Source organism: Bradyrhizobium sp. MOS003 (assembly GCF_003020125.1).
GTDB lineage: Bacteria > Pseudomonadota > Alphaproteobacteria > Rhizobiales > Xanthobacteraceae > Bradyrhizobium.
In genome coordinates, this window is the sequence record NZ_PYFW01000002.1 from 769616 (window position 1) to 882756 (window position 113141).

At 62.7% G+C, this 113141-nt stretch carries 105 protein-coding genes and 1 pseudogene (1 of these 106 cut by a window edge); 48 read left to right on the plus strand and 58 right to left on the minus strand.

All coding sequences use genetic code 11. From position 1 onward, the window contains the following. The first annotated feature begins 123 nt into the window (after positions 1 to 123). The 3 genes from C7G42_RS36110 to C7G42_RS14140 all read left to right on the plus strand — a co-directional run bounded on the left by C7G42_RS36110 (position 124) and on the right by C7G42_RS14140 (position 2397). A complete protein-coding gene (locus C7G42_RS36110; protein WP_256471549.1) occupies positions 124 to 258 on the plus strand; it encodes a hypothetical protein in 135 nt (44 codons plus the stop codon). A 262-nt stretch (positions 259 to 520) separates the two neighbouring features. Further along, complete coding sequence (locus tag C7G42_RS14135) at positions 521 to 1870, plus strand: T6SS phospholipase effector Tle1-like catalytic domain-containing protein (protein ID WP_106949532.1); 1350 nt, start codon at positions 521 to 523, stop codon at positions 1868 to 1870. 281 nt (positions 1871 to 2151) lie between these two features. Then, a complete protein-coding gene (locus C7G42_RS14140; RefSeq protein WP_199580895.1) occupies positions 2152 to 2397 on the plus strand; it encodes a PilZ domain-containing protein in 246 nt (81 codons plus the stop codon). Between the two features lie 46 nt (positions 2398 to 2443). Here the strand turns inward: C7G42_RS14140 and C7G42_RS14145 are convergent, their stop codons facing one another. The 5 genes from C7G42_RS14145 to cobS all read right to left on the minus strand — a co-directional run bounded on the left by C7G42_RS14145 (position 2444) and on the right by cobS (position 8504). Next, a complete protein-coding gene (locus tag C7G42_RS14145) occupies positions 2444 to 2851 on the minus strand; it encodes a hypothetical protein (protein ID WP_106949534.1) in 408 nt (135 codons plus the stop codon). 129 nt (positions 2852 to 2980) lie between these two features. Continuing rightward, positions 2981 to 4093, minus strand: coding sequence for an NADH:flavin oxidoreductase/NADH oxidase (locus C7G42_RS14150; protein WP_106949535.1), 1113 nt, complete (start codon positions 4091 to 4093; stop codon positions 2981 to 2983). 289 nt (positions 4094 to 4382) lie between these two features. Continuing rightward, positions 4383 to 5465: an esterase-like activity of phytase family protein gene (locus tag C7G42_RS14155; protein WP_106949536.1), complete on the minus strand. Its 1083-nt coding sequence runs from the start codon at positions 5463 to 5465 to the stop codon at positions 4383 to 4385. Further along, a complete protein-coding gene (cobT, locus tag C7G42_RS14160) occupies positions 5462 to 7366 on the minus strand; it encodes a cobaltochelatase subunit CobT (RefSeq protein WP_106949740.1) in 1905 nt (634 codons plus the stop codon). Before cobT ends, C7G42_RS14155 begins: the two co-directional genes overlap by 4 nt. 139 nt (positions 7367 to 7505) lie before the next feature. After that, positions 7506 to 8504: a cobaltochelatase subunit CobS gene (gene cobS / locus C7G42_RS14165; RefSeq protein WP_106949537.1), complete on the minus strand. Its 999-nt coding sequence runs from the start codon at positions 8502 to 8504 to the stop codon at positions 7506 to 7508. Positions 8505 to 8801: 297 nt separating this feature from the next. Here cobS and C7G42_RS14170 point away from each other — a divergent pair, with 297 nt between their 5' ends. Continuing rightward, the gene (locus C7G42_RS14170) at positions 8802 to 9464 is read left to right on the plus strand and encodes a DedA family protein (RefSeq protein WP_106949538.1); all 663 of its coding nucleotides are present in this window, start codon (positions 8802 to 8804) and stop codon (positions 9462 to 9464) included. Between the two features lie 19 nt (positions 9465 to 9483). Here C7G42_RS14170 and C7G42_RS14175 read toward each other — a convergent pair whose 3' ends face one another. Both C7G42_RS14175 and C7G42_RS14180 read right to left on the minus strand, forming a co-directional pair. Then, entirely contained in the window at positions 9484 to 9855 is a 372-nt protein-coding gene (locus tag C7G42_RS14175; RefSeq protein ID WP_106949741.1) for a nuclear transport factor 2 family protein, read from the minus strand. A 49-nt stretch (positions 9856 to 9904) separates the two neighbouring features. Next, positions 9905 to 10507: an NADPH-dependent F420 reductase gene (locus tag C7G42_RS14180; protein WP_106949539.1), complete on the minus strand. Its 603-nt coding sequence runs from the start codon at positions 10505 to 10507 to the stop codon at positions 9905 to 9907. A gap of 125 nt (positions 10508 to 10632) precedes the next feature. Here C7G42_RS14180 and C7G42_RS14185 point away from each other — a divergent pair, with 125 nt between their 5' ends. Beyond that, a complete protein-coding gene (locus tag C7G42_RS14185; RefSeq protein WP_106949540.1) occupies positions 10633 to 11562 on the plus strand; it encodes a LysR family transcriptional regulator in 930 nt (309 codons plus the stop codon). Positions 11563 to 11580: 18 nt separating this feature from the next. Here C7G42_RS14185 and C7G42_RS14190 read toward each other — a convergent pair whose 3' ends face one another. Next, a complete protein-coding gene (locus C7G42_RS14190) occupies positions 11581 to 12810 on the minus strand; it encodes a citrate/2-methylcitrate synthase (protein ID WP_106949541.1) in 1230 nt (409 codons plus the stop codon). 80 nt (positions 12811 to 12890) lie between these two features. Here C7G42_RS14190 and C7G42_RS14195 point away from each other — a divergent pair, with 80 nt between their 5' ends. Then, the gene (locus tag C7G42_RS14195; RefSeq protein WP_106949542.1) at positions 12891 to 13985 is read left to right on the plus strand and encodes a citrate synthase/methylcitrate synthase; all 1095 of its coding nucleotides are present in this window, start codon (positions 12891 to 12893) and stop codon (positions 13983 to 13985) included. A gap of 501 nt (positions 13986 to 14486) precedes the next feature. On the opposite strand, the gene C7G42_RS14205 is transcribed toward C7G42_RS14195, so the two are convergent. Continuing rightward, a complete protein-coding gene (locus tag C7G42_RS14205) occupies positions 14487 to 15122 on the minus strand; it encodes a J domain-containing protein (RefSeq protein WP_106949543.1) in 636 nt (211 codons plus the stop codon). 158 nt (positions 15123 to 15280) lie between these two features. On the opposite strand from C7G42_RS14205, the gene C7G42_RS14210 reads away from it, so the two are divergent. After that, positions 15281 to 15550 carry a BolA family protein gene (locus tag C7G42_RS14210; RefSeq protein ID WP_106949544.1) on the plus strand — a complete coding sequence of 90 codons (270 nt, stop codon included), beginning with the start codon at positions 15281 to 15283 and terminating at the stop codon, positions 15548 to 15550. Between the two features lie 116 nt (positions 15551 to 15666). Here the strand turns inward: C7G42_RS14210 and C7G42_RS14215 are convergent, their stop codons facing one another. The 3 genes from C7G42_RS14215 to C7G42_RS14225 are packed head-to-tail and all read right to left on the minus strand — an operon-like array spanning position 15667 to position 18762. Continuing rightward, positions 15667 to 16971, minus strand: a complete 1305-nt coding sequence (locus C7G42_RS14215) for an HlyC/CorC family transporter (RefSeq protein ID WP_106949545.1) — start codon at positions 16969 to 16971, stop codon at positions 15667 to 15669. A gap of 22 nt (positions 16972 to 16993) precedes the next feature. Beyond that, a complete protein-coding gene (aroB, locus tag C7G42_RS14220) occupies positions 16994 to 18142 on the minus strand; it encodes a 3-dehydroquinate synthase (protein ID WP_106949546.1) in 1149 nt (382 codons plus the stop codon). Then, a complete protein-coding gene (locus C7G42_RS14225) occupies positions 18139 to 18762 on the minus strand; it encodes a shikimate kinase (protein ID WP_199580897.1) in 624 nt (207 codons plus the stop codon). Before C7G42_RS14225 ends, aroB begins: the two co-directional genes overlap by 4 nt. A 146-nt stretch (positions 18763 to 18908) precedes the next feature. On the opposite strand from C7G42_RS14225, the gene C7G42_RS14230 reads away from it, so the two are divergent. The 5 genes from C7G42_RS14230 (at position 18909) to C7G42_RS14250 (ending at position 24770) form a co-directional block, all read left to right on the plus strand. Next, complete coding sequence (locus C7G42_RS14230) at positions 18909 to 19055, plus strand: hypothetical protein (RefSeq protein ID WP_014439243.1); 147 nt, start codon at positions 18909 to 18911, stop codon at positions 19053 to 19055. A gap of 17 nt (positions 19056 to 19072) precedes the next feature. Then, positions 19073 to 20032 (plus strand): site-specific tyrosine recombinase XerD, encoded by a 960-nt coding sequence (gene xerD / locus C7G42_RS14235; RefSeq protein ID WP_106949548.1) that lies wholly within the window; start codon positions 19073 to 19075, stop codon positions 20030 to 20032. Positions 20033 to 20338: 306 nt separating this feature from the next. Continuing rightward, the gene (locus tag C7G42_RS14240; protein WP_106949549.1) at positions 20339 to 21301 is read left to right on the plus strand and encodes an acetyl-CoA carboxylase carboxyltransferase subunit alpha; all 963 of its coding nucleotides are present in this window, start codon (positions 20339 to 20341) and stop codon (positions 21299 to 21301) included. 505 nt (positions 21302 to 21806) lie between these two features. Further along, positions 21807 to 23333, plus strand: coding sequence for a L,D-transpeptidase family protein (locus tag C7G42_RS14245; RefSeq protein WP_199580898.1), 1527 nt, complete (start codon positions 21807 to 21809; stop codon positions 23331 to 23333). A 339-nt stretch (positions 23334 to 23672) separates the two neighbouring features. Continuing rightward, positions 23673 to 24770 carry a helix-turn-helix transcriptional regulator gene (locus C7G42_RS14250; RefSeq protein WP_147250246.1) on the plus strand — a complete coding sequence of 366 codons (1098 nt, stop codon included), beginning with the start codon at positions 23673 to 23675 and terminating at the stop codon, positions 24768 to 24770. 468 nt (positions 24771 to 25238) lie between these two features. On the opposite strand, the gene C7G42_RS14260 is transcribed toward C7G42_RS14250, so the two are convergent. From C7G42_RS14260 to C7G42_RS14290, 7 genes are all read right to left on the minus strand, one after another. Next, complete coding sequence (locus C7G42_RS14260) at positions 25239 to 25934, minus strand: branched-chain amino acid ABC transporter ATP-binding protein (RefSeq protein ID WP_106949553.1); 696 nt, start codon at positions 25932 to 25934, stop codon at positions 25239 to 25241. Further along, the gene (locus C7G42_RS14265) at positions 25927 to 26658 is read right to left on the minus strand and encodes an ABC transporter ATP-binding protein (protein ID WP_106949554.1); all 732 of its coding nucleotides are present in this window, start codon (positions 26656 to 26658) and stop codon (positions 25927 to 25929) included. Before C7G42_RS14265 ends, C7G42_RS14260 begins: the two co-directional genes overlap by 8 nt. Next, positions 26648 to 27760, minus strand: coding sequence for a branched-chain amino acid ABC transporter permease (locus C7G42_RS14270; RefSeq protein ID WP_106949555.1), 1113 nt, complete (start codon positions 27758 to 27760; stop codon positions 26648 to 26650). The genes C7G42_RS14265 and C7G42_RS14270 overlap by 11 nt, the downstream gene beginning before the upstream one ends. A 19-nt stretch (positions 27761 to 27779) precedes the next feature. Beyond that, on the minus strand, positions 27780 to 28997 hold the full coding sequence (locus C7G42_RS14275) for a substrate-binding protein (protein ID WP_106949556.1): 1218 nt from the start codon (positions 28995 to 28997) through the stop codon (positions 27780 to 27782). A 4-nt stretch (positions 28998 to 29001) separates the two neighbouring features. Next, on the minus strand, positions 29002 to 29859 hold the full coding sequence (locus C7G42_RS14280) for a branched-chain amino acid ABC transporter permease (protein WP_106949557.1): 858 nt from the start codon (positions 29857 to 29859) through the stop codon (positions 29002 to 29004). Between the two features lie 36 nt (positions 29860 to 29895). Further along, entirely contained in the window at positions 29896 to 31410 is a 1515-nt protein-coding gene (locus tag C7G42_RS14285) for an amidase (RefSeq protein WP_106949558.1), read from the minus strand. Between the two features lie 144 nt (positions 31411 to 31554). Then, positions 31555 to 32739 (minus strand): substrate-binding domain-containing protein, encoded by a 1185-nt coding sequence (locus tag C7G42_RS14290; RefSeq protein WP_245427702.1) that lies wholly within the window; start codon positions 32737 to 32739, stop codon positions 31555 to 31557. Between the two features lie 179 nt (positions 32740 to 32918). Between C7G42_RS14290 and C7G42_RS14295 the strand changes: the two genes are divergently transcribed. Continuing rightward, on the plus strand, positions 32919 to 33353 hold the full coding sequence (locus C7G42_RS14295) for a MarR family winged helix-turn-helix transcriptional regulator (RefSeq protein ID WP_007599198.1): 435 nt from the start codon (positions 32919 to 32921) through the stop codon (positions 33351 to 33353). Between the two features lie 177 nt (positions 33354 to 33530). Here the strand turns inward: C7G42_RS14295 and C7G42_RS36320 are convergent, their stop codons facing one another. Continuing rightward, a complete protein-coding gene (locus C7G42_RS36320; RefSeq protein WP_502694204.1) occupies positions 33531 to 33935 on the minus strand; it encodes a DUF6006 family protein in 405 nt (134 codons plus the stop codon). 328 nt (positions 33936 to 34263) lie between these two features. Between C7G42_RS36320 and C7G42_RS14300 the strand changes: the two genes are divergently transcribed. Then, positions 34264 to 34686: a response regulator gene (locus C7G42_RS14300; protein ID WP_106949743.1), complete on the plus strand. Its 423-nt coding sequence runs from the start codon at positions 34264 to 34266 to the stop codon at positions 34684 to 34686. Here the strand turns inward: C7G42_RS14300 and C7G42_RS14305 are convergent. Together C7G42_RS14305 and secA are read right to left on the minus strand one after the other, a co-directional pair. Next, the gene (locus tag C7G42_RS14305; RefSeq protein ID WP_106949560.1) at positions 34646 to 36163 is read right to left on the minus strand and encodes a sensor histidine kinase; all 1518 of its coding nucleotides are present in this window, start codon (positions 36161 to 36163) and stop codon (positions 34646 to 34648) included. The genes C7G42_RS14300 and C7G42_RS14305 overlap by 41 nt on opposite strands. A gap of 270 nt (positions 36164 to 36433) precedes the next feature. Continuing rightward, positions 36434 to 39274 (minus strand): preprotein translocase subunit SecA, encoded by a 2841-nt coding sequence (gene secA / locus C7G42_RS14310; protein WP_106949561.1) that lies wholly within the window; start codon positions 39272 to 39274, stop codon positions 36434 to 36436. Between the two features lie 352 nt (positions 39275 to 39626). On the opposite strand from secA, the gene C7G42_RS14315 reads away from it, so the two are divergent. Next, complete coding sequence (locus C7G42_RS14315; RefSeq protein ID WP_106949562.1) at positions 39627 to 40535, plus strand: peptidylprolyl isomerase; 909 nt, start codon at positions 39627 to 39629, stop codon at positions 40533 to 40535. Between the two features lie 123 nt (positions 40536 to 40658). Further along, entirely contained in the window at positions 40659 to 41900 is a 1242-nt protein-coding gene (gene argJ, locus C7G42_RS14320) for a bifunctional glutamate N-acetyltransferase/amino-acid acetyltransferase ArgJ (protein WP_106949563.1), read from the plus strand. Positions 41901 to 41929: 29 nt separating this feature from the next. Here argJ and C7G42_RS14325 read toward each other — a convergent pair whose 3' ends face one another. Continuing rightward, complete coding sequence (locus C7G42_RS14325; protein ID WP_106949564.1) at positions 41930 to 43261, minus strand: TadE/TadG family type IV pilus assembly protein; 1332 nt, start codon at positions 43259 to 43261, stop codon at positions 41930 to 41932. Positions 43262 to 43397: 136 nt separating this feature from the next. Here C7G42_RS14325 and C7G42_RS14330 point away from each other — a divergent pair, with 136 nt between their 5' ends. Further along, positions 43398 to 43808: a (deoxy)nucleoside triphosphate pyrophosphohydrolase gene (locus C7G42_RS14330; protein WP_106949565.1), complete on the plus strand. Its 411-nt coding sequence runs from the start codon at positions 43398 to 43400 to the stop codon at positions 43806 to 43808. Positions 43809 to 43923: 115 nt separating this feature from the next. On the opposite strand, the gene C7G42_RS14335 is transcribed toward C7G42_RS14330, so the two are convergent. Then, positions 43924 to 44772 carry a methyltransferase domain-containing protein gene (locus tag C7G42_RS14335; RefSeq protein ID WP_199580916.1) on the minus strand — a complete coding sequence of 283 codons (849 nt, stop codon included), beginning with the start codon at positions 44770 to 44772 and terminating at the stop codon, positions 43924 to 43926. 225 nt (positions 44773 to 44997) lie between these two features. Between C7G42_RS14335 and C7G42_RS14345 the strand changes: the two genes are divergently transcribed. From C7G42_RS14345 to C7G42_RS14360, 4 genes are read left to right on the plus strand one after another with little or no spacing between them, the layout of a single operon-like run. Further along, positions 44998 to 45807, plus strand: a complete 810-nt coding sequence (locus C7G42_RS14345; protein WP_106949567.1) for a ComF family protein — start codon at positions 44998 to 45000, stop codon at positions 45805 to 45807. Between the two features lie 35 nt (positions 45808 to 45842). Beyond that, positions 45843 to 46118 (plus strand): glutaredoxin 3, encoded by a 276-nt coding sequence (gene grxC / locus C7G42_RS14350; RefSeq protein WP_106949568.1) that lies wholly within the window; start codon positions 45843 to 45845, stop codon positions 46116 to 46118. Then, complete coding sequence (locus tag C7G42_RS14355) at positions 46115 to 46993, plus strand: carbon-nitrogen hydrolase family protein (RefSeq protein WP_106949569.1); 879 nt, start codon at positions 46115 to 46117, stop codon at positions 46991 to 46993. Before grxC ends, C7G42_RS14355 begins: the two co-directional genes overlap by 4 nt. Then, entirely contained in the window at positions 46990 to 47472 is a 483-nt protein-coding gene (locus C7G42_RS14360; protein ID WP_106949570.1) for a DUF1178 family protein, read from the plus strand. Before C7G42_RS14355 ends, C7G42_RS14360 begins: the two co-directional genes overlap by 4 nt. Here the strand turns inward: C7G42_RS14360 and C7G42_RS14365 are convergent. The 3 genes from C7G42_RS14365 to C7G42_RS14375 form a co-directional block, all read right to left on the minus strand. After that, positions 47469 to 48368, minus strand: a complete 900-nt coding sequence (locus C7G42_RS14365; protein WP_106949571.1) for an EamA family transporter — start codon at positions 48366 to 48368, stop codon at positions 47469 to 47471. The two genes, C7G42_RS14360 and C7G42_RS14365, sit on opposite strands and share 4 nt — an antisense overlap. 107 nt (positions 48369 to 48475) lie before the next feature. Then, positions 48476 to 49249, minus strand: coding sequence for a bifunctional 2-polyprenyl-6-hydroxyphenol methylase/3-demethylubiquinol 3-O-methyltransferase UbiG (ubiG, locus tag C7G42_RS14370; RefSeq protein ID WP_199580899.1), 774 nt, complete (start codon positions 49247 to 49249; stop codon positions 48476 to 48478). Positions 49250 to 49263: 14 nt separating this feature from the next. After that, positions 49264 to 49731, minus strand: a complete 468-nt coding sequence (locus C7G42_RS14375) for a PH domain-containing protein (RefSeq protein WP_106949572.1) — start codon at positions 49729 to 49731, stop codon at positions 49264 to 49266. A gap of 149 nt (positions 49732 to 49880) precedes the next feature. On the opposite strand from C7G42_RS14375, the gene C7G42_RS14380 reads away from it, so the two are divergent. The 3 genes from C7G42_RS14380 to prfA all read left to right on the plus strand — a co-directional run bounded on the left by C7G42_RS14380 (position 49881) and on the right by prfA (position 54923). Then, positions 49881 to 51137, plus strand: a complete 1257-nt coding sequence (locus C7G42_RS14380) for an aspartate kinase (protein ID WP_106949573.1) — start codon at positions 49881 to 49883, stop codon at positions 51135 to 51137. 374 nt (positions 51138 to 51511) lie between these two features. Then, the gene (gene ptsP, locus C7G42_RS14385) at positions 51512 to 53779 is read left to right on the plus strand and encodes a phosphoenolpyruvate--protein phosphotransferase (protein WP_106949574.1); all 2268 of its coding nucleotides are present in this window, start codon (positions 51512 to 51514) and stop codon (positions 53777 to 53779) included. Positions 53780 to 53837: 58 nt separating this feature from the next. Further along, positions 53838 to 54923: a peptide chain release factor 1 gene (prfA, locus tag C7G42_RS14390; protein WP_106949575.1), complete on the plus strand. Its 1086-nt coding sequence runs from the start codon at positions 53838 to 53840 to the stop codon at positions 54921 to 54923. Positions 54924 to 54932: 9 nt separating this feature from the next. Here prfA and C7G42_RS14395 read toward each other — a convergent pair whose 3' ends face one another. Next, the gene (locus C7G42_RS14395) at positions 54933 to 55403 is read right to left on the minus strand and encodes a MarR family winged helix-turn-helix transcriptional regulator (protein ID WP_106949576.1); all 471 of its coding nucleotides are present in this window, start codon (positions 55401 to 55403) and stop codon (positions 54933 to 54935) included. A gap of 115 nt (positions 55404 to 55518) precedes the next feature. After that, positions 55519 to 55917: a hypothetical protein gene (locus C7G42_RS35780; RefSeq protein ID WP_245427705.1), complete on the minus strand. Its 399-nt coding sequence runs from the start codon at positions 55915 to 55917 to the stop codon at positions 55519 to 55521. 464 nt (positions 55918 to 56381) lie between these two features. Here C7G42_RS35780 and C7G42_RS14405 point away from each other — a divergent pair, with 464 nt between their 5' ends. The 4 genes from C7G42_RS14405 (at position 56382) to C7G42_RS14420 (ending at position 61240) form a co-directional block, all read left to right on the plus strand. Beyond that, entirely contained in the window at positions 56382 to 57716 is a 1335-nt protein-coding gene (locus C7G42_RS14405; protein WP_106949578.1) for a substrate-binding protein, read from the plus strand. A 99-nt stretch (positions 57717 to 57815) separates the two neighbouring features. Next, the gene (locus C7G42_RS14410; protein ID WP_094973583.1) at positions 57816 to 58691 is read left to right on the plus strand and encodes a branched-chain amino acid ABC transporter permease; all 876 of its coding nucleotides are present in this window, start codon (positions 57816 to 57818) and stop codon (positions 58689 to 58691) included. A gap of 12 nt (positions 58692 to 58703) precedes the next feature. Then, positions 58704 to 60545 carry a branched-chain amino acid ABC transporter ATP-binding protein/permease gene (locus C7G42_RS14415; protein WP_106949579.1) on the plus strand — a complete coding sequence of 614 codons (1842 nt, stop codon included), beginning with the start codon at positions 58704 to 58706 and terminating at the stop codon, positions 60543 to 60545. Next, complete coding sequence (locus C7G42_RS14420; protein WP_106949580.1) at positions 60542 to 61240, plus strand: ABC transporter ATP-binding protein; 699 nt, start codon at positions 60542 to 60544, stop codon at positions 61238 to 61240. The genes C7G42_RS14415 and C7G42_RS14420 overlap by 4 nt, the downstream gene beginning before the upstream one ends. Here the strand turns inward: C7G42_RS14420 and C7G42_RS14425 are convergent, their stop codons facing one another. After that, positions 61241 to 61666: an HIT family protein gene (locus C7G42_RS14425; RefSeq protein ID WP_106949581.1), complete on the minus strand. Its 426-nt coding sequence runs from the start codon at positions 61664 to 61666 to the stop codon at positions 61241 to 61243. Between the two features lie 90 nt (positions 61667 to 61756). On the opposite strand from C7G42_RS14425, the gene prmC reads away from it, so the two are divergent. Beyond that, the gene (prmC, locus tag C7G42_RS14430; protein WP_106949582.1) at positions 61757 to 62653 is read left to right on the plus strand and encodes a peptide chain release factor N(5)-glutamine methyltransferase; all 897 of its coding nucleotides are present in this window, start codon (positions 61757 to 61759) and stop codon (positions 62651 to 62653) included. Positions 62654 to 63113: 460 nt separating this feature from the next. Then, positions 63114 to 63911 (plus strand): DUF4167 domain-containing protein, encoded by a 798-nt coding sequence (locus tag C7G42_RS14435; protein WP_106949583.1) that lies wholly within the window; start codon positions 63114 to 63116, stop codon positions 63909 to 63911. A 78-nt stretch (positions 63912 to 63989) separates the two neighbouring features. Here C7G42_RS14435 and C7G42_RS14440 read toward each other — a convergent pair whose 3' ends face one another. Continuing rightward, a complete protein-coding gene (locus C7G42_RS14440) occupies positions 63990 to 64736 on the minus strand; it encodes a methyltransferase domain-containing protein (RefSeq protein ID WP_106949584.1) in 747 nt (248 codons plus the stop codon). Positions 64737 to 64844: 108 nt separating this feature from the next. Here C7G42_RS14440 and gloB point away from each other — a divergent pair, with 108 nt between their 5' ends. Next, positions 64845 to 65612 (plus strand): hydroxyacylglutathione hydrolase, encoded by a 768-nt coding sequence (gene gloB, locus C7G42_RS14445; protein ID WP_106949585.1) that lies wholly within the window; start codon positions 64845 to 64847, stop codon positions 65610 to 65612. Between the two features lie 9 nt (positions 65613 to 65621). Continuing rightward, entirely contained in the window at positions 65622 to 66044 is a 423-nt protein-coding gene (locus C7G42_RS14450) for a cupin domain-containing protein (protein WP_106949586.1), read from the plus strand. A 24-nt stretch (positions 66045 to 66068) separates the two neighbouring features. Here C7G42_RS14450 and yddG read toward each other — a convergent pair whose 3' ends face one another. The 3 genes from yddG to C7G42_RS14465 form a co-directional block, all read right to left on the minus strand. Next, complete coding sequence (gene yddG, locus C7G42_RS14455) at positions 66069 to 66938, minus strand: aromatic amino acid exporter YddG (protein ID WP_094973591.1); 870 nt, start codon at positions 66936 to 66938, stop codon at positions 66069 to 66071. Between the two features lie 114 nt (positions 66939 to 67052). After that, positions 67053 to 67778 carry an acetoacetyl-CoA reductase gene (gene phbB / locus C7G42_RS14460; RefSeq protein ID WP_106949587.1) on the minus strand — a complete coding sequence of 242 codons (726 nt, stop codon included), beginning with the start codon at positions 67776 to 67778 and terminating at the stop codon, positions 67053 to 67055. Between the two features lie 252 nt (positions 67779 to 68030). Beyond that, positions 68031 to 69209, minus strand: a complete 1179-nt coding sequence (locus C7G42_RS14465; RefSeq protein WP_106949588.1) for an acetyl-CoA C-acetyltransferase — start codon at positions 69207 to 69209, stop codon at positions 68031 to 68033. A 304-nt stretch (positions 69210 to 69513) separates the two neighbouring features. On the opposite strand from C7G42_RS14465, the gene phaR reads away from it, so the two are divergent. Further along, positions 69514 to 70113 (plus strand): polyhydroxyalkanoate synthesis repressor PhaR, encoded by a 600-nt coding sequence (gene phaR, locus C7G42_RS14470; RefSeq protein ID WP_106949589.1) that lies wholly within the window; start codon positions 69514 to 69516, stop codon positions 70111 to 70113. Positions 70114 to 70219: 106 nt separating this feature from the next. Next, positions 70220 to 70837 carry a class I SAM-dependent methyltransferase gene (locus C7G42_RS14475; RefSeq protein WP_106949590.1) on the plus strand — a complete coding sequence of 206 codons (618 nt, stop codon included), beginning with the start codon at positions 70220 to 70222 and terminating at the stop codon, positions 70835 to 70837. Between the two features lie 6 nt (positions 70838 to 70843). On the opposite strand, the gene C7G42_RS14480 is transcribed toward C7G42_RS14475, so the two are convergent. Then, positions 70844 to 71731 (minus strand): branched-chain amino acid aminotransferase, encoded by an 888-nt coding sequence (locus tag C7G42_RS14480; RefSeq protein WP_199580901.1) that lies wholly within the window; start codon positions 71729 to 71731, stop codon positions 70844 to 70846. 118 nt (positions 71732 to 71849) lie between these two features. On the opposite strand from C7G42_RS14480, the gene C7G42_RS14485 reads away from it, so the two are divergent. After that, positions 71850 to 72785, plus strand: a complete 936-nt coding sequence (locus C7G42_RS14485) for an alpha/beta hydrolase (protein ID WP_106949592.1) — start codon at positions 71850 to 71852, stop codon at positions 72783 to 72785. A 6-nt stretch (positions 72786 to 72791) separates the two neighbouring features. On the opposite strand, the gene C7G42_RS14490 is transcribed toward C7G42_RS14485, so the two are convergent. Then, positions 72792 to 73040: a hypothetical protein gene (locus C7G42_RS14490; protein ID WP_106949593.1), complete on the minus strand. Its 249-nt coding sequence runs from the start codon at positions 73038 to 73040 to the stop codon at positions 72792 to 72794. 231 nt (positions 73041 to 73271) lie between these two features. On the opposite strand from C7G42_RS14490, the gene C7G42_RS14495 reads away from it, so the two are divergent. Next, the gene (locus C7G42_RS14495; RefSeq protein ID WP_106949594.1) at positions 73272 to 74129 is read left to right on the plus strand and encodes a hypothetical protein; all 858 of its coding nucleotides are present in this window, start codon (positions 73272 to 73274) and stop codon (positions 74127 to 74129) included. Here the strand turns inward: C7G42_RS14495 and C7G42_RS14500 are convergent. The 3 genes from C7G42_RS14500 to C7G42_RS14510 all read right to left on the minus strand — a co-directional run bounded on the left by C7G42_RS14500 (position 74126) and on the right by C7G42_RS14510 (position 76487). Beyond that, positions 74126 to 74686, minus strand: coding sequence for a carboxymuconolactone decarboxylase family protein (locus tag C7G42_RS14500; RefSeq protein WP_106949745.1), 561 nt, complete (start codon positions 74684 to 74686; stop codon positions 74126 to 74128). The two genes, C7G42_RS14495 and C7G42_RS14500, sit on opposite strands and share 4 nt — an antisense overlap. A 107-nt stretch (positions 74687 to 74793) precedes the next feature. Then, the gene (locus C7G42_RS14505; protein ID WP_199580917.1) at positions 74794 to 75957 is read right to left on the minus strand and encodes a PLP-dependent cysteine synthase family protein; all 1164 of its coding nucleotides are present in this window, start codon (positions 75955 to 75957) and stop codon (positions 74794 to 74796) included. 65 nt (positions 75958 to 76022) lie between these two features. Further along, entirely contained in the window at positions 76023 to 76487 is a 465-nt protein-coding gene (locus C7G42_RS14510) for an Lrp/AsnC family transcriptional regulator (RefSeq protein ID WP_106949596.1), read from the minus strand. Between the two features lie 158 nt (positions 76488 to 76645). Here C7G42_RS14510 and C7G42_RS14515 point away from each other — a divergent pair, with 158 nt between their 5' ends. Then, positions 76646 to 77662 carry a 1-aminocyclopropane-1-carboxylate deaminase gene (locus tag C7G42_RS14515; protein WP_106949597.1) on the plus strand — a complete coding sequence of 339 codons (1017 nt, stop codon included), beginning with the start codon at positions 76646 to 76648 and terminating at the stop codon, positions 77660 to 77662. A 126-nt stretch (positions 77663 to 77788) separates the two neighbouring features. Here the strand turns inward: C7G42_RS14515 and recQ are convergent, their stop codons facing one another. The 5 genes from recQ to C7G42_RS14540 form a co-directional block, all read right to left on the minus strand. Beyond that, complete coding sequence (gene recQ / locus C7G42_RS14520) at positions 77789 to 79654, minus strand: DNA helicase RecQ (RefSeq protein WP_106949598.1); 1866 nt, start codon at positions 79652 to 79654, stop codon at positions 77789 to 77791. 113 nt (positions 79655 to 79767) lie between these two features. After that, positions 79768 to 80511 (minus strand): polysaccharide deacetylase family protein, encoded by a 744-nt coding sequence (locus tag C7G42_RS14525; protein ID WP_106949599.1) that lies wholly within the window; start codon positions 80509 to 80511, stop codon positions 79768 to 79770. A gap of 81 nt (positions 80512 to 80592) precedes the next feature. Further along, positions 80593 to 81615, minus strand: a complete 1023-nt coding sequence (gene metA, locus C7G42_RS14530) for a homoserine O-succinyltransferase MetA (protein ID WP_106949600.1) — start codon at positions 81613 to 81615, stop codon at positions 80593 to 80595. Positions 81616 to 81627: 12 nt separating this feature from the next. Further along, entirely contained in the window at positions 81628 to 82929 is a 1302-nt protein-coding gene (locus C7G42_RS14535; RefSeq protein WP_106949601.1) for an O-acetylhomoserine aminocarboxypropyltransferase/cysteine synthase family protein, read from the minus strand. Positions 82930 to 83195: 266 nt separating this feature from the next. Then, positions 83196 to 84755, minus strand: coding sequence for an amidase family protein (locus C7G42_RS14540; RefSeq protein WP_106949602.1), 1560 nt, complete (start codon positions 84753 to 84755; stop codon positions 83196 to 83198). Positions 84756 to 84969: 214 nt separating this feature from the next. On the opposite strand from C7G42_RS14540, the gene C7G42_RS36115 reads away from it, so the two are divergent. Beyond that, a complete protein-coding gene (locus tag C7G42_RS36115; RefSeq protein ID WP_158537587.1) occupies positions 84970 to 85359 on the plus strand; it encodes an SMI1/KNR4 family protein in 390 nt (129 codons plus the stop codon). Between the two features lie 26 nt (positions 85360 to 85385). Then, complete coding sequence (locus C7G42_RS14550) at positions 85386 to 86024, plus strand: SMI1/KNR4 family protein (protein WP_199580920.1); 639 nt, start codon at positions 85386 to 85388, stop codon at positions 86022 to 86024. 542 nt (positions 86025 to 86566) lie between these two features. Here the strand turns inward: C7G42_RS14550 and C7G42_RS14555 are convergent. After that, on the minus strand, positions 86567 to 87631 hold the full coding sequence (locus C7G42_RS14555; protein WP_106949605.1) for a class I SAM-dependent methyltransferase: 1065 nt from the start codon (positions 87629 to 87631) through the stop codon (positions 86567 to 86569). A 181-nt stretch (positions 87632 to 87812) separates the two neighbouring features. Here C7G42_RS14555 and C7G42_RS14560 point away from each other — a divergent pair, with 181 nt between their 5' ends. From C7G42_RS14560 to C7G42_RS14575, 3 genes are all read left to right on the plus strand, one after another. Then, a complete protein-coding gene (locus C7G42_RS14560) occupies positions 87813 to 88421 on the plus strand; it encodes a TetR/AcrR family transcriptional regulator (protein ID WP_106949606.1) in 609 nt (202 codons plus the stop codon). 9 nt (positions 88422 to 88430) lie between these two features. Then, entirely contained in the window at positions 88431 to 90536 is a 2106-nt protein-coding gene (locus C7G42_RS14565) for an alpha/beta hydrolase (protein ID WP_106949607.1), read from the plus strand. A 732-nt stretch (positions 90537 to 91268) separates the two neighbouring features. Beyond that, positions 91269 to 92840, plus strand: coding sequence for a recombinase family protein (locus C7G42_RS14575; protein WP_106949609.1), 1572 nt, complete (start codon positions 91269 to 91271; stop codon positions 92838 to 92840). Positions 92841 to 93094: 254 nt separating this feature from the next. Here C7G42_RS14575 and C7G42_RS14580 read toward each other — a convergent pair whose 3' ends face one another. From C7G42_RS14580 to C7G42_RS34770, 9 genes are all read right to left on the minus strand, one after another. Beyond that, on the minus strand, positions 93095 to 93364 hold the full coding sequence (locus tag C7G42_RS14580) for a hypothetical protein (RefSeq protein ID WP_106949610.1): 270 nt from the start codon (positions 93362 to 93364) through the stop codon (positions 93095 to 93097). Between the two features lie 11 nt (positions 93365 to 93375). Continuing rightward, on the minus strand, positions 93376 to 93798 hold the full coding sequence (locus C7G42_RS14585) for a hypothetical protein (protein WP_106949611.1): 423 nt from the start codon (positions 93796 to 93798) through the stop codon (positions 93376 to 93378). Between the two features lie 646 nt (positions 93799 to 94444). Beyond that, a complete protein-coding gene (locus C7G42_RS14595; protein WP_106949612.1) occupies positions 94445 to 95167 on the minus strand; it encodes a hypothetical protein in 723 nt (240 codons plus the stop codon). A gap of 46 nt (positions 95168 to 95213) precedes the next feature. Continuing rightward, positions 95214 to 96314, minus strand: a complete 1101-nt coding sequence (locus tag C7G42_RS14600; protein ID WP_158537588.1) for a tetratricopeptide repeat protein — start codon at positions 96312 to 96314, stop codon at positions 95214 to 95216. 437 nt (positions 96315 to 96751) lie between these two features. Then, on the minus strand, positions 96752 to 97855 hold the full coding sequence (locus tag C7G42_RS14605) for a tetratricopeptide repeat protein (protein WP_158537589.1): 1104 nt from the start codon (positions 97853 to 97855) through the stop codon (positions 96752 to 96754). Between the two features lie 108 nt (positions 97856 to 97963). After that, positions 97964 to 98215 carry a hypothetical protein gene (locus C7G42_RS14610; protein ID WP_106949615.1) on the minus strand — a complete coding sequence of 84 codons (252 nt, stop codon included), beginning with the start codon at positions 98213 to 98215 and terminating at the stop codon, positions 97964 to 97966. A 293-nt stretch (positions 98216 to 98508) separates the two neighbouring features. Continuing rightward, complete coding sequence (locus tag C7G42_RS14615; protein WP_106949616.1) at positions 98509 to 99045, minus strand: hypothetical protein; 537 nt, start codon at positions 99043 to 99045, stop codon at positions 98509 to 98511. A 316-nt stretch (positions 99046 to 99361) separates the two neighbouring features. After that, positions 99362 to 99691 carry a DUF3126 family protein gene (locus tag C7G42_RS35785; RefSeq protein WP_245427708.1) on the minus strand — a complete coding sequence of 110 codons (330 nt, stop codon included), beginning with the start codon at positions 99689 to 99691 and terminating at the stop codon, positions 99362 to 99364. Between the two features lie 53 nt (positions 99692 to 99744). Continuing rightward, the gene (locus C7G42_RS34770; protein WP_147250248.1) at positions 99745 to 100143 is read right to left on the minus strand and encodes a hypothetical protein; all 399 of its coding nucleotides are present in this window, start codon (positions 100141 to 100143) and stop codon (positions 99745 to 99747) included. Positions 100144 to 100877: 734 nt separating this feature from the next. On the opposite strand from C7G42_RS34770, the pseudogene C7G42_RS35790 reads away from it, so the two are divergent. The 6 genes and pseudogenes from C7G42_RS35790 to C7G42_RS35020 all read left to right on the plus strand — a co-directional run. Beyond that, positions 100878 to 101417: pseudogene (locus tag C7G42_RS35790) on the plus strand (adenylate/guanylate cyclase domain-containing protein); the annotation flags it as partial. 1410 nt (positions 101418 to 102827) lie between these two features. Further along, positions 102828 to 103481, plus strand: coding sequence for a tetratricopeptide repeat protein (locus tag C7G42_RS36325; protein WP_502694209.1), 654 nt, complete (start codon positions 102828 to 102830; stop codon positions 103479 to 103481). Between the two features lie 102 nt (positions 103482 to 103583). Then, the gene (locus tag C7G42_RS34775; RefSeq protein WP_147250249.1) at positions 103584 to 104477 is read left to right on the plus strand and encodes a DUF1036 domain-containing protein; all 894 of its coding nucleotides are present in this window, start codon (positions 103584 to 103586) and stop codon (positions 104475 to 104477) included. After that, positions 104477 to 105004 carry a hypothetical protein gene (locus tag C7G42_RS34780; protein WP_147250250.1) on the plus strand — a complete coding sequence of 176 codons (528 nt, stop codon included), beginning with the start codon at positions 104477 to 104479 and terminating at the stop codon, positions 105002 to 105004. The genes C7G42_RS34775 and C7G42_RS34780 overlap by 1 nt, the downstream gene beginning before the upstream one ends. A 107-nt stretch (positions 105005 to 105111) precedes the next feature. Continuing rightward, positions 105112 to 105747 (plus strand): hypothetical protein, encoded by a 636-nt coding sequence (locus C7G42_RS34785; RefSeq protein ID WP_147250251.1) that lies wholly within the window; start codon positions 105112 to 105114, stop codon positions 105745 to 105747. Positions 105748 to 106461: 714 nt separating this feature from the next. Then, positions 106462 to 106635 (plus strand): hypothetical protein, encoded by a 174-nt coding sequence (locus C7G42_RS35020; protein WP_158537591.1) that lies wholly within the window; start codon positions 106462 to 106464, stop codon positions 106633 to 106635. 223 nt (positions 106636 to 106858) lie between these two features. Here C7G42_RS35020 and C7G42_RS14635 read toward each other — a convergent pair whose 3' ends face one another. The 4 genes from C7G42_RS14635 to hxsB all read right to left on the minus strand — a co-directional run. Beyond that, positions 106859 to 108184 carry an McrC family protein gene (locus tag C7G42_RS14635; protein ID WP_158537592.1) on the minus strand — a complete coding sequence of 442 codons (1326 nt, stop codon included), beginning with the start codon at positions 108182 to 108184 and terminating at the stop codon, positions 106859 to 106861. After that, positions 108177 to 110510, minus strand: coding sequence for a DUF8426 domain-containing protein (locus C7G42_RS14640; protein WP_106949619.1), 2334 nt, complete (start codon positions 110508 to 110510; stop codon positions 108177 to 108179). Before C7G42_RS14640 ends, C7G42_RS14635 begins: the two co-directional genes overlap by 8 nt. Positions 110511 to 110957: 447 nt before the next feature. Further along, entirely contained in the window at positions 110958 to 112028 is a 1071-nt protein-coding gene (hxsC, locus tag C7G42_RS14645; protein ID WP_199580902.1) for a His-Xaa-Ser system radical SAM maturase HxsC, read from the minus strand. Positions 112029 to 112132: 104 nt separating this feature from the next. Then, positions 112133 to 113141, minus strand: partial view of a His-Xaa-Ser system radical SAM maturase HxsB gene (hxsB, locus tag C7G42_RS14650; RefSeq protein WP_106949620.1) — the 3' portion only. 440 nt of this gene lie beyond the right edge of the window; only the last 1009 of its 1449 coding nucleotides appear in the window; its start codon lies beyond the right edge, outside the window; its stop codon occupies positions 112133 to 112135.

Sequence of the window (113141 nt, forward strand, 5' to 3'; positions counted from 1 at the left end):
CCTGCAAGGCCTGAGAGCGCGCCCTTCACGCGGGTGCTGCAATCGAACGAACTCGAACCCCCAAAGAGTCGAACCCAAGAGTCGAACTCGACCACTCGAACCCCCACAGAGGAGACTGACGTCATGGCCAAGGGACAGCAAAAGGGCAATCGCGAAACCAAGAAGCCGAAGAAGGAAAAAGCCAAGGTGATCGCCGCCGCGCCGAACCGCAAGGACGCCGCCTGGCAGCCGGATTTCGGGCCGGGGAAGAAGAAGTAGGGGCGGCGGCTGGCTCTGCCTTCCCTTCTCCCCTCGTGGGAGAAGGTGCCTTGCCGAAGGCAAGGCGGATGAGGGGTTGTCTCCGCGAACTCTGACGCGAGAGATTCAGGTGCGGAGAGAGACCCCTCACCCGTCTCAATCGCGCGGAGCGCGATTGATCCACACTCTCCCACAAGGGGAGAGGGAAAGACCATCCCCGTCTCCTCTCCGTCGCGCTTTCCCGCTATGCTCGCCCCGGTAGCATCACCCGGAGGCGCATCCCGTGGAGCAGGCCAACACCACCGCAACCAAGCCCGAGTCGAAAAATCTCGTCATCTGCTGTGACGGCACCGGCAACGAGATCTCGGAGAACATCTCCAACGTCCTCAAGCTGTACCGCTGCCTGCGCAAGACCGACCGGACACAGCCGCGGCAGATGGTGTTCTACGATCCCGGCGTCGGCACGGTGACGGAGCCGACGACGTGGCACCGCCTGAAGGCCAATATCAATCTGGTGCTGGGGCTCGCCACCGGCTACGGGCTCGATGACAACGTGCTCAGCGCCTATTGCTTCCTGGTCGAGCATTACGCGCCGGGCGACAGGATCTATCTGTTCGGCTTCTCGCGCGGCGCCTACACGGTGCGCGTGCTGGCGGGGCTGATCCACAAGGTCGGGCTGATCAGGCCGGAGCAGGCCAACCTCGCAGGCTCCGGCCTCATCGCTTACAAGCAATATTCCGGCACCGGGCGCGGCAACGACGTCGCGGACCTCAGGGACGTCGATTTCGACGAGCAGGGGCCGCTGCCGAAGGACCAGTTCGACCTCGCCGCGCAGTTCGCGCGCATCACCTCGACGCGCTGGCCGACCATCCATTTCATCGGCGTCTGGGACACGGTGGCGAGCGTGATCGTGCCGCGGCCCGACCGGCTGTATTGGCCGAGCCTGGAGGAGCTCGCCTTCACGCGGCGCAATCCGAGCGTCAGGACCTTCCGGCAGGCGATCGCGATCGACGAGCGGCGCCGCATGTTCCGCCTGAACAAATATGAGGAGCCGCAGGAGTTCTGGAGCAACCGCTATGTGCCGGACGAGAAGAAGGTGCCGCAGGACATTCTGCAGGTGTGGTTCGCCGGGGTGCACAGCGACGTCGGCGGCGGCTATCCGGAGGCTGGAAGCGGCGACTCCAAATATCCGCTGATCTGGATGATCGCGGAGGCGGAGAAGGCGGGGCTGCACTTCAACCCGGCGACCATCAAGCAGCTCGCCTGGGGAATCCAGCGCAAGAACTCGCCGTTCCAATATGTCGCGCCTGCCTACACCGGGAAGACCGGCGTGCTGCACGATTCCATGACGGCGGGCTGGCGGGTGCTGGAGTTCTTTCCGAAGAGCGCGAAGTTCAGGGAATGGCCGGAGCGGAAGGTGTTTCTCGGCCTGTACATCCCCGATTGCGAGCCGCGCCTGATCCCCGAAGGCGCCCATGTGCATGAGAGCGTGTTGAAGCGGATCGCGGCGGAGCCGGACTACCGGCCGGTGAATTTGCCGAAGGACTATTTGACGGTGCCGATGCCGGTGGAGTTTGCTCCGCCTCTCCCGCTTGCGGGAGAGGCCGACGCGCTCGCAGAGCGCGGCGGGTGAGGGCTCTCACCACTCGGGGGCACTCGGCAATTCTCGCAATCCCGATGCAGAGACGGCCCCCACCCCGGCCCTCCCCCGCAAGCGGGAGAGGGAGCCCACTGCCGATGCGGCCGCATGGTGCACGCCATAGGAGGGCCCCCACCCCGCTACCGTCGCTTTCCGCCTTCGCCGCAATTTTTCGTTAAAATTCTCCCGCCCGCTTTAGCCTGATAGCATCGACTCGTCCGCATCATCCTGCACAGGATCCGCCGCTATATCTGCGGAATTGGAGGAGAGTGCCAATGTATCCGCGTAAATTCGCCCGCGTGAAGCCTGCAGGGCTGGTATCGCGCCAGGCCAAGATCATCACCGACCCGCGCGCGCCCGTGATCACCTGCACGCTGATCGACTATTCGCCCGGCGGCGCCTGCGTCGATCTCGGCGGCCAGGTGAAGATCCCCGACAGATTCGAGCTGCTGCACGTCAACACCAGGAAGCGATGCCGCATCGCCTGGAAGCGCGGCACGCGGGTGGGCGTGGTATTCTGAGCGCCGAGCGCTACGCTTCCCTCTCCCCTGCGGGAGAAGGAAAAAGCTACTTCCGCATCCTCGCCTTCGCGCCGGCCACGATCTGCATGACGACGCCGACGATCCAGCCGATGAAGACGAGCCAGGTCCAGCCCATGTGCGGATCGATGCGGAGCACGATGACGAAGACGGAGACGAAGGCGGTCAGGGTTGCGAACAGCGTGCCGGCGGCGCTGAGGAATTCCGCGGCGTCGATGTGACTGTGCGCATCGTCGAACGGCATCTGCGGCGTGTCGATGCCGAGATAGAATCCGATACCGCCAAGCGCCATCATCAGCAGCAGAAAACCCTGCGTGGTGAGTTGCGGGATCGACGATCCGACATGGGCACCGACGAACAGGCCACATGCGGCGCCTGCCATCGCAAGGCCGACGCGCTCGAAGATATGAGCGGTTTTGCGGACAGGATAACGCATGACGAGCCTCCGCGGGGAGTTGGGTGGAGGCAAGGTTAGGCCAGTTTTGCGGGAGGTGGAAGCTGAGGGAATTTACGGAGGAGGGTGAGTCGGCACCCTCCCCCGTTCTTGCGGGGAGAGGTCAGGAAGCTACCGCGCCCCGAACGTGGTCTTGCCGAACAGCGCCTTCTGCGTCGAAGGCTGCGAGCGCCAATATTGTGGCGGGGCTTCGACCTCGCCGCCGACTTCGGCGGCGGCGTGCCAGCCCCAGCGCGGATCGTAGAGCATGCCGCGGGCGAGCGCGACCATGTCGGCCTTGCCGGATGCGACGATCTCTTCGGCCTGCTTGCCCTCGGTGATCAGGCCGACGGCGATGGTCGGCAATCCGGTCTCGCGCTTGATGGCCTCCGCAAACTGCACCTGATAGCCGGGGCCGAGCGGGATCTTCTGCAGCGGCGAGACGCCGCCGGAGGAGGCATCGATCCAGTCGACGCCGCGCGCCTTCAGCGCTTTTGAAAACGCGATGGTCTGCTCCAGGTCCCAGCCGCCCTCGACCCAGTCGGTCGACGACACCCGCATGCCCACCGGCTTGTCGTGCGGAAACACCGCGCGCACCGCGTCGTAGATTTCGAGCGGGAAGCGCATGCGGTTTTCGAGCGAGCCGCCATATTCGTCGGTGCGCTTGTTGGAGATCGGCGACAGGAACTGATGCAGGAGATAGCCGTGTGCACCGTGCAGCTCGATGGCGTCGATGCCGATGCGCGCGGCGCGCTTCGCGCTGTCGACGAAGGCCTCGCGGATGCGCTTGAGGCCGGCTGCATCCAGCGCCGTAGGGGCGGCCTCGCCCTCCTTGTGCGGCAGCGCCGACGGCGCCACCGTCTGCCAACCGCCCTGGGCCACCGGAATCAGCTGGCCGCCGTCCCAGGGCCGCGCGCTGGAGGCCTTGCGGCCGGCATGCGCGAGCTGCATCGCGATCGCGGTGGTGGAATGCTTGCGCACCGAAGTGAGGATCTGCTTCAGCGCGGCTTCGGCGGCGTCGCTGTAGAGCCCGAGGCAGCCCGGCGTGATGCGGCCGATCGCCTCGACATGGGTCGCCTCGATGCAGAACATCGCCGCGCCCGACAGGCTGAGATTGTTGATGTGGGTGAAGTGCCAGTCGGTGGCGACGCCGTCGTCCGCCGAATATTGGCACATCGGCGACACCACGACGCGGTTCTTCAACGTCAGGCCGCGCAGCTTGATCGGGGAAAACAGGACGCTCATGCGGGGAGGTTCCGGAGATGAGAGGGATGGAAGCAATTGCATGGAGTGTAATGGGCGGACGGCAGATTGCCAGCCCTCGCGGGCGGCATGGCAGCGGGAAGTGCCATGCATTGCCGCGCGACGGCGGTTTCGTGCCCCGGACGCTGCGCAGCTCGCAGCGATGCGCTGCAGAGCCGGGGCCTGCAACAGCGAAGGCGCGGCTCCCTGGGTCCCCGGCTCTGCGCAGCAACGCTCGCGCGTTGCTGCGCAGAGCCGGGACACGCGAGCACAATGGTGGCTACGACACGGCCTATTCCACCAGCGTGAACTGCAGCAGCAGGGTTCGCTGCAGCATCGAGAAATTGTCGTCGGAGATCAACGTCAGCACGGTCTCGCCCTCGCTCGTGACGTGGGCGTCGATGCCTTCCATGTTGTCGACCTCGTGGCCGAGATCGGCGGCGAACAGCGCGGGGCCGTCGACCAGCGCGCCTGATACGATCGACTTCAAGGGTATCGAGCGGATGCGGATGTTGACGCCGGTGAACCAGGAGAATTTGCGCTCGAGGATCAGAAGCTCGCCGGAAGGCAGCAGCACGGCATCGCTGATGTCGTATTTCTCGGTGCGCCGCACGCTGAACTGGCCGGGCGTGGGACCGCCGATCAGGAAGGCCGTGAGGTTGCCGTCGGCGTCCAGCCCGCGCTCGGAGAAGGCGATCAGCGTGCCCGCCAGCGGCGAGTTCTGGCCTTTGCCTTTGGGCACGACGACCAGCGCCTCCAGCCCCTTGTTGGAGGGCAGCTTGCGGATCCCCGGAGGCACCGGCACCATTTCGCCGCGCGCGCGCGTGCCGCCTTTGGAGAAATCATAGCGCAGGATCTGGTTGACGCGCTCGAGCCCGACATAGACGACGTCGCCGTCGCGCGCGATCGATTCCGAATCCCACCACAGCCGCTTTTCCGTGATCGGCCGCCCTTCGGCGCCGAGCAGCGGCGCGGCCTCGACGTCGTCGAGCCCGGCCATCTTGCCGCCGGAGTAGCGGATGCGACCGGTGAACCAGCCGCCCTGGTCGGAGACCGCGAGGAAGCCTTCGCCCTTGGCATCGAGCCGGATGCCGGACAAGCCGCCAAAGCCGCGATAGGGCGAAGTCAGCACCAGGCCGCTGCGATACTCCAGCGAGCCGAAGCGCGTGCGCGTGCGATCGCGCGGCTCGAAATTGGGAATGGCGCGCGCGTTGACCTCGACGCTGACAGGCTCGACGACGGCGTTCTCGACCTGCAGCGCGCGCGGCGCCGGCTCGGTCGCGCCTTGGGCCAGCGCGAGACGCGAGAGTGCGAGAGTGGAAAATCCCGCCGCTGTAAAGCCAATGAAGCTGCGGCGGGATCGATGCGTGCTCACGAATGCAATTTGCGCCGCGGGCGACCGGGTGCTTGCGTCGGCGCGGTGTTGGTCTCGCTGAACAATTCGGCGAGCTTCTCGGTGATGGCGCCGCCGAGCTCCTCGGCATCCACGATCGTCACCGCGCGGCGATAGTAGCGCGTCACGTCATGGCCGATGCCGATCGCGATCAGCTCGACCGGCGAGCGGGTCTCGATCTCCTCGATGATGTGGCGCAGATGCCGCTCGAGGTAATTGCCGGGATTGACCGACAGCGTGGAATCGTCGACCGGCGCACCGTCCGAGATCATCATCAGGATCTTGCGCTGTTCGGGCCGCCCCAGGAGGCGCTTGTGCGCCCAGTCCAGCGCCTCGCCGTCGATGTTCTCCTTGAGCAGCCCCTCGCGCATCATCAGGCCGAGGTTCTTGCGCGCACGGCGCCAGGGGGCGTCGGCGGATTTGTAGATGATGTGGCGGAGATCGTTGAGGCGGCCGGGATTGGCCGGCTTGCCGGCGGCAAGCCACGCCTCACGCGATTGCCCGCCCTTCCAGGCGCGCGTGGTGAATCCCAAGATCTCGACCTTGACGCCGCAACGCTCCAGCGTGCGGGCGAGAATGTCGGCACAGGTCGCAGCGACCGTGATCGGGCGCCCGCGCATCGAACCGGAATTGTCGAGCAGCAGCGTCACCACGGTGTCGCGGAACGTCGCCTCCTTCTCGTGCATGAAGGACAGCGGCTGGTAAGGATCGATCACCACGCGCGACAGCCGCGCGGGGTCGAGGATACCCTCTTCGAGGTCGAACTCCCAGGCGCGGTTCTGCTGCGCCATCAGGCGGCGCTGCAGCCGGTTGGCGAGCCGGGCGACGATGCCCTGCAGATGCGCGAGCTGCTTGTCGAGATAGGCGCGCAGCCGCTCCAGCTCGTCGTGGTCGCAGAGGTCTTCGGCGGCGATGACCTCGTCGAATTTCGGCGCGAAGGCATGGTATTCCGGCCCGCGCGGCTCGTTCTTGCCGCTCGAGTTCGGACGCGTCGCCTCGCCCGGCGTCTCGTCGTCGCCGAGCTCACCGTCGTCGAAGGTGTCGGAAGTCGAGGCCTGCGCGCTTTCCATCGCGCTCTCGCTCATCTCCTCGCTCGAGGCCTGCGCCTGGTCGGCGCTCATCTCCTGCGCGGCGTCGGAATCGGGCGAGCCTTCCGCGCCGGACTGATCGTTGTCGCCGTCCTGGTTCTCCTCGTTCTCGTCATCGTCTTCGCTGTCGGCGGAGCGCTCGTCGCCGATATCGAGCGCCGTCAGCAGATCGTGCACGGCGTCGCCGAACCGGGTCTGGTCCTCGACCAGGGTATCGAGCTGGTCGAGCCGCTTGCCGATCTTGTCTTCGAGAATGGGCCGCCAGAGATCGACCATCTTCTTCGCGGCGGTCGGCGGCGCCATGCCGGTCAGGCGCTCGCGCACCAGCATCGCCAGCGCGTCGGCCAGCGGCGCATCGGCACGGTCGGTGATCTCGTCGAACTTGCCGCGATGGAAATGGTCGTCGAGCATCGCGGTGAGGTTCTTGGCAACGCCCGCCATGCGGCGCGCGCCGATCGCCTCGACCCGAGCCTGCTCCACCGCCTCGAACACGCCGCGCGCCTGCGGATTGCCCGGCATCAGCTTGCGATGCAGCTTGGCGTCGTGACAGGCGATCTTCAGCGCAATCGAATCGGCGTGACCGCGCACGATCGCGGCATCGCGCTTGGTCATTTTTCGCGCGGGCTCCGGCAGCCGCGCCTTGCCCGGCGCAAGGCCCGGCCGCTCAGCGGCGAAGCTGACATCGAGCTCGGGCGACTTCGCGATCGCCTTCAAGCATGAGGCGACCGAGCGCTTGAACGGCTCAGTCGGGGCTTCCTTGGTGTTACGGAACTTGCTGTTGGAGGTGGTGCTCATCTCGATCTCACCGTCGTCCCGGCGAAAGCCGGGACCCATAACCACCGGCCGTTGTCGGCCAGGAAAACCATCGGCGTCGCATCATCGAGAGGCCTCGCGGCAATCGCCCCGACCTCGGCCGGGACGATACCGAGAGAGATCAGGACAGCGCCACATTCACCGAGGATTCCGGCAGCTCCGCGTTGAAGCAGCGCTGATAGAATTCGGCGACCAACGGACGCTCGAGCTCGTCGCACTTGTTGAGGAAGGTGACGCGGAAGGCGAAGCCGATATCGCCGAAGATCTCGGCGTTCTCCGCCCAGGTGATCACCGTGCGCGGGCTCATCACCGTCGACAGATCGCCATTGGCGAAGGCGTTGCGGGTGAGATCGGCGAGGCGCACCATCTTGTTGACGATGTCGCGGCCTTCCTGGGTGCGATAGTGCTTGGCCTTGGCCAGCACGATCTCCACCTCCTCGTCATGGCTGAGATAGTTCAGCGTGGTGACGATCGACCAGCGGTCCATCTGGCCCTGGTTGATCTGCTGGGTGCCGTGATAGAGGCCCGAGGTGTCGCCGAGGCCGACGGTGTTCGCGGTGGCGAACAGCCGGAACGACGGATGCGGCTTGATCACCTTGTTCTGGTCGAGCAGGGTCAGGCGTCCCGAGACTTCGAGTACGCGCTGGATCACGAACATCACGTCCGGGCGGCCGGCGTCGTATTCGTCGAACACCAGCGCGACGTTGTGCTGGAGTGCCCAAGGCAGAATGCCGTCGCGGAATTCGGTGACCTGCTTGCCGTCGCGGACCACGATGGAGTCCTTGCCGACGAGGTCGATACGGCTGATGTGGCTGTCGAGGTTGACGCGCACGCAGGGCCAGTTCAGGCGGGCAGCGACCTGCTCGATATGGGTGGACTTGCCGGTGCCGTGATAGCCGGTCACCATCACGCGACGGTTGCGGGCGAAGCCGGCGAGAATCGCGAGCGTGGTGGCGCGGTCGAAGCGGTAATCGGGGTCGACATCGGGCACATGAGGATCGACTTCGGAATAGGCGGGGACTTCGAGATCGCTGTCGATCCCGAACACCTGCCGCACCGACACCTTCATGTCGGGCAGACCGGAAACTTCCTCAACTTTGGACATGGCGGCGGTCGTCATCAATCCTCCGAGGTCCCGGGCGGTCCCGAAACCGGTTATTCGCACGTTGGCTGCGGCTGGGTGCTGAAAATCAACTTATCAGAGACAGTTGGCCGGCAGAAGCCCGCCCACCAATCAAAGTTCCATTGTCTTTTCATTTAGATAGGCAAGGAACGCAGTTTTTGGAGGGCTGCCTTGCGAATCACGCTCAGATTTCGGGCGGGAGAGCAGCCCTGCCCGCGCGGATGGCACTTCCGCTGGCTCTGCTTACTTATGTAGGGTCCAACCCCCGGTGCTCCAACCCTCCACAGAGACGACGTGACGTCCTTCCTCGATCCCCTCATCTCGTTCGTCTCGGCCCATCCGTGGCTGGCCTATCTGACCCTGTTCCTGGCGGCCCTGCTCGAAGCGGTCCCGGTGGTGGGATCGGTCATCCCCGGCTCGACCGTCATCCTGGCGCTGAGCGCCCTGGTTCCGGGCGGCGAGCTGACGCTGCAATGGGTGCTGCTCGCCGCCATCCTGGGCGCCGTGCTCGGCGACGGCTCGGCCTACTGGATCGGGCACCGGCAGCAGCGCGAGATCCTCAACACCTGGCCGCTGACCAACTATCCGCGCGTGATTTCTGAGAGCGAGAGCTTCTTCCACCGCTTCGGCACCTGGGCCGTGTTCTTCGCCCGCTTCGTCCCGCCGATCCGCGCCTTCGTGCCTGTGACGGCCGGCGCGCTGGCGATGCCGCCGGCGAAATTCTACGCGGTGAACATCCCGGCGATCCTGGTGTGGGCGCCCGCGCACGTGTTGCCGGGCGTGCTGGCGGTGTCAGCCCTGCACGAATATGCCGGGTTGCATCACCATGGCCATGTCGGCAAGCATATCTGGATGCTGACCGTGGTTGGCGTTGCGATCGCGGGGGGCCTCGGCGTCTGGTACTATCGCCGCCGCCAGAATGGTGCCGATGTCGAGGTGTCGAAGCCGCAGGCCTAGTGCGGCAGCACGATTTCTCTCACTGCGGATTGAGCAACACCCACAGCCGCGAGATTTTACCGCTTTCGACTTCGGCCACGTCCGCCCCAGTGACTGCGACGGGCCCCTGCTCGGGCCCAGCGTGCCAAGCCAGACGGGCCAAGCCGTGATGCCCGACCGCCACGCCCTCGGGTACGAACCTGAACGTTGGTCCGAACTGGTTCAGAAGCTCTCCGGCAACCCGAGATATTTCCGAGCGGCCCTGAACGATGCTGGTCGGTTCGTACATGACCGGCTCTTCGACGAACAATTCTGCAATAGCGGCCCGCCGCTTGTCCTCGTCCCGCTCGTTGAACACGCGTTCTAGATTCGCCCGTAGAAGGTGGTCGAAGTCGATATCTTGGGTGGTCATGTCGCAGCCTTTCATCATCTCATCTTGTTGGAGAACATGCTCGAAGCCATCAGCCGAACTTGACCAGGTTGAGCGCCGGGAGCGGACCACCTGGAAACTGGGTCAGCCTGGCTCCGACCGCAAGCGAGCCGAGATCGACGCCAAAGAACCCGAGCCGATCAATCAGCCCGCCGACAGCCGCCTTCGCATCAGTGTCGTCTCCCGAGTAGAACAGCACACGCTTGCCGCCGTCGCTTGCCGGGTCGGTTGCGAGGAGCTGCGCCAGGAGATGATTGAACGCCTTCACCACCCGCGCGCCGGAGACCAGATCGGCGAAAATCTCTGACGAGGCGCGGCCACCGAGTTCGGCGGGCTTGAACAGCGGCGCCTCGATCGGATTGTTGGCGTCAACAACGATGCGGCCGCCGAATGGCGGCAGGCCGGCAAGCGCATCGGGCAGCTTCGACCAGTTGACGGCGACGATGACGATATCCTTGCCGGCGGCCTCCTCGCGGGTGCCGGCGGTCACGAGCGGACCGATCTCGGCCACGGTCGTCGCCAGGCTCTCCGGGCCGCGGCTGTTGGACAGCGTCACAGCGATTCCGTTGCGCGCCAGCGTCTGGGCGATAGCGCGGCCGATATTGCCTGCGCCGATGATGCCGATGGTGGACATGGAAGTGCTCCGAGCTGTTTGAGATCAGGCGAGCTGATCGGTGGCCCAGAGATGACCCAAACATTGCACTTTGATTAGAGGGATATCGCTCGTAAGATTATCAATGATTACTTGAAAATGAGCCGATGGAAACGCTGGCCAATTTGGAATCATTTATTCGCAGCGCTGAATGCGGCAGCTTTTCAGAGGCTGGCCGACGCCTGTCGCTGACACCGGCGGCAGTCAGCCGCAACGTCGCCGTGCTGGAGCGCAATCTCGGTGTTCGATTATTTCATCGTTCGACGCGGCGGCTGACGCTCACCGAGGCGGGCGAGTCGTTCCGCATGGCGATCGCCGGCCACCTCGAGGGGCTCCAGGCAGCGATTGGGGGAGTATCGACCGGACGCGAGGAGCCGGCGGGCGTTCTCAGGATAAGCCTGCCGCCGACGTTCGGCACAGCCCATATTCTGCCGCTGCTTCCGGGCTTCCTGGCCCGCTATCCTCAGGTCCGCCCTGAGTGGCACTTCGAGAACCGCCAGGTCGATCTGGTCGGTGAGGGCTACGACGCCGCTATCGGAGGCGGATTTGAATTGTTGCCAGGTCTTGTCAGCCGAACGCTCGCGCCGGCACACATCATCGCCGTGGCGTCTCCAAGTTACATGTCGGGGCGGGCATCGCCGACCAAGCCGGACCAACTGGCCGCCCTGGACGGCATCGTCATGCGCTCGCTGCAGACGGGCCGCATTCGGCACTGGTCGATGCGCGACGTTTCGGGGCGAGAAATTCCGGCGCCGCTGTCGGAGTCGATCGTGGTCAACGACCCCGCGGCGATGCGCGAGGCGGCACTGTTGGGCCTCGGGGTTGCCATGCTCGCCACCGCCGACATTCTTCCGGCGCTCGAAGATGGCTCACTGCTGCGCCTGGTGCCACGGTACTACTGTGACGCCGGCGCGATCTCGATTTATCACGCATCGCGCAAGCTCGTGCCCGCGAAGACCAGAGTCTTCGTGGACTGGGTAGCCGAGGCATTCAGGAGGAACCGGCTCGCCGAACGCTTTGCTGGAAGCCTGAACTAGCCTGACCCAAAATGTGTTCTAGGCCCTGGATTCCGTAGGCCCTGCCCTCCGCCCCGGCGCCGGTCCCACATACCGCGCCCGCGGCCGTATCAACTTCCCGAACTGCAATTGCTCGCTGGCATGCGCGATCCAGCCGACGCTGCGGGCCATCGCGAACAGAGCGAGCTCGCTGCCCGCGGGCAGGCGCAGCGCGTGCACGAGCACGGCGAGCGCATAGTCGATGTTGACGAACTCGCCGGTCGCCTCCGCGATGCGCTCCGGCACTTCGCGCGTGAACTTTCGCGGGGCGCCGGCGCGCGAGAGCGCGTTCAGCAGCGACTGCGCGCGCGGATCGCCGCGCTTGTAGACGCCATGACCGAAGCCGGCAAAACGCTCGCCCAGCGCGACGCGCTCGCGCACCATTGGGGCGACGTCGCGGTCGACCAGCGTCTTGACCAGTTGCGAGGCCAGCACGCCGGCGCCGCCATGCTTGGGGCCTTTCAGCGCGGCAAGGCCGGCGATTACGGCATCGTAGAGGTTGAGGCCGGTCGAGGCAGCGCAGCGCGCGGTGAAGGTGGAGGCGTTCAGCTCGTGATCGGCCAGCAGCACCAGAGCGCGGCGGATCAGGTCGGGCGCGTGCTTGTTGTCGGCGGCCCAGGCCTTTGCGATCTGCTGATGCAGCGGCTCGGATGACGGCTCTGAATTGAGCATGGTGGCGACGAGAAGACGGACGATACGCCCGCCGACCATGGCGCGGCCATCTGGGGCACGCGTAAACGCGCGGGGATCGACGCTCGCGGCCAGCGCGAGCACGGCGATGGCACGGTCGATCGGCGCAGCCCGGCGCGCGGCTTGCCCGATCATGCGCATCTCCTCGGAGAGCGCAGGCTGATTGTCGGATGCGAACGGATCGACCTCGGAGACGTCCCAGAGCAGCGTCGCCGTGTGCTCCAGCGTGTCGTTCTCGGCGAGATCGACACAGTTCACGCCGCGATAGATCGCGCCCTCCTCGGTGATGGTCGAGATCTCGGTGTCCATGACCGGCAGGTCGGCATCGAAGCTGCGCAGGCCGCGCGGCTCCGGCGACGGCACGCGGCGCTCCTTCAGCGCGCGGACGTCCTCGGCGCGGTAGCGGTTCTTGCGCGAATCCGGCGTCGGCTCGGAGCGGATCAGGCCGCGGCTGACATAGGCGTAAAGCGTGGCCGGCGAGATCGCGAGCTCGGCCGCGGCCTCGCGCGCGGAGAGATAGAGCCCCTCGGAATTTTTCATATTGATTTATGTAATCAAGATTGATCAATCTGTCGAGAGGCCCGAATTTCCCTGGTGCAACGCAAAAGGAGATTTGGGCCATGAACATCCACCTCACCAAGAGCCAGATCGGACTGGACGGCGTTCCGGCGGCGGAGACCGTGCTGAGCCATGTCGACGGCGAGCGCGGCGAACTGATCATTGCCGGCGAGCATGTCGGCCGACTGGCTGCCCAGTCGAGCTTCGAGGGCGTCACCGCCCGGCTCTGGAACGGCGCCAGCAAGACCACCCTCACCGAAGCCAATGTGCGCTCACATCTGGGCGCGGCGCGCGAGCGCGCCTTCGCGCGGCTGCCGGACCTGCTGCCGGCGACGCGCGGGATGAGCGTCGTCGACGGGTTTCGCGCGGCGGTCGCAGGCCTGCGCGCGGAGAACGGGCTGGAGCACGAGGCGACGATCGTCGGCGCATTTCCGGTGATCGCGGGCGCGCTGGTTAGGCGCGCCAAGGGGCTCGAGCCGGTCGCGCCCGATCCGAATGCGAGCCATGCCGCCGACACCTTGCGGATGCTGCGCGGCGCCACGCCTGAAACGCGCGAGGTCGCCGCGCTCGATGCCTATCTCGTCACCGCCAGCGACCACGGCATGAACGCCTCGACCTTCACCGCGCGTGTGGTGGCCTCGACGCAAGCCGATCTGTTCGCCGCGGTGACGGCGGGCTATTGCGCGCTCACGGGGCCGCTGCATGGCGGCGCGCCGGAGCCGGTGCTGGAAATGCTCGACGCGATCGGCTCGCGCGAACGCATTCAGCCGTGGGTCGATGCGGCGCTGGCCCGAGGCGAACGGATGATGGGCTTCGGCCATCGCGTCTATCGCGTGCGCGATCCGCGCGCCGACGTGTTGAAGACCGCGGTCGAGGCGTTGGCCTCCAACGGCACCGATTTGCCGTTCGCCGGCGAGGTCGAGGCCTATATCCGCAGCGCGCTGCGCAAGAAGAATCCGGAGCGGCCGCTCGAGACCAACGTGGAGTTCTTCACCGCGATCCTGCTCGATGCGCTGGCGATCCCACGACAGGCGTTCACGCCGATCTTCGCAGTGGCGCGCGCCGCGGGCTGGACTGCGCATGCGCGCGAGCAGCAGCGCACCGGGCGGTTGATCAGGCCGAGTTCGTCCTACGTGGGCGCGATGCCGGAAGCGTAGGGAATGCGTAGGGTGGGCAAAGGCGCACTTGCGCCGTGCCCACCATCCCTCTCGATCGATGCATGGGCACGCTTGCGCTTTGCCCACCCTACAAAACTGTGTCGGCGCATGCGACGAAAGGACTTATCGGCGAACCGGAACATGGAGGCTCGCGGCGCATTCATGCTCGCCCCAATAAATCTCTTCAGGGGCGAACAAGAAAAGGAATGATAATGAAGAAGCTCACTTGCGCCCTCGCTGCGGGAACGCTGCTCGCTCTCTCGTCACTTGCAGCACCAGCCAATGCGCTGCCGGCTCACCCTATCCCCAGCGCATCGGTTTCCGGGGACGTCGTGAACGCACGCTATCATTACGCTCCGCGAAGAGTTTGCACCGTACGCACCGTCGTCACGCGCGGCCATCACGGACGCCGCATCGTCAAGCACGTTCGCGTTTGCCGGAGCAGGTGACATTGAAGGTGCCGTCCGCTCACCGGCGGGCGGCATCCCGCGCGGTGAGGCCTTACGCCTCCCGCACCACGGTCTTCAGATAATTATACGCCTTGATGATCTCGATCAGGCGATCCTCGGTCGAGCGGTCGCCGCCATTGGCGTCGGGGTGGTGCTGCTTCACCAGCGCCTTGTACTTGGTCTTGACGTCGGCAAGCGTGGAATCCGGGCCGAGGCCCATGACCTGGAGCGCCTTGCGCTCGGCGTTCATCACCTTGCGCGTCTCGGCCTTGGGCGGGGCGTCCGGACCCTTCCGCCAGCCGGTGCGGCCGTTGAGCTCCTGGAACATACTGAAGGGATCGAAGGCGCCATCGATCTCGGCTTCCGCGCCCTTCTTGACGCCGCCATTGGCGCCCATCTTCCAGGTCGGACGATGGCCGGTCAGCGCATCCTTCTGGTAGCGCGCGACGGCGTCGGCATTCATGCCGGAGAAGAAATTGTAGTTCTGGTTGTACTCGCGCACATGGTTCAGGCAGAAGTGCCAGTACTCGCGCTGGTTCTCGCGGCCCTTCGGCGCGCGATGCGCGCCCTTGTTCTGGCATCCGGCCCATTCGCAACCGACCGCGGTATCGCGCGGCTTCACTTCCGGCTGCTTGCCCCGCGGCTTGACGCGGATGGAGTCGAAGAACTTTGATGAATCGATCGGCATGGCTGACTTTGACTACGCAATGCAAAAACCTTCAAGTCTTGACATTGCAATTAGCTGACCACGGGTCGCCGAAGTTTCACTTCGGCGTCTTTGAAGTACGGCCCTAAAGGCGGCCTTACGCAATTGACGGGGCGCTTGCGCAGGATTTAATGGCACTCATGGTTATGAAAGACACTATCAGCAACAAGTTGCAGGAAGCTTTCACGCCAGAAAGCCTGCAAGTCGTCGACGAGTCACATTTGCATGAGGGCCATTCCGGCCATCGGCCGGGCGGCCAGACGCACTTCCGCGTTTATATTGTATCCGAAGCCTTCAAAGGGAAGAGCCGGATCGATCGCCATCGCATGATAAATTCGGCGCTGGCTGCGGAACTGGCCGGCAGCGTCCACGCGCTGGCGATTCAGGCCAAGGCGCCGGGGGAAGGTTGAGACTGTCATGCCCCGCGAAAGCGGGGCATCCAGTACTCCGAGACGCCGCGGCTGGAATCGAGCTGCCGCGGCGTATTGGATCGCCCGCCTTCGCGGGCGATGACACCGAGTGTGCGTCAAAACGACGTCCCGGCCCGTCTGGGCTTGGCCCCTTCCAGCTCCGCCTCGCGCGGCACCGGTGAAATACGGAGCGCGGTGATGCGGTTGCGCTCGCGGCGCAGGACGCGGAAGCGGAAGCCGTGGAAGGTGAAACTCTGGCCGCGATCGGGGATCGAGCGCGCCTCGTGAATGACGAGGCCGGCGACGGTGGTTGCCTCTTCATCGGGCAGATGCCAGTCCATGGCGCGGTTGAGGTCGCGGATCGGCACCGAGCCGTCGACCACGACCGAGCCGTCCGGCTGGGCCCGCACGCCGGCCACCACGACGTCGTGCTCGTCGGAGATGTCGCCGACGATCTCTTCCAGGATGTCTTCCAGCGTCACCAGGCCTTCGACTTCACCGTACTCGTCGACGACCAGCGCAAAATGGGTCTTGCGCCGGCGGAAGGCTTTCAGCTGCTCGGAGACGGGCCGCATCTCCGGCACGAACCAGGGCGGCAGCGCGATGGTGGAGACGTCGATGCGCGAGGTGTCGCCGTCGGAAGCACGGATCGCGCGCAGCAGGTCCTTGGCGTGGAGCACGCCGATGATGTTCTCGGGCTTCTCGCGCCACAGGGGAATGCGGGTATATTCGGTCGCCAGCACCTCGCGCACCAGTTCTTCCGGCGGCAGATCGGCGTTGATCATCATCATCTCGGTGCGATGGATCATGACGTCGGAGACCTGGAGCTCGCGCAGGTCCAAGAGGCCGCCGAGCATGTCGCGGTCCTGCTTCTCGACCTTGCCCTCGTGGTGCAACAGGTCGACCGCGCCGCGCAGGCGCTCGGTCGGCGACAGGATCGCCTGGTGCTCGCCGGCGAGGCCAAACAGGCGCAGCAGCAGGCGCACGATGACCTCGACGATCCTGAGCAGCGGCCCCAGCACGTACATGGTCAGCCGCATCGGGCGCGCGACCGCGAGCGCCATGCGGTCGGGCGCGTTGATCGCGATGGTCTTGGGCAATACCTCCGCGAAGATCACGACCAGCGCGGTCATCAACCCGGTCGCATAGAGCACGCCGACATCGCCGAACCAGGCCGTGAAGATGGAGGTCGCAAGCGCGGACGCGCTGATATTGGCGATGTTGTTGCCGAGCAGCAGCGCCCCGATCAGGCGCTCGCGCATGTCGAGCAGATCCGAGACGACGTCGGCGTCGCGATTACCCTGCTTGGACAGGCGGAGCATGCTGGCGCGCGAGGCGCCGGTCAGCGCGGTCTCGCTCGCGGCGAAGAAGCCGGAGACGAGCAGGCAGAGAATAACGATTGTGAATCCGAGCCAGTCCATGCACCACTCGACAGAGCCAGTATCACGCCTTGAGGGCGAGCTTGTCCTTCAGGAAGTCGCGCACCGGAGCCGGTTCGACGTCCTTCGCGATGACGGCGCGCCCGACGGCCTCCAGCAGAATGAAGGTGAGCTTGCCGCGCGTGACCTTCTTGTCCTGCGCCATCAGCGTCATCAACGCGTCGGCATCGGCAAGCCCCTCCTGCGCGAAGCCCGCGATATCCTGCAGGCGCGTCGGCAGGCCGGCCTCGATCAGATGCCGTTCGACGCGCGCGGCGTCCTGCTCGCCGATCATGCCGAGCCTGGCCGAGAATTGCGCGGCCAGCGTCATGCCGATGGCAACGCCCTCGCCGTGGAACAGGCGGTCGGAAAAGCCGGTCGCGGCTTCCAGCGCGTGACCGAAGGTGTGGCCGAGATTGAGCAGCGCACGCTCGCCGGTCTCGCGCTCGTCGCGCGAGACGACACCGGCCTTGGCGCGGCAGGAGGTCGCGATCGCATGCTCGCGCGCCGAACCGCCCTTGACGATGTCGGAATGGTTCGTCTCCAGCCAGGTGAAGAAGGCCTCGTCCCCGAGCACGCCGTACTTGGCGACTTCGGCATAGCCGGCGCGGAACTGGCGCGGCGACAGCGTGTCGAGTACGGCGGTATCGGCGATCACCAGCACCGGCTGGTGGAAGGCCCCTAACAGGTTCTTGCCCTGCGGCGAGTTGATGCCGGTCTTGCCGCCGACGGATGAATCGACCTGCGCCAGCAGCGAGGTCGGCACCTGCACGAAATCGACGCCGCGGCGGAGGATCGCGGCCGCAAAGCCGGCGAGATCGCCGACCACGCCGCCGCCGAGCGCAATGACGAGATCGTTGCGCTCGATCCTGGCTGATATCAGGGCCTCGCTGACCTTCTCCAGGCCGGCATAGGTCTTGGAGATCTCGCCTTCATCGACCACGATGCGCGAGGTCGGGATGCCGCTCGCGGCGAGCGAGGCCTCAGTCGGCTCGAGCCAGTGCTTCGCCACGGTGCGATCCGTTACGATCGCGGTGCGCACGCCGGGGCGCAAGGCCGCCACGCGTTCGCCGAGCGAGGCCAGCACGCCGCGGCCGATGACGATGTCATAGGCGCGATTGCCCAGCGCGACCTCGACATTGACGGGATCGGAATGTTTCAACGGCGCAGTCATCTTGACGCACTCACAACGTCGGCAGGTGGTGGGGCGGCTTGCTCACCGCAGAGATGCGCGCGCAGCGCCTCGATGGTCTCATCGACGATCCTGTCGTGCGGCACGTCGCGCGAGGCGATGGTGAGATCGGCATGGGCGTAGACCGGCTCGCGCTCGGTGAGGAGGCGCATCACGGTTCCTTCGGGGTCGGCGGTCTGGAGCAGCGGGCGGTCGGCACGGCGCCGCACGCGGCGCATGATGACGTCGTGGTCCGCCTTGAGCCAGACCGACACCGCCTTCGCGGCGATGCGCGCACGCGTCTCCTCGCGCATGAAGGCGCCGCCGCCTGTCGCGAGCACCAACGGCCCGCCGTCGAGCAGCCGCGCGATCACCCGCGCCTCGCCGTCACGGAAATACGCCTCGCCGTGGCGCTCGAAGATCTCCGGGATGGTCATCTGGGCCGAGGTCTCTATCTCGGTATCAGCATCGACGAAGGGCAGCCTGAGCCTGACAGCCAAACGGCGGCCGATGGTGGATTTGCCCACCCCCATCATACCGACGAGCACGATCGAGCGCGCCCCGAGCGCCGACAGGATGTCGGTCTCTAGCGAAGCTGGTATCGGCAACGCGGCGTCGGACATGAATCTCGCTCGATCTGCCGCCAAAGGCGGCACGCTTTGGCCACCTATACGACCCCAACGGAGCCCTCGCCAGAGGACTCTTGCCACGAAACGGCGAACATGTTGGATGATTTCATTGGTTAATTTGCCAGCCGGACCCCAGACCGATGCCCAGCCTGTTCCGCTTCCTGACGGTCGTCGCCGTGATCGCCGGCATCGTCTATGGCGTGGTCTTCGCACTGGCCAATTTCGTCAGCCCCAAGTCGCGGGAAATGACGGTGACGATTCCGCCGGACAAGTTTCTCAAGAAATAGGAGCTAGTCTCCAGGGCATGCGCAACCCGCCCTCAGATGCCAAGCTTACCGGCCTGTTCCTCGACATGCTCGCGGCGGAACAGGGCGCCGGGCCCAATACGCTCGACGCCTATCGCCGCGACCTCACCGATTTCTCGGAATTTCTGGCCCGCGTCGGGCACAGCTTTGTCGACGCCGAGACGCAGACGCTGCGCGACTACCTCGCCGATCTCGACAGCCGCGGTTTCAAATCCACCAGCGTCGCGCGCCGGCTGTCGGCGATGCGGCATCTCTACCGCTTCCTCCTCAACGAGCGCATCCGGGCCGAGGATCCCGCCGCGATCCTGTCCGGACCCAAGCGCGGCCGCGGCCTGCCGAAGGTGCTGTCGATCGCCGATGTCGATCGCATGCTGACACGCGCCAAGGAATTGAGCGAGGCGGAGGAGGCCTCGCCGTCGAAGCGGCTGCGGTCCTTAAGGCTCTATTGCCTGCTCGAGGTGCTCTACGCCACGGGTCTGCGCGTCTCCGAACTGGTGGCGCTGCCGCGCTCGGCGGCCAAGCGCGACGCGCGCATGATCGTGGTGCGCGGCAAGGGCAACAAGGAGCGGCTGGTCCCGCTCAACGAGGCCTCGCGCCAGGCCATGGCGGATTACCTCGCCGCGACGGAGGCCGCGAAGACGGAGAAGAAAAAGGACAGCCTCGCCGCTTCCAAGTGGCTATTCCCCTCGTTCGGCGAGAGCGGGCATCTGACGCGGCAGCATTTCGCCCGTGACCTCAAGGAGCTCGCGGTCGCCTCGGGCTTGCAGGCGCGGCTGGTCTCCCCGCACGTGCTGCGCCACGCCTTTGCCAGCCACCTCCTGCACAATGGTGCCGATTTGCGCATCGTGCAGACCCTGCTCGGCCACACCGATATTTCCACGACGCAGATCTACACCCATGTGGTGGAGGAGCGGCTGAAGAGCCTGGTGCGCGACCTGCACCCGTTGGCGGAGAAGTAGGTCCCTGGAGGTGCGCCCCCTCGCCCGCTTGCGGGAGAGGGTTGGGGAGAGGGTGTCTCGGCGACGGGACAGCCCCCCAAGAGGAAAAAGCCCTCACCCTCGCTTCGCGCGACCTCTCCCGCAAGCGGGAGAGGTAGACTAACCGCCTTGACTTCGGCCACATCTCCGCAGAAAGAGCCGGGGCCTTCGCATGATTTGATGGGCCCGCCCACGAGCACACAGGCCAACTCATTGAAGAAGCTACACTTCTCTCCGCCGGTCTAAATCCGCTTCGCCGCCTCGCCCCGTCCTCCCTATATTGAGTTGATGCAAGACCAGATGCGCAGCTATCTCGACTTCGAAAAGCCCGTCGCCGAGCTCGATTCCAAGCTCGATGAGCTCAGGGTCATGGCGGCCGCCGGCACAGATATCGCCGACGAGATCGGGCGGATCGAGGACAAGGCGGCGCAGGCGCTGGCCGACCTCTATGCGAACCTGACGCCGTGGCAGAAGACGCTGGTCGCGCGGCATCCGCAGCGGCCGCATTTCAACGATTTCATCAAGGGCCTGATCACCGAATTCACCCCGCTCGCAGGCGACCGCAAGTTCGGCGAGGACGAGGCGCTGGTCGCAGGCTTCGGCCGCTTCCGCGGCGAAGCGATCTGCGTGATGGGCCAGGAAAAAGGCGATTCCACCGAGAGCCGCATCAAGCACAATTTCGGCATGGCGAGGCCCGAAGGCTATCGCAAATGCGTGCGGCTGATGGAGATGGCCGAGCGGTTCGGCCTGCCCGTGCTGTCGCTGGCCGATTCCGCCGGCGCCTATCCCGGCATCGGCGCCGAGGAGCGGGGCCAGGCCGAAGCGATCGCGCGCTCGACCGACGCCTGCATGGCGCTGACCGTGCCGAACGTCGCCATCATCACCGGCGAGGGCATGTCGGGCGGCGCCATTGCCATCACCACCGCCAACAAGGTCTTGATGCTGGAGCACGCGATCTACAGCGTGATCTCGCCGGAAGCGGCGTCCTCGATCCTCTGGCGCGACGGCACCAAGGCGCAGGAAGCCGCCAATAACATGAAGATCACCGCCCAGGACATGCTGCGTTTCGGGGTGATCGACAGCATCCTCAAGGAGCCGGTCGGCGGCGCCCACCGCGACCCCGCTGCCATGATCGCCACCACGGGCGACGCCATCGCCAAGGCCTTCGACGAGCTCCGGGGGATGGACGGGACCGCCATCCGCCAGCAGCGGCGGCAGAAATTCCTCGATATCGGCCGCAAACTGGGCTGATTCGGGCTGGTTTAGCGCCACAACGGCGGTGCGCTCCCTCCCCCGCCTGCGGGGGAGGGTCGGGGAGAGGGTGTCTCCCCTCGCGATAATCCCAATGTGGCGCGAGCCCCCTCCCGGCCTCCCCCGCAAGCGGGGGAGGTGAAGTGCCACCCCGGTAACCCCGCGTTAACCCTTTTTTTGCCCAAATCAGCGATCTGAGTTCGGTACCGGCCGCAAGGCCCAAGTTCCGGCCTGATTTAAGTCTCTGTTGACCACACCCTTGGGCCAACGGCCTCGTGATCCCCGCTCGGGTTGCGACCAGATGACCCAAAGGCTAGAATTTTAATCAATGGCTTCAGGGCATAGCGCTGGAGCGTGAGCTGACAAAAGCCCGTCACGACGGGTCCGGTTCGCCGGTCGGATCATGCTTTATACGAATGGGGTTCGCGCTATCCGCCTAGCCGCTGTGGGGTCCGTCTTGATTTCTCGTCCGCTTGCTCGCGCGCTTTTGGCTTCGGTTGCGCTGATGACGGCCAGCGTGATGCTGGCCGGCTGCGACACCGACCAGGTTTCGCTCGCGACCAACGCCAAGGCCAACCAGCCGGTGCCGCCAAAGCTGCTCGCCGCCATGGTCGAGAAGGACATGGATCTGCAATCGCCGATCCTGGTGCGCCTGTTCAAGCAGGAGGCCGAGCTCGAGGTCTGGAAGCAGGCCCGCAACGGCCAGTTCGCGCTGCTGAAGACCTATCCGATCTGCCGCTGGTCGGGCGATCTCGGCCCCAAGGTGCGCGAAGGCGACCGCCAGGCGCCGGAAGGATTCTACTCGATCAATCCGAGCCAGATGAATCCGCAATCGGCCTATTATCTCTCGTTCAACACCGGCTATCCGAACGCATTCGACAAGGCGCTGGGCCGCACCGGATCGCAGCTGATGGTGCATGGCGACTGCTCCTCGCGCGGCTGCTACGCGATGACGGACGAGCAGATCGCCGAGATCTACTCGCTCGGTCGCGAGTCCTTCTTCGGCGGCCAGAAGGCGTTCCAGTTGCAGGCCTATCCGTTCAGGATGACGCCGGTGAACATGGCCAAGCACCGCAACAATCCGAACATGCCGTTCTGGAAGATGATCAAGGAAGGCTATGATCATTTCGAGGTGACGCGGCAGGAGCCGAAGGTCGATTTCTGCGAGAAGAAATACGTCTTCGACGCGACCCGACCGCCCGATGCGAAACGCGACCCGGTGTTCGACGCCTCGGCCAAGTGCCCGGCCTATGTGATCCCCGAGGACGTCGTCGCCGCCGTGCGCGGCAAGCAAGCCAGGGACGAGGCCGAATACGCCAAGTTGGTCGCCAAGGGCACGCCGGTGGCGCGTATGAACACCGGCATCGACGGCGGCATGAACAAGATCTTTGCCGCAAAGATTCCGGAAGGCTCGACCGGCCTGTCCGAAGGCGCCGAAGGCACCACGCTGCAGATGCTGGCGATGGCCAAGGCGCCGGGCACGATCCCCGGCCACGTCAATCCGCCGAAGCCGAATCTCGACGCGGTCGCGTCCGCGCCGGCGCCGCAGGAAGAGCCGGTCGTCGCCGTGCCCGCGGCCAGCCGCGTCGCCTCGGCTCAGCCTGCCGAGAAGCCCCAAGAGAAATCTCAAGCGAAGTCCGGCGGCTTCTTCTCCAATATCGGCCGCAAGATGGGCATGGGCTCGTCCGAGACGACCGCGGCAACGCCGCCGCCGCAAGCCACGGCATCCGTGGCCCCCGCCGCCGCACCCGTAACGCCGCCGACCGCCGCGTCGCGGCTCAAGGCCGCCGTGACCCGGTTCGTGCCGGGGCATGACAAGACCAAGGAAGCTGCGAAGGATGCGCCGAAGCCGGCTGCGACCGTCGCCGCCAAGCCCGCCGAACCGGCAAAGCCCGACACCCGCCTCGCCCAGACGCGGCCCACACTGAAGCCGTCGGTGTCGGATGGCGCAGGTGAAGCGACCCAGATCATGGGCGCCGCACCGGTGGTGTCGTCGAACTCGTTCGAGAGCAGGTTTGGCGCGGTGAAGTAGGCGGGGCACGCGATGCTGCCCCTTCCAGAGTGAGCCAAGCACAACGTGCTCATTTTCCTTCCCTGCGGATGGGTTCACCGCTGGAATAGCCGCATGCGATCCGCCAGCCTGTCGGGACGTTTGATCGCGCAAAGCGGAACGCAAGAAATCGCGACTTGAGAACGGCAGGAGAAAAGTTCGTTGTAGAGTACGAACGCATCCGCCTCCGACGACGCCGCCCTGGTGGGGATTGAGAAAACAATTAGTTCCCTACAAGGATCCGCAGCGCCTTTCGATGTGCCGGATTGCATCGCGCGGTCACCCAACTATAGTTACGCTGTTGGCTCTTTCGGGCTGCACATGAGTAGATTTGGGCATTTCGATCATCTGATTGACCGCATCTACGAGGCCGGGCTCATACCGTTATTGTGGCCCGATGTCCTCAACGAAATCGCTAACGCTATCGGCGGCAATGGCGGACTGCTTTTCGCGGTACGCGACGGCTATGTCAGCGGGATCAATTCCGTCAATCACGACCAGACCATGTCCCGTTTTCTGCAAGAGGGATGGAGTGAGCGCGATCCGCTGCTGCCGCGTGCCGCCGCTCTCAACTACGCCGGCTTCCTCAATGACGGAGACCTTGTATCGGAGGAAGAGATCGCGACCGATGACGTGTACCGCAATTTCTACCGCAGGCACGGAATCGGCTACAGGGCCGGGACCATCATTCCAATACCGAGCGGGGATTCGATTGCGATCGTCATGCCGCGACACCAGGACAACGGACCGGTGCCGCGCGACGTTGTCGCGTTCCTTGATGGCCTGAGGCCTCATCTGGCTCGAGCGTCCTTGACTGCAAACCGCCTTGGCTTCGAGCGTGCCCACGCGCAAGTCGATGCATTGCAGGCCATTGGGCTTCCTGGAGCGATATTGCGCGAACGAGGCAAGTTGCTCGCGGCGAACGGCCTGTTCGAAGCGCTGATGCCGTCGCTGTTCCAGGATCGCGCAGAGCGGTTGACCCTGGCCGATGGCACTGCAGACGGATTGTTCTTGGCGGCGCTGGGGACCTCGTTCGGTGGCAACAGCCCGGCCGTCAAGTCTCTCGCCATCGCAGCGGCGATGGATCGCGTTCCGATGGTCCTGCATCTCGTGCCGGTGCGCGGATCCGCACGCGATATCTTCACGCGAGCCACCTTCATGCTCATCGTAACGCCCGTCGATCGCGGCGCGGTACCGAGTGCGGAAGTCCTGCAAGGTCTGTTCGACCTGACGCCGGCAGAGGCCCAGGTTGCACGTGGCGTTGCACAGGCCGGATCGATCGATGCACTCGCAGCAAAAATCGGCGTGACGCGGGAGACGGTGCGCACGCAGCTCAAAGCCGTGCTTTCGAAGACCGGTCTTTCCCGTCAGCAGGAGCTCGTCAGCTTGCTCGCTGGCAAGGCATTGCGCGGCGGCTAGACTGTTCCGTCCGCAGACACGTCCCTCATTGCCGTTGCGCCCAGCGCCCCAATCGGGCTTTGCCTTGGTCTGTGTGAACCCTCTTTCACCCAAATGGGTGAAGACAGGGGTCAGACCTCCGGGTTCAAGTTTGTCGGGTTGGATGCAATGGCGAGAAGCGGCGACAATGGTCAGGCCGGAGTTTCCGACATTCGAAGTGAGTTTGGTGCCGCGCAGGCGAAAAAGATGGGCCTGGAGCATCAGCAACAGCCAAGGAGCGGTTGTGGCGCAGGGGCGAGAATCAAGTCGATCTGCAGCAAAGTACCAAGCCGAACGAGCGCTTTTCATGCTGCTTCTGACCGCGCCCTATCGGTCGCGACTTCCCGTATAGCAAGCAGGCTCCCGGCGCGGTGCAGCGCATCGCCCCACTCGCGCCTCAGGATGACGGAACACCCAGGAGCCCAACACAGATGGTGTCGGCAACACTTGCTACGGCGCCAGATACCGCACCAGCTCCGGATTGTCCCTCACCTCCGCCGCCTCACCCTGCAGCGCGACGCGGCCGCGGTCGAGCACATAGGCGTAATCGGCGACGCGGAGCGCGAGGTCGAGGTGCTGCTCGACGATGATGACGGCGATGCTCTTGGCGAGCTCGATCAGGCGCTCGGTGATCTCCTCGATGACTCCGATCCAGACGCCCTCGGTCGGCTCGTCCAGTAGCAACAATTTCGGATCGCCGAGCAGGGCGCGACCGATCGCGAGCATCTTGCGTTCGCCGCCGGAGAGCGTGCCGGCGGGCTGGTCGAGGCGCTGGCCGAGCTTGGGGAAGATCGTCAGCACGTGGTCGACGGCGTCGGCCTTGCTGCTCGCGAGCGAGCCGACCGCGAGATTGTCGCGCACCGACAGCCGCGCGAACACCGAATGCTCCTGGGGCACGTAGCCGATGCCGGCGCGGACGCGGTCCTGGGTGGCGCGGCGGCTGATGTCACGGCCGTCGAAGGCGACCTCGCCCTTCCATGCCGGCAACTCGCCGACGATTGTCTTCATCAGCGTGGTCTTGCCGGCGCCGTTGCGCCCGAGCACGGCGACACCGCCGCGCCAGGGGATGCCGAGGGTGACGTCGAACAGGACTTGGCTGCGGCCATAGCCGGCGTCGAGATGCTTGATGTCCAAAAATTCAGGCACGGCGCAGATAAATCTCCTGGACGGCCTTGTTGGCCTGGATCTCCGACACCGTGCCCGACGCCAGCACCTTGCCCTGGTCGAGCACGGTGAGGCGATCGCAGATGTCGCGGATGAAATCGAGGTCGTGCTCGACGATGACGAGCGAGCAATGATGCTTGATCGGCTGCAGCAATTCGCCGGTGACGCGGCGCTCCTCGAGGCTCATGCCGCCGGTCGGCTCGTCGAGCAGCAGCAGCTTCGGCTTGCCCGCGAGCGCCATCGCGATCTCCAGCCATTGCTGCTGGCCGTGCGACAGCGCCGCTGCGGCCTCGAAGGCGCGGTCGGCGAGGCGGAACTGCGTCAGCATGGTCATGACCTGCTCGTGCAGCGCATCCCGCGTGCGCGAGAACAGGAGGTCGATCAGCGAGGACTGCGCCTGCAATGCGAGCAGGATGTTGTCGTACAGCGTCAGCGACGGCAGCACCGATGTGATCTGGAATTTCAGGCTCATGCCCGCCCGCGCCCGCTCGGTCGGCGTGAACGCGGTGATGTCGGTGTTGACGAACGAGACCTTGCCCTGCGTCGGCACCTCGGCGCCGGCGATGCACTTCATCAGCGTGCTCTTGCCGGAGCCGTTCGGGCCGATCAGGCCGTGGAACTCGTTCTCGCCGACGCTGAGCGCAGCGCCGTCGAGCGCGGTGAGCTTGCCGAAGACTTTCCGTATGCCGGCGGCTTCAAGGAGCATTGCGCTTCTCCTTGCCGTTTGCCTTGACGTCTTCCCTGGGTTTCGCACCGAAGCTGCCGACGCGCTCGCGCTCGCCGAGCACGAAGCTGATCAGCCCGAGCGGCCGGAACAGGATGACGAACAGCAGCAGCACGCCGAGAATGATCGGCCAGATGTCACGGTAATTGTCGGAGAGCCAGAAGCTGACGCCCTCGACGATGACGGCCCCGATGACGGCACCGATCAGCGTGCCGGAGCCGCCGAACAGCACATAGAGCACGACTTGCGTGGAGACCACGACACCGACCATGTTGGGCCAGACGAAGCCTTCGTGGAAGGCGTAGAGGCTGCCCGCCATCCCCGCAACGGCGCCGCCGATCGCGAAGATGATCGCTTTCAGGTGCTGCGCCTTGTAGCCGAAGAAGGCGATGCGCTGTTCGTTCTCGCGGAGCCCTGCGAGCGCCAGCCCGAATTGCGAGCGTACCAGGAAGCGGCAGAGCAGATAGACCACGACGAGAATGCCGAGCACGAGATAGTAGAACGCAGGTCCTTCCGTGAACTCGTAGCCACCGACCGTCATCGGCGCGATCGAGGGGATGCCGTTCTGGCCGCCGAGATAATACCAGCCGCGCGCGAGGCGATCGGCGGCGTAGGAGCCGGTCAAGGTGCCCAGCGACACGAAGATCACGCTGGAGGGATGCCGTCCCAGCAGCAGGAAGCCGCCGAGCAGCAGCGCGAAGGTAAGGCCGATCAGCGTGCCCGCGGGCAGCACCAGGAAGATGTTGGTGATGTCGAGGTCGCGCGCGAGCAGCGCCACGCCGTAGCCGGCCGAGCCGAAGAACAGGGCCTGGCCGAAGCTCATGATGCCGGCGTAGCCCCAGACCAGATCGAACGACAGTGCGAACAGCGCCAAAATGATCACGCGGGTGGCGAACACCGTGAGATAGTCCTGCAGCAGCAACGGCGCGAGCAGCGCCGCGACCAGCACGACGCCCTCGACGATCGGCAGGATCTTCCGCGTCGACGCTTGCTTCGCCGTCCCGCTGCTATCCATGGCGACGTCCGCCTCCCCGCCGATTGCGGCGGGGATCGCCTGTTTCACTGCGCCCATCGACTTCGGCATTCCGCTTTAGCATTCCTTCTCAGCATTCCTTGGGATCGACCAGACCGTTGCTGCGCGCGACGATCTCGTAATTCCCGGCCTTGGCAACTGCGGTGTACATCTTCATCTTGCAGTGCCGTTTGCCGGGGACCATCTCGGCCGGCCCGCCCGGACCCTCCGCGATCTTGGCATGGTCGAGCGCGGCGGCCACCGAATCGCGATCGACCTTGCCGGCTTCCTTCACCGCGGCTTCCCACAGCTTGAGGCCGCGATAGGTGCCGGTCGCGGCACTGCCGGCAGCGAACAGGAAGTTGCCGGGGAAATCCTTCTCGTAGGCCGCCTGGATCTTGGCGTCGAACGGGTTCTCCTTGGTCAGCACCTTGAAATAGTCGAGGCAGCTGGCGAGCCCCTCGATCTCGGCGGCCTGATTGATGTTGAGGGTGTTCTCGTCATAATAGACGCAGGCGAGACGGCCGCCGTTCTTGAGGAAACCGGCTTCATAGAGCTGCTTGAAGAACGGGCCGACGCCCGGCGGAATGACTGTGTTGAAGACGACGTCGACCTTGTTGGAGATGATGCGGTTGACGGTCGAGGAGAAGTCGACCTGGTCGAGCGGGTAGTATTCCTCGAACACGACCTCGCCGCCGTTGGCCTCGATGACCTTGCGGGCATAGACGTTGAGCGTGTGCGGCCAGACGTAGTTGGCGCTCGGCAGCGCGAACTTCTTGCCGCCGTTCTTGATCAGCCAGGGAATGAACTCGTCGCACTGCTGCGCCGGCGTCGGCCCGGTGCAGAACAGATAGGGCGTGCACTCCTTGCCCTCATAGAGCTGCGGATAGATGTAGAGCGTCTTGCCGCGCGCAACGATCGGGTCCTTGATCGCGTTGCGCATCGAGGAGGTGATGCCGCCGAGCACCATGTCGACCTTGTCTCGCTGGATCAGTTTTCGCACGTTGCCGACGGCGACCGATTCGTTCGAGGCGGTGTCCTCGATGTAGAGCTCCAGCGGACGGCCGAGCAGGCCGCCAGCGGCGTTGATCTCCTTGATCACCATTTTCGCGACATTGGCGTCGGCGTTGCCGGCATAGGCGATCGGGCCGGTGAGGTCGGTGGCGATGCCGACCTTGATCGGGGCTTCGGCCGCATTGGCCCAGGGCGCCGGGATCACCCAGCTGCCGACCCCGGTCGCGACCGCGCCGGAGGCGAAAGCGAAATTGGACAGAAAGCGGCGGCGTGAAAGCTGAGTACGATCGAACATGTGGTTAAACCCCTTTTCCAGCGATGAGGCCCTGCGGGCGGAATTTGATGAAGGCAATGGCGAGAACGAAGACGAGAACGTCGGCGACGACGGGCGCCATGATCCACGGCAGCGCGGCACTGAGCGTGCCGATGACGCCGGCACCCGCGACCGGCCCGATGAAGGAACCGACGCCGCCGACCATCACCGCGACGAAACCCTGGATCAGGAAGCGCAGGCCGAGATCGGCATAGAGGCTGAACACCGGCACGATCAGCGCACCGGCAAGGCCGGCAAGCGCGGAGCCGAATGCGAAGGTGGCGCCGTACATCAGGGGCGTGGAGATGCCCGAGGCCCGCGCCAGCGATGGATTTTCGAGCGTGGCGCGCATGCGCAGGCCAAAGTTGGTGCGCGACAGCAGGAGGTAGCAACCGGCCATCACCAGCAGCGTGATGACGATGATGGTGAAGCGCCAGGCCGAGATGTGCATGGCGCCGATGTCGATCGAGCCGCCGATCGGCTCGGGCACGGTGAGATAGAAGCCGCCGATCAGGCCGCGCACGGATTCGCGAATGATCAGGCCGAGCGCATAGGTGCCGAGCATGGCGACGATCGGCGCGGCATAGAATCGCCGGATGATCAGCGCCTCCAGCACGAAGCCGAGTGCGCCGACCACGAAGGGCGCCGCGAGCATTCCGGCCCAGATCGGCAGGCCCTTGGCGTAGGCGAGATAGGTGATGTAGGCCCCGAGCAGGACGAACTCGCCCTGCGCGAAGTTGAAGATGCCCATCATGCTGGCAATGATCCCGAGCCCCAGCACGATCAGGACGATGATCGCGCCGAAGCTCAGGATCTCGAACGCCGCGACGAACGCGTTAGCCATACTTTGCTGCCCCGTCCGCCTGCATCAATGCCGCGCTCACATCTTCTTCCAGTCGCCGATCTGCTCGAACGCATGCGCGGCGCGATAGATGGTGGATTCCTCGAACATCCGGCCGACCAGCATCAAGCCAACCGGCAGGCCGTCGACCATGCCGCAAGGCAGCGACATCGCCGGATGATGGGTGATGTCGAACGGCGCGGTGTTGGAAATCATCTCGAGCGCGCGGGCGACGTAGTCCTCGCGACTGGCTGTCGGCTCCGGCAGCTTGGTCGCCTTCATCGGCGTCGTCGGCAGCAGCAGCAGGTCGTAGTCCTTGAAGGCCTTGTCGTAGGCAGCAGTCAGGCGTCGCGAGATGTTGAGCGCCTTGCCGTAATAGCGCGGACCAAAATTGTTGTTGATGTAGGTGCCGAGCAGCAGGAACAGCTTTGTCGTTTCCGACAGCGAATCCGCCTGGCGCCGCCAGCCGCGATGGAAATCCATCAGCGTGGTGGAATACAGGTCGGACCGGCTCAGGCCATAGCCGTCGCCATACATCATGGTTTGGGTCATGCCCTCGGTGCCGATCGGGGTCCAGATCGCGGGGCCGGCGAGGTGCATCGGGATCGAAACGGTCTCGACCGTCGCACCGAGATCCTTGAAGCGCTTGGCGGCCTCACGGACGCTTTCGTTGACGGCGGCCTCTGCCGTCGCCTGCTCGAAGCCTTCCTTGAGGATGCCGATCTTCATGCCCTTGACGCCCTGGCCGAGCGCCTTGGTGTATTCCTCGACCCTCGGCGCCTTGATGCGGGGATCGTAGCCGTCGTCGCCGGCGAGCACTTCGAGCAGCAGCGCGTTGTCGGCGACGGTCGCCGTCATCGGACCGGTGTGGTCGACGAAAACTTCGATCGGCATGATGCCGGTGTAGGGCACGAGGCCCCAGGTCGGCTTCATGCCGTAAGTTCCGCAGAACGAGGATGGCATGCGGATCGAGCCACCCTGGTCGCCGCCAATCGCCATGTCGACCTCGCCGAGCGCGACGACGACGCCGCTGCCCGAGGACGAGCCGCCGGCCGAATAGCCCATTTTGTGAGGATTATGGACGGCGCCGACCGCATTGGTGTGGCTGCCGCCCGACATGCAGAAGGATTCGCAATGGACCTTTCCAGCGATCTCGGCGCCGGCGTCGAGCATGCGCGTGACGATGGTGGCGTCGAAATCGGGCACATAGCCTTCGAGAGTCGCCGAGCCGTTCATCATGGGAACGCCGGCGAGCATGATGTTGTCCTTCAGCGCAACCGTCTTGCCCTTGAGCTTGCCCGAACTGGCGCCCTTCACCGTCGATTTGCGATACCAGGCGTTGCGCGGATTCTCCTCTGCCGACGGCCGATAACCCGGCGTGCGCGGGTATTTCACCTCCGGCACCTCGTCCGGCATCGCCCCCACGAGATTGTAGGCCTCGATCGAGCCCTGCATCAGGCCGCGGAACGAGGTGACGTCTTCGTCGGTCAGCGAAAGGCCGCACTGCTTGGCGACATCGAGAAGCTGGGCTGGCGTGGGAAGGACAACTGTCACGGCGCTCTCCTGAAGTTTCCTGAACGGCGCGCGACCACGAGCTGCGCGACATGCGCATCGGCCGGCCAAAACATTCAAAACGGAAATATTTTCCTTTTCAAGTATTATTTTGCGGGAGGGCGAGAGCGGATTGCCGCGCCGGCGTCAGACCGGCTTGATCAGCTTGAAGTCGAGGCCGTCGGCCTCAGCGAGATACATCTGCATCCGGGCGTGACCGTTACGCACCGTAACCGTGCCGCGCGCGCCGCCGTAATCAATGTTGCGGCCCGCGGCGAGCATCGGCGCCATCGACAGCGAACCGGCCTTGTTCGCGACGGCTTCGAGGAAGCGCAGGCCTTCATAGCTGGACTGGCCAAGCGAGCCGATCGGCGGCGCGCTCGCGCCGAACATCGCGCGATAGCGGCTTTGGAAGTCGTCATTGGCGCGCGAGCCGACGCCGGGGAAGTAGCCGGAGGCACAGAACATGTTCTCGCTGTTGTCGGCGCCGATACCGAGCAGCACGGTCTCGTCCATCGCACCGGCGAGCCGCAGCGTGGTTGCACCGAGGCCGCTCTCGCCAAAGGCGCGGTTGAAGGTGATGCTGTCGGTCCCGATCAGCGAGATCAGGACCACATCCGGTCTCGCGGCGCGGATACGCTCCAGATGAGCTTCGTGGTTATCCTCACCGAGAGGAACGAACTCCTCACCGACGACGCATCCGCCCGTTTCCTTGATGTAGCGCTTCACCGCGCGATGCGACTGCCAGGGCCAGACATAGTCGCTGCCGATCAGGTACCAGCGCTGCGCCTTTTTGACGTCGGCGAGCCAGTGGATCGACGGCCTGCTCTGCCAGCGCGGCGTCTCGCCGATCGCCATCACGCCGGGCGTACGCTCGCCGCCTTCATAGACGGGCGTGTAGATGTAGGGGATCCGGTTCGCGGTGGTGATCTTGCGCAGCGCGACGCGGACCGCGCTGGTGTGCATGCCGACGATGAGATCGATCTCATCGTCCGCGACCGCCTGCTCGGCGCGGTTCAGAACACCGTCGAGCGGGCCGCCGGCGTCGTAGATCGACAGCTCGATCTCACGTCCAAGGACGCCACTACGCTTGTTGATCTCGGCGACCGCGAGCTGGGCGGTGTTGGTTGCGCACGGCCCCCAGATGCCGGGCGGACCGCTGCAGCAGATGAAACAGCCGACGCGCAGCTTGTTGACGTCGCGCCGTCGAAGGAAAGCGTGATCGCTCGGCGACAACGCACCGTTGGCCGCCGATGACGACAGATTCCTGAGCAGCATGGACGGCGGCAACGCCGGACCGCCGTGAGCCGGGAAGTTTACCGTCGCGCGCACGCCAACTCCTGTCTGGCACCAGACCTGAAAGCACATTGTTCGGGCGGCCGCGGCCTCCGCCCTTTTGTTAGGCAAACATCCTATTTTGAAAATATTGAATATTCAACAATTGAAGTGCATATAGAAGCAGCATTGATTGCAAGACATTCACTCATTCGGGTCAAGACGAAGTCTTAGCCGTGGCAAAACCAAACACTCCAATCACCGAACACCTCGCTTATCTGCTCGCGCAAGCCAACCGGGAGATCAACCGGCAGCTGGAACTGCGGTTGAGCAAGGAAGGCGTTCCCGTCGAACAATGGCGCATCCTTAAGGTGCTGTCGGACGGCAATGGCCACTCGATGGGCGAGCTCGCGGATGCCGTGCTGCTCAACCATCCGACGCTGACCAAGATGATCGACCGCATGGTCTCCGACACGCTGGTCTATCGCGTGCAGGACCCGAACGACCGCCGCAAGGTGCTGATGTTCATCTCCGACCGCGGCAAGGTGTTGAGCAAGAAGCTCAACTCGCTCGCGGTCGATCAGGAAGAGCACATCCTGGAGAGCTATGGCGACAAGTCGACGAGCGAGCTCAAGCGGCTGCTGGAGAGCCTGATCGACAGCTCGAATTAGACCTCGTGATTGGAGCGTGCGGGCCTTGCGAAGCCGACACGCTCATCCGCCATCCAATGCAGGGAGAGAGGACCTCCATGAAAGCACGCCCGCTGGTCACGCTGGCATTGGTGGCGCTCACAGAGCGCCACCAGGTCTCATTCAGTTCTCGAGGCTCGCAGGCGCCGCATGATTGCATTATCGCCAGCACGAGAGGCGATAGCGTTGGCCGTTCCATGTCGTCCAGCCCGCGGCCTTGTTGCTGACCGGTTTGGCTAAATACCATTTATTGCCGTCGGCATGGTTGAAGTAGACGCCGCCCTGCGTTCCGCTGCGTGGATTTGTCAACTTCACCCATCGCGAGCCATTGTCCGAGAAGCTGCCTGCCCAGCGTGCTCCCGAGCTGGTGCTGCAAGTGTCGCCGTCGCAGCTTGTCTGACTGTCATCAACGGCGGCCCATTTCATTCGGGCCGGCCGGCCGTCTATGTTGCACGACCATGTTCCGCCCCACCATCCGCCCACCTGGCTCGCAGGGGCGGTATCGCAAGCGTAGAAACTCAGGGCAAGAACACAAAAGGTGGTTGGCAGCGCGCGTCTGGACATAGTCTGGCTCCCAATTTTCGGCCCCCCTGCAATTCAATCAAACACGGATTGAGTGCAGGTGAGGTGAACCAGCTCACAATGAGCAGTAGCAAAAGATTGAATGATCTACCCGCAGGCGTTCTCTGAGACACGATGCCGCGCTTTGACCATCCGAGCGAGCTCAAGCGACTGCTGAGTTTGAGCGACAGCTCGAATTGATGCCGTTTGCAGCGGCGATCGGTGATCCGGCCCAACAGCCATGGGAACAAAAAGCGGAACTGCAGGTTGATGGCTGCCCTGCTGTATACGAAAACGGCCGGCGGGGCCGCTTGGTCGCATGGGTCGCGAAATGACACCTTCAGTTTTGATCGTCGAAGACGAAATCTTTGTCGCCAGTGACATTGCTCGTATCCTGGAAGACGCGGGCTATCGCGTGGCCGCGATCGCTGCGGATCGCAAGGAAGCGCTGGAAGCGGGGCCCAAGGCGCAGATCGCGCTGGTCGACATCAATCTGCGCGACGGTTCGACCGGGCCGCAGATCGCGCTCGACCTGTCGCGCGAATACGGTACCAAGATCGTCTACGTCACCGCCAATCCCACGCAGATCGCCCCCCGCGCGGAGACGGCCATCGGCTTCATCCGCAAGCCTTTCAGCGACGATGCGATTCTGACGGCTGTCCATCACGCCGCCGGCGAGGCGGCTCAACCGCTTTCGCCGGACGTCACGTTCTTTACGGCGCCGGGCGGCTCATCGAGCTCTTTGGAATCATAGCCACGGCCCGGAGCCCTTCCGGCTTCCAGTCGTAGGAGATCTTGCCGCCGAGCTGACTGGACATGCTCAAGGCGATCAGCCTAGAGCCGAAGCCTTCCACCGTGGGCGCGGACTTGATCTGCGGACCTCCGCTTTCCGTCCACGCGACGACGACGTCATCGTCCGCCTGGCTGACGTCCACGGCAACTCGTCCGTCAAGGGTCGAGAGCGCGCCATACTTCGCGGCGTTGGTTGCCAGTTCATGGAACGATAGCGCCAGGGGCGTCGCAGAGCGGTCGTCGATACGGAAATCATCGCCCGTAATCAGGACGCGGCTGGCCTCCGACTGATATGCCGACAGAAGCTTCTCCAGAAGCCCCTTCAGCGTCGCCTGGACCGAGGTCGGCTGGGAGCGGGCGCTGTGCGGACGCACGAAATCATGCGCCTTGCCGAGCGACATGATGCGGGACCGCAGCTCGTCCGCGAGCCCCTTGAGCTGCGGATGCGTACGTGTCGACAGGCCGATGAGGCCGTTGATCACGGAGAAGATATTCTTGATGCGGTGGCTCAGCTCTTGGCTGATCATCTCGCGCTGCTCCATCAGCAGCTTCTGCTCGTGAATATCGGTGCACGTTCCGAACCAGCGTGTGATTCTGCCATTGGCATCACGAACCGGCAAAGCGCGCCCGAGTGTCCAGCGGTAATTGCCCGCGGCATTCCTCAAGCGATATTCGATCTCGTAGGGCTCGCCGGTCCGCAGGGAATGCCCCCAGCGCTCCCAGGCCTTTTCCTGATCGTCGGGGTGGAACATGCCGTTCCAGCCCTCGCCGTCGGTCGAGCCTTCCGGCACGCCCGTGAATTCGTACCATCTGGCATTGTAGTAATCATGGTGGCCGTCAGGCAGCGTCGACCACACCATCTGCGGCATGGTGTCGGCCAGAATGCGAAACTTCTGCTCGGTTTCCGAAAGCGCCTGCTTCGCAACCGCCTCGCTGGCCCGCTGCATCTTCGTGATCTTGCGGTGCCCCATCGCACCCACAACCTGGGCGGCCAGGACGCGCAGGCCCTGCTGCTGCAGCGGCGTCAGGCCAAGCCTGGGCACGCGATCGATGACGCAGAGCGAACCGAGCGGAAAGCCGTCCTCTGTCAGCAGAGGCGCACCGGCGTAGAACCGGATGAACGGATCTCCCGTGACCAGGGGATTTTGCGCGAACCTCGAATCCAGGGTCGCATCGGGTACGACCATCAGGTCCGAGCCCAGCATCGCGTGCGCACAAAAGGAGGATTCCCGCGGCGTCTCGGAGACGTCGAGGCCATGCTTGGCCACGAAGCGCTGCATCGTGTCGCCGACGACACTGACGAGACATATCGGTGTTTCGCACAGCGCCGCCGTGAACCGCGTCAGTTCGCCGAAGCCTGCATCATCGGAAAGGCCTTCGAGATCATGCGCCGCGAGAATTTCGGTTCTGGTCAGCGGGAGATTGTCTGCGGAACTCATGAAACGGCCTTAACCCCGGCGCCCACGCAACTATCTCCGAGCGATGCTGCCCGGCAGGATGGCGGCCTCCCCACGAGAACGAGCCGTTCCGAATCGCATTCCGATCGTCGTCGCGGGTCAGGCACGCGGACAGCATTGTCCCCTTGCAACGTGAGCGCACGCCCGCAAGGTCATGACAGATAACAACATTTGTTGAAGTGGGTTCCATCCGTGCCACGCACGGACGGAACATGATTGAACCGGGCCGGCAAGAGCCGACAGGTCGTTCGATCAGGCATACCGCCCGTGGCAATGCTTGTACTTCTTGCCTGAACCGCAGGGGCAATCCTCGTTGCGGCCGACCTTGCCCCAACTGGCGGGGTTGTTGGGATCGCGCAGCGCGGCGTCGGAGGTCTGGGCTCCAAGCGATACGTTGGCGATGGCCATTTCGTCCTCGCCGGTGTTGGGATCGAACTTGTGCGCCTCCATCGGCGGCAGCACGGGCGCTTCCTGCTCCGGCGGGACGATCTCGACCCGCATCAGCTGCGCCGTGACCGCCTCGCGCAGATGCGCACTCATCTCCTGGAAGAGATTGAAGGCTTCGGTCTTATACTCCTGCAAGGGATCGCGCTGGCCGTAACCGCGCAGGCCGATAACCTGGCGCAGATGGTCGAGCATGATCAGATGCTCGCGCCAGAGGTGGTCGAGCGTCTGCAGCAGGATGGTCTTCTCGACGTAACGCATCACGTCGGGGCCCCATTGCGCCACCTTGGCCGCCATATGCTCGTCGGCGCGGTTCTCGATGCGCGTGAGCAGCTCCTCGTCGGCGATGCCCTCTTCCTTGGCCCATTCGTCGACCGGCAGGTCGAGATCGAGCACGCGCTTCAGCTCTTCCTTCAGGCCGGCGACGTCCCACTGCTCGGCATAGGCATGCTCCGGCACGTGCTTGGCGACGAGATCGTCGATGAAGGCGTGGCGCATGTCGTTGACGGTCTCGGCGACGCTCTCGTCCTTCATCAGGTCGATACGCTGGTCGAAGATCACCTTGCGCTGGTCGTTCTGGACGTTGTCGAACTTGAGCAGATTCTTGCGGATGTCGAAGTTGCGCGCCTCGACCTTCTGCTGCGCCTTCTCCAGCGCCTTGTTGATCCAGGGATGGATGATGGCCTCGCCCTCTTGCAGGCCGAGACGCTGCAGCATGCTGTCGAGACGATCCGAACCGAAGATGCGCATCAGATCGTCTTCCAGCGACAGGAAGAATTTCGAACGGCCGGGATCGCCCTGACGGCCGGAACGGCCGCGCAGCTGGTTGTCGATACGGCGGGATTCGTGGCGCTCGGAACCCATGATGTAGAGGCCGCCGGGCTTGGTCACGGTCTTGGCGGGCTTGTTGCCCTTCGCCGGCTCGATCTCGACGATCTCTTCGGCCTTCAGCACGATCTCGCGGAAGCGCTCGACGTCGGCCTTGATCTGCTCGATCTTCCTGGCCTTCTCGGCCTCGTCCTCGATGCCCGCGGTCTCCTTCGGGATGCGCATCTCGAGCGAGCCGCCGAGCTTGATGTCGGTACCGCGTCCGGCCATGTTGGTGGCGATCGTGATCGCGCCGGGCACGCCGGCCTCCGCGACGATATAGGCTTCCTGCTCGTGGAAGCGCGCATTCAGCACCGCGAACAGTTTCGCCGGCTTGCCGGCACGGGCGGCAGCGTAGAGCTTGTCGAGCGCGTTATCCTTGCCGAAATCGATCTGCTTGTAGCCGTTCTGCTTCAGAAACTCGGCCAGCACTTCCGATTTCTCGATCGACGCCGTGCCGACCAGCACCGGCTGGAGCCGCGAATTGGCGCGCTCGATCTCGGCGAGGATGGCCGTGTATTTTTCCTTGTGAGTGCGATAAACCTCATCGTCCTCGTCGAGACGGCCGATCGGCACGTTGGTCGGGATCTCCACGACTTCGAGCTTGTAGATGTCGAACAGCTCGTCGGCTTCCGTCAGCGCCGTACCGGTCATGCCGGCGAGCTTCTCGTACATCCGGAAATAGTTCTGGAAGGTGATCGAGGCGAGCGTCTGGTTTTCCGGCTGGACCTGCACGTGTTCCTTGGCTTCGAGCGCCTGGTGCAGGCCTTCCGAATAGCGGCGGCCGGCCATCATGCGTCCGGTGAACTCGTCGATGATGACGACCTCGTCGTCGCGCACGATGTAGTCCTTGTCGCGCGTGAACAGCGTGTGCGCGCGCAGCGCCTGGTTGATGTGGTGCACAACGGAAACGTTCTCGACGTCGTAAAGCGATTCGCCCTTGAGCTGGCCGGCATCGCGCAGCAGGGTCTCGATCTTCTCCATGCCGGCTTCGGTCAGCGTCACCGTGCGCTGCTTCTCGTCGACGTCGTAGTCGGTCTTGTCGAGCTTGGGCAGGAAGCCGTCGATGGTGTTATAGAAATCGGAGCGGTCGTCGAGCGGGCCGGAGATGATCAGCGGCGTGCGCGCCTCGTCGATCAGGATGGAGTCGACCTCGTCGACGATGGCGTAGAAGTGCGGGCGCTGGACCATGTCCTCGAGCCGGTACTTCATGTTGTCGCGCAGATAGTCGAAGCCGTATTCGTTGTTGGTGCCGTAGGTGATGTCGCAGGCATAGGCGGCCTTGCGCTCGGCATCGTCGAGGCCGTGGACGATCACGCCTGTGGTCATGCCGAGGAAGCCGTAGATCTGGCCCATCCAGCCGGAGTCGCGGCGGGCGAGGTAGTCGTTGACGGTGACGACGTGGACGCCCTTGCCGGCGAGCGCGTTGAGGTAGACCGCAAGGGTCGCCACCAGCGTCTTGCCTTCGCCGGTCTTCATCTCGGCGATGTCGCCCTCGTGCAGCACCATGCCGCCGATCAGCTGGACGTCGAAATGGCGCTGGCCGAGTGTGCGCTTGGCGGCCTCGCGCACGGTGGCGAAGGCGGGGACCAGCAGGTCGTCCAGCGTCTTGCCCTCGCCGAGCTGTTTCTTGAAGTCGGCGGTGCGGGCCTTGAGCGCCTCGTCGGAGAGCTTCGAGACCTCGGCCTCCAGCGCGTTGATCGCGTTGACGCGGGACTGATATCCCTTCACCCGCCGGTCGTTGGCGGAACCGAAAAACTTGCGGGCGAGCGCGCCGATCATGACTAGTTCCTATGTTCGCGAATTAACCGCGTGGGCCCAAGAAGTTGTCACCCGCCCGCCTATCAACTCACCGTGACGCCTCGCGGCGTCAAAGCCCGGACTGCGGGGGTCATCCGCCATATGGGTGGGAATTGGGCAAGTCTGGGTTCAACGGCCAAAAACGCAGCAAAATAAACGCCATCGCCATGGTCGCGACCGGGCAGAGATATGGCCCGGTCAGGGCCTTGTCAACGGCGGGCGCATTGCGGCTAATTCATCATTTTGACAGACTTTTCGCGTTGCCAAGCCCCCCTGAATTGGGCGAGTGTCCGCCCCGCTCGAGCAGCCCCCTGCTTCAACATAAGGATTTTTCATGACCACCTCGTTCCCGGTAACCAAAACCGGCCTGCGCTTCGGCCTCGCCACCGCCCTCGTGGGCTGCCTTGCGCTGGCGCTGATCGCAGGTCCCGGCCGGGCTGCCGACGATCCGGTCCTGGCAAAGGTCAATGGCGCTGAAATCAAGAAGAGCGACGTTACCATGGCCGAGGAGGAACTCGGGCCGAGCCTCGCCCAGATGGACCCGGCAACCAAGGACGAGAACGTTCTGTCCTTCCTCATCGACATGAAGATCGTCGGCAAGGCCGCCGAGGACAAGAAGGTCGCCGACAGCGAGGAGTTCAAGAAGCGCCTGGCATTCGCCCGCACCCGCCTGCTGATGGACAGCCTGCTGGCTCAGGAAGGCAAGGCCGCCACCACCCCCGACGCCATGAAAAAGGTCTATGAGGAGGCCTCCAAGCAGATCACCGGCGAGCAGGAAGTGCGCGCCCGCCACATCCTGGTCGAGACCGAGGACGAGGCCAAGGCGGTGAAGGCCGAGCTCGACAAGGGCGCCGATTTCGCCGAGTTGGCCAAGAAGAAGTCCAAGGATCCGGGCTCGGCCGACGGCGGCGATCTCGGCTTCTTCACCAAGGAGCAGATGGTGCCGGAATTCTCGGCTGTCGCCTTCGCGCTGGAGCCGGGCAAGATCTCCGACCCCGTGAAGTCGCAGTTCGGCTGGCACGTCATCAAGGTCGAGGAAAAGCGCAACCGCAAGGCGCCTGATTTCGAGCAGGTCAAGGCCCAGATCGAGCAGTACGTCACCCGCAAGGCCCAGGCCGACTACGTCGCCAAGCTGCGTGCGGAAGCCAAGGTCGAGCGGCTGGATCAGCCGGCGGCGGACGCCAAACCGGCAGACGCAGCCAAGCCGTCCGACAGCAAGATGGCGCCGCCTGCAAAGAAGTAAGACCGCGAAGACGTAAGAATTCGCTGTCACTTCACGGACGCCAAGAGTATCTAACGTCGCAATGGCCGGGCCACTTGATGGTCCGGCCATCTGCATATCCAGACCCCACCAAGGCGCCCCGCGATGTCCTCCTCCGTCTCTCCCCTCGCCCCGAAAAACGTTCCCGATATGCCCGTGATCGCGGGCATTCGTCTTGCGACGGCCGAGGCCGGCATCCGCTACAAGAACCGCACCGACGTGCTGCTGGCGGTGATGGACAAGGGCACCGCGGTCGCCGGCGTCTTCACCAAATCGAAGTGCCCCTCCGCACCCGTGGAATGGTGCCGCGCCAAGCTGAAGGGCGGCAAGGCGCGCGCACTCGTCGTCAATTCCGGCAACGCCAATGCCTTTACCGGCAAGACCGGCCGCGCCTCCACCGCGCTGACTGCGAAGATCGCGGCCAAGGCGGTCGGATGCAGCGAGGGCGAAATCTTCCTGGCCTCGACCGGCGTGATCGGCGAGCCGCTGGACGCGACCAAGTTCGACGGCGTGCTGGGCCGACTGGCTGAAGCCGCCGAGCCCGGCGACTACCTCACTGCTGCCAAGGCGATCATGACCACCGATACCTTCCCGAAGGTCGCGACCGCGACGGTCAAGCTCGGCAAGGCCAGGGTCACCATCAACGGTATGGCCAAGGGTGCCGGCATGATCGCCCCCGACATGGCGACGATGCTGTCCTTCATCTTCACCGACGCACCGATCGCGCCCGCGGCCTTGCAGGCGCTGCTCAAGGCCGGCGTCGAAGACACCTTCAACGCGGTGACGATCGATGGCGACACATCCACATCGGACACGCTGCTGGCCTTCGCCACCGGCGCTGCCGCCGAGCACGGCGCCCCGAAGATCAGCCGCGCCAGTGATCCGCGCCTGAAAGCGTTCGTCAAAGCCTTCAATCAGGTGCTCGCCAACCTTTCAGAGCAAGTGGCCCGCGACGGCGAGGGCGCGCGCAAGCTGGTCGAGATCACGGTCGAGGGCGCCAAGACCAAGGCCTCCGCGCGCAAAATCGCGATGTCGATCGCCAACTCGCCGCTGGTCAAGACCGCGATCGCCGGCGAGGACGCCAATTGGGGTCGCGTCGTGATGGCGGTCGGCAAGGCTGGCGAGCCGGCCGATCGCGACAAGCTCTCGATCTCCTTCAACGGCATCCGCGTCGCCAAGAGCGGCGCGCGCGATCCCGATTATGACGAGGCGCAGGTGTCGGAAGCGATGAAGGCGCCGGAAATCGCGATCAAGGTCTCGCTCGGCCTCGGCAAGGGCCGCGACCGCGTGCTGACCTGCGACCTCACCAAGGAATATGTCGCGATCAACGGCGATTACAGGTCGTAGCTCTCCGCTTGCGGGGAGAGGTGGGCACCTCACCCCGAGATGCGCGCATCCGCAACCGCCTTCTTGAACAGCGCGTTCATGGCATCCGCGATGCCCTGGGTCGGGCTGACCTCGAAATAGAACCCGGGTGAGGCGCAGCTCTGCATGTTCTGCGCGACCTGGCTGTTCGGCGATGGGCCGAACGGGCCCTGGTTGAATGGGTCGATCCAGTCCATGTACCACTTGTTGGTCGGCAGTTTCAGATACGTGGTGTACAGCACTGCAATCTTGATCCCGCGATCTTTCATCGCCTTGCAGAGCGAGGCATTGAGCGGCGACTGACATCGCGAGCTGCCCGAGAGCGGCTTCAGGCAGCCCGCGTTGCTTTCGTCGGCAACGCCATCGGAAACGAAGAATAGATATTTTAGGGGCGAGTTGGACGTGCCGCTTCCAGGATTCGGGATCTCGTTGCTGATCGCCGGAAAGAGCGTACTGAACTGCGTATCCTGGTCCTTGGTATAGCTGTCATTGTTGCCGTAGACGCCCATCAGGTCGATGTTGCCGGCCGCCGTCTTGGCGCTCGACAGACTCGACGAGAGCGAGAACAATGCGCGCAGACCGATCGTCTTGGACGAGGCGCCGAAATCGTAGATCGCCATGCGAAACTGATTGGAATAGGTCTGCGTGGCAGCAGCCGTGTCCATCAGCGACTGCGTCGCGCTGCGCAGCACGTCGATCCGGGTCGTCACGCCGAGCGTCTTGGCCAGATTGTAGTAGTTGTTGGAGTCGTTGTAGTCGTGGCAGGCGAAGGCGCATTTGCCGGACGTGTTGTTGACCATCTTGGTCACGTCGTCCGGCGTCGCCGCCACGCCCATCGACGGCGAATTGTCCAGCAGCAGGTAGAAGTCGATATAGAGCGGCATGCTGGCCGTCGCTTTCGACGTACCGGTCAGCGCCAGTGCGGTCTTGCCGATCAGGCCGAGAAACATGGTGTTGATGGTGGCGTTGAACGCGACAGTCGAGGTGACGGTCGAGCCGGTCTTGACCACGGTCGGCGTGACGCTGTTGAGGGTGTAGCCGGTCAGATTGGCGCGATTGGCGTTGAAGAGGTTCGTGGCGTCGGTGACGCCGACGGAAATCGAGCCATCCGACGTCATGGTGCCGGCGGCCTTGAAGGCCGGCGACGCCTTGGCGATCGAGCCGACGCTGGCGGCGTCGGCCGCGGCCTGAAGCTTGGCCCGGGTCTGCGTCGCGCGCGAATAGTCGACCGCGCAGCCGACCGCGGTGATCAGCGGGACGCAGGCGATCGCGAAGATCACCGCGATATTGCCGCCCCGGTCGTGGACGAACCGGCGAATGATGGTGGAAAGCGTAGCGCGCATGGTTCGGGCCCGGAATGGTTAAGCGTTTCCACCCTAGGAACCCTTGATTAAATATGACTTATGGAACCCTGGAAACGCCGGCCGCGACGGGGTTAAGAAACCGTTGCGGGTGATCTTCAGCGAGCGACATTGACGTATGGCCGATCTGAAACTGACATTGGTTGTGGCCTGCGCGCTGATCGACGCCGACAAGCGCGTCCTGATCGCGCAACGCCCCGAGGGCAAGACGCTGGCCGGCCTCTGGGAGTTTCCCGGCGGCAAGTGTGAACCCGGCGAACGGCCGGAGCAGAGCCTGATCCGCGAGCTGAGCGAGGAGCTCGGCATCACCGTCGCCGAGCCGTGCCTGGCGCCGCTGACCTTTGCGAGCTACGGCTACGAGACCTTCCACCTCCTGATGCCGCTCTACATCTGCCGGCGCTGGGAGGGACAGGTCACGCCGCGCGAAGGCCAAAACCTCGCTTGGGTCCGCGCCAACAAGCTGCGCGACTACCCGATGCCGCCCGCGGACATTCCGCTGATCCCGCATTTGATCGATCTGTTGATGTGAGCACGGGCCTCATCCTGGGAGACCGCGAAGCGCGTCGTCTCGAAGGATGGCGACACGGGAAGAGCCGGGCCTGCATGGTTCGAGACGGCGCTTACGCGCCTCCTCGCCATGAGGATCACTCCTTCCCCGCCTTCTTCACCGCGTCCGCCAGGCTCGCCTTCGCCGAACCCGGCTTCAGCGGTTGCTGCTGGCTCGCATGCGGGGCCCAGCCGGAGAGCCAGATGATGTCGAAGGTCGCACGGATCCGGCCGTCGGCATCGGCAAAGCGTTCGGCATAAATTTCCGCCATCCGCAACAGCGTCGCGCGCCGCGACGGCGTGCGCCGCCGCTCGATCAGCACATTGGCCGCGCCCATGCGGCGGAGATCCTGCATCAGCGCGAACGCATTGCCGTAGCGCACCACGACACGGTCGACATCGGTCACCGGCAGCGCAAAGCCCGCCCGCTGCAATAGCGCGCCGATGTCGCGCAAATCAGCGAATGGCGCCACGCGCGGCGACACGCCGCCCTCGCATTCGGCCTCCGCCGCCGCAAAAGCCTGCCGCAGCTCGGTCAGGCTGTCGCCGCCGATCATCGCGGCGAGCAGCAAGCCATCGGGCTTGAGCGCGCGCCGAATTTGCGCGAGCACGCCAGGCAAATCGTTGACGAATTGCAGCGCCAGCGCGGAGACGACGAGATCGAGGCTTTCCGGCGCGAAGGGCAGTTTCTCGGCACCGGCCGCATCGAGAGCGATGTGCGCGATAGACGGAAGCCGCGTACGCAGGTCCGCAAGACCTTCGCCGGGCGTCCAGAGGTCGGCCGCCGCGGGGAAATCCCGCATCACCGCGGCCAGCCGGTCAGACATGTCCTCGGCGACCCGGTCGAGCAGGAAGCCCACGGCACCTTGCGCCTGCGCCCGCCGCTGCCGCGCATGCAGCAAGGCGCGATCGAACAAAGCGGGCGGGGTTTGGGGTGTCTGGGCCATGCCGCTGGTTATGCCGATCCAAGTCGTTCTGGCAATCGCTCTCGTGTCCCGGGCGCGGTGCGGCACGCGGTGACGCTCCGCAGAACCGGGATCCAGAATGCGGCACCGTACGATTCGGTGAGATCGGCCCCGGCTCTGCAGCGCACCGCCGAAGTGGCGCTGCACTGCGTCCGGGGCACGAGGACATGGCTTGAGCGCCGTCGAGCCGGACGCTAGCCTCCCCCCATGGAAGCCGACGCCGCCCCTTCCCGCTCCATCGCCGCCCCTCTGCGGACCGCATGGTCGGCGGGCCGCCACCTCGTGTCGCGTGCGGCGCGGCTGGCGCTGGACATCGCGCTGCCGACGCTGTGCGTGTCCTGCCGCGAGCCGGTCGAGGGCGAAGGCGTCTGCGCGGCCTGCTGGGCGCGGCTGTCGTTCATCGAGCGGCCCTATTGCCCGCGGCTCGGCATTCCCTTCGTCTATGATCCCGGCCCCGACATGCTGTCGATGGAGGCGATCGCGAGCCCGCCGGCCTACCAGCGCGCCCGCGCGGCCGTCCGTTACGACGACATCGCGCGCACGCTGGTGCATGCGTTGAAATACCAGGACCGCACCGATCTGGCGCCCGCGATGGGCCGCTGGATGGCGCGGGCGGGCGGCGAATTGCTAGCCGGCGCCGACATGCTGGTGCCGGTGCCCCTGCATTGGCGGCGGGCCTGGCGCCGCCGCTACAACCAGTCCGGGGCGCTGGCGCAAATCATCGAGCGGCAGAGCGGGGTCAAGGCGAGAACCGAGGTGCTGCGCCGGGTGCGCGCCACCGAGCAGCAGATCGGCCTGTCGCGGGCCCAGCGCGCCACCAATGTGCAGGGCGCGTTCCAGGTATCCCCCGACCGTCAGGCGGAAATCCAGGGCCGCCGCATTGTCCTAATCGACGACGTCCTGACCTCGGGGGCGACACTGGATGCCTGTGCGCGGGTCCTGCTCCGGGCCAAAGCCGCCCAGGTCGACGTGCTGGTCTTCGCCCGGGTTGTCGAGAGCGGCCCTCGTCCCATATAATTCAATGACTTCATGACATGAGAGCGCCGGACGCCATGACTGCTGCTGTCGAGATCTACACCAGGCCGGGCTGCGGCTATTGTTCCGCGGCGAGGTCTCTGCTGACCCGCAAGAAGGCGAATTTCACCGAATTTGACGTCGCCAAGAACCCCTCATGGCGGGACGAGATGTACGACCGCGCCGGCGAGGGCTCGACCTTTCCGCAGATCTGGATCGGCGGAACCCATATCGGCGGCTGCGACGATCTCTACGCGCTCGATCGCGAGGGCAAGCTCGACGGGATGCTCGAAGGTGTGAAGGCCAACTCATGAGCGAGAACCGCACGTTCACCGCCGCCATGGTGCAGATGCGCACCGGCCTGATGCCCGAGCCGAGCCTCGCCCAGGCGACGAAGCTGATCCGGCAGGCGGCCGCCAACGGCGCCGACTACGTGCAGACGCCCGAAGTCAGCAACATGATGCAGCTGAACCGCAAAGCGCTGTTCGAGCATCTGCAGGGCGAGGAGGACGACACCTCGCTGAAGGCCTACCGCGCGCTCGCGGCTGAATTGAAGATCCACATCCATGTCGGCTCGCTGGCGCTGCGCTTCTCGGACGAAAAAGCGGTCAACCGCTCCTTCCTGATCGGGCCCGAGGGCAATGTGCTCGCGAGCTATGACAAGATCCACATGTTCGACATCGAGCTGCCGGACGGCGAGAGCTATCGCGAATCCGCCAATTACCAGCCGGGCGAGACCGCGGTGATCTCCGATTTGCCGTGGGGCCGCGTCGGATTGACGATCTGCTACGATGTCCGCTTCCCCGCGCTTTACCGCGCGCTGGCCGAGAGCGGCGCATACTTCATCACCGTGCCCTCGGCCTTCACCCGCAAGACCGGCGAAGCGCACTGGCACGTGCTGCTGCGCGCGCGCGCGATCGAGACGGGCTGTTTCATCTTCGCCGCGGCCCAGGCCGGCACGCACGAGAACAAGCGCGAGACTTACGGCCATTCGCTGATCATCGATCCCTGGGGCGAGATCCTCGCCGAGGGCGATGTCGAGCCCGGCATCATCATGGCCAGGATCGACCCGGCCAAGGTCGAGACCGCACGCCGCGCGATCCCCTCGCTCCAGCACGGCCGTCGTTTCGGCGTCGCCGACCCCAAGGCCGGGCCGGACCATCTGCACCTCGTGCGGGGATCGGCATGATCCGCTACGCGCTCCACTGCGACCGCAACCACGAATTCGAAAGCTGGTTCCAGAGTTCGTCGGCGTATGATTCGCAGGTGAAGCGCAAGCTGGTGACCTGCCCGATCTGCGGCTCGGCCAAGGTCGAGAAGGCGATCATGGCCCCGCGCATCGTCGGCAAGAAGGGCCGCGGCCGTGCAGCGCCGCCGCCTGAGCCCGCGGCCACTCCCGCGCCCGAGGCTGCGCCGTCAGGACCGACCTCACTGCTGATGGCGCAGGAGAAAGAGCTGCGTAGCAAGCTGAAGGAGCTGCGCGATCACATCGTGAAGAACGCCGACAATGTCGGCGAGCGCTTTGCCAACGAAGCCCGCGCGATGCATTACGGCGACAAGGAGCACCGTCCGATCTACGGCGAGGCCTCGCCGGAGGAGGCGAAGTCGCTGATCGACGAGGGCATCGAGGTGTCGCCGCTGCCGACATTGCCGGAAGACCGGAACTAGGCCCCCACCAGCACCGCCACGCCGATGATGATCAGCGCGATGCCTGCAAGCTCGCGCGGCGCGATCGGCTGCTTGAACGAGTAATACGCCACCGCTTGCGCGAACAGCACCTCGATCAGGGCGAGCGTGCGGACATTGGCGGCGGCCGTCAGCGCGAACGCCAAAAACCAGAACTGCGAGGCGAAGGCGCCCATGAAGCCCGCCAGCATCGACGGCTTCCACAGGCCGAGGATCGCCTGCAGCACCTTCGGCGCACGCCAGAGCAGATAGATCGTCAGCACGAGCGTCTGCACGAACAGGCCGAGCACCAGCGTGAACGAGGCCGCGGTCACGAACGAGACGCCGGGCACGTTGATGATGGCGCCGCGAAAGCCGACAGCGGACAACGCGAACGCCGCCGCGGCAACGAGCCCGGTGATGGTCGGCTTCAGCTCCGCAAAACTCTTCTCGCCGCCGGACCTGAGCGCGGTGATGACGACGCCGATTGTCGCGATCACGATCGCCAGCACCTTCAGCCAGGTCAGGTGGTCGCCGAGGAAGACGAAGCCGAAGATCGCGGTCTGGATCGCCTCGGTCTTCAGATACGCCGTCGTCACCACGAAGGAACGGTCGTTCATGGCGAGCAGCATCAGGCCGGTGGCGACGATCTGGCTGAGCGCGCCGAGCAGCAGCCACGGCCAGAACACGGAGGGCGGCGGGCCGAGATGATCGCCGGTCGCGATCAGCACCACGCCCAGAAATAGTAGCGAGAACGGAAAGCCGAACAGGAAGCGGATATTGGTCGCTCCCCAGGTCCCCAACGGCTTCGTCAGCGACCGCTGCATCGCATTGCGCGCGACCTGGCCCAGCGCGGCGACGACGGTGAAGGGAATCCAGAGGCTGGCGACGGTGAACATGGGATGGGGCTAATGCAGGGAAGGGACCGCAACCAACCTGCCGCTAGCGCTCAAGCAGGTCAATCACGCCCACGTCATAGGAGCGATGCTTGAGCCTGCTTACGCCCTCACACCATTCCTTCCGCCACCACCATGTAGTTCACGTCCATATCAGACGAGAGCGACCATTTGTCGGCGAAGGGCGAGTAGACCACGCCGGTCTGCTCGGTGATGACGAGGCGGTTGTCGAGCAGGTATTTTGTCAGTTCGTCGGGGGTCACGAACTTGTTCCATTCGTGGGTGCCGCGCGGCAGCCAGCGCAGCACGTATTCGGCGCCGACGATGGCGAGCGCAAAGCTCTTCCAGTTGCGGTTCAGCGTCGAGACCACCATGAGGCCGTTCGGCTTCAGCATCGCGGCGCAGCGCTTCAGGAAGACGCCGACATCGACGACGTGCTCGACCACCTCCATCGCCAGCACGATGTCGAAGCGCTCGCGCGGATCGATCTCCTCCACCGTGGTGCAGCGATAGTCGATCGCAAGATGGCCCTTGTCGGCATGCAGCTTCGCCGTGGCGATGTTGCTCTGGGACGGATCGACGCCGATCACCTGCGCCCCGAGCCGCGACAGCGGCTCGCACAACAGGCCGGCGCCGCAGCCGATGTCGAGCACGCGCAAGCCGCCGAGGCAATTGAGGCTGCGCACATTGCGCTCGAACTTGCGGCAGGCAGCATCGCGGATATAGCCGAGCCGCAGGGGATTGATCCGGTGCAGCGGCGCCATCTTGCCGTTGGGGTCCCACCACTCCGCCGAGAGTTTCGAGAATTTCGCGATCTCGGCGGCATCGACGGTCGAGCCCTGCTGCGGGCTTGCGGTTGCGGAAGTATCTTGCTGCATGCTCATGGTTACGCGCGGTCCTACCGCGTGGTGATCGAACTACGGAAGGCGAGCGGCGAGGCGATCGTCCGGATGGTTTCGCGACCCTCGCCGACCCCGTTGATGGTCACATCGCCGTAGTTGAGAATACGTCCAAGAATGGTCTGATTGACGTCGACGCTCTCGACCTTGTCGAGCGCCATCTCGAAGGTGCGGCGCTTGATGAAGCCGGTCTTGTGCACGACCCTGAGATTGGTGACGTCAGTCTCGGTGGTGAAGCGGTGGAACCAGCCCTTTAAGGTCCAATAGAGCGCCGCGAGCGCGACCAGGCCGGAGGCGACGAGACAGAGGAGGACGAGCCCTTCGACGATGGTCTGCCGGGACGTCACGAAGAGCGCGCCGGCCACGATCCAGGCCACGATGGCCGGGAAATAGAAGATCCAGTGCGCATTGGTCGAATACAGCACCTTTTCGCCGGGCTGCAGAATCTCGTCGATGTAACGCGCCATGACCTCGGTTAACCCATTGCCGCACCCGGTCCCGCAGGAACCCGCTTGCCCCCGGCCCCGCCGCTATGTATACGCGCGGTCGGTGTCCGCAGGCACCTGTCCGGTGCGGGTCACCATACTGATCCCTTTGAAGGAATGCACGCGTCGTCATGAGCCGCCTCGTGATGAAATTCGGCGGCACATCCGTCGCCAACATCGAACGTATCCGCAACGTCGCACGCCATGTGAAGCGTGAGGTCGACGCCGGCCACGAAGTGGCCGTGGTCGTCTCGGCGATGTCCGGGAAAACCAACGAGCTGGTGGCCTGGTGCACCGAGGCCTCGCCGATGCACGACGCGCGCGAATACGACGCCGTCGTCGCCTCCGGCGAACAGGTGACCTCCGGCCTGCTCGCCATCGCGCTCCAGGGCATGGGCATTCAGGCCCGCTCCTGGCAGGGCTGGCAGATCCCGATCAAGACCAGCGACGCCCACGCCTCGGCCCGGATCGAGGACATCGACGGCAGCGAAATCATCAAGCGTTTCAGGGAGCGCAAGGAGGTCGCGGTCATCGCCGGCTTCCAGGGTATCGAGCCCAAGACGGGCCGCATCACCACGCTCGGCCGCGGCGGCTCAGACACCTCGGCCGTGGCGATCGCCGCCGCCGTCAAGGCCGACCGCTGCGACATCTACACCGACGTCGACGGCGTCTACACCACCGACCCGCGAATCGTGCCGAAGGCCAAGCGGCTCGACAAGATCGCATTCGAAGACATGCTGGAACTGGCCTCCCAGGGCGCAAAAGTGCTCCAGGTCCGCTCGGTGGAACTCGGCATGGTCCACAACATGCCGATCTTCGTCCGTTCGAGCTTCGACAAGCCCGAGGATATCGACCCGCATGCCAACCAGCCGCCCGGCACGCTGATCTGCAGCGAGGAGGAGATCATGGAAAGCCACGTCGTCACCGGCATCGCCTTTTCGAAGGACGAGGCCCAGATCTCGGTGCGCCAGATCGAGGACAAGCCGGGCGTTGCCGCCTCGATCTTCGGCCCGCTGGCGGATGCCAACATCAACGTCGACATGATCGTTCAAAACGTCTCGGAGGACGGCAAGACCACCGACCTCACCTTTACGGTGCCGGCGGCCGATTATACCCGCGCCAAGGACACGATTACCGCTGCCAAGGCCAAGATCGGTTATGCGCGGCTCGATACCGCCACCGATGTCGCAAAAATCTCGGTGATCGGCAGCGGCATGCGCAGCCACGCAGGCGTCGCCGCCCAGGCGTTCTCGGCCCTTGCCGGGCGGAATATCAACATCCGGGCCATTACAACCTCCGAGATCAAGTTCTCGGTTTTGATCGACACCGCCTATACCGAGCTTGCGGTGCGCACCCTGCATACGCTCTACGGTCTCGATCAGGCCTGAAGCACATCCATCGTCGCGCTTCAGGTTGTTGTTTGAGCATGGCCTTTCCGGAAAATCGCTTCGCACTTTTGCGGACCATGCATGGACTAATTTTCTCTTAGCGGTCGCAGCAAACGCTGAGGTCCCCACACATTCGCGTTTGGCAGGCGTTTTGCTTGGCAAAACAAGCCTCAATTCGCTATACGGCGAACAGGGTGGGCTGCCGCAGACTGTGTCCCAGTTCATGGCGGCGCTGATTCGGTACAAGCGCTGATCTCAAGTAGATTTTAGGTTTGTGCCTGCGCCGGACGAACAATTTGGTTGTTTTTCTGGATTTTTGGGCCAGCCGCCGGCCGATACCGCCGGGCCGGGCAGACGGAGGAGATTGAGGGGACATGCGGAGCGCGTCGGGAGGTCCCCGCGTCTTGTTGAGACGGCTCCGCGAAACCATGGCGGAGCAGGTCTCGGCCCAGGAGCGGCTGGACAAGATCGTGGTGCTGATCGCCGCCAACATGGTGGCCGAAGTGTGCTCGGTCTACGTGCTGCGCGTCGACAACACGCTGGAGCTCTACGCCACCGAGGGCCTCAACCGCGAGGCCGTCCACCACACCGTGCTGAGCGCCCATGAGGGCCTGGTCGGCCTCGTCGCCAGCGAGGCGACTCCGCTCAATTTGAGCGACGCGCAGAGCCATCCCGCCTTCTCGTTCCGCCCGGAGACCGGCGAAGAAATCTACCACTCCTTCCTCGGCGTGCCGATCCTGCGCGCCGGCAACACGCTCGGCGTGCTGGTGGTGCAGAACCGCGCCAAGCGCAATTATGTCGAGGAGGAGCTCGAGGCGCTGCAGACCACCGCCATGGTGCTGGCGGAGCTGATCGCTTCCGGCGAACTGTCCGCGCTGGCCCAGCCAGGCCTGGAGCCGGCCGCGCGCCATTCCGCGCAGAAGGTCGGTGCGATCCTGTCGGAAGGCATCGCGCTCGGCCATGTCGTGCTGCACGAGCCGCGTGTCGTCATCAAGGACTACATCGCCGAGGACCTGCCCAAGGAAATCAAGCGGCTCGACACCGCGCTGGCCAAGCTCCGCGCCGATCTCGACCGCATGCTGGAGCGCGGCGACGTCGCCGAGGGCGGCGAGCATCGCGAGGTGCTGGAAGCCTACCGCATGTTCGCCAACGACCAGGGCTGGTCGCACAAGCTGCATGAGGCGGTCGCCACCGGCCTCACCGCGGAAGCCGCGGTCGAGCGCGTGCAGTCCGACACCCGCGCGCGCATGCTGCGCTCGACCGATCCCTATTTGCGCGACCGGCTGCACGATCTCGAAGATCTCGGCTACCGCCTGATGCGTCAGCTGGTCGGCCAGGACCACGCGCCGTCACGCGAGCAGCTGCCCGACAACGCCATCGTCATCGCCCGCGCGATGGGGCCGGCAGCGCTGCTCGACTACGACCGCAAGCGCCTGCGCGGCATCATATTGGAAGAAGGCACCGCCAATTCCCACGTTTCGATCGTGGCGCGCGCACTCGGCATTCCCGCGGTCGGCGAGGTGCCGAATGCGCCTGGTATCGCCGATCCCGGCGACGCCGTCATCGTCGACGGCACCTCCGGCATGATCTATGTGCGCCCGTCGCAGGAGGTCGAGGCGGCCTTCGCCGAGCGCGTGCGCTTCCGCGCCCGCCGCCAGGCGCAATATCTGGCGCTGCGCGACCGGCCCTGCGTCACCAGGGACGGCCAGAAGGTCGAGTTGATGATCAACGCAGGTCTCGCCATCGACCTGCCGCATATCGAGGACACCGGCAGCGCCGGCATCGGCCTGTTCCGCACCGAGCTGCAGTTCATGGTCGGCCAGAGCCTGCCGCGGACCAGCGACCAGCTGGCGCTGTATCGCACCGTGCTCGATGCCGCCGGCACCAAGCCCGTCACCTTCCGCACCCTCGACATCGGCGGCGACAAGGCGCTGCCCTATATGGAAGCCGTGATCGAGGAAAATCCCGCCCTCGGCTGGCGCGCGATCCGGCTTGGGCTCGATCGTCCCGGCCTGTTGCGAGGCCAGATCCGTGCGCTCTTACGTGCCGGCGGCGGCCGCGCGCTGCGCATCATGTTCCCGATGATCTCGGAGGTCGCCGAATTCGATTCGGCGAAGGCGCTGGTCGAACGCGAGCTGACTTATCTGCGCCAGCACGGCCATACGCTGCCGGAGCGCATCGACATCGGCACCATGGTCGAGGTCCCCGCGCTGCTCTACCAGCTCGACGAGCTCCTGAAGAAGGTCGACTTCATCTCGGTCGGCTCCAACGATCTGTTCCAGTTCCTCTTCGCGGTCGACCGCGGCAACGCAAAGGTCTCCGAGCGCTTCGACACCATGTCGGCGCCGATCCTGCGCGCGCTGCGCGACATCGCGCGCAAGTCGCAGGCGGCGAAGAAGTCGCTCTCGCTCTGCGGCGAGATGGCGTCCAAGCCGATCGGCGCACTGGCCCTGATTGCGCTCGGCTACCACTCACTGTCGTTGTCGGCTACCGCACTCGGCCCGGTCAAGGCGATGGTCATCGATCTCGATGCCAAGAAGGCCGAAGCCATGCTCGGCCCGCTGCTGGACGCGCCGGCGGGCAGCGTCTCGATCCGGCAGAAGCTCACGGAATTTGCCGAAGCCGAAGGCCTGGCGTTGTAGCGGGCCTTGTCGCCGCTCCCCGCCGCCTCGCCGCCTTCCGCCATTTGAGACTGAATCGATGTCGTCACTCCCCGAAGCCAAACTGGACGTTCTGCTTGCACATCACGCCTCGCTCGAGGCCGAATCGCTCGGACAGCTCGCCTCCGAACGCTATGTGCAGATCACGCGCGAGCTCGCAGAGATCACCCCGCTGATCGACGCCGTGAAGGCCTATCGCGCGGCGGTCAAGGAGCTCGCCGACACCGAGGCGCTGATCGCCGACCCCGCGATCGATGCCGAGATGCGCGCCATGGCGGAAGCCGAGCGCGACGAACTCACGCCGAAAATCGAGGAACTGGTCCAGAAGATCCGCGTCGCGCTCTTGCCCAAGGACGCCATGGACGACCGCAACGTGGTGCTGGAAATCCGCGCCGGCACCGGCGGCGACGAGGCCTCGCTGTTTGCCGGCGACCTGTTCCGGATGTACGAGCGCTTCGCCGCCTTGCAGGGCTGGAAGGTCGAGGTGATCTCGGCCAGCGAAGGCACTGTCGGCGGCTACAAGGAAATCATCGCTGAAGTGCAGGGCCGCGGCGCGTTCTCCAAGCTGAAGTTCGAATCCGGCGTGCACCGCGTGCAGCGCGTGCCCGACACCGAGACGCAGGGACGTATCCATACATCTGCCGCGACTGTCGCCGTGATGCCGGAGGTCGAGGAAGTCGACGTCGACATCAAGAACGACGATCTCAGGATCGAGACCATGCGCGCGCAAGGCGCCGGCGGCCAGCACGTCAACAAGACCGAATCGGCGATCCGCATCACCCACATTCCGACCGGCATCGTGGTGATGATGCAGGACAGCCGTTCGCAGCACAAGAACCGCGCCTCCGCCATGAACATCCTGCGCTCGCGCATTTACGACGCCGAACAGCAGCGTCTCGACGCCGCACGCTCGGCCGAACGCAAGGAGAAGGTCGGCTCCGGCGACCGCTCCGAGCGCATCCGCACCTATAATTTCCCGCAAGGCCGCGTCACCGACCACCGCATCAACCTGACGCTCTACAAGCTGCCGCAGGTCATCGCGGGCGAGGCCCTTGGCGAATTGACCGAGGCTCTGACCACGGAGCACCAGGCCGCCCAGCTCGCCGCACAGGGCGCGGCAGCCTGAGCCCGCACCTCAGCGTTCTTTGGCCTGGAACGATCGCAAGATCTTGCCCAGGGCAGGTGCGGCGACGCTCAACTCGTCCAGATGGATGCGCGAGAGCGATCGCAGCTTCTGCTCGCCCTTGGCCGTCAGCTTGACCAGGACACGCCTCGCATCCTCGGGATCGGCCTGCCGGCCGATCAGCTTCAGTTTCGCCATGCGATCCACCAGTTCCACCGCCGTATGGTGCCGGATCAGGAGGAAGCCCGCGATGTCGCCGACGCTGGCGCCCTCGGGGCCGGCCAATCCCTTGATCGCCAGCAACGCCTGGTGCTGCTGCGGCGTCAATCCGGCGTCCTGGGCCGCGGCTTCGCTGAACGCGAGGAAAGTTCGCAGCTGGTAGCGGAAACGGGCAAGCGCCGCGTAGTCGGCATCACGCATCGCGGCGCCCTTGGCGGAGGCCTTGCGCACCATAGGTCCGGTCTTTCGTTTCGATTCAGCCATTCCTGCGACCTGCAGCCCGTCTGCGAAGTGGGCGCTGCCGAGCCTAGCAAGGAAGGACCGAGTGAACCAACCGACGGGCGGCGCGGATGCACAAATATCCGGGCCTCCCGGCTCCCTATTCGAAGCTGGACAGCAGCATCTTCACCAGAATGACCTGAAATGCGATCGGGATACGAACGCTCTTTCGCCTGATCGAACGCTGCAGCGCTCCGACGATCTCGGTGCTGGTCAGGCTGCCGGCCGACGCGTTGGTGATTAACTCGCCCCACATCTGGGCCAGCGAGCCGCCGGGCGGAATGACCGGCCTGATGGTCACGCCACAGCCCTGCGCCCAGTCGACGATCTCTCGCATCGTATGAGGGCCGCAATTGCGCGCGGTCGCGAGCCGCTCGGCCGTCAACTCCAACAGCAGTTCACGCGTGGGCGACCATGTTCCCTTCGGCGGTTGCTCGCCGGTCAGCTCGACCGCGAGCTCCTTGAGGACGTTCTGGGCGCGCACGCTCAGCTTCTGCATCGGACCAGGAGCCCGCTTCGCCTGAACTGAACCAAGCGCCGGTCCCCACTGGCCGGCAGACCGGCGCGGCTCGGATACGCGGGGCACTTCGCCGGACTGCGGCGCTGCGCGCGCATCGCTCCCCTCTCCGGCCGGCCGAGCCGTCTCCTGGTGCTCCGCCTCCTGCGGCCAAGAGGGTCGCTTCCGGGCACCCGCTGCTGTCGTCTGCCGCGCCATTTCTATTGCCCAACCTGCCTGCCTCGTACTCACAAAGGCTAATATATATCGGGATACGATATGTTTTCACGTGATAATTTTCGTCGTTCGACCAAAGACGAAATTGACAGAAGGCCTTCACAAGCAATGGTTACGTCCAGGAGCTACACGCGGACGTGACGTGCCCGGCGCAGGCAGACCCTCGAGGTCGACAGCCGGACAAGTCGTGTTTTGCCTGCAAACAAGAACGATATCCGGAGGAAACGATCATGACTGACTACCTCATTCGCCGCGGCCTCTCGCGCCGCGGCCTGCTCCAGACCACGGCCGGCCTCATCGGCGGCTCGATGCTCCCGGCGATGCCGGCCTTTGCCGAGGACAAGCCTGCGATCGGCACCTATCCTGCGGGCGTCTCGGGTTCCACCGCCTTCATCGGCATCTCGGTTCCGCGCACCGGCACCTATGCCGTGCAGGGCGAGGACGAGCTCAAGGGCTATCAGCTCGCGATCGAGCACATCAACAGCGGTCACGACCTGATCAAGAAGATCTCGCCGAAGACCAGCAAGGGCGTGCTCGGCAAGGAGCTGAAATTCGGCGTCGCGGATTCCGCGGCCAAGCCGAACGAGGCAGTGCAGGCGCAGCAGCGCTTCATCAGCGAGAACAAGGCGATCATGATCACGGGCGGCACATCGAGCGCCGTTGCCGTCGCACTCAACAAGCTCGCCCAGCGCGAGAAGGTGATCTTCGTCTGCGGCATCTCCGGCTCGAACGACACCACCGGCAAGGACTGCGTCCGCTACGGATTCCGCCAGAACTTCTTCGGACAGACCGCCGCGGCGGCGATCGGCCCCGTCATGGTCAGGGAGTTCGGCAAAGGCAAGAAGGCTGCGTATCTCACGCCCGATTACACCTACGGTCACACCGTCACCAAGTCGATGCAGGACTTCCTCGCGACCGCCGGCTGGACCACCGTCACCAACCAGGTCGCGCCGCTCGGCGCGCCAGACTATTCCTCGTATCTGCTGAACGTCGCGAACTCCGGCGCCGACGTGCTGATCAACGTCAACTGGGGTCACGACGCGGTGCTGTCGACCCAGCAGGCCAAGCAGTTCGGCGTGCTCGACAAGATGAAGCTCGTGGTTCCGTATCAGGTGCCGTTCATCGCGCGCGAGACCGGCGGCCTGATGCAGGGCGTCTATGCCGCCACCGACTATTGGTGGACTCTCGAGGACAAGTTCCCGCTGGCCAAGATGTTCAACGAGGCCTTCGAGAAGAAGTACGGCTATAAGCCCGAATGGGGCGCGGAGAACGCTTATGTCAGCTTCGCGCACTGGGCCCATATGTGCGAGCAGGCCGGCAGCTTCAACCCGCCCGACGTGATCAAGGCCTATGAGAAGGGCGAGACGCTGCCGTCGCTGGTCGGCGACGTACACTACCGTCCCGAGGATCATCAGTGCGTCCGTCCCGTGATCATCGTCAAGGGCAAACAGCAGAAGGACATGAAGAACAAGGAAGACTGGTACGACGTGGTCGAGATCGTCCCGGGCGAAGGCTTGATGCAGAAGCCGGACGCCTTCGGCTGCCATCTCGGCGATTACAGCTGAGTTCGCGCTAACCCCTGTGACGCCGCAGGTCGCCTCCGGCTCCTGCGGCGTCACCCTTTTTTGCGCACCGCCGGAACGCGCCACAACCGTGATCATTGCATGATTAGTTGGCCCAACCTCGTCTCGCAGCTCTTCAACGGGCTCGCGCTCGGCGCGCTGCTCGCGCTGATCAGCTCCGGCCTGACCATCATCTACGGCACGCTCGGCGTGCTCAACCTCGCGCATGGCGCGATGTTCATGATCGGCGGCTATGCGGGCTTCGTCGCCTACCAGTACACGGAATCGTTCATCATCGCCGTGATCGCCGGCTCCCTGTTCGTGATGCTGCTGGGCGTCGCGATGGAACGCGTCATCATTCGCCATTTCTATCATCGGCCGCACGAGGATCAGTTGCTCGTGACGTTCGGGCTCGGCATCTGCTTCGTCGAAATCATCCGGCTGATCTTCTCCAGCCAGTCGCAGCTGGTCCCGCCGCCGGCGATATTCCAGGGCATCACCAATCTCGGCTTCATGTTCTATCCGACCTACCGCCTCGCCGTGGTCGGCATCGTCGCGATCGCGCTCGGGGCGCTGTTCATCATCCTCTACCGGACCCGGCTCGGCATGATCGTGCGGGCCGGCATCGAAGATTCGGTGATGGTCGATTCGCTCGGCATCAACGTCTACCGCGTCTTCATGGTGGTATTCGGCATCGGCGCGATGGCGGCGGGCTTTGCCGGCATCGTCAACGCGCCGGTGGTGTCGCTGACACCGGGCATCGGTGACGACATCCTGGTCCAGACCTTCGTGGTGGTCGTGATCGGCGGCGTCGGCTCGTTTCCAGGAGCGATCCTCGGCGGCCTGATCGCCGGCGAAATCATCAGCGTCACCTCCATGTTCAACCCCGGCTACGCCTATGTGATGCTGTTTGCTGTGATGACGCTCGTGCTCGTGGTGCGACCGCATGGCCTGCTCGGCGTCCAAGGCCGAGAATAGGCGATCTCCCCGATGCTTAAGCAACGCCGTTTCCTGATCGAGACCCTGACCGCGATCGGGCTGATCGCAGCTCCCTTCGTGCTGCCTCATCTCGGCTTCGCGCCCAACACCGTGAACCGGATCCTGGTTTGGGGCCTGTTCGGCCTCGGCTTCGACATCCTGTTCGGCTTCACCGGGTTGTTGTCGTTCGGCCAGTCTGCCTTCTATGGCACCGGGGGTTTCGTCGCCGCCTATCTCCTGACGCGTGCCGGTTTCGGCAACGTGCTGGTCGCGCTGATCATCGGCATGGTCGCGGCCGCCGCGACCGGCTACCTCGTCGGCCTGATCGCTCTGCGCCGCACCGGCATCTATTTCGCCATGATCACCGTGGCGATCGCGCAGGTGTTCTTCTTCGTCGAATTCAATCCGCTGTCGGATTTCACCGGCGGCGAAAACGGTCTGCCGGGGGTGCCGACGCCGAGCTTCAATCTCGGCTTCACAACGCTCCACTTCACCAATGGCTGGTCGCTCTATCAGTTCATCGCGCTGTGCTACTTCGTCGGTGTCATCATCGCGCTCAGGATCGTGCGCTCGCCGGTCGGCGCTATTTTCAGCGCGATCCGGGACAATCCGCTGCGCGCCACCGCGGTCGGGCACAACATCCACGGCTACAAGCTGACGGCCTTCGTGATCGCCGCCGCTTACGCCGGTTTCGCCGGCGGCCTGCTCGGTGTGCTCCAGGCCTTCATGCCGCCCGATGCCTTCACCTTCGACACCTCCGGCCAGCTGGTGATGCAGACCGCCATCGGCGGCCGCGGCACGCTGTTTGGACCGCTGGTCGGTGCGACGGTCTGGCTGTTCCTCCAGGATTTCCTCCAGTCCGCACTGGGTCTCGGCGCCGCCTGGAAGCTGGTGCTCGGTGTCGTGTTCGTGCTGCTGGTCTGCTTCCTGCGTGGCGGCATCATCGGAGGGCTTGCAGACCTCTATCGTCTCGCGTCCGGCAAGCGCGGGCAGACGGAAGCAGAGACCGAAACCGAGGACTCCGGAGCGACACAGCAACCAGCGCCGGCGCCGTTGCAGGCCAAGGAGGTCGAGCATCCCGCATATTCCGGGCCGATCCTGAAGGCCAGAGGTCTCACCAAGCGCTATGGCGGCCTCGTCGCCAACAGCGACATCGATTTCAGCGTCAACCAGGGTGAGCTCCGCGGCATCATCGGCCCCAACGGGGCCGGCAAGTCGACCTTCTTCAAGATGTTGACCTGCGAGATCGCGCCGACGTCGGGCCAGATCGTGTTCGAAGGCCGCGACATCACGGGATTGAAGGTCACCGACGTTTGCCAGCTCGGCCTGACCAAGAGCTACCAGGTCAACCAGCTCTTCACCGGTCTCACGGTTCGTCAGAACCTGACGATCGCCGCGCTTGCCGAGCTGCGCGGAAAATTCCGGCTCGACCTGTTCCGCAAGCTCTCCAGCGTGAAGGGCCTGACGGAGCAGGTCGAGCACACGCTGGCCTTGGTCAATCTGGCCCGCCGCGCCGACACGCCCGTGTCCGAGCTCGCCTATGGCGAGAAACGCAGGCTGGAGATCGGACTTGCGCTCGCAACCTCGCCGCGCCTGTTGCTGCTCGACGAGCCGCTTGCCGGCATGAGCCCGCGCGAGCGCGTCGAGACCGTCAAGCTGCTCAAGTCGATCGCGCGCGGCCGCACCATGATCGTCATCGATCACGACATGGATTCGCTGTTCGAACTGGTCGAGCGCGTCACCGTGCTGCAGGAAGGTCGCGTGCTGGTCTCCGGCACGCCCGAAGAAATCAAGACCAACGCCGCGGTGCAGGAAGCCTATCTCGGCGGCGTCCACGGAGAGATCGCGGCATGAGCCTGATCGAGGTCAACGGACTGAACAGCTATTACGGCGATTCGCACATCCTGTTCGACGTCTCGATGCACGTCGAGCGCCACGAGGTAGTGGCCCTGCTCGGCCGCAATGGCGCCGGCAAGAGCACCACGCTGAAGAGCCTGATGGGCGTCGTGACGCCCCGCAGCGGCAGCGTGAAGTTCGACGGCGCCAATGTCGCCGGGCGCAGGAGCCACAAGATTGCGCAGGCGGGCATGCAGCTCGTGCACGAGGAGCGCCGGATCTTCGGCAGCCTGTCGGTGGAGGAGAACATCACCCTTGCCGGGATCACCGCGCCGAAACGCTGGCCGCTCGGCCGCATCTACGAGATGTTCCCCCGGCTGAAGGAGCGGCGCACCAACCGCGGCACCGAGCTTTCCGGCGGCGAGCAGCAGATGCTCGCGATCGCGCGGGCGCTGGTGCGCGATCCCAAGATCGTGCTGCTGGACGAGCCGTTCGAAGGCCTTGCGCCCGTTATCGTCCACGATCTCGTCAAAGCCTGCCGCGAGCTGGCGGCCGCGGGCCAGACCATCGTGCTGGTCGAGCAGAATCTCGCGGCAACGCTGACGCTGGCGAGCCGGATCTACATCATCAACAACGGCCACATCGTGCATGAGGGGCCGGCGCAGGAGCTGAAGGCCCAGCCGGAACTGCTGCAGCGCTATCTCGGCGTTTGATCAACGGCCAAGCGCCGCGACCATCCGCCTGGCGTGATCGGCCAGCACGGCCATGTCTTCCTTGCGCGTCTGCGCCGGCAAGAGCTCGATACCGGACCTGACCGGCATGACGTGCACGTGCAGGTGAAGGACCACCTGCCCGCTGGCCGGCTCGCTGAACTGCTGCAGGATGATGCCCTCGGCGTCGAACGCCCTCATCGCCGCAATCGCGACGCGCTTGGCCGTTCGCGCGACCGCGGCGAGATCATCCTCGGCGATGTCGAGGATGCCGCGCGCCGGCGCTCGGGGAATGACCAGCGTGTGCCCCGGCGAGCGCGGCATGATGTCGAGGAAGGCGAAGCTGCGCTCGTCCCTGAAAACCTCGAAGCAGGGAATCTCGCCGCGCAGGATCTTTGCGAAGACGTTCTGATCGTCATAGGCCGTCATGGATGCCCTCCACGCTTGCGAGGCGCGATCAAACGCGCTCGTTTCCGTTGACGCAAGCAAGCCCGCCGATCTATCCACGATGCCGGCAGGATGGTTCCATTGACGACAGGCTTCGATCCCGGACATAGCATAGAGAGTGCGCGGCGCGCCCTCACCGCGCGGCTGCGATCGGCCGGCATCGAGGAGCCTGCCCTCGATGCGCGCCTGCTGGTCGGCGCTGCTCTGCAGCTTGATCTGACCGGCATGATGACGCAGGCCACGCGACACCTCACGCCTGAGGAGACCGCGCGCCTCGAACGATATGCACAGCGCCGGCTCGCACATGAACCGGTCGCCCGCATCCTCGGCGCGCGGGAGTTCTGGGGAATGCCGTTCCGGCTGTCCGAGGCGACCCTGGTGCCACGGCCGGACACCGAGACCGTTGTCGAGCTGGCGCTTGAGATTTTTCACGGGCTCGCGATATCGGGACGGTCACCGCGAATCGCCGATATCGGCACCGGCTCCGGCGCAATCCTGCTTGCGCTGTTGCACGAAATTCCCGATGCATTCGGCGTCGGCACCGATCTCAGCCTCACCGCCCTCGGCACTGCGCGAGGCAATGCTGCCGCTCTCGGCCTCGCCGGCCGCGCCGCTTTCGTTGCCTGCTCCTATCTGGCGGCGCTGCGCGGACCGTTCGACCTCATCGTGTCGAACCCGCCCTATATTCCCTCCGCCGAAATCCCGATACTGAGCATCGAGGTGCGCGAGCACGATCCGCATCTGGCGCTCGACGGCGGCAATGACGGATATGACGCCTATCGCGCCCTGATCCCGCAGGCCGCCGAGCGTCTCGCCCCGGGCGGAGCGCTGATCGTCGAGGCCGGACAGGGGCAGGCCCGGACTATTGAAACCTTGATGGCGGCCGGCGCGTTAACGGCGGACAGGCCACCCAAGGCCGATCTGGCCGGCATTCCGCGGGCCATTTCAGCCCGAAAAATGCCCCTATAAAAGCCGGATTGGCTTGCAAAAAGCTCTTGGAATATCCCTTGGGAACGACTACGTTCCGATCAACAGATCGGTGCCGGCCCCGTAGACCTACGGGTGAAAGCCGGGCTCTCGGGCGAGAGCTTTACTGATTAATGGTTCCAAGTCGCAGGTCCTGTTGAGCGCGATGGCCATTGGAGCTGCGCTGCTCTCCGACCGCAAAGTGAACGAAAGCCTGATATTGCGCTTGAAGACTTACGCAACAAAGCTGGGCTTGTTTCGGCAGGCAAAATGAATGGATTCGCTGGCGATCAGTGCTGGCGGGTGGGGAACGCGTCTTTGTTGAACGCGACGATCGACGAACATCGGCAGGGATATCCGCTCTTGCGCGCGGTGCGCGCGAGCAATGTGAACCGCTGTCACCAGGTCACTCCTAGCAATCAGTAACGCGTGCAACGTTTAGGGCTGGAATTAAAGGCAGGACATGAGAAACGGTCAGAACAAGCAGCGGATGCGCAACCGCAACAATAACAATAACAACAACAACAATAATAACCGGCGCAGCCAGAACCCGATGACCCGGGTCTACGAGTCCAACGGACCCGACATCAAGATCCGCGGCACCGCCTCGCACATCGCCGAAAAGTATCTCCAGCTCGCACGCGACGCGCGCTCCTCCGGCGACCCCGTTGCGGCCGAGAACTACTACCAGCACGCCGAGCATTATTTCCGCCTGATCGCTGCGGCTCAGGAACAGTTCCGCCAGAACCAGCAGCCGCGCGGTGACGAACCGATCAGCAGCAATAGCGACGACGGCGATGACGACGGCGAGAATTTCTCGAATTTCGGCCAGGAGCCGGGCTTCGTCCCGCAGCCGCAACAGCAGCCCCCCTTCGCGCGCGACCGCGACGGCCAGCGCGATCATCACCAGCGTGATCATCAGCCGCGCGACAACCAGCCCTATCAGCGCGAGAACCAGCAGCCGCGAGAGCACCGCGAGCGCGAGCACCGTCCGCAGCCGCAATATCAGCCCCAGCCTCAGCCGCTACCGCTGAACCAGCCGCAGCCCGTCGTTGCCGACGCCGGCAGCGTCGACCGTCTGCCCTCTTTCATCACCGGCCCGCAGCCGCAAGTGAATGGCGGCGCGAACGTCCCGGGCACCTTCGAAGGCGGTGGTGCCGGTGAGCGCTTTCCGCGGCGCCGCCGCCGTCCGCATGGCCCGCGCCCCGAGCGCGAAGCTGCTCCGGCCGCCTCGAGCGACGAAGTGGCCCCCGGCGAGTAGGCTGCAACGCCTTCGCCAGACGTCCTGAACGAGATTTCCTGAACTGAATCGTCCCGGCCTCGCCGGGACGATTTGTTTTCAGCCACGCGTCGCCGTCGTCGAGGACGGCACCAGCACCGGCTTGGCCAGCGAGGGAATCAACCGCGCCCGCTCGCGCTTGGCGGGGATGGCACGGTAGACCTGCTTGCTGGCCTCGACGATGTGCACGCCGGCGAAGGGCAGCGACAATGCCGCACCGGCGCGCTCCCACATCTGCGCGGATTTCAGCACCCAGCCGCCCGCATAAGGCGGCATGAAAAGCGCCTCGCCCCAGGCGGTCGGGGTGAACCAGGTCTGGCGCAAAAGGTCGGTGATCTGCGAGCGTGAATACGGTCGGCCGTGACCGAACGGCGTGCTGTCGGTGCGGGTCCACACCCCGCGCCGGTTCGGGATGACCGCGATCACGCGGCCGGATGGCGACAGCACGCGCCATGCCTCGCGCAGCAGCGCGGCCGGATCGTCCGACATCTCCAGCGCGTGGACCAGCAGGATGCGGTCGACCGCGGCGTCAGGAAGCGGCAGCGAGAATTCGTCGACCAGCGAGGCCAGCGCCGGCCGCCCCGTCGGCCATTTCAGGACACCCTGGGCCGCCGGCATGAAGGCGAGGCAGCGTTCGGCATCTTCGCGGAACAACCCCAGATAGGGCGTGGGATAGCCGAGGCCGAGCACCCGCTGGCCCTCCGCGCTCGGCCAGCGTTCCCTGATGCCGCGATTGATCATTTGCCGCGCCACGATCCCGAGGCGGCGGGAATAGAACTCGCGGAGGTCGACGACGTCGATGGTCATGTCGGCAATGTAACATGCACGAGAGCGCCGCCGCGCGCGGAATATTGCATTGCCTGCGCAACGTTAACGCCATATTTGTCTGGCGGGGCTGAGCCCGATGGAGATGACATGGCCGCCGAAATTCGTACCTTCAGCTGTTTAAACGACAATTTCGGCTATCTGATCCACGATGTGGAAACCAAGGCGACGGCGTCGATCGACGCGCCCGAGGCTGGCCCCATCCTGGCGGCGCTGGAGCGCGAGGGCTGGCAGCTCACCGACATCCTGATCACCCATCATCACGGCGATCATGTCGGCGGGGTCGCCGAACTCAAGCGTAAATACAATTGCCGCGTCGTCGCGCCGCACGACAAGACCACTGAAATCGCCAACGTCGACCTGCGTGTCGCCAATGCCGACGTGGTCAAGATCGGCAATTTGCTGGCGCGCGTCCTGGAGACGCCCGGCCACACGCTCGACCACGTCTCCTACGTGTTCGACACCGAGAAGACGGTGTTCGCCGCCGACACGCTGTTTTCGATCGGATGCGGCCGCGTGTTCGAGGGCACCTATCCGATGATGTGGGATTCGCTGTTGAAGCTGCGCGCCCTGCCCGACGACTTCAAGCTCTATTGCGGCCACGAATACACGGCCTCCAACGTCAAGTTCGCCCTCACCGTCGACCCCGACAATGCAGCGCTCCAAGCACGCGCGGCGGAGGTCACCAAGCTCAGGGCCGAGAACAAGCCCACCATTCCCTCACTGCTTGGTGACGAGAAGCGAGCAAACGTGTTCCTGCGCGCTGATGCGCCCGAGGTCGCAGCCAGGCTACACATGAAGGGCGCGGAGGCCGCCGCCGTGTTCGGCGAATTGCGCGAGCGCAAGAACAAGTCCTGACGGGGATTGATGCCGACCGCAGCCGAGATCATCGCGCGCCTCGAATTGCGGCCGCATCCCGAAGGCGGCCATTACCGCGAGACGTTCCGCGACCAGGCCACCGACGCCAACGGCCGTTCGCGCTCGACCCTGATCTACTTCCTGCTGGCGCACGGCGAGCGTTCGCACTGGCATCGCGTCGATGCGGTCGAGACATGGCACTATTACGCCGGCAGCCCCTTGATGCTGCGCATCGCGCATGAAGGGTGCTCGCAGCATGAAGTGCGGCTCGGCACCGACCTCGTGGGCGGCGAGCGGCCGCAGGCCATCGTGCCGGCGGACGCTTGGCAGATGGCGGAGACGACCGGCGATTGGACGTTGGTCGGCTGCACCGTCGCACCTGCCTTCGAGTTCGCCAAATTCGAGCTCGCACCGAAGGGCTGGCAGCCGTAGGTCCACGCCGCCCCGGAATGACGATCATCGCTTCCGCAGCACCATGTCCTTCGCCGCGATCAGGCCGCCGCCGGCAATCAAGATGGCGGCAAGGGCGATGTTGGCGCTGGCCTTGGCGAAACCGGCGGCGATGAGAAAGCCGGTCGAGAGCAGCGGCGTCGCGTAGGAGGCGGCGCCGAGCACGCGGATGTCACCGCGCTTCATGCCGATGTCCCAGGCATAGAAGGCGGCACCGACGGGACCGATGCCGAGCGCGATCACGGAGAGCCATTGCAGCGTGGTCTCCGGCCAGACGGTGGTCTCGAGCAGGCCATGCATCAGCGCCGCGAGCACGGCGGTGGCCAGGCAGAATCCGGCGACCGCATCGGTCGGCACGGCCTTGAGCCGGCGCGACAGCACCGAATAGGCGGCCCAGACGAACGCAGCGATGAAGGCCGCAGCCAATCCGGGCACCTGACCCGCCGCGAAGCCGGACGTGTTGCCGGCGAACAGCAGCACGGTGCCGACGAGGCCGAGCATCGCGCCGACGATGTGATGCAAGGCAAGCCGCTCCCCCGGCAGGAAGGACGAGAACAGCACGATCAGCAACGGCCACAGATAATTCAGCAGTCCGGCTTCGGCTGGCGGCGCAAAGCGCAGCGCGAGAAAATACAGCGCGTGATAGCCGAACAGGCCGCCGACGCCGACCGCCCAGACGACCAGCGGCTGACGCAGGCTCTTCGCCGCCTCGCCGCGGCCGATCCAGGTGAGAAGGCCGACCAGGCCGCCGATCGCGAAGGTCATCGCGGCAAGCTGGAACGCCGGAATCCTTCCGGTCGCCACCGTCATCACCGACAGCAGCGACCACATCAGGATCGCGGTCAATCCGATCAGCGTGGCTGTGCGCGGGGTCATTGACGAAGGCTCTGAGGACAACGATGCCCGGCACGAGGCCGGGCATTTTCGTCTTCACTATCGCCTTGTCGGGCCTGACGCTACAGGCTTTTGACCTGAAGGCCTGGCGCCTTATCAGGCCTGATATTGGCCGCCGTTGATGGTCATCGTCGAGCCCGTGATGAAACCGGCCTCGTCGGCTGCGAGGAACACCACCGCACGGGCGATCTCCTCGGGCTCGCCGAGCCGGGCGACCGGGATCTGCGGGATGACGTTCTTCTCCAGGACGTCCTTCGGTACCGCCTGCACCATTTCGGTGTTGATGTAGCCGGGGCAGATCGCATTGACGGTGATGCCGCCCTTGGCGTTCTCGAGCGCGAGCGCCTTGGTGAAGCCGATGTCACCGGCCTTCGCCGCGGAATAATTGACCTGACCGAACTGCCCCTTCTGGCCGTTGATCGACGAGATCGAGATGATGCGGCCGAACTTGCGCGCACGCATGCCCTCGATGACCTGGCGTGTCATGTTGAAGAGCGAGCCGAGATTGGTGTTGATGACCGCGTTCCACTGCTCCAGCGTCATCTTGTGGAAGGCGGTGTCGCGGGTGATGCCGGCATTGTTGACGAGCACCTCGACCGGTCCGAGCTCGGCCTCGACCTTCTTCACGCCCTCGGCGCAGGCATCGAAACTGCTGACGTCCCATTTGTAGACGGCGATGCCGGTCTCGGCCTTGAACTTCTCCGCCGCCGTATCATTGCCGGCATAGCTCGCCGCAACCTTGTATCCCGCCGCCTTCAGTGCCTTGCTGATCGCAGCACCGATGCCCCGCGTACCACCCGTCACCAACGCAACTCGTGCCATGTCGTATTCCTTCCCTTGGACTCTTCGGACGTTTCTGAGGTGATTGTTTTTAGCGTTGGATTATGCGGTTGGTTTGACGGACATCAAGAACAAAACGCCCGGCGTTGAGCCGGGCGTTTGTATTTAATCGAGGCCTGCGCGGTTGCGAAGAATATTTGATTTGCAACCGCTGCCTTTTTAGTCGCGTGCAACGCACTCACTGACGAGTGCAGCGCACGCGCAAAGTGCGCGTCAGCTACGTGTCAGCTATCTTCAGTCGCGCGCGATGCACATCGCGATACCCATGCCGCCGCCGATGCACAGCGTGGCAAGGCCCTTCTTCGAATCGCGCTTTTGCATTTCGTGCAGCAGCGTCACCAGGACGCGTGCGCCCGACGCGCCGACGGGATGACCGATCGCGATCGCGCCGCCGTTGACGTTGACCTTGGAGGTATCCCAGCCGAGGTCCTTGTTGACGGCGCAGGCCTGCGCCGCGAAGGCCTCGTTGGCCTCGATCAGGTCGAGGTCGCCGACGTTCCAGCCGGCCTTCTTCAGCGCGGCGCGCGAGGCCGGGATCGGGCCAGAGCCCATGATCTTCGGATCGACGCCGGCCTGCGCCCAGGACACGATCCGCGCGAGCGGCTTCTTGCCTTCCTTGGCGGCCTGCTTGGCGGTCATCAGCACCACGGCGGCCGCGCCGTCATTGATGCCGGATGCCGAGCCTGCGGTGACCGTGCCGTCCTTCTCGAAGGCGGGCTTGAGCTTGGCCATGCCGTCGAGCGTGGCGCCATGACGCGGATATTCGTCGGCGCTGACGACGATGTCGCCCTTGCGAGTCTTGATGGTGACGGGGACGATCTCGTCGTTGAACTTGCCGGCCTTCTGCGCCGCCTCGGCTTTCTGCTGCGAGGCGACGGCGAACTCGTCCTGCTGGGTACGGGTAATCTGCCACTGCCGTGCGACGTTTTCGGCGGTGTTGCCCATGTGGTAGCCGTTGAAGGCGTCCCACAGGCCGTCCTTGATCATGGTGTCGACGAACTCGACCGGGCCCATCTTGACGCCGCCACGCAGATATTGGGCGTGCGGTGCCATGCTCATGGATTCCTGGCCGCCCGCGACCACGATCTCGGAATCGCCGTTGAGCAGCGCCTGGTAACCGAGCGCAACCGTGCGCAGGCCCGAGCCGCAAAGCTGGTTGACGCCCCAGGCCGGGCTTTCCACCGGAATTCCGGCGGCGATCGACGCCTGACGAGCGGGGTTCTGGCCCTGGGCGGCGGTCAGGATCTGCCCCATGATGACTTCCGAGACCCGGCCGGGCTCGATGCCCCCGCGCTCCAGCGCGGCCTTGATGGCGATGGCGCCGAGGTCATGGGCGGGAAGGGTCGCGAACGCTCCGTTGAAGCTTCCGACCGGGGTGCGGGCGGCGCTGACGATGACGACATCGTCTGACATGGGCATCTCCTGGGTTTGAAAGGGGGCAGGCGTGGCTGTGGAAACGGCTCGCCAGTCTCGAATGGCATCCTGTTAACGTCGTTGAGGCATGTCAATCGAACCTTCACCGAATTCATGCCGCAGCGCATTCAAAATAGCGTTCTTGGCGCTTTCGCAAGCAGGATTTTGCTCTGCGATTAACCGTGCCGCACAAAACGGTAGCGTGAGCCCTTTGAAAATGCTTATTTTGTTGCGTTGCGTACTCTTCCCGCCCTGCGGCATAGCCCGCTCGGTTCCCGTTCTCCGCGTTTGCAAGTGAGAGCCCATGGCGAAATCAGACCAACCCACCACCATCAAGAAATACGCGAACCGCCGGCTCTACAACACCGGAACGAGTACCTATGTGACGCTGGAAGACCTCGCCTCGATGGTCAAGGATGGCGAAGATTTCCTGGTCTATGACGCCAAGACCGGCGACGACATCACCCGCTCCGTGCTCGCCCAGATCATCTTCGAGCAGGAGAACAAGGCCGGCCAGAACCTGCTCCCGACCACCTTCCTGCGCCAGTTGATTCGTTTCTACGGCGACAGCATGCAGATGGTGGTCCCGAAATATTTGGAACAGTCGATTGCGACGCTGACCCAGGAACAGGAGAAGTTCCGCAAGCAGATTGCCAACTCGCTCTCTGGAACCCCGTTTGCGCCGCTGGAAGAACAGGTCCGCCGCAACATGGAGCTGTTCCAGCAGACCTTCTCGATGTTCAAGCCGTTTGTTCCGAATGCGGCCCGCCCGGCGACGGCGGCCACGGAGGCCGAGCCCGATGCGAGCGCTGAGCCGGCCAAGGACACCAACATCGACGATCTGCGCCAGCAGATGAAGGACATGCAGGAACGCCTCGAGAAGATGTCGAAGAAGGACGAGTAGAGCCTTACGTTCGTACCGACGCGTCCGCTCGCGGCGGGCGCGCAAGCCGGTGCATGGGGGTGTCACCACTTGAACGCCCTCGTCCCGATACGGGCCGGAGCCGCCCATGTCCGACCGCAGTTCACATTGGGACAATGTTTACGCCACCAAGGGCGAGGCCGAGGTCAGCTGGTTTCAGGACAGCCCGACGATCTCGTTTGAGATGATCCGAGCTGCAAATCAGGATCATGGCGCAGCCATTATCGATATCGGCGGCGGTGCATCGCGGCTGGTCGATGTGCTCTTGGAGGCCGGATATCGCGATGTCGCTGTGCTGGATCTGTCAGCCAACGCGCTTGATGCCGCGAAGAAACGTATCGGTCCGGCCGCTTCACGGGTCGACTGGATCGTTGCCGACGCCACGACATGGCGGCCGGCCAAGACCTACGATGTCTGGCACGACCGCGCGGCGTTTCACTTCCTGATCGATCCGCGTGACCGAGCGGCTTACGTCGACCGCTTGCGGTCGGCCGTTGCACCCTGCGGCGAGGTCATCATCGCGACGTTCGCGCCCGAAGGTCCGGAGAAATGCAGCGGCTTGCCGGTGCAGCGACATGACAGCGCGAGCCTCGCAGCAGAGCTCGGGCCGGACTTCGAACCTGTCGAGACGCGGAGCGAGGCACATCACACTCCGTGGGATTCGACGCAGGCGTTTCAGTTCAGCCGGTTTCGCAGACGAGGTTAGCTCGTGTCAGGCCGCGAGCTTCACCGCATGCGCAAACTCCCAATAGAGTTTGCGCGCCTTGGTGTAGAACGGCCCCGGCTTCAGCTCGCGCTCGTCGATGCGGATCACCGGTGCGACCTTGGCAAAATTGCCGCTTGAGAAGATTTCGTCGGCAGCGAGGAAATCAGCATAGCGCAACGTCTTCTCGACCACGGTGACGCCGTCGCCGCGAAGCAGGTCGATGACCCGCTGGCGCGTGATGCCGTTGAGGAACGTGCCGTTCGGCACCGGCGTATAGACCACGCCGTCTCTGGCCATGAACACGTTGGAATTGCCGAACTCCGCGACGTTGCCGAGCATGTCGAGCATCAGCGCGTTCTGGAAGCCGCGGGACGCGGCCTCCGCGAGCGCGCGCGAATTGTTCGGGTAGAGGCAGGCCGCCTTGGCCTCGACCGGCGCGCATTCGGCGGTGGGCCTGCGGAACGGCGACAGGGTGATGGCATTACCGACCGGCTTCGGCATCGGCGCCTCGTAGATGCACAGGCACCAATTGGTGGTCTCGGGATCGAACAGCACGCCGCCGCCCGAGCCGTTCTGCGCCCAATACATCGGACGGACGTAGAGCTCGGCATTGGCCGCAAAGCGCGCGATGCCTTCGGTCGCGAGCGTGAGCCAGGTGCCGGTATCGACCACCGGCTTCAGGCCGAAATTGATCGCGGATTGATTGGCGCGGGCAACGTGACGGTCGAGATCGGGCGCGACGCCCTCGAACGCGCGTGCACCATCGAACACAACCGAGCCGAGCCAGGCCGCATGCGTGCGCGGACCCATGATTGGGACATTGCCGTCGTGCCATTTGCCCTCGAAGAAGGTCCAGCTCGGCGAGTATTCGATCGGCTTCCTGATCTCGGCCATGACAGGCCCCCCCTTGGCGTGATGCCGCAATATCGCGCCACTATCGGACGCAACATCTAAATGATTCCCTGCGGTCAAGGGGTGGGTTACCCTCGCTGCCGGGGAGAAAGGAAACAGCATGTCGCTCGATCCGCTCGCAAAGCGCTTGTTGACCATGATGGCGGCGGCCGCGCCGCAGGCGAGGGGCCGGCCGAGCGTGGAGGCGCGGCGGCAATCGCTGGCGAAGCTGATGCAGTTCGCACGCGTCGATGCCCCGGATGTGACCTCGCGCGACGGCATGCTGCCCGGCCGCGCCGGCGAACTGCCTTATCGGCTCTACACGCCCGCAAATGCCGATGAGCGAGCGCCCGGCTTCGTGTTCTTCCATGGCGGCGGGCTGGTCGCAGGCGGCATCGCCACCCATGATCGCATCGCGGCGGCGCTGGCGCATGCCACCGGCTGCCGCCTCGTCTCGGTCGACTACCGGCTCGCGCCGGAGCACAAATTCCCGGCTGCGATCGACGACGCGATCACCGCCACCGAATGGGTCGCGCGCGAGGCCGCATCGCTCGGCATCGATGCGGACCGTCTGGTGGTCGGTGGCGATTCCGCCGGTGCGACGCTCGCAGCCATCGTGTGCCAGGAGGCGGCGCAGAGCGCAGGCCTCGCCATCGCCGCGCAATGCCTGATCTGTCCGGTGCTGGATTTCGAGGAAACCTCGCCCTCACGCGCTGCCTTTGCAGAGGGCCATCTGATCGATCGCGTCACGATCGAGGCCGATCTTTCCGACTATCTGCCCGACGGCATCGACACCGCCGACCCCCGCGTTTCTCCCTTGCGCGCAACACGGCTCACCGGCCTGCCGACCGCGATCATCCACACGGCCGAGTACGACCCGATGCGCGATGAAGGCAATGCCTATGCCCGCAAGCTGCTCGCCGCGGGCGTCGCCGTCGAGCATGTCTGCCACGATGGGATGGTTCACAATTTCCACGCCATGGGCGCGATCCTGCCACAGGCGCAGTTGGTGCTCTCGCAGATCGGCGAGCAGGTGCGGCGAGCGGTAGAGAGGTAGTGCGGATCACACCCGCGCGTCGAGCACCGCCCGGGCTGCCATGACATAGTCCGGCCAATGCGCGTCCGCATAGCGTTCCGCCTGCCGCGCACAGGTGACGTCCGGCGCATGCGCGGCTGCGATCGTGCGTGCAAAGCGTTCTTCGGCCACCGTCACTTCGCCAGGCTCGCGAGCCGGCACGGCGGCAGCCACCGCCGTCGGAGCGACAGCGAGCCCCGCCAGACCGGTGAGCAGGATGCGGCGTGACGTATTCATGGCTGTCGTCCTTCCAATGTCCGGCCTGCACTCGGGCCGGCGCGTGTGTCGGTGCGATTCCCCGCAGAGTAACCGCGCAGGTCCTTGCCGTCCATGGTTTGCGGATTGCGCTTGACCTCGGGAAGGATCACGTTCCATCTACACACGATCCTGCCACCGCGGCCCTACGCTTCGGATTGTCACGTGTCCCAGCACAGCCCATCGCATCATCAGGCTTTGCGCACTATCACGATGGGGCTGGCCTGTCTGGCGATTTCGGGCACTGCCGCCTTCTCCGCCGAAGCCGAAGACGACGCACCGGCAAAACCGGCGGTTCCGAACATCTACCTCGATCTGCGCACGACCTATGCGACGATTCCGGCGGGCACGCTCGGGCTCGGCTTCGGCAACACGTCTTTGTCGGCCGCGTTCGAAGCTCTGGCGGTACGCAGAGGCACAACCCTGCCGAACGGCTTGCCTGCCGCGAAATCGATTGCGGTCGACCTGCCGCTGACCGTCGACGTCAATGACCGCGTTTCGCTCTATGGCGGCGTGTCGGGCTCGACGGCCGACATCGGCGGCGGCTGGTCGACGTTCGACGTCACGAGCTGGAACATCGGCGTTCAGGCCGACCTCCATCAGCAGAATGGCGGAAACATTCCGACCATCACGCTGCAATCGACTCTGACGCAGTCGGTGCCCAACGAGCAGGGCATGACGAATTCGTTCAACAACATCCTGGAATTCGACTACGCGCTCGACGAGGACGAAACGCGGGGCTGGCTCGCGGGCATGCAATATACTTACACCACCATCGCCAGCCCGTTCGCAAGCATCCGGCCGAACACGATCCTCTATGCCGGCGGCTATTATCAATGGCCGAGCAACTGGAAGTTCACCGGACGCCTCGGCATACAGTCGTTCGGCGGCGCGCAGATCGCAGGGAGGATGCTGGCGGAGTCCTTCACGCAACCGATCCTGCGGCTCGACCTTGATCGCATGGATGATAACGACAATCGGCTGTTCGGCATCACCGCGCAGATCGCGTGGATGCCGAAGCCATCATATCAGGTCACGCTGCGCACGCCGCTCTATGCCGTGCGCAATTAGTCCGGCACCGGCACGTCGAACGTGTTCAGTGTGACCGAGACCATGCAATAGACGCCGACGAGATAGGACAGCTCGGCCGCGCCGTGCTCGCCGAACTCTTTCACGGCGGCGCGCCAGGTCAATTCCGGCAGCACACCGCCACCGACCAGCGCGGACGCCACGTCGTAGGCGATGGCCTCCTGTTTGGTGAGATCGACCGGCCGCTGGCCGGCCACGATGGTCGCAAGCTTCTCGTCGGAGAGGCCGCGCTGCTCGGCGACCAGCACGTGGGCATAGAGCTCGTAGCCGGATCGGAAATGCGATCCCGTGACGAGGATCGCAACCTCGCGTACCGGAGCAGGCAGCAGCGGATTCGACGCGATCGCCTTGACCAGCTCCCACACCGGCTTGCCGAAGCGCGGCTCGCGGATCCAGGGATTCCAGGGCCCGAGCAGCGCGCCGTCATCGCGCATGTTTACGAAGCCCTTGAAGTGGTCCTTGATGCCGGCTCGCATGTCCTCATAGAGCGGCTTCTGTTCAGCACCCAGGTCTTTCGGATCGAGAATGGGAAGGCGCACGGTGGAGATCTCCTCGTTGAGACAACGAGGCTTGCCCGCATGTGCGCGCAACGCAAGTGAAGTTGCCGTGACATCGCATTCCCCGTCGGGCGTTCCGACAAATTCGATTACCCCGTCTCGGGGATTTGAGCGCTCTGGGGATTTGCGACATCGTCGATGGCGAGCGTCAGCGGCTCACCTGTCGCGAGGAACGACGACAAGGTCGCCTCGAGCGGCGCCGGATCGAGCCCCCGCGCCTTCAGCCATTCGGGTTCGTAATAGGTCTGCCGATAGCGCTCGCCGGAATCGCAGATCAGCGTCACCAGCGACCCCGTCGCGTTCGCCTGCCGCATCTCGGAGGCGAGCCGGCACAGCGCGAGGAAATTGGTGCCGGTTGACCCGCCTACCGGGCGGCGCAGCCGGCGAGACAGCACGTTCATCGCCGCGATCGTGGCTGCGTCCGGGATCTTCATCATGCGGTCGACCACACCAGCCACGAAGGAGGGCTCGCAACGCGGCCGGCCGACGCCCTCGATCAGCGACGGGCGGTCGCAAACATGGGAGCGGTCCTGCGAGCGGAAGCAATCGAAAAAGGCGGAATGCTCGACATCGGCGACGCACAGCCGCGTCGGATATTGGCGATAGCGCAAATAGCGTCCGATGGTGGCCGACGTGCCGCCGGTGCCCGCGCCCATCACGATCCAGTCCGGCAGCGGCCGCGGCTCGCCCTGCAATTGCGTGAAGATCGATTCGGCGATGTTGTTGTTGCCGCGCCAGTCCGTTGCGCGCTCGGCAAAGGTGAACTGGTCCATGTAGTGGCCGTTCAGGCGCGCGGCGAGCGCGGCCGCCTCCGCGTAGAGCGCGCGACCATCGTCGATCAGGTGGCAATTGCCGCCATAATGTTCGATCGCGGCGATCTTCTCCGCCGAGGTCGTGCGCGGCATCACGGCGTAAAAGGGTACGCCGATCATTTGCGCGAAATAGGCTTCCGACACCGCCGTCGACCCGGACGAGGCCTCGACCACGGGCGTGCCTTCGCGGATGTGGCCGTTACAGAGAGCATACAGGAACAGCGAGCGCGCCAACCGGTGCTTCAGGCTGCCGGTCGGATGGGTCGACTCATCCTTCAGATAAATGTCGATGCCTGACAGCGCCGGCACGATCAGCCGGATCAGATGTGTGTCGGCGGTGCGGCACTGGTCGGCCTCGATCGCCGCCACAGCCTCGTCGACCCAGCCGCGCCGATAGGCCGGCCCGGCCGGATTGGGGTGGCGGAAGGGGAGCGGCTCCATCGGCATGACCAGGCGATTCCTTGAAAGCGACGTCCATCTAGCATGAGGGCGCTTGTGCACCCCGCTCAAAATTCGAGCGGCGCGTTGTCGACGACCTCCTTCATCACGAAGAAGGTGCGGGTCTGGCGCACCCCGGGCAGCGCGATCAGTTGCTCGCCGTGGATGCGGTTGAAATCCTCCATGTCGCCGACGCGGATCTTGAGGAAGTAGTCGAAGTCGCCGGCGACGAGGTGGCAGTCGAGCACGAATTTCAGCCTGGCGATGGCCTGCTCGAAGGTCGCAAAGCTCTCCGGCGTCGAGCGGTCCAGCACGACGCCGACCATCACCAGCGTGCCCTTCGCCACCTTCTTCGGGGCGATCATGGCGCGGACCGTGGCGATGAAGCCGTCCTCGAACAGACGCTGGGTGCGGCGATGGCAGGTGGCGGGGCTGATTGCGACTGATACAGCCAGCTCGGCGTTACTGAGCCGACCGTTATTCTGAAGCAATCTCAAGATCTTAAGGTCAGTGCGGTCGAGGCGGCCGGCCATGGAAGAAACTTTTGCAAAGATTGTATATTCTGGAAGAATTATTATCAGCTAGCGCCATTCCTGCAAGAAGATGCGCAACACGCGCGCAACATTTGAGAGCACCTTCTTCCGACGCGATGCTAGGCAAACACCAGCACCAACGCCAATCGGGATGACCCATGAAGCTCGACAAATTTCCGCGCTACCCCCTGACCTTCGGCCCGACTCCCATCGAAAAGCTGGAGCGGCTATCAAAACATCTCGGCGGCAATGTCGAGGTCTATGCCAAGCGCGAGGACTGCAATTCCGGCCTCGCCTATGGCGGCAACAAGCTGCGCAAGCTCGAATACATCATCCCGGATGCGATCGCTTCGAATGCCGACACGCTGGTCTCGATCGGCGGCGTGCAGTCGAACCACACCCGCATGATCGCGGCGGTCGCCGCCAAGATCGGCATGAAGTGCCGCCTGGTGCAGGAAGCCTGGGTGCCGCACGAGGACGCCGTCTATGACCGTGTCGGCAACATCATGCTGTCGCGCATCATGGGCGCCGACGTGCGCCTGGTCGACGACGGCTTCGACATCGGCATCCGCAAGAGTTGGGAGCAGGCGATCGACGAAGTGAAGGCTGCGGGCGGCAAGCCCTACCCGATTCCCGCCGGCGCCTCGGTGCACAAGTTCGGCGGCCTCGGCTATGTCGGCTTCGCTGAAGAGGTGCGTAAGCAGGAGGCCGAACTCGGCTTCAAGTTCGACTATATCGTCGTCTGCACGGTGACCGGCTCGACCCATGCCGGCATGCTGGTCGGCTTCGCCGCCGACGGCCGCGCCCGCAAGGTGATCGGCATCGACGCTTCCTTCACGCCGGCGCAGACGAAATCGCAGGTGCTCGAGATCGCGCAGAACACGGCCAAGCTGGTCGAGCTCGGCAAGGAGCTCGTCGCTGACGACGTCGTGCTGATCGAGGACTACGCCTATCCCGCCTATGGCGTGCCGTCGGAAGAGACCAAGGAGGCGATCCGCCTCACCGCGCGTCTCGAAGGCATGATCACCGACCCCGTCTACGAGGGCAAGTCGATGCAGGGCCTGATCGATCTCGCGCAGAAGGGCTATTTCGAAAAGGGTGCGAAGATCCTGTACGCCCATCTCGGCGGCGCGCCCGCGCTGAACGGCTATGCGTACGCGTTCCGGAACGGCTGAGTGAGGGCGTAGCTCTCGCCCGCTATCTTCGTAGTCCGGCTGGAGCGCAGCGCCATCCGGGACTCGCGAATGTAGAAAGACTGCCCCGGATTGCGCTACGCGCCATCCGGGCTACGTCATCTATTCCTAGCGCGTCCTGACGATCTGCAGCAGCTCGTCGCCGTAATGCTCGAGCTTCTTGTCGCCGATGCCCGGCACGTTGCGGAGTTCGTCGAGGGTGGTCGGCCAGGCCCTGACGATGCCGTCGATGGTGGCATCGTGCAGCACCACATAGGCCGGCACTCCGCGCTCGCGCGCGATGTCTGAACGCCAAGACCGCAGCCGCGCGCGCAGTTCAGGATCGACATCCCCTTGCGGCGCGTTCGCCGCCGGCGCGAGATCGCCGCGACGGGATTTGCCGCGGCTCGCGCGAATGCGCGTGCCGGGCGCTTCCTCACGCAGCCACACCTCGGTCTCACCGCGCAGCACGCCGCGCGCGGTCTCGGTCAGCTTCAGCGCCCCATAGGCTTCGCTGTCGCTCTGCAAATGCCCCATCGCCACCAGCTGACGCAGCACGGTGCGCCACTGCTTCTCGTTGAGCTCCTGTCCAATGCCGAACACGGACAATTTGTCGTGGCCGAACTGCGTGACCTTCTCGGTCAGCCGTCCGATCAGCACGTCGATCAGGTGCAACGCGCCGAAACGTTGCCCGGTGCGATAGACGCAGGACAACAGCTTCTGCGCCAGCACCTTGCCGTCTCGCATCTTCGGCGGCGTCAGGCAATTGTCGCAATTGCCGCAATTCTCCGCGGTCGCCGCCTCGCCGAAATACGCAAGCAGCCGGCGGCGCCGACACTGCGCGGTCTCGGCAAGGCCGACCAGCGCATCGAGCTTGCCGATCGAGACCCGCTTGAATTCGTCGGAGGCGCTGGATTCGTCGATCATGCGGCGCTGCTGCACGATGTCGGAGAGGCCGTAGGCCATCCAGGCTGCCGACGGCTTGCCGTCGCGGCCGGCGCGGCCGGTCTCCTGGTAATAAGCCTCGATGCTCTTGGGCAGGTCGAGATGGGCGACGAAGCGCACGTCGGGCTTGTCGATGCCCATGCCGAACGCGACGGTCGCGACGATGACGATGCCGTCCTCGTTGAGGAAGCGGTCCTGGTTGCGCGAGCGCACCTGGCTGTCGAGCCCGGCGTGGTAGGGCAGCGCAGCAATGCCGGCCTGGTCGAGCGCGGCGGCGACCTCCTCGACCCTGTTGCGGGACAGGCAATAGACCACGCCGGCATCGCCCGCATGCCGCTCCCGGATGAACTCCTTCAGCTGCGACACCGCACTGCGCTTGTCGACGATCTCGTAGCGGATGTTGGGCCGGTCGAAGCTGGAGACGAACTGCGGCGAGTCCGCGAGCTGAAGCCGCGCCACGATCTCCTTGCGGGTCAGTTCGTCGGCGGTCGCGGTCAGCGCGATGCGCGGCACATCGGGGAAGCGTTCGGCGATGATGGAGAGGCCGACATATTCGGGGCGGAAATCATGGCCCCATTGCGAGACGCAATGCGCCTCGTCGATCGCGAACAGCGCCACCTTCGCCTGCGCCAGCAGCGACAGGCAGCGCGGCGTCACCAGGCGTTCCGGCGCGACATAGAGCAGATCGAGATCGCCCGCGAGCAGGCGCCGCTCGATGTCGGAGGCTTCCTGAAACGTCAGCGACGAGTTCAACGCAGCGGCGTTGACGCCGGCCTCGAGCAGGCCGGCGACCTGGTCGCGCATCAAGGCGATCAACGGCGACACCACGATGCCGCAGCCTTCGCGCAGCAGTGAGGGGAGCTGGTAGCACAGCGACTTGCCGCCGCCGGTCGGCATCAGCACCAGGCAATTGCCGCCGTCGGTGACGTGCCGGATGATCTCGCCCTGCGAACCGCGAAAACCCGGCAGGCCGAACACCGAATGCAGCACCGACAGCGCGTCGCGGCCGTTGGCGGGCGCAGGTCGCGGGACGGTGGAAGGGGCGGGCATGAGAGGGCTGGAACCAGGACCGTGAGATTCGTCACAAGGCCAGTCGCATGGCGGCACGGCCGTGGCAAGGCCATCTTCTCCCTCTCCCGCAAGAAGGGAGAGGCGAACAAAAGCTACGCCCCGATCCTGCGCAGCGCCTCTGCGACCGTCACGATCGGCATGTCGCGCTGTCCGGCGGCTTCCAGCGCATGACGCATCAGGTCCGGGGTGCAGCCATAGGGGCTCGGTGCGTTCGCGACATCGTGGCCATAGAAGATGAGCCATCCGCCGCTCGCCACCGCCTGGTCGAAATAGTGATCGATGCCCGCCTTGTCGATCTCGCAATCGACCAAGGGCGACGCCCGCAGGAACTGGAGATCGATCACGTCGCTGTTGACGCCGGGAAGGATGCCGCGCGCCGAGCGGAAGGCCTTGGCAAGCTGCGGCTTACGCCAGACCGAGGCGATCCCGTAGGGATAGGCGAAATTCTCCAGATCGATCGAGGAATCGATGCCGCGAAAATAAGCGCGGTTCCGCTCGATCTCGCGCGCCATCGCGGCCTCGTCGAGATTGGCGGAGCTCTGGTGCGAGAAGGTGTGGCAGGCGATCTCGTGACCGGCGCGGTGAAGCCGCACGATCGCGTCGTCCGACAGGCCGTGCCAATGGTCTGACGGCTGATCGATCAGGCTGCCGGCGAGATAGAACGTGCCTCGGCCGCCATGCGCTTCCAGGAGCGCGGCGCCCTCGCCTGCAGCGCTATCCGGGGCATCGTCGAAGGTGAAACTCACGATCGGCGCATGCGCGGGCAGCCGATGCGGCGCGGCGCGGAAATGCCGGGCCAGCCGATTGCTCACGCGTCCCTGGAGTGCCGACCACACGACTGCATTTCCCGTGATTGACGTATGTCTGTACAGAAACATTCGCGCGCCGGTTGGGGCAAGCTTAACGCCCGAGTAATCCTAACGCGGAACCAACAGCTTGGGCTGACGCGCAAGGACCGGCGCTTCGACCTCCATACTGAGGTACTGCAACCAATTGCGGAAAAGCACCGCCGCCGCGCTGCCCGCGTCGATATCGGCGCGCAAATTCAGCCCGGGCAGCTCGTTGGTGAGCGCCGGGTGGCGCTGGTGAACCGCCTTCTTCTCGAAGCGAGCCAGTTTGTCTTCCGTCGCCGCGTCAAAATAGCTCACGGGCAACCGCGGATAAGTCTCGCGCTCCCGTGCAAGGTAGCGGCCGATGTCGCGAAGATATTCGCGCTGGAGCGACAGCGCGTCGTATTCCGGATGCCCCTGGAAGAACACGAAGCGGCTGGCATATTGGCGAACGAAAACGTCGACGCCGGCCTCAGCCGAGCGGGTCAGCACCTGATAGCCAGCCTGCGCCAGGTCCCTCTCCGCGAGTTCGTTCAGGCGCGAATGCGAGACTTTCAACGGCACCGGCGCGGCGAGCGTCAGGGCATCGCTCGTCACGGCGTCGCAATCGAAGATGCCGTGGCATTTGGCCGGCAGCCGCCGCCGTGCGATGCCGTCGAGGTGCAGCACCGCCGCATGCGCGGCAAGACACGACCAGATCGTCGATCGCGTGTTGGCCTTGGCCCAGTCGATGAGCTCGGTGAGGTCGCGCCAATACGGCTCCCGGTCGAGCTCGGGCGCAACCGGCTCGGCGCCCGTCACGATCAGCCCGTCGAATTTCTGGCGCTTCAGGTCGGAAATGTCGGAATATTCGCTCTCGACATGCCACTTCGCTTCCGGTGATCGCTTCACGCTGGGAAGCGAAAAGCAGTGGAGGCGGATGCGGCGCGGACCGGCCGCAGCCTGAAGCAGCTTCAAGAACTGCCGCTCGGTCGCTTTCAGCGCCGGATCCGGCATGTTGTTGACGAGCCCGATCGTGAGTTCGCAGCCGTGATCGCGCGCGAGATCGCGTTCGGCCGGCACCAGCGCCGGGCTCGATATGACTTGATCCCTGTCGATCAGGATCGTCATGGGCGCCGCCGCCTACTCCGCGGCCTCAAGGCGCGCTGACCGGCAGGCCTTGTCCAGAGCCTGGTCAATGTCCTCGATGATGTCGGAGACGTGCTCGATGCCGATCGACAGCCGGATCGTTTCCGGCAGGACCCCGGCAACGCGCTGTTGCTCCGCCGACATCTGGCGGTGGGTGGTCGAGGCCGGATGGCAGGCCAACGACTTGGCATCGCCGATATTGACGAGGCGCGTGATCAGCTTCAGCGCGTCATAGAAGGTCTTGCCCGCCTCCATTCCGCCCTTGATGCCGAAGGTGAACAGCGAGGACGCGTTGCCGTCGAGATATTTCTGCACCAGCGGATAATAGGGGCTGTCGGGGAAGCCGGTGTAATTGACCCAGGCGACGCGCGGATCCTTACGAAGGAATTCGGCGACCTTGCGGGCGTTCTCGACATGGCGCTCCATGCGCAGCGCGACGGTCTCGATGCCCTGCAGCAGCAGGAAGGCGTTGAACGGCGACAACACCGAGCCCATGGTACGTTGATAGACGCTGCGCGCCCGTTCGATATAGGCGGTCTTGCCAAAGCGCTCGGCATAGACGAGCCCGTGATAGGAGGCATCCGGCTTGTTGTAGGCGGGGAAGCGGTCGGCGTATTTCGCCCAGGGGAAGTTTCCGGAATCGACGATGGCGCCGCCGAGCGTGGTGCCGTGACCGCCCAGGAACTTGGTCAGCGAGTGCACGGCTATGTCGGCGCCGTAGTCGAACGGCTTGAGCAGAATCGGGGTTGCGACGGTGTTGTCGACGATCAGCGGTACGCCATGCGCATGCGCGATCTTGGCCAGCGCCTCGATGTCGCAGACGTTGCCGGCGGGATTGCCGATGGTCTCGGCGAACACCGCGCGGGTGTTCTCGTCGATCAGCTTCTCGACCGCCTCCGGCTTGTCGCTCTCGGCGAAGCGGCCGGTGATGCCCTGGCGCGGCAGGATGTGCGAGAGCAGCGTGTGCGTGGTGCCGTAGAGCTGCGGCATGGAAACGATGTTGCCGCCGTGATCGGCGACGTTGACGAAGGCGAAGTGCAGCGCCGCCTGGCCGGTCGCGACCGCGAGTGCGCCGACGCCGCCTTCGAGCTGGGCGATACGCTTCTCCAGCACCGCGCTGGTCGGATTGGCGATGCGGCTGTAGCGAAAGCCTTCGGCCTCGAGATTGAAGAGCGCCGCACCGTGATCGGCGCTGTCGAAGGCGTAAGCCGCGGTCTGGTAGATCGGCACGGCGACCGCGTGCGTGGTGGCTTCGGGCTCGTAGCCGGCGTGAATAGCGATCGTCTCGTTGCGCATCGTGCCACCTCCGCGTGGTGCGGGCCGCACTTATTGGCCTGGAATGAGGCATGTGCGTTGTCCGCCGCCCCGTGTTAGAGGCGGGTGGTAAAGCGGACAATAATTCGCATAGAGATCGAGGAAGTAACCCTAACGCTTGTCGGCGAATTGGCCGGGATGCGGGTTAAAGCGCATTAACGAAGTTCGACCCGCATGGCGGTGACGGCGCCATGCCTTCTCCTTGCGGAGAAAGGTGGCGCCGCCGATGCGGCGACGCAGAGCCTGGACTATAGGCTCTCCCACAGCCGATGCGCGAGCACACCGGCGCGCTTTTCGATCGCGGCCGCCGCATCGAGCGCGAGATCCTCGCGATAGCGCCCGGCAATGAGCTGCACGCCGATCGGCTTGCCGTCGTGAAGCGCTACCGGCACCACGGCGCCGGGCAGACCCAGCACGTTGATCGCGGAGATGAAGCGGATCTCGCCCCAGAAGATCTCCTGCACGCGCTCGGCGCTGACGGTGTCGTCGCGCGGCCCCGGCGTCGGCTTCACCGTGGTCGGCGCCAGCACCACCGGATACTCCTCGAAGAACAATTGCCAGGCGCGGATGTGGCCGTTGCGCGCGGCGGTCGCGCGCATCCAGGCGGGCAGGTCGAACACGTTCGCCTTGGCCTTCATGCCGCCCCACGCTTTGTGAAAATCCTCCGAGGTGACCTTCAGCATGCCGGCTTCCTGCATCACCATGGTCTCGTTGGTGATGATGTCACACCAGGTCTGCCAAACGCCGCTGATGTCGGGCACCTCGACCTCACTGACGCGATAGCCGGAACGTTCGAGATGGTCCGCGGCCTGGCGTAGCGCGGCGGTGACGGAGGGATCGACGTCCATGTCGTCCGGGATCTTGGCCAGCGCCACCTTGATCGGCCCCTTCGGCTTCTCGCGGACCAGCGGCGCCGGCACCCACCAGGGATCGCGCGGATCGCGCCGGCTCATCACCTCGAGTGCAAGGCGAACGTCGGCGACGTGGCGGGCGAGCGGCCCCTGCGCCGACATCAGATGCGCCAACATCGGCCGCTCGGCCGTTGCGCTCGCGTTGAAGGCGGGGATGCGTCCCTGCGTCGGCTTGATGGTGGCGACGCCGTTGCAATGCGCCGGCCAGCGCAGCGAACCGCCGATGTCGTTGCCATGGGCGATGGTGCCGATGCCGGCGGCGACCGCCGAGCCTGCGCCGCCCGATGAGCCGCCGCAGGTGATGTCGGGATCCCAGGGATTGAGCGTCAGTCCGTGCAGGGGATTGTCGGTAAAGCCGCGAAAGGAGAATTCCGGCGTGTTGGTAAGCCCGATGACGATCGCACCTGATTGCTTCAGGTTGCGCACCACAGGCGCATCCGACGGCGCGATGAGGTCCTTGTTGGCGGGCACGCCGTTGAAGTTCGGCCGCCCCTCGTAATCGACGTTTTCCTTGATGGTGACGGGCACGCCGTGCAGGAGGCCGAGCTCGCCGCCCTTGGCGCGCTGCTTGTCCGCGGCATGCGCGGCCTTCAGCGCCTCTTCCGAGAGATCGACGACGACAGCGTTCAGCTTCGGATTGACCGCGCGCATCCGTTCGAGATGCGCTTCGACGGTCTCGACCGCGGAGATTGCGCCGGAGCGGATGGCAGTTGCGGTCTCGACCGCCGACCATTGCCAGGGCTGACCCGGCGGGCGGCGCGGCTTCGCCGATTTTCCGACGGCGGCCTTTCGGACCGGCTTCGCAACGACGGCCTTGCGGGCCCCCGCTTTCGCCACGGTTCGCGCTGCCGCCGTTTTCCCCGCGGTCTTTTTCCCCGTTACCGTCTTCTTCGCCACGCCGCACCTCCTGAAATTGCGTGGCGGAGGTTAGGGACGGCATAAGCAACTGTACAGGCGCGATTCTGCATCGCTCTCTTCGGAGAGGCTCCGAACTGGGCCATGGTAGAACGAGGTCCTTTGACTGTATGCTGCCTTACTCCGAAAGGCGGCAAACAACGGCCCGGTCGACTGAGGCGCTCGGCTCGCCCTCTCATTTGATGGGCAAATGAGGATGACGTGGAAACGGCCATTTAACGGCTTCGATTTCGAAGGCTTCTGGGACGACTGTGCGTATTCCCTGGAGAATTACGTCAAGCCTCCGCCGAGCGACGAGTCGATCGCCTCCATTGAACGGGAAATGGGCGGGTATCGACTGCCGGCGGCCTATATTGACCTCGCACGGCGCCATAATGGAGGAATGGTCAAGCGCAACTGCTACCCCATGACGCAGCGCACTGGATGGGCGGAGGATCATATCGCTATCGAGGGACTCTATGCCATCGGCCGCACGTCGGTATATTCACTCGCCGGGCGGCGGGGCGCCAAGTTCATGATCACAAATGGGGCTACCCTCCGATTGGCATCGGCATCGCCGATACGCCAGCCGCGGGCCACGAACTGATCATTCTTGATTACCGGACCTGTGGAATGCGGGGCGAGCCGCAGGTCGTGTACGTAGACCAGGAAGCCGACTACAGCGTCGTATTCGTTGCACCGGACTTCGAGACTTTCATTCGCGGCTTGGTCGAAGAATCCGAGTACGACACCGCTGATGAGGATCGGGCTGCTGCGATCGCAATCGTAGAGCGGGGTACGTTGTCGCCGATCGTTGTGCGGGCCTTGGCCACCGTCGGCGACCGTCTGCCGAACGGCGAGCGAATAATTCGAGCCTTGGCCCGGCAGATTGTCGACGAGAAGGGCTTCTTCGCCTTACACGACGACGAGCGATCGCATCTGATGTACGGCCTTATGTTCTGGCTCGATTCGAGCCTTTATACCGCCAAGTCGTTCGAAGCTTTCGTGTATCGTCCCAAGACACACGCCTCCTATGATGACCCGCCCAGTTACGAGCTGATGATCGTTTTCGACCTTGTGGCCGACCCTTACAGCTTCAACACGGGCGGGTACGCCGAGGGCTTTGTGAGAGAGTGGTGGGACGCGTGCGTCGCCGGCGGCGACATTGTGGAGACGACAGAAGGCTGCCGTCTGACTCAAAATGCCGAAGCGACTCTCGTTGGTCGCTTGGCGGCGATTGCTGGCGCGGAAGTCGACAAGCAAGCTCGATGATTTGAGAATGGCCGATACGCCCGGGCCTGCGGCGCACCTACTTGCGATGCAATCAGCCCAGACGATTCCGCAAGTTTCAGAATCCGGCCGCTGGCGGAGGGAGAGGAACTGGGCTCGAACCTTCTCCGCCCGTTGGGCAGATTCTCGCTGGTACCAGCTGCTTTCGACGATAATCGAGAGTGGCCGATGGCCCAGGAGTTCCGGCATTGGACCAATAGCCCCAGGGACCGGTCGGGTAGCCGGGCCATAAAGCTGCTCCTCATGGCAGCAACTGCCAATCTCGCCGGCCCGGCTGGAAGTTCCTTTAAATGCGCTGTTGTCAGGTCAGATTATACCGTTTCCGCCGTAGGGGATCGGTGTCTGGTTGGGATAAAAAACGTTGCCTTTGGACGCCGCCGTTTGCTCCCGGTCTACAGCGGTTGCGGACGTGCTCAGGCTCCCTTGCGACTTCGCCAATGGGGCAGAAGCTGACATCAACTTGGCGATCAGAAAGGATCGGCCAAGAAGTTCGGGCGGACCACCCGCAAGATGCGGGCCACGTTCTATGGCGTCGCTTCCAGCACCATATTGAAGGGACCCTGGGTGGCGCGACGGACCTGACGGAAGCCACCGTCCTTCAGCACCTGGGTGAGCTTTGCCTCTCCAGCCTGCGCTCCGAGTGCCTCGCCGACTTCTTGGGCCATCGAGGTCGGCACGCAGATCATCGTCGATGCATTATAGTAGAGACGGCTGACCGGATTGCCGACGTTGTCGGCCGGATCATCCGCGGCAATCGGCTCGACGATCATCCAGGAACCACCGGGCTTAAGCAGGCTCCGCACATGCCTGGCGCAGCCCCGGGGATCACCCATGTCGTGCAGGCAGTCGAACATGGTGACGAGATCGAAGTCTCGCTCAGCGATATCCTTGGCGCGCGCGGTCACGAAGCGGACGCGGTCGGCGAGACCATGGGCCATGGCGTGTGCGTTGGCCTGCTCGATGGACGGCGCATGGAAGTCGTAGCCGACGAATATGCTCTGCGGGAACGCCTTCGCCATCAGCAAGGTTGAAAAGCCGACCCCGCATCCGATGTCGGCTACCTTAATACCCTCGGAGAGCTTCTTGGGCACGCCGTCCAGCGCCGGTAGCCAAGACTGCACGATGTTGTTGACATAGCCCGGACGAAAGAAGGAGCCAACAGCACAGAACAGGCAGCCCGAGCTTTCACCCCAAGCAACGCCGTTTCCGTTCCTGAATGCGGATTCGACCATCGTTCGCCCTTCCACCATCGCCGCCGCAAGGTCGAAAGCGCCTTCCAAGTAGACGGGACTGTCCTTTACGGCAAAGATCATTGCCTGTTCAGGTGTGAGACTGAACCGCTGGTCTGTCTTGTCGAGGGTGATGTAGCCGTTAGCGGCCTGTGCAAAGGCCCATTCACGGACGCACCTTTCGGTCAGGCCGGTTCGCTGTGCGAGTTCAGAAGCAGTCGCGGGGCCGTCCCGGTGCAATGCGTCGAACAGGCCGAGACGGAAGCCGATCCCAGCCGTCGGCACACTAAAGGCCCCGCCCAAGTCCCCCAGCATCTTTCCGACGAGGGCGCCAAGTCTGTCATTGTCCACTGCGCGCATGACTTAGTCCTTCTCTGGTTTTCGAGCTGAACAAAGGTCAGATAAAAATTCGGTCGGTCGGCCGAATTATGTGCTGCGATGATGCGCGGAGTCAAGTAGGCTGTCTCTTGTTGACTGTGACCACGGGGCGCCCGACATTCGGCCGATCGACCGAACTGTAGTCAAGGAAGGTGGGGACAGAATGCCGCGAAACGGCCGGAAGGCAGACACCAGAACGGTAGTGCTGGAGGCCGCAAAGAAGGTGCTCAGGCAAAAGGGATACGCCAAGCTGTCCACCCGCGATGTTGCTGCGGCGGCTGGTGTCCCACTCAGCCAGATCCATTATCATTTCGGATCCAAACAAGGGATGATGCTGGCGCTGTTCGAGTACCTCAACTCGCAGCTGCTCGACCGCCAGAACGCACTGTTTCGAGATTCCGCCTTAAAGCTGTCCGAGCAGTGGGACCGAGCCTGCGACTATCTCGACGAGGACATAGCCTCGGGATACGTTCGCGTGCTGCAGGAGCTGATGGCTGCCAGCTGGGGTGACGGCCCCGTGGCGAAAGTGGTCCAGGCCGGCATCATGGGCTGGATGAAGCTGATCACAGACCTCGCGCGCCGGGCCGAGCGCGAATTCGGCGGTCTCGGCCCCTTCACGGCCGACGAGGTCGCCGCGTTGGTCGCCCACGCCTTTATCGGCGCGGAGAGCCACTACCTGCTCGGACTGGAAAAGAAAGGCGTTCCTGTCCGGCCGGCTCTTCGGCGCTTTGGTGATCTTATTCGCATCCTGGAGACTGCTCACCGAAAATGAGGTGCTGACATGCGCGCCAAACTTCCGGCTTTCGAAGGAATAGTTGAACGTAACGGTGTGAAGCTTCACTACGAAATCTACGGCAGCGGCGCGGAGACTATCGTCTTCGTGCCCCCGTGGAGCATCGTTCATTCGCGGGTTTACAAAGCGCAATTGCCGTGGTTCAGCGAGCGTTTCCGCTGCGTCACTTATGACAGCCGTGGCAATGGCCGATCCGATCGGCCAGACGACGTGGCGGCATATACGCTGGACAACTACGTCGCAGATGCACTTGCCGTCATGGATGCGGCACGAGTTGGTACTGCCATTCTCGTCGGCCTCTCGCTCGGTGGGATGATCGCATCTGTGATCGCGGCTCACCATGCAGAACGAGTCAAGGCCGCGATCCTGGTCGGCACATCGGCCAGCGTAGGGCCCGCCTATCCTTACATGACGCCGGACCACTTTCGGGCCGAGCGCGCGGAATTCAAGGATTGGGACAAATACAACGGCGCCTACTGGCTCTCGAACTATCAGGATTTCGCGGCTTACTTCGTCGGCTCCATCTTCTCCGAGCCACATTCGACCAAGCAAATTGAGGATGCCGTTGGTTGGGCCAGCGAGACTACGGGGTCCATCCTTGCCAGGACGGTGAACGCGCGGACGATGCCGCCGGCTTTCGATGTGAGCGAGGCCATGTATCGCAAGATCGCCTGCCCGGTCTTGATGATCCATGGCAACGACGATCAAATCCAGCCCTATGCCCGGGCACAAATCGTAGCCGGCCTGACAGGTGCGGAGTTAACGACGATCGAGGGAGGAGGCCACAATCCGCTAGGTCGCTTTCCGGCGAAGTGCAACACCCTGATTACAGAATTTCTCCAGCGCCGGCTCGGCCTGGTTGCTCGGCCTAAGCGGACTCCTGCGCGGTCAGGGCCGAAGCGCGTCCTCTACTTGTCCTCCCCTATCGGGCTCGGCCACGCCCGGCGGGACATCGCCATCACGCGGGAGTTGCGTAACGTGCTTCCTGATCTGCAGGTCGACTGGCTGGCACAAGATCCGGTCACCCGGTTGCTCGAAGCGAGTGGCGAGACCGTTCATCCGCTCAGCGGCCGCCTGGCCAGTGAAACCCGTCATATCGAAATGGAATGTGGCGAACATGAGCTGCATGCCTTTCAGGCGATTCGCCGAATGGACGAAGTGCTGATTGCTAACTTCATGACATTTCAGGATGCCGTCGAGGAGTTGCGCTATGACCTCGTGATTGCCGACGAGGCGTGGGACATCGATCACTACTGGCACGAGCATCCCGAACTGAAACGAGCACCGCTGGTGTGGTTCACTGACTTCGTCGGGTTCGTTCCGATGCCATCGGGTGGCGAACACGAGGCATTCCTGACAACCGATTACAATGCCGAAATGATCGAGCATGTCGAACGGCATCCCGGCGTGCGTGATCGCGCGATCTTTGTCGGAAACCCGGACGACGTCATTCCTCGGTCATTTGGGAGGGACCTGCCCGAAATGCCGGACTGGGTGCCCAAGCACTTCGAGTTCCCGGGTTACATTCTCGGTGAACACCCCCAGACATTCGGGCCGCGCGCCGAGCTTCGACGACGGCTCGGCTACCGGGACGGCGAGCGCGTCTGCATCGTCACGGTGGGCGGTTCAGGCGTCGGTGCGCCGCTCATCCGGCGCGTTTTGGAGAGTTATCCGCTGGTACGGTCCAGGATACCGGGATTGCGCATGATCGTGATCGCCGGTCCCCGGATTGATCCGGCGACATTGAACGCTCCGGTCGGCGTTGAAGTTCGATCATTCGTAGCCGACCTGGACCGACATCTCGCAGCCTGCGACCTGGCCATCGTTCAGGGCGGACTTACCACGTGCATGGAGCTGACAGCGGCCGGCACCCCCTTCATCTATTTCCCGCTGCAGAGTCATTTCGAGCAGAACTACCATGTGGCATATCGACTGGATCGCTATAGCGCCGGCCGGCGTATGAACTATGCAGACTCAACGCCCGAGATGATTGCTGAAGCGACTATCCGCGCCCTGACCGAGCCGACATTCTCTAAGCCGGTCGAAAGCGGCGGTGCAGCGCGCGCGGCGCGCATGCTTGCGGAACTGCTCTGATGGCGCAATGATCAGTACTTCGCGATGACGGGACCACCGAACTTGTAGCTCCACGCCCGGTTGCGGCTCTACGCGGTTCATCAATTAGCAAATGACCAGAGTGTTCCAAATGCAGATTGGCCACGTGTGTCTGGCGCGCTACAGAGAACTGCGTGTCTAACAACGTCGAGATTTGGATCTGACCCGTTTCTGATGGAGTTCACTGGCGACTGCGGTTCTCAACGGTCGCCGGCATCAAGGCCACAAGCGGAACGCCGGTCGAATGAAAGAGGCCGCCCACCGAGACGGCCTTATGGGTCATAACCTGACTTCTCATCTCGTGGACCAACATGTCCACTAAGGCTCGGTGACCGGCCCGTCGGGAACCCCACTAACCGGCCGCCCCTGTTTTTTCGAAAAAACGAAATATGTCTTGCTCCGTCGGGCAAAACAGTGGTTCATAGCGTGCTGGTAGTCGACGTAGGAGCCAGCATCGTGGCCGACGGATACGAAACGTCTTCGGAGCTATCCAAGATCGCCAAGCTCAACGGCGACTTCAGGAGAAACTATGGAACCTGCCTTGGAGCGTTCCTGTACCTGAGATCAATAAGTGCCGCGCGAGGGCGCTCTTGGTTATGGGGCGGCCTTTTTTCACTCGCCTGTTCGGCCGTGCTAGGATGGCTTAGCAAGTACGTCCAGTTGCCCTGGTGATGCATCAAGCGGAAGTGACCTCGCGCTCTAACGGAGGCGCGCATGACCAACGCCCTGATCATTCGTCCTGCGTCTGATCTGTTATCGGCCTCAAGCGCGGGACGGGCCGCGCAATATGTCCGGATGTCTACGGACAATCAGCGTTATTCCACGCAGATTCAGGCAGCCGCAATCGCGATGTATGCCGCACAGCATGATCTCGTGATTGTTCGCACTTATACGGACGAAGGCCGAAGCGGTCTTCGGATCGAGCGGCGCGAGGGCTTGATCGAGCTCGTCCGCAGTGGCCGGACAGACTTCGACCACATCCTTGTCTATGACGTGAGCCGTTGGGGGAGATTTCAGGACGTTGATGAGAGCGCCTATTACGAGTTCACCTGCCGCCTGGCGGGGATAAAGGTCTGCTACTGTGCCGAGCAGTTCGACAATGACGGTAGTGTCTTTGCGAGCATCGTAAAGAACCTCAAAAGGGTGATGGCAGCCGAATATTCTAGAGAACTCTCGGTCAAGGTCCATGCTGGCGCCTGCCGCGTCGCCAGTCTCGGGTTCAAGCAGGGCGGCCCTGCGGGGTATGGCCTCCAACGCGAACTGCTCGATGAAAGCGGGTGCTCAAAGGGAATCTTGCTGAAAGGCCAACGCAAGCATCTTCAGACCGACCGGGTCGTGATCCGGCCCGGGACGGAGACGGAGCAAGCCGTGGTCGCTCGGATCTTTCGGGAGTTTGTCGTTCACGGCCGATCGCGCGGATCCATCGTTCGCTGTTTAAACAATGAGGAAATTCCCAACCACAGAACGAAGCCTTGGTCCCTTGCAATGGTCCGCCACGTTTTGAGCAACGAGGCCTATATTGGCAACAGCGTCTATAATCGAACGTCGGTCCGGCTTAGGCAGGCGAAGAAGAAGAATCCACCGGAACTATGGATTCGGGCCACTGGCCTCTTCGAGCCAGTCGTCGACAAGAGCATCTTCCTCAAAGCCCAGAACCTGTTGAAGGAAAAGCAAGGGAGATGGTCGAATGAACTGCTTCTGAAGAAGTTGCGGGAGACACTGTCGGTGCATGGGAAGCTGAGCGCCTCCATTCTCGCTGCTTCGGACAATATGCCGAGCGCCGCTCTTTACGCCTGCCGTTTCGGAAGTCTGAGGGAAGCCTTTCGCCGTGTCGGCTATGTTGATTCTGAGCGGAGTTACGACTACGCCGACGCGCGGAAGCAGTCTGAAGCAGAGCTATCAAGACAGGTAGAAGCTCTGCTCACTCATATCACGGCGAGTGGCATTACCGCAGAGTTTAGTGCGGAAGCAGGCGTGATGACAGTTGCGGGCAAGCTCGCGATCTCGGTGCGGATGGGGCGATATTACCGCGGTAGACGCCATGCACCCTGCTGGTTGGTTCATCGGCGCACGATCGAACCGGCCGGACTTATTCTTGCGCTGCGATTGGATAAGGAGACAAACAGGGAGGTCATCGATTACTTTCTCTTGCCCCTGCACGAAATGGCTAAACACGTGATCGGCCTCACGGCGACGCCCCGCTCTCGATTTTCGGTCTACCGATGCCTCACAACGAACGACGTGTTGCAGTCGATCATGACGAAAGTGGCGGCTTTGCTTAGTTGAGAGCCCGGTGTCCGACGCAATTCGTCAACAGACCCTTGCACCTTGTGAGTAGGCCTGGGGCGCGAAATCCGACACGACCTCGCACAGGCCATTGGTAAAGACGAGGAAGGCGGGATGCGCCGACCCCTTAAAACGATGGGTTCATATTGCCGAGATGCTCACAAGTGCAAATAGCGCGAAATTAGCCGGGCAAGACGCCCGACAGGTATCTCGTTTGACGACGCTCCGACTTGCCAGGCGAGTTCAAGAAGCAGTTAACGTTCAGACTTCATGAGCTGCAGCGGAAGCACGAGCACTACATTGATCTGCATATCGAGGATCTTCGAGGCGATGATCGAAATGTGTAGAGCGAACTCGTCCTCCATCTCTGCCGCGGCATCCTCATCGCTTGCGTATACGTACAGGATGTCGCCATCCACTTCGTCAAACCGGACAGCTCGGAAGAGCCGATCGAACCGATTTGCACCCACGATCAGCGCCATGCGCGCGGCAATCGCCTGATCCTGTACGTCAGTCACAATCATGCGGCATGGCCCTAGTTTTCCCTGCCGTCCTCGACAGCAAAGACCTGATAATATTGCCCTGGCGCAGCCTGCGTGAACACAATCTCTATTGCCACTATTTCCGCATAGCCCTTGGCTTCGTCGCCGATATTGATGAGGTCTATCACAACGCCCCCTTTGCCGGTGTCGAAATTAGACGCTGGCGCGCCGGGAATCCGGATCAGGCCCTGCATGCTGGGTCCCTTAGTGCGTATGGCGACTTTGATCTGCGCCGTGTTTCGCCGGGGCAGGCCCGAGGAGCGGAGATCGATGCGTTGCCACTGATAAAGGTCTCTTGAGGAGCGGCCTACGTGAATCGGGTCAGCAGTAGGCTCGATTGCCGCCGTGGCTGGAGAGGTCAGCGCGAAGAGAGCAACGAGAAGGAGCCGCGATGTTGAACCCATAGCAGCAACCATCAGCCTGTCATCGGGAGAGGCAGTTGAACGTCAATCTCTACTGCTTTATTCCAAGTTGCTCTGCGCAAACGCTGCCAAGCTGGACACCCGTAGGAATTGGTCCGTAATAGAGGCTGCTGTCCTTGTCCTCAGTATCGAGACTTTTGACCGTTCCGTTCGGCGATGCAACGACGTTGACTTTGCAAGCGTATCCCCGCGAACTTCCCGATGCGCTGGCTTGACCGTCGCGAGAGACCGAAAATGAACTTGCAGTTGCGAGTTGCCACGAATAGGCGGTTTCGCCACTGTTCATCTTGAAACTACTTGCGGGTGGTCCCCACCGAACGACAAGGGCATCTACATTTTTTCCAATGTAGTCCTGGCCCAACTTGGCGCGAACATCCGCGCCTGTTGCGTAACATCCGCCCAATGCCACACAGAGCACTGCAATTCCCAGCCCACGCATTTCTTCCCCCACTCGCTGCATCCAAACGCAACTGCTGCGCGAGATCAAGGCTTATCCGAGTTTTTTAGTAGCCGTTGTCGAGGGGGGCCTGGCTGGACGGCTGCACCGCTAGGAATCGGAGGCGGCGTTACCCTGCCATCTCAGCATTGCAACTTCGACGCAAGCGGCGTCTATCTCCATTGGCAGGCATGAGGCTGCCTATCATTTCTGCCGAGATGATGGTGGTGTCGACAGATGCCCTGCCAGTAGATTCATCATCTCGGGGTCGACGGTACTGGCCCCCCGCCGCCTCCTTTGAGCATCTGCGATGGTGTAGCGGCCACTATCCCGCTTGGTGATTTTGCCACGATGGAACAATACGATTCCAACGAAGGGATCTTCCAAATCTTCGGCGAGCATTTCGTCGACCAAGGCCTCGGCGGCGTCCCAGCACGACGCGCGCCGCAGCACATCTAATAGCACCAGCCGCGTATTGATCGACTTGATCCCGCTTCCTGCTAAACGTGCGGCGGCCTTGAGACGCAATACGGCCGCTTGGTCCGGTTGCTTGCTGTCATCAGCGATCCAGGCGGCACTTAGCGTATCCAGGAATGCCGCCATCCGGTCGCCATCATGGGCGTGCTCGGCGGCTCTGACCAGAAAGCGGCGCGCGGCCGGGTCGAATGTCGGGTCCGAGGAGGCCGCCTGAAATTCCGGCGTCTGCATGAAGCTCTTCGCCTTGGCATCGCCCTGTTCGATGTCGGGGGCCACATAGCCGCAGAAGGGGCATTCCAGCAGCCAGTAACTGATGGTGGAACGCGCCATGCCGCCCTGCCGCTGGTCGAGGTCGGGCGGGCGGAAGGAGTTGGTACTCAACAGCACCGTTTGCTTGGATTTCTTGCCGCAGCAAAAGCATCGCAGCGTTTCCTCCTTATAGTCCGTCATTGATCGCCGCCTGATTCTCGAAGCTTGTCGCAATTAAGTCCACGTTCTAACCCCAACCCCATCGCTTCTTGGTATTAAAGCGAATGCTCTCCGAAGTCGCTACGAGCATCTCCAGCAAGCCGAACTTATGGCTGTAGAGAGCGTCCTTGCTGCCTGAAAGATCTTCGATTCGGGACGTAAGGGTAGGCCGCTTGGCGTCGAGGAAGGTCCGCAACACGGCAAAGCATCGCTCGAGCATCGGTTCGGCCTTGTAGGATCCATCGTGTGCATAGGCTTCCGCCAGCGCGACCAAGATCCACAGCAACGCCGCGGCATTGTTCCCGTATGCCCGCTCGGAAATCCCGAGCAGGCGCTCGAGGGGAGGCACAGCCTCCCTGAAATCCCGGCAATCGAGATAGGCGCGAGCCATCGCTTCGAGCGGTTTCTGAATTTGCAGACTGTCCGGTTCGAATAGCTTCTCGTTGATTGTCAACGCGGCATCGAACATGACCTTAGCCTTCTGGCGACGTTGGGCCTTGACGCTCGATGGTTTCTGGTTGCTCCCCGCAACATAGGCGACGCCGAGCTTCACCAGCACCTTCGCTGTCTCCTGGCTCTCTCCGCCGTGAGAATGCTCGTGCACGTCAAGGCAGCGTCCGCAATAGCGGTCGGCCAGCTCTTGCTCGTCCGCGTCAAGGCAGACCGCGACCAAAGCTTCGAGCGGCGCTGCGGCTTCGGCGCTTTCAGCGCCATGAATCTCCGTCCTAATGGCGAGACTGCGTTCGAGAAACGGGACGGCCTTGGAAGGTTCGTTGCCGGCCGCATATCGCGAGGCAATGAAATCGCACTCCTCGGCTACGCCCGGGCTGATGTCTCCAAGAGCGGCGGCCTTGACATCTAGTCGCTTCAGAAACAACGGCTCAAGCAGTTTGAAGCCACCCGAGTTCTTGTGATTGATCCATTCGTCCAGTTGCGGCAGCAGCGACGCCGGGCCTCTCAGCGCTTCGCCGATCCTAATGCTGCGTTCGAAATACGGGATGGCAATCGCTGCCTTTCCGGATTGACAAATCAGCATGGCCAGCGTGTGCAGTGCAGTCGCCACCTCGAGACTGTCGGTTCCGAACTTGGCCTCTAACGCGGCGATATGGGCAAGGTGGTGGTCGTACATGAAAGGTGTTGACCTCAGATCTCGATGAAAACGGTGCATCTCTCAGTGGCACAGACGCAGCGAGCTCGCCGCGCCCAAACCGAACGACTTTCTTACACATTGACCGAACGTCTTGGCGGCGGCGATCGGGGCTGGTACCACATTGCCAGGTTCCATCCATTATCCGCACAATACTTCGGCTAGTGACACGGGCGGTCATCCTTCCAGGTGGTCTCATGGGCTCACGATGATCGTTGGCAAATTGACCTCGCCTGGTCTTATCGTCATGGATACGCTCGAGGACGCCTGCCGACATCGTCGGATTATTTGCGGATCCGCATGGCGGCGATTGGGCGAGCTTCTGCCCCACCACAGTCGCGCTTATCGGTGCCCCAAAGGTTACGACGAACCCAGCGAGAACGAGCGGAAGAACGGGAATGCACAGCTCATCATCCAATCTAAGGTGCGTTCAGGTCGAGTATGTTCGGCGCATAATCCCGGTGGGCCCCGTCCTGGCTCATGGCCACCCAGGCGAGGACCTCTGGCAGGCGATCATCCCCCGGATCGGGCGAATCGCTCATTTGAGTGACCAGGTCGTCATCCATTGAATCAGGCCACAGCTCGCGTAACGCGGTGAACCGCGCATCGGCCGGCAGCTGGAAGATCCTTTTCACTTCAGCGACGGCGAGCCCGGCGACTTCGCTAGCGTCCGTCCGGCGCTCCGCCTCGAGAAGCCGCTGGGCGAATTGCAGCAACAGCTTGGCCCTCCGCGGCCAAATCGTCGCAGGACCGTCTGGCAGGAGCGACGTCAGATCCTCGACGCGGCCATAGCGTGCAAGGGCCTGGGTGGTCTCGGCGAAGGCTTCCAGCAGCTTGGCAGGCTCGCTCGCGAGCACCGCTGCCTTGATTTTCAGGCTCCGCTGCAGCATCGGCCCGATCTCGCCGGCTTGCTTTATGGCCGCCAAGGTCCGGATCAATGCGTCAAGCAGGGCCGCAAGCCTTGCATCACCGGGGGCTTTCATTTCCGTATGGATGGCGAGCGCCCGGCGGAGCAGCGGCTCGGCCTCGGTCGGCTGACCGTTCCGTAGTAGCAGCTTGCCGAGCCGCAGCAGCTTCGCCGTCGTCTCGCCGGACAGAGGTCCGTGGATTCTTTCGACCAATTCGAGACACCGCTTCTGGCAAGACACGGCGTCCTTAATCCGAAATGTTCGCAAATGGCGGTCGGTGAGTTCCTCGAGCGCCGGCAGCAGATCGACGCTGGCCACGCCAAGCACGCTTTCCCGGATCTCCTGGCTGCGGCGGAACAGTTCTCCCGCCTCCGGCCGGCCCTTGTGTTCGGCGCATTTAGCCCAACGTAGTAGCCCATCGGCAACGCGGATGTCGGCGCCGAGCTTGCCCTCCCGGATCTGCAGGCTGCGGCGGAAATACGGCTCGGCGCCGGAATAGATGCGGTTCGCCGCGTACCACAGCGCAAACTCCTCTAGCGCGTCCGCGACGCGCAGGTCCTGCGGTCCGAACTGAGCTTCCAGCCGAGCGATCTCGGCTCGCTTCTGGTCGATCACTGACATATCCTGATTTCTGCTCCTCGGTGGACGATGAGTATTAGCTGCGCAGAGCCGGACCGAAAGTGCTCGCCGAATTGGATTTCGGCAGAAATGAACGACGTGCTGCTACTTCTCGCCACATTTTTCGATTGCGGAACGCCAGTTTGGCGCGTCAACGCGCGGTAGTTTGTATTCCCCGCGCACCGCTGAAATTACCAAGGGGGCTGCCCTTTCGATGAGCGACAATAGGCGCGATTGAATTCGCTCCCAGCGATTGCCGAACAGTTCGGGATCACGCCGGGAAAAGCCGAGATCCCATTGCACAAAAGTGGTCTGATCGATGCCATCACCCTCCTCGAACTTCCCGAAAAGCGTCATCCGCGATCGAGCGCTTCCGATCGAGATCGAAGCCTTTCCAGATTTGCGCGGTGTGCTCGGATATTGGTCAAATCGCCCGCGGGAGTTCTCATTGAAAACTCGAGAACGCCAGAGTTTGCTTTCGGGCACTTCAGGCCGGTCGGGTAATAGCTGTTCTCAGTTCGGGGAATGTTTGAATTCAAAGGCGTTTGAGCAGCCGCGCCGTTCGATGCGGCGCAAGCCCAATTCAGCAGCCCAAGGCACAAAGGAAAGCACGCAACCCCTTTGAACCGATTGCCTCTTGGCACTCGCAATTACCGCGAACCAAGCGCCTTGCTCATGTAGCTAACAGTGTAGGTGCAAGGGCGGTCAGACTTGGTCGTGGATGAGGTGTGCTGGACAACTCCGCCGTCTCCAAACCTGAACGAGGCGATCTTGCTGGTAGTACCGCTCTTCTTGGAAATCTCATTCGAGTCGGGCTTCCCGTACAAAGTGACGAGCTTTGGCATCATGTCACTATCGCCCTTTTGGCACTCGTCGACAGTCTTGAACATTCCTGCAACAGCAAATGCCTCCACCCGAACGAGACCGCCATTGTTCTGGAAATGGAGGGTCAAGCCCTCGACATTCGGAAGCAGCGAGCATTTGTCACACGAAAGCACCTTGATGCCGGGTTGTGGCGGATCCTGTTCATATGGCTCCGCATCGGGTCCTAGCAACTTAGCTGCATTTTCATAGGTAGTCCCGAAGGCCACTTTACCAGGAGCATCAAGTTTCGCACGGCCCTGCTGAGCGGATGCGATCGAGCCAAGAAGAACTACAAGAACAAACGCTATAAAAGTCCTGATCATAAAAACACCCTATCCTGAATAACATCGGCCCTAAAATATCTAGCTCTCAATCCGACATTCCGACCGTCTATGATTTTGCAGTCCGTCCTATTTAGATGCACGTCACTTTCACATCCTCCATTGTACTTTCATGAAACTGCCCGGGCGCGATCTTCTTATTGCACCTGCACCAATCCGCTCTCGGTGATGTAGACGTGGGCTTTGCAACAAGGACCGGATTGCACAAAGAGGAATATAGAAGTCCCGCTCCAAGCGAACCACGAAAGGAGAAAATGCAGCGAGAGCCATCGGGAAGACTGTATCGTGTAGCTCTGGTTCATAGATCTTCCTTCAGAATGGCGACGCTGAACATAAACGACTTTTCTCCATCCTCTACATCCGCAAAAATAACTCCGACAAACTCTTCGCCTTTATAGACCTCTAGGGAGCCCTTTGTGTTAGCTCTCGTTCTCACGCTTAGCTCCGATGACAGCGTTTTTTTCAAATATGCCTCAAGCTTGCCCTTTTCGGCAGCGGTGATAACTGCCTCTTTCTGAGAGGATACCGATTTGTTCTTGACTGACTGCGCGGAGGCGCCGCCATTTATAACGAAGACGCTCAGCGTCGCAGCGAGAAAGAAAAAAGACCAAGTCGCGCACCGAAACAATGTAAGTTCCCTTCATCTACTTGTTGTTTTTAATAGTTCTGCATGACGGCAGATCATCGCCTCATGCGCTTCGAGCTCACCGAACGGGTCGTGCTCTTCAAACCGAACGCCTTTTCGCAACTTGGACCAAACCCTCCAATGGAGGCAATCGCCAGGGCACCGGGATTCGCCACATCTGCTTTGACTTGAAGAATTGATCCGCCAGCAGCAACTTTCGCTATCACTTCGCACGTGAAACTCTCTTTAGTTTCCCCGCCCTCAGCACCAGAGAAACCTAAGGTCACAACTCGTTTCCAGTGATAGGTTTGGACCATTTTTTGTCCGTTAGCAGTATCGGGCGGCCCATAGATGCGCATGAAATCAATGATCTTACGAGTCTTCCGCCAACTGACGGCGTCGGATTCGGGCGGCAATTGACCAGCCGAGACAGGAAGTGTGAGCAGGAGCCACATAGCGACTATCTGCGTCGCGCCGATCATTCTTCGACGAGGCATTATCAATCATCGCTTGTAGTTGCAGTGCGTTTCGCGTTCAGCGGTGCCGCGCTGCAACCTTCATTTTAAAAATCGGCTGATCGCATATCATATAACGTGTTTTTAATCACTGACGGTCGGGTTTACCAGCACTCGCCTATGAGATTGCGGGAGCCGCGATCCTTGCACGCAAGGACGAGCCTAGTCATCCGCAACCTTAGAATCATTGCATCAGCGAAACTCTGAGCTGCCCCCTATCCCGTTCATCGCGCCAGCTGAACGCGGGTTGTTTGGCCCTAATAGCGTGCGATTCTCGACCAGCATCACAGCCTGCGACCACGGCACGATCAGTCTGGCAAACCAGCCCTAAAGACTTTCGATCGCATCCAAGAGAGCATCGTACCGGCTCTTCATGAAGTGCATCGGAGCAAGCAGGCGCTGGGTCTTCGTCTCTCGCCTGCTTGGCCCTTTAGCGGGCAGCCAACCGGGTTATAGGGCCCCTCCCCCGCCCGCCGACCGCATCACCATGCTTTTCAACCAAAGGCGTCCTCGGATCTCGATCGGTCCGACGAGGCGGAACGCCTTTTCCTGGCGTCGACTTTAAACGTATTGCAATAAACGTTTCCACTTGGCTATTCTTGCACTCAGACTAGCGCCCGCCATTTCTTAATGACCAAATTCCTGTATCGCTCCAAAGGTGCATTTAGATCATCATGAGACGCAAAATTGCGGCCATTTTTGCCGCAGACATTGCCGGTTACAGCCGGTTGGTTGCGGAAGACGAGGAAGAGACTCTCCGCAGACTAAAGGCGTATCGGGAAGTCACAGACGAGTTTATCGCCAACGCGCGGGGGCGAATTTTCAACACTGCAGGTGACGCCGTGCTCGCTGAATTTCCGAGCGCGGTGGACGCGGTGCGGTGCGCGATTGACATCCAGGAAAGTCTCCGGACCCGCAATGGTGCTTTTCCTCCCAGTCGGCACATGAGCTTCAGGATTGGAATTACGATTGGCGACGTCGTCGAGCGTGATGATGGCGATCTGCTCGGTGACGGCGTCAACATTGCAGCGCGGCTCGAAGGCTTGGCGGAAGTCGGGGGAATCTGCGTTTCACGTGCCGTGTACGAGCAGGTCGCAAACAAATTGTCCGTTCCCTTTGCCGACATGGGAGTTCAGCAGGTCAAGAATATCCCGACCCCGGTGCACGCTTATAAGATTGGGAAGCAATCGGAGGATCGCAAGACGAGCACGCCCAGCAGTTCGATTTGGGACTTCCTGCCGGGCCGTAAAGTCGCCCAAACCGAGGACGGCAGTCCGAGACAAAGCTGGACGACAAGACTTGGTGCGGCGTGGGACTGGCGCACGATCTTCGAGGCTATGATCGCCCTTCTAACGCTTTTGATTCTGACCAAAATCCCGGACTTGGTGGGAGCCTTCGCTATCGGTGGTGCGCTGACGCATGGATTGATCGGGCTTCTCAGCGGAGTCGTTGTTTTTGCGTCCGCATTTCTCCTTCGGCCCACATTGCAACTGACTTCGACGGAATGCATCGTGGTTGCTGCGGCTTATGGGACATCCTGCTTGTTAGGCCCTGCTATTGCGGAAATTCTCCGTCGCGCAGGTTTGGGCGGCTATGATGCGGCCTACATCGGGAGATTGGAGCTTTCAGTTTTCTTTGGCTGCGTAGGCGCCACCGCGGTTCAATGGCGAACCCCTCAAGCCCCTACGGCGCTTGCGGCACTGATATTCATCGCGCTTCTCCTCGGCTACCGCTACGCCCTTTATGAATTTGGCGTTCTTTCTAGCTTCTCTACCATGGTATTGCCTTTTCCAGTGGTTCTCACGGGATGCTTGATGGCGACCACAAAGGGACGCGTGTCTGCCGCACTTGACGCAGCAACGATCGTCGCGGTTTGGCTGACTGCATTGGGGGTTGCACTGATTTCGTTCGCATTCCCAAGCGGCGCAACATTGTTTTTCTACGGAGACCCGGTGGGGGCCGTCTACTTTCTTGCCATGGCAGTGCCAACAGCATTGGCATGGCCCGCCATTCGTCTGGCTCGCCCGGGGTTCAATTGGCCGCCCGCATCCCAGCCCGTGATTTTGGGTAGATATCTGAAGATCGGTGCAGCGATGCTTGTCGTCGTCTACGCCGCCGGTTTTGCGATGACATCGGCAGAACGCAATACACCAATGTCTCGCTGCACGTCGGAGGATGGCGTCGAGGCTTGTAGCATCGTCATTGACTCGCTGGGTGCCTCTATCGAGGACCGCATCAACGCCCTGAATATCCGCGCGAACCGGCATATACAGGCTTCGAGATGGGATCAGGCGATCGCGGACCTCACAAAATTGATCGAGTTTGATGCCAAGAATGCAGAACGATACGTCACGCGAGCGAATCTCTGGGACCAAATCGAGTCGTATGATCAGGCCATCGGGGACATGGACGCCGCGCTCGCGCTACAGCCGAACAGCCCGAAGCTTTACCTGGCGCGTAGTGATCTTTGGAAAAAGAAGGGCGACGACGGCAGGACGTCGGCGGATCTGGATCAATTCGTCCGGCTGGAGCCATCGGCAGAGAATTTTGTCAAACGTGCCGAATACAATCTGGAGAAGGATCGTGTTGCCGCCGCCATCAATGACTACGGTACGGCGATCAAAATGGACCCGAAGAACGTCAGTTATTTGAAGGCACGAGCCGGCGCATTTGAACGCAAAGGCGACGCGGCTTCGACTCAAGCCGACTTCATGGCCATTGTGCGCCTGTACGATGCCTCCCTTGCAGCCAGTCCGACTTCAAAAGCCGCCCTCGAACGGGCAGAGCTTTGGAAACAACTGAAGAACTACCCGAAGGCTCTGGCAGACTACAATTTGGCCATCCGCCTCGATCCAAATGATAAATATAGCTACGACTATCGGTACTATTTGGTACAAGAAATGACGGGCTACTCGACCCAAGCGAGTATGAAATACCTCGATGAATTCGTATCGAAAGAGCCGACCTTAGCGGACAACTACCGAGTTCGAGCGGAAGCAAGGGATGAGCGCGAGCTAGATAAGAATCTGGCGGACTATGACCAGGCGATACGCCTGAGGCCCGATGATGCAGGCTTTCGGTTTGCTCGAGCTGCATTGCTGGAGAGGAAGGGCAATTTCGCGGGAGCGATAGCTGATTATGATCGGGCAGTTCAGATCGACCCCAAGGACGCCAAGGCGCTTTACCTGCGTGGGACGGCAAAATCCAGCAAAGGAGATCGGACGGGCGCCGCTGATATTGCCGCCGCGAAGGCGCTCGATCCGGATGTTGGCAAGTAACCAAAACTGTCACGCGGCTGATGGTGGGAGGCCGTTTCAGATTTGGAAGCGAGGCTTTGCCGTCATTACGTAGGTTACAACACATTTCAAAAGAGGATTTAAGTGAGAACCGTTGTTATCGCCACATCCCTCATCTGGTTTTCTATTTCTGGCGCTTTGTCGGCTGAATCAGTGTGGACGCATAACGGATCAACGATCACATGGGAATCGAGCGGACAAACGCGCTCGGCCTCATATCTTGAACCACGAGCTGGATTAGAAAGCGTCGGAATTAGACCCGGCGTAAAGCTGTTCGAAGGTACCCGAAAAGGTGCTGTACTTACGGGAAACAGCTACTCGTTCAAGAACGGCTGTGAAGCAATTCCGTTTGCTGTTACTGCTGTGATCACCAATGAACGTCAAATCGTGTTAACCGGAGAAGCGCCCATACGGTCGAGCGGTTGCAACGTGACGACTTCGACCCGGACAGTCACGCTTCAACTAGACTTCGTTCCCGATGCGGCAGGATCGGTTCAATCTTCCAGTCCGCCTGGCATTCGAGAAGTAAGCTCCGATATCCCCAAGCCAAGCGCGGCGGTTCAGGATAAGCTCAGTGCTTTAAAGAGGGAAGCGGAAGCTGAACAAGCCCAATCTGAGCAGGGGTCTTCATTCACCGTCTGCAACGCGACCATGGACAAGATGTCGGTCGCATTTGGGCGCAGCGGGAGGGTCAGGGGTTGGACGACGGTCCAGTCAGGCACATGCGAGATAATCGAAAAAATGAATTCTGCACAGAGAATAAAGTACTACGCCAAAACAAAAAATACCGAATATCAAAGCGGAGTATTGGAACTCACTTGCGTCGAAGAGAAAGCATTCACGAGATCCGACGGCGATCCATGCAACGGGACCTTGGTAGGTTTTACTCGCAGGAGATTAAAACCAGGCGAGCACTTCAGTGTCACCCTGAGGCCACGGGCCGGTGAACCCGAGGCAGACATTCCGGAGGGCGACTGATGACTGCAACGAGAGCGCTTACCTTCACCGCGTTAGCGGTGATTGCCGCCGGCTCCTCTGCGCTGGCCGGTCCATTGATGAGCGAAAAGGATTGCCTCGAGCTGGTCAAATTGACGCGTGAGTGCCGTACCCGAGCCAATCACTACGAAAAAAGCCAACTCGCAAGTGACGCCGCGAGATTTCGCCAATGCGAAAAGCTCTACTTCGAGTCCTACACCAACTTTTGCGATTCTAATCGGGAATTTATCGCGATGATCCGGAAGGGCGCTGAACAGAAGCGCGCCTTGGAAGGCGCCGTTGCGCCTGAGATCGCGCGTCCCGATGCTAATGATGAAACAGTCTCGGCTTCGACAGGCGGTGGCTTTAGTACGAATGAAGTTGTGGGAATCATTGGGGAGCTTGCGATAATTGGCCTTGGAGCTGCCGCAGGAACCGCTAGCTCATCAGGGTACAGCAACGGTCCGAGAACTCAGATGCCGTCAGTGCCTCGATCGAGAGACAGTGGCGTTAGCGGAGGATCGCGTTGAGGCACATCGTTTTTATCGTGCTCATTACATTGCTTATTTCGTTAAATGGCAGCGAGACTGGTGCGCAAACGTGCGGCGAGAAATTTCGATCCAGTGTCGGAAAATGCATGAGCGATGCACAACGAACCGCCGCTGTTGGAGACGTCTCGTATATTTCGTCTTGCAAAGCCAGATTTGAACCCGAGTACGAGGTTTGCGCTTCTGGGCCTGGGACCGAGGCTTGCAGAGAAAATATCAGATGGATAGGTACGAACGCTGGCGCGCGAAGATCGTTTGAAGAAGCGCGCAAGCAAGGACGGTCATTACTCGACGCCATGCTCTTTGCTCAGCGGCACAACCCATCTGCCCAAAAGTCCATCGCAGATTGCGGCGAAGTTGCTCTCAATTTAGCACGACAGATCTTCGCCGAGAACAACCAAGAGAAAATAGCTGAGCAAACACAAGATGCATCTTCTTGTGCGAGTGTTGTTTGGGACGACAGCGATTTCGACAACGGTGGACCTGACTTTTGGCATGTTTTCGCGAGAGTCACAAACAACTGTAATTTTAGGTTCAAAACCGCTTTCTGCATTAGATTTTTAGATCAAGTCGTTGGCACGCCTCAAAGCAACGTTCTGCATTACGGCCCCAATAATTATGGCCCAAGTGACGTGCCGTTCATCGGCATAAAAACCCGGACGCGCGCGTTCCGCGGCTTAACTTCATTCTGTCCGGTGGACCAAATCTGTTCTGCGAGCTGCTAATTAATGGCGACCCTGTTGGCGGGATAGGAGCATTAGCAATTTTCGGACAACACTTTTCCAAAAGCGCCTGAGCTTTTTGCTGTGTCCGCGCGTCTATCTTGCTTTTCATTTCAACTAAAAATGCCAGCCGCTGTTGGTGAACACTCAAGCCCCATGCGCTAGCATGACGCGACGACGCACTCCGCTGGCGAACACCTCGGTGATCGCATCGTCCCAAACGTTCAGCTTCATCTGCCGCAGTCGACATTGCGCCGGCTCTTTTTGCGCGTCAGCGAACGAGGTTTTCAAGTCCGGCAATACGAAACGCTATTGCTGCATTCCCGTACTGCTCACTTGCACGTCGGAGACGGGGGCATGGGTTAAGTACGGCAAAAGCTCCTTACTAAGAAATAATTGCAGCCCAAAAACCGTTCACTGGACTCAGAAGATAGTGAAAACGTCGGTCGAGGATAGCGGCTGTTTAACAATACTGACGCACGCGGATTTTAGAGGCGAGCCCGCGCCCGGGCTTCGGAGAGTTTATGGGGTCGAAAAACTTCCTGATGAATTCTGTACCGGGTTACTTCGTTATGAGGGCGCCGAACCTGGATCTTGTTACCTTGAAACAGTGACCGAGAGTGCGAGTTATGATCGGCCAAAGGAAGCTGATGAACTATTTATGAAGATCATCGTACCCGTGAAAAAATACAAAGTAGTCGACGAAGATTAGACGCTGTGAGTTACCATTTCTGCCTCAAGAAGGACGTGAACAGCATCTCAGCAACAACTCGCCCGAGCCGGCTGTTGGAGCTCTCCATTAATGCGGCGCGATGCGGCAAGGGCCTTAGCTTGCTCATTCTCAAGGGCGCGGTCGAAATTGAAACCACGACGCCCGCTGCCGCGTATTGATTATCCTGCCATGGAGGCCCGCTTCCTCCCGGCAGCTCCGCCCCGGCATGGGACTGTTTGAGTTGCGGCTTACCTGCGAACTTCGAAGTCGCATGGATTCGGAGTTCAAACGTTATGGAAGAACTCAGCCAGCGGCCCAGCCCTCAGTCGCGCAGCACATGAGCCAAGCCTAATCCCACTCACCTGTTGACGGGCAAATGTTCTACCCGGAGAGCTTATAGTCTCAAAAAGTGACAAGAGAGCGCGCGAAACTCCTCCGCTGTTCCCACTTCGCCGAACCCTCATTGGAGGGATGCAGCAGCATAGCCAAGTCTTGCAACTGCACCGGACGAAAGATCACCATCGGCTTAGATCCGGCACCCCAGAGCACGGGGTGACGAATTTCTACCCGCTCTTCGCGAGCTTCTGATGAAGTGGTCCCGTACAGAATAATGCTTTTCTGATTTGGCGAGGCCAACGCGTACATGGACAGTTGATAGAGCCAACCGGCAGGATAGCCTTTTTCCCAGATGTCCCGATACTTTGCATCTAAGAAACCGATCAGGCCCGTAGCGCTGAATAGTGCAAAGTCAGGCCGCGGTCTCGGTAAAGAGCGTCCTTTAGGGTTTGCGAGCGGTGGGTATGCAAACATGCCTTTGGTAGTCTGCTCATCCCTTATCGAGACGCCGTCAAGATTCTCGCGCAAGAAACGGGAAAGCAGGCGCTGAAAAAAGAGGTTCATGTCGAACAGAAATCCGGGGGTGCGGTGAGAAGACGTCTCCGTCTCAATTGAAGTGCCGCGCATTCCAAATAGAAGTCTAATGAGCGTCAGTGCAGGCCGACTTGTTGCCGTGAGACGCGTCAGCCCTCGCTCAACCTCATCGAGATCACGCCCCTGGAGCGCAGTTGTTTCGACTGCGTCGAATGCTTCGCCCAAGCTCCGAACGCGTCGATACAAATCCCGATTGGTTGTCATGCTTCCTGCGAGATCGAGCCCCGATCGCAGAACCTGGTTGAGCCTCCAATTGGCATGCCGCTGGAAGTGCAAACACGGAAGTGCTCCATCCACGATTCCGCCGCGAGACGCAATCTTATCGACGAGGATTCGCCCTCTGGGACTTGTGAGCATTTCTGAAACTGGAACATACCGGCGCAGCAAGCCCCGATGCAGCAATTCCTCAATCTCCGCCACCAACAGCGATATGAGAATATCATGTATACCGTGTTGAGCTGTCGGAGTGAGGGTCTGCCCAATTACTTGGAAGTCACGTAAACCATAGGCATAGCGAACCAGCGACGTGAGGGCTAACCCCTGCAGCTTGGGATTGATGTTGATCCGAAGGGGGCCCACAGCGATGTGCCCCACAAAAGAAGTCGTGGAAACTTCGAGGCCTTTGTATCCCTCTCGGACGTCGACCTGGCCTCGAATTGCAAGCGCTAGGGTTTGTGCTGCGAGATTATTTCTAAGCGTCGTGCCGATGAGTTGCGGACGTGAAACAGCTTCGACGCGATCCCATTCATTTAGCGTGACGGGAACAGCTTCAAAGCCATTTTCAAGATATTCAAGCATCGTCGGTTTCGTCAGCGGCCGACTCTGCCGCATCATCTACAACATCGTTTTGTTCGGGATTTTCAACTAACGTCAACGATTGCATTTCTTCGTACGCAAGAGCCTGAAGCAGGCTAACCTCATTCTTGGGATCGAATATTTCGTCCCGAATTCGCGCGCCTTGGACGTCGACTAGGCCTGGCCCAAGAATGTCGCTTAGTGCACCGAAGTCGTCGTAGCAGTACTCTTCAAGAAGCGGGATAAGATCCTCACGAAGTACACGCGAGAATTCCGCAACAGACGTGATGGGCTGACTGAGCAAGTATGCGTGCCCAATCTGAAGGTTGCGCGCGTCGCGTTTCAAATGACGGCGCAAACGAGCATTGAGGGCGTCGAGCCAGGGGCCGAGCGGCAATTCGCCCACTGCACGTCTTTCAAGCAACGAGCTATCCGGCATCAGCTCGATGAATCCGAAGCGCCTTCTAAGCGCGACATCTAACAGCGAGATCGACCTATCTGCAGTGTTCATCGTGCCGATGATGAAGACGTTAGACGGGACAGAAAAGTGTGATCCGCTCGGAAGCGTGACAACGCTGCCTCGCTTGTCGCGCTCGAGAAGCGTAATCAACTCGCCAAAAATTCTGGGAACATCACCTCGATTGATTTCATCCACAACGAGGAAGAAGTGTCTATCATTAGCCTTCTCGGCATCGGCGCATATTTGCTTGAAAATTCCAGCGCGCCGTTCAAAGAACAAATGCCCCGACACCGTCTCGGGCCGCAGGCCTTCTACGAAGTCTTCGTAACCGTATCCGGGATGAAAGGTGCATTTCCGCACTAGGCCGTTCGGATTCTCGATCTCAGCGCGTTCGGGATCCGTAAGCATCGAATGGGTCTTGCCGAAGCGCTGACGTGCGGCAAGCTCTGTTGCAGCTCGAACCGCGAGATAGGTCTTGCCGGTTCCAGGCGGGCCGTAGAGAAGTACTTGCCCTTTGCGACGCAGGATACCATCCACCCTTGCCGCGAATTGATCCAACGGCGGCAGTTGCGTCACAGCAGTAGCTGCCTTGGCACGCGCTGTATGCAGCCGACTGGCAGGTGAGTTCGAAACTCCTCCAGAAAAAATCTTGTGCTCCAGTTCAAGTAAATTTTCGCCATTCCTACCCAGTTCAAAAACGGTGGTGCGCGGCCCTTCTGGCTGTGGCAATTGCCAGGGATCTAGGAGAAGCCATTGTACAGGGCGTTTGTGGGGGAAACGGAGCCCTCGTTCATGTTCATACGAACCACTGACTCGTCCGACACCACGCACCGTTTGTCCTTCGCAGGCTAACACAAGATCGTTTTCGGCCATCTCGCGCACGAACTTGACTACCTCGCCCGCCTTACGAGAAGCGACTCCCGAATTCGAGTAAGCAGGAACCAGCCATTCCCTAATCCGATCTTTGAGAGTGACCTTCTCTTCGCTAAGATGAGGAGAGAGATCTGGCACGGAATCAGGCCAACCAATAGAAACGTAATTGCCATCGCGCATATTGGCCCATTGGCTATCGCCATCACTTCCTTCGGTCGTTCCAATGCGCCAGAACCGATGGAAGCCTCCTGTCCGTTGATTAAGCGCTGAGGTCAGGATGCTAACTGGAACATTAAGAGCGCGCGCAATTCTCACGAAGCGCCCAGCGCAAACAAAGCGGGGCGCTCCGCCATCAAGTATTCCCACACCGTCGGGAGGCATTTGCAACAGCTTATAAAGATGAAAACGTTGGTAGCGCGGGCTATGGTAGTCATCGAGCTTATCGGAGTGCGTTAAAAACCAATATTTATGCGCCCAACCATCGCCAGAGAGTTCCGGCGCGGCACCCTCCATGAGTTTCTGAAGGTCACCGTAAGCTTCGTCTGAACAATCAATCGAATTTAGCTCTGCTAAGAGCTTGTCACCCGCTAGCAGCTCATCACGTTGGCGCCGGGCTATTTGGATTGCTTCGTCAACCGTAATAGCTTTTGGATTCGTGCCTTTGCCGCCCATCCACTCGCCATCGGTCGGTCTCTGATATACGCCGAACTTCAGTGCTGACCCGCCTCCAATTCCGCCAAATGCGTTCGTGGCAAACGCCTCGTCGTTCATAAACTCAAGCCAGTAACTCAAACAGCGGGAATCGCTACTCCGACGGCCGTGCATCGTCTTGAGTAAAGCTTCACCATCCAGCCTTCGAAGCGCATCCGGACCAAATCGTTCGCGGAAATTGCGGATGTACTCATCATGTTGCTGAGACGTAATTATTTCGCCGGCCGCTTGGCCGCGATCGATGGCGCTCTTCAGGTCATCCAGTAGCTGCGGCTCAATATCCATATTAAGCTTTCCGATCTTGATTTTGCTTAGCCGTTCCCTGATGTCAGTTCACGGAGGAAGCCGAGGACGGGCGTGAAAAGATCAGTTTTTGGCCTGGGCGCCGATGGAGACAAGGAAGCGGTCATCGAGGAAGTGTTTCCATCTCGGGTAATTGTTGGGGTGCCACATCTGCAGAGCTGCAACGGCAGATTCGATCAATTTGCGGCCGAGTGTGTCCAACGGATCTCATACCGGTCGAGGACGGCTGCGCGTCGAGCATCTCGAAACATCTTAATATTCCGCTCGTCTATGTACCTCGAGCGAACGTCGGGATACTGCTCTCACAGTCCTTGCGAGACGTTGGAGCGGAAGAGACACCGAACTTAGCAGCAGCTGGGAATGAAACCGTTGTCAATCTCATGCGTGCTCTCCTTTATCTGGAGTCGGACAACCTTCCAGGCCGCTCTGCTAGGAAGTTATCGCGCGTATTCCCCGGCTGAAGCGTGGTCGTCCGGTTGTGAAAAAGCCGCTGCAAGCGTTCTTTTCATCGCAGCCATCGCATTCTTCCACGAAACCGTTTTTCCAATCCGAGATCGATTGGAGCGCGTGCGGCCAAACAGACTTTGGAAGAACACACTTGGGAAGGTTGTATACCGATACGTTGATGCCAGCGGCACTCAAGTAATCGACGGCTCTTGCGAGCCCATCGCCATAGTCCACCGGATCCATCCAGAGCATGGCATCGTTTGCGATGGCAAAGCCCGTGTTTTCGAGCCCCATCAACGCGACGTGATCGACGAACGGCACATTGCGGGCAAGCCACCGGCCCGTGTCCTCAATGATCGGCGCGGTCAATGCATGCAGGACGACGCGGATTTCTACCCGTTGTCCTCGGTCCTTGAGCTTTAGAATGCCTAGGATTGTCTCGTCGAACGCACCCTTGGCCTGTACCACGTGATCATGGACATGATCCACGGCGGAATAGACCGGAATGGCCGCCATGAGGTTCGGGTGGCCGATCTCTTTCCAGGCGTCGACGATCCGCGAGTCGGCGAACGCCCTGCCGTTGGTCAGCACCTGTATGGCGGTTTCCGGCAGCCAATCGCGGCACTCCTTCAGAACGGCGATGAAGTCTTCCCAATCCGACAGGGTCTCCCCGCCGGTGAACGTCAGCCCGCGGGTCGCCGGGTCGACGAGCGGCAGGCTTTCTTTGATTTCGCTAAGGATCCACCGGTCATCGACATCTTTCGGTGGTTGCGAGCACATCAGGCAATAATTGTTGCACCGTTCCGTGACAAGAAACGAGTTGTGAGCCGAATTCCGGCGATACAACGTACGGAATTTCCTCGACACATGATCGAAGCCGATCACATCGCCGTCCGCGAGATAGTCATATTTCGGGGAGACGGCGACGAGCTGTCCTGTGAACTGGCCGGGTAGATCCGTTGAGCCGTCGGAAACGACGAGGATGGACGGCCAATCGGCTTCTATCGCGCGCCGAATGTCGGCTGGCGTTCTAGCGAGCGCGAAATCAGCCACGTGACGTTCGGCGGCACTGTCAACCGACCGCAGCCTGAGGACCGATCGAGCTTTGTCCGAGGAAAATCCAGCGCTCTGCGAGGCTGTGCCATAGAGAGGAAGGGTCATGCGGCGGCCCATCGTCGCAAGATGGCAGCATCTTCCGGAGAGTTCTCCAGAATATCCAGCAACAGGCCCATGATGCCTTTTTGCCGAGCGCAAAATGCAGACAAAGGCTTGATTCCCAAGGCATCACCCTGCGTTGCGTGATGATAGACGGGGTCCGCGCCGCAGTGGCTCTCATACACACAGGTCGAGCATTCGGGAGCGCACTGCGTCAGCGACGACGAAATCGCGCCGATCAGCTTGTCCGATAGGATGAGCGAATTGTAACTGTCGCGCTCGACGTGACCGAGCCGGAAAGCGTCGTCACCGGTCTCGGCCAGCATCCTGCCTTCATCCGATGCGAAAACACTGCCGTCATAGTTGTAGACCAGCGCGCCAAGGCCGGCGCCCGCGGGGCTGCGCAAATCAACGTAGCCGATGGGCCGGTCCGAGAGCATCCGTGTGAGAAGCAGCGTCGCATAGAACTCTCGGAATGGGGTGCCCTGTCGGTTGATCTCCAGAACCCGGCGCAATCCTCGCTCGTAGAACGCAAGCCACTTCTGCGCGTCATACTTGGCGAACTGCTTTGTCTTGATGGCAAAACCAAACGGCGAGAGCGGCCGCAGGAAGATGCCATCCAGCCCCAGTTGGAGATATTCGTCGATGATTTCATCGACACGGTCGAGGCTCGCCTCCGTGGTAGTCATCAAGGCGCCGACCCAGTCGGGACCTAGAACCTCCCTGGCCCGCCGGATTCCGGCAACAGCTAGTTCATGACTGTTTGCACCCGGTCGGGGACGGTTCTTGTTGTGCAGGTCGGCTGGACCGTCGAGAGAAGTTGAGAGCAGGACGTTGTTCTCTTTGCAAAACTCGAGAACGGCGTCATCCAATAAAGCCAAGTTCGACGCGATCACGAAGTCGAGCTTCTTGCCGGACCGTTGTTTTGCAGCGGCAACAATCTTCCTGATGAGCGGAAAATTGAGAAGTGGCTCCCCACCCTGAAACTCGATCTTGATCCGTGACGTCGGG

What these genes read in the sequence shown, in the direction of transcription:
- C7G42_RS36110 (WP_256471549.1), top strand. Translation starts at nt 124, where the DNA reads ATGGCCAAGGGACAGCAAAAGGGCAATCGCGAAACCAAGAAGCCGAAG.
- C7G42_RS14140 (WP_199580895.1), top strand. Translation starts at nt 2,152, where the DNA reads ATGTATCCGCGTAAATTCGCCCGCGTGAAGCCTGCAGGGCTGGTATCG.
- C7G42_RS14145 (WP_106949534.1), bottom strand. Translation starts at nt 2,851, where the DNA reads ATGCGTTATCCTGTCCGCAAAACCGCTCATATCTTCGAGCGCGTCGGC.
- C7G42_RS14150 (WP_106949535.1), bottom strand. Translation starts at nt 4,093, where the DNA reads ATGAGCGTCCTGTTTTCCCCGATCAAGCTGCGCGGCCTGACGTTGAAG.
- cobT (WP_106949740.1), bottom strand. Translation starts at nt 7,366, where the DNA reads ATGAGCACCACCTCCAACAGCAAGTTCCGTAACACCAAGGAAGCCCCG.
- cobS (WP_106949537.1), bottom strand. Translation starts at nt 8,504, where the DNA reads ATGACGACCGCCGCCATGTCCAAAGTTGAGGAAGTTTCCGGTCTGCCC.
- C7G42_RS14175 (WP_106949741.1), bottom strand. Translation starts at nt 9,855, where the DNA reads ATGACCACCCAAGATATCGACTTCGACCACCTTCTACGGGCGAATCTA.
- C7G42_RS14180 (WP_106949539.1), bottom strand. Translation starts at nt 10,507, where the DNA reads ATGTCCACCATCGGCATCATCGGCGCAGGCAATATCGGCCGCGCTATC.
- C7G42_RS14185 (WP_106949540.1), top strand. Translation starts at nt 10,633, where the DNA reads ATGGAAACGCTGGCCAATTTGGAATCATTTATTCGCAGCGCTGAATGC.
- C7G42_RS14190 (WP_106949541.1), bottom strand. Translation starts at nt 12,810, where the DNA reads ATGAAAAATTCCGAGGGGCTCTATCTCTCCGCGCGCGAGGCCGCGGCC.
- C7G42_RS14195 (WP_106949542.1), top strand. Translation starts at nt 12,891, where the DNA reads ATGAACATCCACCTCACCAAGAGCCAGATCGGACTGGACGGCGTTCCG.
- C7G42_RS14205 (WP_106949543.1), bottom strand. Translation starts at nt 15,122, where the DNA reads ATGCCGATCGATTCATCAAAGTTCTTCGACTCCATCCGCGTCAAGCCG.
- C7G42_RS14210 (WP_106949544.1), top strand. Translation starts at nt 15,281, where the DNA reads ATGGTTATGAAAGACACTATCAGCAACAAGTTGCAGGAAGCTTTCACG.
- C7G42_RS14215 (WP_106949545.1), bottom strand. Translation starts at nt 16,971, where the DNA reads ATGGACTGGCTCGGATTCACAATCGTTATTCTCTGCCTGCTCGTCTCC.
- aroB (WP_106949546.1), bottom strand. Translation starts at nt 18,142, where the DNA reads ATGACTGCGCCGTTGAAACATTCCGATCCCGTCAATGTCGAGGTCGCG.
- C7G42_RS14225 (WP_199580897.1), bottom strand. Translation starts at nt 18,762, where the DNA reads ATGTCCGACGCCGCGTTGCCGATACCAGCTTCGCTAGAGACCGACATC.
- C7G42_RS14230 (WP_014439243.1), top strand. Translation starts at nt 18,909, where the DNA reads ATGCCCAGCCTGTTCCGCTTCCTGACGGTCGTCGCCGTGATCGCCGGC.
- xerD (WP_106949548.1), top strand. Translation starts at nt 19,073, where the DNA reads ATGCGCAACCCGCCCTCAGATGCCAAGCTTACCGGCCTGTTCCTCGAC.
- C7G42_RS14240 (WP_106949549.1), top strand. Translation starts at nt 20,339, where the DNA reads ATGCAAGACCAGATGCGCAGCTATCTCGACTTCGAAAAGCCCGTCGCC.
- C7G42_RS14245 (WP_199580898.1), top strand. Translation starts at nt 21,807, where the DNA reads ATGACGGCCAGCGTGATGCTGGCCGGCTGCGACACCGACCAGGTTTCG.
- C7G42_RS14250 (WP_147250246.1), top strand. Translation starts at nt 23,673, where the DNA reads ATGAGTAGATTTGGGCATTTCGATCATCTGATTGACCGCATCTACGAG.
- C7G42_RS14265 (WP_106949554.1), bottom strand. Translation starts at nt 26,658, where the DNA reads ATGCTCCTTGAAGCCGCCGGCATACGGAAAGTCTTCGGCAAGCTCACC.
- C7G42_RS14270 (WP_106949555.1), bottom strand. Translation starts at nt 27,760, where the DNA reads ATGCCGAAGTCGATGGGCGCAGTGAAACAGGCGATCCCCGCCGCAATC.
- C7G42_RS14275 (WP_106949556.1), bottom strand. Translation starts at nt 28,997, where the DNA reads ATGTTCGATCGTACTCAGCTTTCACGCCGCCGCTTTCTGTCCAATTTC.
- C7G42_RS14280 (WP_106949557.1), bottom strand. Translation starts at nt 29,859, where the DNA reads ATGGCTAACGCGTTCGTCGCGGCGTTCGAGATCCTGAGCTTCGGCGCG.
- C7G42_RS36320 (WP_502694204.1), bottom strand. Translation starts at nt 33,935, where the DNA reads ATGTCCAGACGCGCGCTGCCAACCACCTTTTGTGTTCTTGCCCTGAGT.
- C7G42_RS14300 (WP_106949743.1), top strand. Translation starts at nt 34,264, where the DNA reads ATGACACCTTCAGTTTTGATCGTCGAAGACGAAATCTTTGTCGCCAGT.
- C7G42_RS14305 (WP_106949560.1), bottom strand. Translation starts at nt 36,163, where the DNA reads ATGAGTTCCGCAGACAATCTCCCGCTGACCAGAACCGAAATTCTCGCG.
- secA (WP_106949561.1), bottom strand. Translation starts at nt 39,274, where the DNA reads ATGATCGGCGCGCTCGCCCGCAAGTTTTTCGGTTCCGCCAACGACCGG.
- C7G42_RS14315 (WP_106949562.1), top strand. Translation starts at nt 39,627, where the DNA reads ATGACCACCTCGTTCCCGGTAACCAAAACCGGCCTGCGCTTCGGCCTC.
- argJ (WP_106949563.1), top strand. Translation starts at nt 40,659, where the DNA reads ATGTCCTCCTCCGTCTCTCCCCTCGCCCCGAAAAACGTTCCCGATATG.
- C7G42_RS14325 (WP_106949564.1), bottom strand. Translation starts at nt 43,261, where the DNA reads ATGCGCGCTACGCTTTCCACCATCATTCGCCGGTTCGTCCACGACCGG.
- C7G42_RS14330 (WP_106949565.1), top strand. Translation starts at nt 43,398, where the DNA reads ATGGCCGATCTGAAACTGACATTGGTTGTGGCCTGCGCGCTGATCGAC.
- C7G42_RS14335 (WP_199580916.1), bottom strand. Translation starts at nt 44,772, where the DNA reads ATGGCCCAGACACCCCAAACCCCGCCCGCTTTGTTCGATCGCGCCTTG.
- C7G42_RS14345 (WP_106949567.1), top strand. Translation starts at nt 44,998, where the DNA reads ATGGAAGCCGACGCCGCCCCTTCCCGCTCCATCGCCGCCCCTCTGCGG.
- grxC (WP_106949568.1), top strand. Translation starts at nt 45,843, where the DNA reads ATGACTGCTGCTGTCGAGATCTACACCAGGCCGGGCTGCGGCTATTGT.
- C7G42_RS14355 (WP_106949569.1), top strand. Translation starts at nt 46,115, where the DNA reads ATGAGCGAGAACCGCACGTTCACCGCCGCCATGGTGCAGATGCGCACC.
- C7G42_RS14360 (WP_106949570.1), top strand. Translation starts at nt 46,990, where the DNA reads ATGATCCGCTACGCGCTCCACTGCGACCGCAACCACGAATTCGAAAGC.
- C7G42_RS14365 (WP_106949571.1), bottom strand. Translation starts at nt 48,368, where the DNA reads ATGTTCACCGTCGCCAGCCTCTGGATTCCCTTCACCGTCGTCGCCGCG.
- ubiG (WP_199580899.1), bottom strand. Translation starts at nt 49,249, where the DNA reads ATGAGCATGCAGCAAGATACTTCCGCAACCGCAAGCCCGCAGCAGGGC.
- C7G42_RS14375 (WP_106949572.1), bottom strand. Translation starts at nt 49,731, where the DNA reads ATGGCGCGTTACATCGACGAGATTCTGCAGCCCGGCGAAAAGGTGCTG.
- C7G42_RS14380 (WP_106949573.1), top strand. Translation starts at nt 49,881, where the DNA reads ATGAGCCGCCTCGTGATGAAATTCGGCGGCACATCCGTCGCCAACATC.
- ptsP (WP_106949574.1), top strand. Translation starts at nt 51,512, where the DNA reads ATGCGGAGCGCGTCGGGAGGTCCCCGCGTCTTGTTGAGACGGCTCCGC.
- prfA (WP_106949575.1), top strand. Translation starts at nt 53,838, where the DNA reads ATGTCGTCACTCCCCGAAGCCAAACTGGACGTTCTGCTTGCACATCAC.
- C7G42_RS14395 (WP_106949576.1), bottom strand. Translation starts at nt 55,403, where the DNA reads ATGGCTGAATCGAAACGAAAGACCGGACCTATGGTGCGCAAGGCCTCC.
- C7G42_RS35780 (WP_245427705.1), bottom strand. Translation starts at nt 55,917, where the DNA reads ATGCAGAAGCTGAGCGTGCGCGCCCAGAACGTCCTCAAGGAGCTCGCG.
- C7G42_RS14405 (WP_106949578.1), top strand. Translation starts at nt 56,382, where the DNA reads ATGACTGACTACCTCATTCGCCGCGGCCTCTCGCGCCGCGGCCTGCTC.
- C7G42_RS14410 (WP_094973583.1), top strand. Translation starts at nt 57,816, where the DNA reads ATGATTAGTTGGCCCAACCTCGTCTCGCAGCTCTTCAACGGGCTCGCG.
- C7G42_RS14415 (WP_106949579.1), top strand. Translation starts at nt 58,704, where the DNA reads ATGCTTAAGCAACGCCGTTTCCTGATCGAGACCCTGACCGCGATCGGG.
- C7G42_RS14420 (WP_106949580.1), top strand. Translation starts at nt 60,542, where the DNA reads ATGAGCCTGATCGAGGTCAACGGACTGAACAGCTATTACGGCGATTCG.
- C7G42_RS14425 (WP_106949581.1), bottom strand. Translation starts at nt 61,666, where the DNA reads ATGACGGCCTATGACGATCAGAACGTCTTCGCAAAGATCCTGCGCGGC.
- prmC (WP_106949582.1), top strand. Translation starts at nt 61,757, where the DNA reads ATGGTTCCATTGACGACAGGCTTCGATCCCGGACATAGCATAGAGAGT.
- C7G42_RS14435 (WP_106949583.1), top strand. Translation starts at nt 63,114, where the DNA reads ATGAGAAACGGTCAGAACAAGCAGCGGATGCGCAACCGCAACAATAAC.
- C7G42_RS14440 (WP_106949584.1), bottom strand. Translation starts at nt 64,736, where the DNA reads ATGACCATCGACGTCGTCGACCTCCGCGAGTTCTATTCCCGCCGCCTC.
- gloB (WP_106949585.1), top strand. Translation starts at nt 64,845, where the DNA reads ATGGCCGCCGAAATTCGTACCTTCAGCTGTTTAAACGACAATTTCGGC.
- C7G42_RS14450 (WP_106949586.1), top strand. Translation starts at nt 65,622, where the DNA reads ATGCCGACCGCAGCCGAGATCATCGCGCGCCTCGAATTGCGGCCGCAT.
- yddG (WP_094973591.1), bottom strand. Translation starts at nt 66,938, where the DNA reads ATGACCCCGCGCACAGCCACGCTGATCGGATTGACCGCGATCCTGATG.
- phbB (WP_106949587.1), bottom strand. Translation starts at nt 67,778, where the DNA reads ATGGCACGAGTTGCGTTGGTGACGGGTGGTACGCGGGGCATCGGTGCT.
- C7G42_RS14465 (WP_106949588.1), bottom strand. Translation starts at nt 69,209, where the DNA reads ATGTCAGACGATGTCGTCATCGTCAGCGCCGCCCGCACCCCGGTCGGA.
- phaR (WP_106949589.1), top strand. Translation starts at nt 69,514, where the DNA reads ATGGCGAAATCAGACCAACCCACCACCATCAAGAAATACGCGAACCGC.
- C7G42_RS14475 (WP_106949590.1), top strand. Translation starts at nt 70,220, where the DNA reads ATGTCCGACCGCAGTTCACATTGGGACAATGTTTACGCCACCAAGGGC.
- C7G42_RS14480 (WP_199580901.1), bottom strand. Translation starts at nt 71,731, where the DNA reads ATGGCCGAGATCAGGAAGCCGATCGAATACTCGCCGAGCTGGACCTTC.
- C7G42_RS14485 (WP_106949592.1), top strand. Translation starts at nt 71,850, where the DNA reads ATGTCGCTCGATCCGCTCGCAAAGCGCTTGTTGACCATGATGGCGGCG.
- C7G42_RS14490 (WP_106949593.1), bottom strand. Translation starts at nt 73,040, where the DNA reads ATGAATACGTCACGCCGCATCCTGCTCACCGGTCTGGCGGGGCTCGCT.
- C7G42_RS14495 (WP_106949594.1), top strand. Translation starts at nt 73,272, where the DNA reads ATGGGGCTGGCCTGTCTGGCGATTTCGGGCACTGCCGCCTTCTCCGCC.
- C7G42_RS14505 (WP_199580917.1), bottom strand. Translation starts at nt 75,957, where the DNA reads ATGGAGCCGCTCCCCTTCCGCCACCCCAATCCGGCCGGGCCGGCCTAT.
- C7G42_RS14510 (WP_106949596.1), bottom strand. Translation starts at nt 76,487, where the DNA reads ATGGCCGGCCGCCTCGACCGCACTGACCTTAAGATCTTGAGATTGCTT.
- C7G42_RS14515 (WP_106949597.1), top strand. Translation starts at nt 76,646, where the DNA reads ATGAAGCTCGACAAATTTCCGCGCTACCCCCTGACCTTCGGCCCGACT.
- recQ (WP_106949598.1), bottom strand. Translation starts at nt 79,654, where the DNA reads ATGCCCGCCCCTTCCACCGTCCCGCGACCTGCGCCCGCCAACGGCCGC.
- metA (WP_106949600.1), bottom strand. Translation starts at nt 81,615, where the DNA reads ATGACGATCCTGATCGACAGGGATCAAGTCATATCGAGCCCGGCGCTG.
- C7G42_RS14535 (WP_106949601.1), bottom strand. Translation starts at nt 82,929, where the DNA reads ATGCGCAACGAGACGATCGCTATTCACGCCGGCTACGAGCCCGAAGCC.
- C7G42_RS36115 (WP_158537587.1), top strand. Translation starts at nt 84,970, where the DNA reads ATGACGTGGAAACGGCCATTTAACGGCTTCGATTTCGAAGGCTTCTGG.
- C7G42_RS14550 (WP_199580920.1), top strand. Translation starts at nt 85,386, where the DNA reads ATGCGGGGCGAGCCGCAGGTCGTGTACGTAGACCAGGAAGCCGACTAC.
- C7G42_RS14555 (WP_106949605.1), bottom strand. Translation starts at nt 87,631, where the DNA reads ATGCGCGCAGTGGACAATGACAGACTTGGCGCCCTCGTCGGAAAGATG.
- C7G42_RS14560 (WP_106949606.1), top strand. Translation starts at nt 87,813, where the DNA reads ATGCCGCGAAACGGCCGGAAGGCAGACACCAGAACGGTAGTGCTGGAG.
- C7G42_RS14565 (WP_106949607.1), top strand. Translation starts at nt 88,431, where the DNA reads ATGCGCGCCAAACTTCCGGCTTTCGAAGGAATAGTTGAACGTAACGGT.
- C7G42_RS14575 (WP_106949609.1), top strand. Translation starts at nt 91,269, where the DNA reads ATGACCAACGCCCTGATCATTCGTCCTGCGTCTGATCTGTTATCGGCC.
- C7G42_RS14580 (WP_106949610.1), bottom strand. Translation starts at nt 93,364, where the DNA reads ATGATTGTGACTGACGTACAGGATCAGGCGATTGCCGCGCGCATGGCG.
- C7G42_RS14585 (WP_106949611.1), bottom strand. Translation starts at nt 93,798, where the DNA reads ATGGTTGCTGCTATGGGTTCAACATCGCGGCTCCTTCTCGTTGCTCTC.
- C7G42_RS14595 (WP_106949612.1), bottom strand. Translation starts at nt 95,167, where the DNA reads ATGACGGACTATAAGGAGGAAACGCTGCGATGCTTTTGCTGCGGCAAG.
- C7G42_RS14600 (WP_158537588.1), bottom strand. Translation starts at nt 96,314, where the DNA reads ATGTACGACCACCACCTTGCCCATATCGCCGCGTTAGAGGCCAAGTTC.
- C7G42_RS14610 (WP_106949615.1), bottom strand. Translation starts at nt 98,215, where the DNA reads ATGACGCTTTTCGGGAAGTTCGAGGAGGGTGATGGCATCGATCAGACC.
- C7G42_RS14615 (WP_106949616.1), bottom strand. Translation starts at nt 99,045, where the DNA reads ATGATCAGGACTTTTATAGCGTTTGTTCTTGTAGTTCTTCTTGGCTCG.
- C7G42_RS34770 (WP_147250248.1), bottom strand. Translation starts at nt 100,143, where the DNA reads ATGTGGCTCCTGCTCACACTTCCTGTCTCGGCTGGTCAATTGCCGCCC.
- C7G42_RS36325 (WP_502694209.1), top strand. Translation starts at nt 102,828, where the DNA reads ATGGACCCGAAGAACGTCAGTTATTTGAAGGCACGAGCCGGCGCATTT.
- C7G42_RS34780 (WP_147250250.1), top strand. Translation starts at nt 104,477, where the DNA reads ATGACTGCAACGAGAGCGCTTACCTTCACCGCGTTAGCGGTGATTGCC.
- C7G42_RS34785 (WP_147250251.1), top strand. Translation starts at nt 105,112, where the DNA reads ATGAGCGATGCACAACGAACCGCCGCTGTTGGAGACGTCTCGTATATT.
- C7G42_RS14635 (WP_158537592.1), bottom strand. Translation starts at nt 108,184, where the DNA reads ATGCTTGAATATCTTGAAAATGGCTTTGAAGCTGTTCCCGTCACGCTA.
- C7G42_RS14640 (WP_106949619.1), bottom strand. Translation starts at nt 110,510, where the DNA reads ATGGATATTGAGCCGCAGCTACTGGATGACCTGAAGAGCGCCATCGAT.